This window comes from Streptomyces sp. NPDC101151 (assembly GCF_044768335.1).
In the GTDB taxonomy this organism is placed as follows: domain Bacteria; phylum Actinomycetota; class Actinomycetes; order Streptomycetales; family Streptomycetaceae; genus Streptomyces.
The window spans coordinates 1-114,722 of the sequence record NZ_JBIWPP010000025.1; the positions used below are offsets into that span (position 1 = coordinate 1).

A 114,722-nucleotide genomic window follows, 5' to 3' on the forward strand; every position below is an offset into this window, starting at 1 on the left:
AAACGCTCGGCTGGGAAACCCCAGCCGAGCGCCTCGCTAAGCTCCTGGCCACAGCCAGTTGATCACTGTGTTGCAACGACCCCTGGAATTCGCCCGGTGGCGGGGGCCGGCCCTGTTCTGTGCGCTCAGCGCTCCTCACGGAAGAGAACGTGCTGCCCGGCGACCGGGTCGTACTTGCGCAGGACGAGACGGTCGGGGTCGTTCTGGCGGTTCTTGCGGGTCACGTAGGTGACGCCGGTCCCGGCCGTCGACTTCAGGGTGACGACGGGGCGCACGGTGGTGCGTGCCACGAGGGCCTCCTTTCCCGCGGCCGGCCACGCCACATTGATCTGCACATGTCGGCCACACGGGGCTCAACAACACCCTTGCGGCCGGCATTCCCCTGCCGCCCGGCCGGCGATCCCGACCGCGGTATTGACATGAACCTGCGCCAGCCCCGAGGCTTCGTGCGTGAAGTTGCTCGATTGAAGCGCTTTTCAAGCGCTTTCGCGCAGAGCCGTAAGTCGAGCAGACACCGTAAGAACAGTCAGTCCGCGATGGTGCGATGGGAGCTGTTCCGCCGTGCGAAGACTCCGACACCGTGTGCCGTGGCCGGCCTGGGTTCCGCTGGGGCTGGCGACCGCCCTGGCCGGGACCCTGCTCACCACCCCGGCACCCGCCGCGGCCGCCGCCACAGCGGCCGGCGCCGTACTCGACTCCGCCCACAGCAGCGTCGGCTGGCAGAGCCCGGTCTACGCCAAGGGCACCGGCGGCGGCACCGAGAGCTGCCCCGATGCCGCCGCCGACCCCGACAACAAGGTCTGCGACCGCTTCGACCTGACCGTCTCGGTGCCGGACGGCTACTGGGACGACAACCCCGAGGGCGGGGTACCGCTGTCGGTCAAGTGGGAGAAGCCCTCCGACGACTTCGACCTGTACGTCTACGACGACCACGGCAAGCAGGTGGCGTCCAGCGCCGGCACCGCCGATCCCGAGGCCACGGTGATCCCGCGGGCTTCGGGGACGTACCACGTCCTGGTCGTGCCGTACGACGTGCACGACAACTCCTTCACCGGCACCGCGTATCTGCCCGCGACCACGGACGCCGGCGATCTCACGTCCTTCTCGGGCCGCGACGGCAGCTACCGGATCGAGGCGGGCGGACTCACCGCACGCGCCGACTTCCTGACGGGAGGCCGCCTGCGGCTCCAGGCAGACCCGTCCGGCTCGCTGAGCGATCCGGCAGGGACGGCCATCGTGCGGGAGCGGCCCACGCTCCAGCGGCACACCTCGTCGTTCGACGCGGGCGGCTACTACGCCATCCGTTCTCCCGAGGCCGTACTGCGCGTGTACAAGAAGCCGCTGCGCTTCGGGCTGTACAAGCCCGACAACCGCACCCGGATCTGGCAGGAGGACAAGCCGCTGCGCTGGTCCACCGGCGGGATGCGGCAGAGCCTGCAGCGAGGCACCGACGAACAGTTCTTCGGCGGCGGTGAGCAGAACGGCAGCTTCTCGCACCGCGGGCAGACGATGTACGTGGCCAACAGCTTCGACTGGAACGAGGGCGGCTACAACAACTCCCAGCCGTTCTACCTCTCCAGCGCGGGCTACGGCGTCTTCCGCAACACCTTCGCGCCGGGTGTGTACACCTTCGGCTCCCCGGTCACCAGCGGGCAGCAGGAACGGCGCCTGGACGCCTACTACTTCCTGGGTGACGCCAAACAAGTCATCGGAAAGTACACCGAGTTGGTGGGCAAGCCCTTCATGCCTCCGGTCTACGGCCTCGAACCCGGCGACTCGGACTGCTATCTGCACAACGCCAACCGGGGCGAGCGGCACACCCTGGACGCCCTGAAGATCGCCGACGGCTACACCGAGAACCAGATGCCGCTCGGCTGGATGCTGGTCAACGACGGCTACGGCTGCGGGTACGAGAACCTGGAGCAGACCGCCAAGGGCCTGCAGGACCACAACGCCCAGCTCGGCCTGTGGACCCAGGACGGCATCGACAAGCTCGCCGACCAGGTGAAGGCCGGCCAGCGGGTGGCCAAGCTGGACGTGGCCTGGGTCGGCAACGGCTACAAGTTCGCGCTGGACGCGTGCGACGCCGCCAAGGCGGGGATCGAGGGCAACAGCGACGCGCGCGGCTTCGTGTGGCTGCCGGTGTCCTGGGCGGGTGCCCAGCGGTGCGGAGTGCTGTGGAGCGGCGACCAGAAGCTGTCCTGGGACTACATCCGCTGGCAGATCCCGACCTACGCCGGGGCGACCCTGTCCGGCATCGCCTACAACACCGGTGACGTGGGCAGCATCTACCGCCACGACGCCAAGATGTACGCGCGTGACCTGCAGTGGAAGGCGTTCCTTCCGGCCATCATGACCATGGACGGCTGGGCGAGCGACATCACCACCGGCAAGCCAGCGGACCAGCAGCCGTGGCTCGACGGCGAGCCGTACACCTCCATCAACCGCAAGTACCTGCAGCTGAAGGAGCGGCTGCTGCCGTACATGTACACGCTGTCCGCACAGGCCGCGAAGACGGGTGTGGGCGCGGTGCGTCCGCTGTGGCTGGAGTACCCGGACGACGCGAACACCCTGGGCGCGCAGGCGAAGTACGAGTTCCTGTCCGGCCGCGACTTCCTCGTCGCGCCGGTATACCAGGACTCCGAGACCCGTGACGGCATCTACCTGCCCAAGGGCACCTGGACCGACTACTGGACCGGCCGCACCTACCGGGGCCCCACCACCCTGAACGGCTACCACGCCCCGCTGGACACCCTCCCGCTCTTCGTGCGCGAGGGCGCGATCGTCCCCATGTGGCCCGAGGGAACGACGAGCTGGCAGACCCGCGACCGGCACGAGCTGGACTGGGACCTGTACCCGTCCGCGCACGGCACCAGCCGCTACACGCTCTACGAGGACGACGGCGTGACGCGCGACTTCGCGAAGGGCGCGGCCGCCACCCAGCGCGTGTCCGTGCGTGCCGGCGCCGAGGGGACGACGGTCTCGGTCGGTGCGAGCAAGGGCGAGTACGCGGGCAAGGCGGACGCGCGGACGTACCGGTTCACGGTGCACGGTGACACGGCGCCCGGGCGCGTGTTCCTCGACGGCCGGCAACTGCCGGACTCCGCTTGGTCGTTCGACAGCGACACCCGGGTGACGACCGTCCGCACACCGAGCCTGCCGCTCGGCCGCGGCTTCACCCTTCGCCTCACCTAGGGAACCTCGAGTAAAGAGTATGTATGGTCTAGTCCAAAGGACTCTTTGGACTAGACCAACCCATTGACGTGATCGCATCAGCTCCCGGAGGCTGGGGCACTCCCCACCCCACCCCTCTGGAGGCACGCAGTGAGACCTCTTCGCGCATGTCTGGGAGCGGCCGCCGCCGTCGGACTGGCCGCCGCGGGCACGACCGCGCTGGTCGCGGGCAACGCCTCGGGTGCGACCACCGCGCTGGACAACCGGTGGTACGCCGCGGCCCCCTACCTGATGCCGCTGGACAACGACCCGCCGGACCCGGCCGCCATCATGGACGCCAGCGGCCTCAAGGCCTTCCAACTGGCTTTCATCCTCGCGCCCAACGGCGGCGGCTGCTCGCCCACCTGGGGCGGCACGGCCGCGGTCTCCTCCGACACGGCGGTGCAGTCGGTCATCGACAGGATCCGCGCCAAGGGCGGTGACGTCTCCGTCTCCATCGGCGGGTACGGCGGCACCAAGCTCGGACAGACCTGCTCGGACGCCGCCTCCACGGCAGCGGCGTACCAACAGGTCATCACCAAGTACGGGTTGCACGCCATCGACTTCGACCTGGAGGAGCCGGAGTACGAGAACAGCGCCGCGATCAAGAACGAGATCGGCGCCGCGAAGATCCTGCAGCAGAACAACCCGGGTCTGTACGTGTCCGTGACCACGGCCGGCACGGCGGACGGCACCGGCTGGTTCGGCAAGCAGATGCTGCTGGAGGCCAAGTCGCAGGGATTCACCCCGAACAACTTCTCCATCATGCCCTTCGACGGCGGCTTCAACGGAGCGGCGAGCCAGACCGGCGCGCTGACCAACTTCAACTCGATCCTGCAGTCCACGTTCGGCTGGGACCAGGCGACCGCCTACGCCCACGAGGGCTTCTCCGGCATGAACGGCCGCAGCGACACGGGCGAGTACTTCACGCAGGCGGACTTCCAGACCGTGCTGGACTACGCCACCAGCCACCACATGGACCGGTTCACATTCTGGTCCCTGAACCGCGACCGCCAGTGCACACCGGCCGACAACGGCGGCCGCACGTCGGGCACTTGCTCCAGCGTGGCCCAGAACTCCCGGGACTTCGCCACGTACTCGGTGAAGTTCGCCGGCGCCACACCGCCCACCTCCACACCCACCCCGACGCCGACCCCTCCGGGCACCTCCTGCAAGCCGGCCTGGAGCTCGACGGCGGTGTACACGAACGGCAACGAGGTGTCGTACAACCAGCACAACTGGAAGGCCAAGTGGTGGACCCAGAACGAGACGCCCGGCGCCTCCGAGTGGGGCCCGTGGCAGGACGAGGGCGCCTGCTGAACCTCTTGACGTGTCTGGTTCAGACCTCTAGCTTCACGGGTCATCGATGACCAAGGATGCGTCCAGCGTTCATCATTCTGAACGCCGGGCGCATCCTTCCGGCAGGAGGCCCCCCCACATGACCCGTTCCCGGCTCCTCGCGGCCGCGACCGCCGCGGGCTTCGCCCTCACCGTCACCGTCCTCGGCGGCGGCAGCGCCGGCGCGGCCGACCCGCATGCCGCGCCCGGCGGCAACTTCGACCTGTCCATATGGCAGCTCCAGGAGCCCGTCGGCTCGCCCGGCTCCCCCACCACCATCCCCTCGTCCCGGCTGCAGGGCGCGAACGGCTACCAGGACGCGTACTTCTACACCGACACCCGCGACGGTGCGATGACCTTCTGGGCGCCCGAGAAGGGCGTGACCACCCCGAACTCGAACTACGCCCGCTCCGAGCTGCGCGAGATGAACCGGAACGGCAGCCCCGCCGACTGGAAGCTCAGCGGCTCCCACCGGATGAGCGCGACCCTGCGGGTGGTCTCGGTGACCAAGAACGTGTGCGTGGGCCAGATCCACCTCGGCTCCGGCGGCTCGTCCACCAAGCCGCTGCTGGAGCTGTACCACCACGCGAACGGCGACATCGTCCTCGGCACCGAGAACTCGCCGTCGGGCGGCCAGACCCCGCACACCGTCGGACATGTGCCGGTCGGCAGGACGTGGAGCTACACCATCGCCGTCTCCGGCGGGAACACCATCGAACTGACCGTCAACGGCAGCACCACCCGCTACGGCATCCCGTCGTCCTTCTCGCCCTACAAGCAGTACTTCAAAGCTGGTTCCTACAACCAGTCCTCCTCGGACAGCACCACGAAGGGCGCCCGGGTCGCCTTCTACGGGCTGACCGTCCAGCACGGCTGACACGCGGTGCGACCTGCGCGACTGGTGAATCCGGTCGGACGGTCGTAGCGTCGATGTGCACGCCGTGGGACACGGCACGAACGGGTGGAGCGGCCATGCGCGGAACACTGGTGGGAACGGCGGTCACCCTCGCTGCGGGAGCCCTGCTCACAGCAGCCATGACCACGGCATCGGCCAGCCCGCCGATGACGGCCCCCAAGGCCGATACCCAGAAACCCGTGCTGGTCGACTGCTTCTGGAACCGCGACGTCCGCCCGGCCGACTTCATCCTGGCCTGCGGCGACGGCAACAGCCGCCTCAGCGGGCTCCGCTGGTCGCAGTGGAGCCCGGACGCGGCGGTCGCCGTGGGCATGAACATGGTCAACGACTGCAAGCCGTACTGCGCGGCGGGCACCTTCCGCTCGTACCGGGTGACCGTCCGGCTGGACCAGCCGCAGCCGTGGAAGAAGCACCCGGACGTCCAGCGCTTCAACCGGATGACCCTCACCTACGAGAGCGCCCGGCCGGAAGGCTTCAAGCAGGTCATGACCTACCCGCTCTGGGACTGACGGCCCACCGCGACCGGGTCTCCCCGGCCGCGGCGACCGATCGGCTCAGGCGATCTCGACCAGCAGGTCGCCGCCCTCCACCTGCTGGATCCGGTTGATGGCCAGCCGTGACACCCGGCCGGCCTTCGGCGCGGTGATCGTGGCCTCCATCTTCATCGCCTCGATGGTGGCCACGGTCGCACCGGCCTCGACCTCGTCGCCCTCGGCGACCGCGAGCGTCACGACACCCGCGAACGGCGCCGCCACATGGCCCGGGTTGGCCCGGTCGGCCTTCTCCGTCACCGGCACGTCCGAGGCCGCGGCCCGGTCCCGCACCTGGATCGGCCGCAGCTGGCCGTTGAGCGAGGACATCACGGTGCGCATACCGCGCTCGTCGGCCTCGCCGACCGCCTGCAGCTCGATCAGGAGCCGGACACCGGGCTCCAGGTCAACCGCGTACTCCTTGGCGGGCCGCAGACCGTAGAAGAAGGCCTTGCTGTCCAGCACGCTGGTGTCGCCGAACGACTGGCGATGCGTGTCGAACTCGCGGGTCGGGCCGGGGAACAGCAGGCGGTTGAGCGTCGCCCGCGTGTCCTTGGCCAGCCCGTCCCGGTCCTCGGTGGCCAGCTCGGGGGCCGGCTTGGGCTCGCCGCGGCCCTGGAGGGCCTTGGTGCGGAAGGGCTCGGGCCAGCCGCCGGGCGGGGTGCCCAGCTCGCCACGCAGGAAGCCGATGACCGAGTCGGGGATGTCGAACCGGTCGGGGGTCGCCTCGAAGTCCTCCGGCGCGACTCCGGCGCCGACCAGGTGCAGGGCGAGGTCGCCGACCACCTTGGACGACGGGGTGACCTTCACCAGGTGGCCCAGGATGCGGTCGGCGGCCGCGTACATGGCCTCGATGTCCTCGAAGCGGTCACCGAGACCGAGGGCGACGGCCTGGGTGCGCAGGTTGGACAGCTGGCCGCCCGGGATCTCGTGGTGGTAGACGCGTCCGGTCGGGGAGGCGAGGCCCGCCTCGAAGGGGGCGTAGATCCTGCGGACGCCCTCCCAGTACGGCTCCAGGTCGCCGACGGCCTGCAGGTCCAGTCCGGTGGGCCGCTCGGAGTGGTCGGTGGCCGCGACGAGCGCCGACAGCGACGGCTGCGAGGTCGTACCGGCCATGGAGGCCACCGCGCCGTCCACCGCGTCGGCGCCCGCCTGGATCGCGGCGAGGTAGGTGGCCAGCTGGCCGCCCGCGGTGTCGTGCGTGTGCAGATGCACCGGCAGGTCGAACTCGCGGCGCAGCGCGGACACCAGCTTGGCGGCGGCCGGGGCGCGCAGCAGACCGGCCATGTCCTTCACGGCGAGGACATGGGCACCGGCCTGCACGATCTGCTCGGCGAGGCGCAGGTAGTAGTCGAGGGTGTACAGCCGCTCGGCGGGGTCGTTGAGGTCGGCGGTGTAGCAGAGGGCGACCTCGGCGACCGCTGTACCGGTCTCGCGCACGGCGTCGATGGCAGGCCGCATCTGGCCGACGTCGTTGAGGGCGTCGAAGATGCGGAAGATGTCGATGCCGGTGGCGGCGGCCTCCTGTACGAAGGCGTCGGTGACCTCGGTCGGGTACGGCGTGTAGCCGACGGTGTTGCGGCCCCGCAGCAGCATCTGCAGGCAGATGTTCGGTACGGCCTCGCGCAGGGCGGCCAGCCGCTCCCACGGGTCCTCGGCGAGGAAGCGCAGCGCCACGTCGTACGTAGCACCGCCCCAGCACTCCAGGGAGAGCAGCTCGGGCAGGGTGCGGGCGACGACCGGGGCGACGGCGAGCAGGTCCTTGGTGCGCACCCGGGTGGCGAGCAGCGACTGGTGGGCGTCGCGGAAGGTGGTGTCGGTGACGCCGATGGTCGGCGACTCGCGCAGGTGCCGGGCGAAGCCCTCGGGGCCGAGTTCCACCAGCCGCTGCCGGGAGCCCGCCGGGGGCTCGCCGGCCGGGAGCAGGGGCAGCTTGGTGACCGGATCGAGCAGGTCCGGGCGCTCGCCGTGCGGCTTGTTGACGGTGACGTCGGCGAGGTAGGTGAGCAGCTTGGTGCCGCGGTCGGCGGAGTGCCGGGAGGTGAGCAGGTGCGGGCGCTGCTCGATGAACGACGTGGTGACCCGGCCCGCCTGGAAGTCCGGGTCGTCCAGGACGGCCTGCAGGAACGGGATGTTGGTGGCCACGCCCCGGATGCGGAACTCGGCGACGGCACGCCGGGCGCGCCCGATGGCGGCCTTGAAGTCCCGGCCCCGGCAGGTGAGTTTGACCAGCATCGAGTCGAAGTGCGCGCTGATCTCCGTACCAGCGTGGGTGGTACCGCCGTCGAGGCGGATACCGGAGCCGCCCGGCGAGCGGTAGGCGCTGATCCGGCCGGTGTCCGGGCGGAAGCCGTTGGCCGGGTCCTCGGTGGTGATACGGCACTGGAGGGCGGCACCGCGCAGGGTGACCGTGTCCTGGGACAGGCCGAGGTCGGCGAGGGTCTCGCCGGAGGAGATGCGCAGCTGGGCCTGGACCAGATCGACGTCGGTGACCTCCTCGGTGACCGTGTGCTCGACCTGGATGCGGGGGTTCATCTCGATGAAGACGTGGTTGCCGTCGCGGTCCAGGAGGAACTCGACCGTGCCCGCGTTGCGGTAGCCGATCTCGCGGGCGAAGCGCACCGCGTCGTCGCAGATACGGTCCCGGAGCGCCGGGTCGAGGTTGGGCGCGGGCGCCAGCTCGATGACCTTCTGGTGGCGGCGCTGCAGCGAGCAGTCCCGCTCGAAGAGGTGAATGACGTTGCCCTCGCCGTCGGCGAGGATCTGCACCTCGATGTGGCGTGGGTCCACGACGGCCTTCTCCAGGAAGACGGTCGGGTCGCCGAAAGCGGACGCGGCCTCGCGGGAGGCGGCTTCGATGGACTCGCGCAGCTGGGCGGGGTCCTCCACGCGGCGCATGCCGCGTCCGCCGCCGCCCGCGACCGCCTTGACGAACACCGGGAAGCCGATCTGCTCGGCGGCGCGGACGAGTTCGTCGACGTCGTTGGAGGGCGCGGACGAGCCCAGTACGGGCACGCCGGCCGCCCGGGCCGCGGCGACCGCGCGGGCCTTGTTGCCGGTCAGTTCCAGCGTCTGCGCGCTCGGTCCGACGAAGGTGATGCCCGCCTCCTCGCAGGCGCGAGCGAGTTCGGGGTTCTCGGACAGGAAGCCGTAGCCCGGGTAGACGGCGTCGGCGCCCGCCCGGCGTGCGGCGCCCACGATCTCCTCCACGGAGAGATAGGCCCGTACCGGATGCCCCGGTTCTCCGATCTCGTACGCCTCGTCGGCCTTCAGCCGGTGCAGCGAGTTGCGGTCCTCGTGCGGGAACACGGCGACCGTGCGCGCACCGAGTTCATAGCCCGCCCGGAACGCGCGGATCGCGATCTCTCCACGGTTGGCGACCAGCACCTTGCGGAACATCCTGGATTCCCTTCAGCTGCCCGGCGGCGACGAGGACCATGGTGTCAGCCATGCCCTGTCCTACGTCGCGGCAACATTAGGTGCTGGCCGCACGTGTCGAAGTGCGAAAAGCGTCACATTGACGTGGTGAGGACATGCCAGACGCCAGGTCGGTCAGAAGCGGCAGTGCAGCGGAGGGTCGAAGACCGGCGGCGGTGCGGCGAGGGCGGCGCGGATCGATTCCTCCAGGACCGAGTAGCGCGAGCCGTCGGTGCGGTGCAGGCGCAGGGGCGCGGTGAGGCCCGCTTCGGTGTTGCTGATGAAGCGGGGAGGCCCGGTGTGTTTGAAGCCCCGCGTGTGGAAGAGAAAGGGGTGGGCGAGGACGACGTCCCCGGCGTGGCCGGTCAGCTCGGTGACGTTGCCCAGCGGCTCGGCCAGGACGCGATCGAACAGCTCGCGGTGACCGAGGCCTTCGGGGTGCCGGGCGAGGACGTGGGCGGTACGGCGGTGGCTGCCCTCGGCGACGAGGGTGCCGCCGCCCGACGGTTCGACGTCGGAGAACAGGCCGATGAGGAGCAGGCCCTGGTGGGGTGCGTCGAGGGTGTGGCGGAACCAGTTTCCGTCGATGTGCCAGCCCTCCGCGGGAATGCTCCCCACCGCCCGGTTCGCCCCGTGGGCGAAGTTCACCGGCCAGAACCCCCAGGTCCGGTCCCCGCGCCAGCGGCCCCGGCCCACCAGTTCCTCGACGGCCCGCGCGAGCATCTCGGGGAAACAGGCCCGTACGGCGGCGCCGTCCAGCCGTTCCTCGATGTCGTACGCGGCGGGCCAGGTGCCCGGGTCGGCGTGGTCGATACCCGCCTTCGCATGCATGCGGCGCCATACGGCGGCGCGGGCCGCGGCCGCGCGCCGCTCGTCGAACGCGCCGCGGAGCACGCAGTAGCCGCGCTCGGTGAAGTCCGCCAGGTCGGCGGTGGTGAGGACGGCCCCGGCGTCACCGGCTCTCGCGTCACCGGCCGTCGCATCACCGGTCATCGCATCACCGGTCATCGCGTCACCAGTAGAGCAGCCAGCGGCCGTCGCACCAGACGCCGTGGCCCTGGAGGGTGAGGCGTTCGTCGCCCCGCCGCACGCTGCTGCTGGGGGCGACCTGGTGCAGGACGTGCCCGGAGTGCACGTAGAGGTGTCCGGGTGTGTAGGGGACGTACCGCAGGGGGTGAAAGCGTTGCAGGTCCGCCGCGCTCTCCACCCAGCCGCGGGCGAGGGAGCGGCGGAAGTCCTGGTACGTCGCCTCCCACAGATTCAGTCCGCCGCCGGCCGCGGGCACCCGCAGCGGCAGGGTGAAGGACAGCAGCCGGTCGGTGTCGGTTCCCGGCGGCCAGTCGAAGGCCTGGTACTGGAGGTCGAAGTGCACGGGTGCCTGCGGTCTGGTGAAGATGGCGTCCTCCAGCCAGATGTGGAAGCCCGGCAGCGCCAGGTGCTCCGGGAAGCGGACCGGTGCGTCCAGGTGGTCGGTGAGGGCCTTGCCCAGCCTGTCGTACAGGTCCTCGAAGTGCGTCCGGAGCAGCTCCCGGGAGCCCACCCCGTGGCGTTGGTAGTGGCCGGTCTCCGGCCGTTCCGCCACGTCGAGGTAGCTCGGCGTGCCGAGGGTGAGGAACGCGGGGGGATCGCCACCACGCGCGATCCAGTGCTCCCGCAGGGCGTACACGCGCTCCCGTACGTCGTCGCTGCCCTCGGCTGTGAGCAGCGGAAGGTCCGTGATCACGCGGTGCCTCCCGTCAGCAGGCGCAGCAGCGATGTGGTGACGGCACCGCCGAGTCTGCGGTCGTACCAGTCGTATCCGGGCATCGGGTTGGCCTCCAGGCACCAGTACCTGCCGTCCGTGTCCCGTTTGAGGTCCCAGCCGGCGAAGGCGAGCCCGAGGCCGCGGGTGCAGGCGGCGATCCGCGTGGCGAGTCCGGAGGGCAGGTGGTGGGGCCGGAACTCGACCTCGTCCAAGGGCGCGGTGCGGTAGTCGACCGCCGCGCACACCGCTTCCTCGGCGTGCAGTTCGTCGCCGAGGACGTGGACGCGGACGTCGCTGCCGGCCACATACCGCTGCAGGTGCACCGGTCCCTGCTGGGGCACGAAGTCGTCGAACTCCGCCGGGGCCACGAGTCTGCTGTCGGCCCGCACACCGGACAGTGCCTTGACGATGGCCGGTCCGCCGCCGGCGAACGCGCGCAGTCGTGCGGGGTCCGAGCTGGTGAGACTCTCCGGTACGTCGAAGCCGTGGCGGGCCAGGGTGACTTCGTGCAGCGGCTTGGAGCCGTTGTCGCCGGCCGCACCGGGGCGGTTGACGACGACGCCGGGCACCCGGTCGAGCCAGGCGGTGAGCGACGCCATCAGACTCCGCCAGCGCACGGTGCGGGCGGCGTCGTCCTCGAAGGCGGACAGGTCCGCCAGCCGGCAGAAGTAGCCGTCCTCCGGGCCGAGGTCGTGGCGCTGGTCGCCGACCAGGATCCAGCTGTCCCCGTCGTCGGGCAGCGCGAGCCGCCACGAGCCCCGGTGCACCAGGTCACCGAGGTCGACGAGGGTGACTTCGGCCGACCGGTCGGCGGCCTCGGTCGTGAAGTGGGCGAGGGTGCCGTCCGTGGCGACCCCGACCGCGTAGATCACGGGAACAACACCTCCATGAGCCGGGGTCCGAGACCGAGCCAGACCATGCGCAGCTGCTCCACAGCGGGGAACGGCTCGACATGTACCAGGCGTGCCGCGGCGGCTGCGTCCGTCACCCGCCAGACGAGGGCGGCCAGATCCAGCTCAAGTGCGGCCGCCGCGGCGACGCTGCGGGATTCCAGGGCGAGGTGGCCGAGGTCGGCGGTGGTGCAGCGCCAGGCCCGCTCGCCCAGGACGACGACCGTCTCCATGGCGGGGTCGGCGTCCGACCAGCGTGCGCGGTAGGGGCCGCTGCCCGGTGGCCGCTCGGGCCAGCGGCGGGCGCGGAGCGTGCCGAGGTCCTCGACCCAGAAGGCCTCGCCCTCCACCGGTCCCGGTCGCGGATAGTCGCGGGAGAACAGTTCGCCGGTGCCGTGCTCCCGCGCGCGGTGCTCGGTCACCGCGGCGGATCGCGTGGTGCGGCCGGCCACGAGCGCTGTGGTGGGGCGGTTGATGACGGGTGCGGGCGTGAGCGCCGCGACCGCCCACAGCTGCGCGAGGCATTCACCCCACTGGAACTCCGCGTCGAGGCCGATCCGGCGATCGGGCGGTGGCGGCAGCAGGAGGACGAGCGGGACGACGGGATCGACCGTGGCCTCGCCCGCGCGAGCCGTGACGGTGAACAGCTGCGCCGCGTCGAAGACATCGAGGACGGCCGCCGAACGGCCCTGCTCCCGCACGTAGTCGGCCATCTCCACCGCGACAGGGTCCTCGGGATCGGCCACGACGATCAGGTCCGCCGGAGCAGCGGTCCGGGCGGGTTCGGTCGGCTCGGCGGGCGGTTCGGGGAGCGGTTCGGCGTAGGGTTCGGGGGGTTCGGGGGGTTCGGGGGGCAGTGATCCGGCATCGGCGAGTGGTTCGCCTGCACCGGCCTGCGGTTCGGCCACACCGGCCTGCGGTTCAGATGACAAGGCCACGCTCCCGCAGGAATCGGCTCGCCCGGGAGGCGCGCAGGACGGCCAGGACGTCGTCGGCTTCTGTGGTTGTCCCGGCCCGCCCGCCCGTCGCCGGCTCCGCCGACTCCGCCGGCCGTGCGGCGACCGGCACGATATGGCCGGTCGGGGTCCAGGCGCCGTCCGTCCCGTCCTTGGAGTCCTTGAAGTCCTTGCCGTCCTTGGTGTCCTTGCGGTCCTTCACGTCCTTGCTGTCCTTGAGGTCCTTCAGGTCCTTGTAGTCCTTGAAGTCCTTGCGGTCCTTGTAGTCCTTGAACTCCTTGCCGTCCTTGAAGTCCTTGAAGCTCTTGGCCTGCAGGTCCGGTGTGCCGTCCGTCTCCGGCGCCGGGACGGCCTGTCCGGGTTCGGCCGCGGCCGCCTCCGGGGGTACCGGCCGCCACAGGCCGGCTAGCAGGTCCCGGCGGTGGGCGGCCCTGAGGAAGGGCATCACCCTGGCCTCGTCGATCGTCCATGTCATGAGAGGTGCCCTTCCTCGGTGGGGTCCGGCTGGGCGCGGAATCGCCTCAGGGCCGCGGCCAGTTCGCGCTGTGCGGTGGCGTGATGCGGGTTCAGATTGCAGATGAGGTGATCGACGCCGAGGTCCCGGTAGCCGGCGAACCCGTCGGCGAGGTCGGCGGGGGTACCGGTGAGGGCGGGGGCACGGGGGTCGGCACCGGCGGCACCGCCGACGGGTACGACGTTCACGCCGGCGGTCACGCGAAGGGTCGAGGGGTCGCGGCCGGCGTCGGCGCAGGCGGCCCGCACGGTGTGCAGCGCGGGCTCGAACGTGGCCGGGGCGCCGAACCAGCAGCCGTTCCACAGGTCGGCATGGCGGGCGGCCGCCCGCAGCATGCGCGGTCCGAAGCCGCCGACCAGGAGGGGCGGGCCTTCGGGCCGCACGCCACGGGGGCGGAGCTCGCCGCCCCGGACCCAGGAGTAACGGCCGTTGAATTCAGCCTTTCCGGTGCGCAGCAGTGCCGTGACGATCTGCAGGGACTCTTCGAAACGGGCCACACGATGATCGAAATCGAGGCCGAATGCCTCGAATTCCGGGCGATGCCAGCCGGCCCCCAGGCCCAGAATGAGACGGCCGTTGCTCAACGAATCGAGGGTCACTGCCATTTTCGCGAGGACGGCCGGATTCCGGAAAGCCGTGCACAGGACGAAGGTGCCGAGTCGAATGCGCGAAGTGGCCTCGGCCAGCGCACTGAGCGTGGTCCAGCATTCCCAGATGCCTTCGGAGTGTTCATTCCCGTCGCGGAAGAGCAGGTGGTCGAAGCACCAGAGCGAGTCGAAGCCGGCTGCTTCGGCCTGTCGGGCGAGGGCTCTTATCTCTTCGTAGGAGGGTTGTTTGGCGGGATATTCCGCCAAGGGCAGAGTGACGCCGACCTTCATGGACCCTCGCTCCCCCGAGCCGTGAATTGGTCCTCTGCAGGCAACGGCGCGAGCGTAGCAGCGGAGTATCGGAGATCGCCATGCCCGGAAGTCGGCGACATTTCCGGGGCAGCTTCATGCTGTTCTTGGGAAAGGTGATTCTGCAGGGTTGGACTAATGTTCGAGGAAAGTCGCGGAGACGTCGCGGGCCGCATTTCCGGGACGTCCGGCGCACGCCGGAGCGAGCAGGGGTGCGGCCTCCGCCGGAGCGGGCGCCACGTTCCCACGGATCGGCAGCATGGACCGTACGACGGCCCGTACTCGCTCCCGGCGGCCGTGCAGGAGGCCGAGGACGACGGCCACTCCCACCGCGATCAGATGCTCCCGGCCGGCGAGGTTCGGGACCGCGATCGACTCCCACACCATCGAGCCGCCGGTCAGCGTGAACACCACGGGGGCGCGCCGGACGACCGCCAGATAGGTGAACAGGCCGACGACGGCCGCCGACGGTCCCGTGTCGAGCACCTTGCCGCACTCCGGGGGAAGTCCGAAACCCCACCATCCGGGGCCGATCGCGATCATCAGGCGGGCGGTGAGGGTTCCGGCCAGGGTGGTGGCATAGGCGGTCACCAGAGTGCGGGTCCGGCCGAGGCCCAGTTCGGCGAGGGCGAAGGCGAGGAACAGCTGGGTGATACCCGCCCACACCGGCAGGTCGAGCGCCGGGACGTACAGCGACACCGGGGTGCGCAGCAGGGACAGCCACAGCGGCAGATCGGCCGTGACGCCGCCGAGCCGCCGCACCCACAGCGCTCCGGTCGGGCGCTGTGCGAGGTCATGGAAGAAGATGACGCCGAACGCGGCGACGAACGCCAGCAGCAGCCCCGACAGTCCGCGCCGCGCGAGCCGCCGCACCGGGTCGACGACGACGGCCCGCCACTCCGCCCGTAACGTGCGCCCGGTGAACCGGGCCAGGTGCGTGAGCACGGAGCGGACCTGGTCCGTGCGCCGGCCGGCGCTCCGGTCAGCGCTCATGGGACACGGCAGCCCATCGCCTCTCGGTCCCCCACACCCGCATCGCCCCCTCCACCCCGCCGTCGGCGTCTCGGCCGTGCGAGGCGGCGTCCGATCGCCTTCCGCCCGTTTCGGCCGCCCTCGCGTGGATGCGCGGTTCCGTCCCCTCCGCCTGGACCGCCCCGGTCCGGCGCTGACAGTTCAGCGAGCCGGGAGCCGGGCGTCAAGATCCACCCGGCCTGCGTCGCCGTGACAAGAATCAGGCGCGCGCGAGGCAACCTGGCCGGCTTCGGAATCGTCACCGCCCGAGGAGCGGTGCCCGGCGGCCTTGCACCGGCGGCGACACGGAACGACCCGCTCGGCCCGCCGGGCCCGCTCGGCCGCCGGTCCGCCCGGAAGCCCCCCAAGATGCCGGGCGGCGTGATCCGTCGCTAGATGGACGAAGGGCCTTCGTGCCGTACGGAACGACCATCGAGTGTGTGGAAAGGCTGGGACACCCCATGCGACAGCGCAGTCTGCGGGATCTCCAGGTATCGGCCATCGGCCTCGGCTGCATGGGAATGTCCGCCTTCTACGGCACGACCGACCAGGACGAGGGCGTCGCGACCATCCGGCGCGCCCTGGACCTCGGCATCACCTTCCTCGACACCGCGCAGGTCTACGGACCGCTCACCAACGAATCCCTGGTCGGCGAGGCGATCCGGGGTCACCGTGACGAGTACGTGATCGCCACCAAGTTCAACTACCGCATGGACGACGCGGTGCCGGGCGACATGAGCACGGTGGGCCGGCAGGACGGCTCGGCCGAGCATGTCCGCAGCTCCGTCCACGGCTCGCTGACGCGCCTCGGCACCGACCACATCGACCTGTACTACCAGCACCGGGTCGACCCCGAGATACCCATCGAGGAGACGGTCGGTGCCCTGGCCGAGCTGGTCGCCGAGGGCAAGGTGCGGCACATCGGGCTGAGCGAGGCGAGCGCGGAGACCATCCGGCGCGCCCACGCCGTGCACCCCGTCACGGCCGTGCAGAGCGAGTACTCACTGTGGACGCGGGACGTGGAGGCCGAGGTGCTGCCCGCCTGCCGGGAGCTCGGCATCGGCTTCGTCCCCTACTCCCCGCTCGGCCGCGGTTTCCTCGCCGGCCGCTTCTCCTCCCCGGACGAGCTGGACGAGAACGACTGGCGCCGCACCAGCCCCCGCTTCACCGACGCCAACATCGAGGCGAACCAGCGGCTGGCGGCGAAGGTGAAGGAGATCGCCGCGGAGAAGGAGGTGACCCCGGCCCAGCTGGCGATCGCCTGGGTGCTGGCCCAGGGCGAGGACGTGGTCCCGATCCCGGGCACCAAGCGCCGCACCTACCTGGAGCAGAACGCCGGCGCGGTCGGCATCGAGCTCACCGAGGAGGACCTCGCCCGTATCGACGCCGAGCTGCCCGAGGCGGCGGGCGCGCGCTACGACGAGGCCGGGATGCGGACGGTGAACCGCTAGTCCCTGGCGCCGGACTCACGCCTGCGGACGCCCGCCTGCCGCGCGACGCCCTGCACGCTCCCCCACCGCCGGCGCTTCCGGCACAGCAGGCGCGGAGCCGCGCCCGCTGTGCCGGGGCGCTGGTCAGGCGGCCGGTTCGCGTGCCGTGCGGGCCGCCGCGGCGAGGTCCAGGTCCGTGGTCTCAGGGGCCAGGAACTGGGATACCAGCCCGCCGACGGCGAGCACGGCGGCACCCACGAACAGCACGAAGCGGGCGCCGAAGTGGTCCAGGCCCATCGGCAGCAGGAAGGTTCCGACGGCCGCGCCGACCCGGCTCATCGCCGTGGCGAAGCCGACGCCCGTGGCGCGGAGCGAGGTCGGGAACACCTCCAGCGGATAGACGGCGGTCAGGGCGCTGGAAGCGGCGTTGAGGAAGATGAAGAACAGGAAGCCGCCGACGATGACGGGGGTGGAGGACGGCCACAGTGCGACCAGGGCCAGACAGCCGGCCGTGATCCAGAACGGCGGGATCAGCAGCTTGCGACGGCCGATGCGGTCCACGACCAGGCAGCCCACGGTGACACCGGCGACGGCGGTGAAGGAGTAGACCAGCAGTGCGGCGACCGCGTTGTCGCCCATGTGAAGGGCGTCGAAGACCTGGGTCCAGAAGGTGCCGATGGCGAAGTAGGGCAGGACGAGCGCGGCCCAGAAGACGCTGGCGAAGACCGTGCTGCGCAGATGCCGACGGCTGAACAGGGCACGGAACCCCTCGCGTCGGGCCTCTTCGGTCTCGTCGAGTTCGGCGGTGACGTCGACCTCGATGCCGTACTTGGCGATGAGTGCCTCGGCCTCGGCCCGGCGTCCCCTGCTCAGCAGCCAGCGCGCCGACTCGGGGATACCGCCGCGCAGGGACACGCACACCACGGCGATGACCGCGCTGCTGGCCAGCGTCCAGCGCCAGCCGCCCTGGACGTCCGCGAAGACGGCGCCGACGACGGTCGCGAGCGCGTAGCCGACGTACCAGCTGATCTCCAGGCTGGCGAGCAGCCGGCCACGGCCCTGGCGGGGCGCGTACTCGGACAGCAGCGGGGCGCCGATGGCGTACTCGCCGCCGATGGCGATACCCATGACCAGGCGGATGAGGAAGAGCTGGAGTCCGTCGGTGACGAAGAACTGCAGCACCGAGCCGAGCAGGAAGATCAGCATGTCGGCGAGGAACACCGGGCGCCTGCCGAAGCGGTCGGCGAGCCGGCCGAAGAGCGGTCCGCCGACGAAGATGCCGATCAGCGGCGAGGCGCCGACCAGGCCCTCCATGACGGTGGACAGATGCAGGTCGGCGGTGAGGGCGGTCATCGCCATGCCGATGCCACCGATGATGTAGCCGTCGATGCCCTCGCCGATCTGGGTGGCGAGCTTCAGCTTGGTGTGCAGGCGGCGGCGTTCGCGCAGCAGCTCCGGGGACGGCGGAGCATCGGGGGTTTCGAACTCTCGTTCCGTCGTAGGCGTCGTTGCCATGAGCGGTCCTTGTCTGGGGACAGGCGGATCCGGGGACAGGCGGATCCGGAGACGGACGGATCCGGAGACGATCGGGTCCGGGGACGAACGGGTCCGGGTAGGTGCGGGAGGGTCAGCCGGTGGGCCAGTCCAGGGCGATGTACTGCGTCTCCAGGAACGCCTCGATGCCCTCGCGGCCGCCCTCCCGGCCCAGGCCGGACTGCTTGACGCCACCGAACGGGGCCGCCGGGTCGGACAGCAGGCCGCGGTTGAGACCGACCATGCCCGCTTCCAGGCGTTCGGCCAGGCGCAGGGCGCGGGCGGCATCGCGTGCGTAGACGTAGGCGGCGAGGCCGTGGACGGTGGCGTTGGCGCGGGCGAGGACCTCCTCCTCGTCGGTGAAGGTGGTGAGCGGGGCGACGGGGCCGAAGACCTCCTCGTGGAGGATGCGGGCGTCGTCGGGAACCCCGGTGAGGACGGTCGCGGGGTGGTAGAAGCCGGGTCCGTCGGGGACGGTGCCCTGCGCGGCGATCCGCGCGCCTCGGTCGAGCGCGTCGTCCACCAGGGAGCGGATCTTGTCGACGGCGGCTCGATCGATCATCGGGCCGAGCGCCACGCCCTCCTCCGATCCGGGTCCGGTGCGCACCGCGGCCATGGCGGCGCCGAATTTCTCGGTGAACTCGGCGGCGACGTCTGTGTGCACGTAGAACCGGTTGGCGGCGATGCAGACCTCGCCGCCCCCGCGCATCTTGGCGTCCATCGCGCCGCGTACGGCGGCGTCCACGTCGGCGTCCGCGCAGACGATGAACGGCGCGTTGCCGCCCAGTTCCATGGTCACGTTGACGACGTTCGCCGCGGCCTGCTCCAGGAGCAGCTTGCCGGTGGCGGTGGAGCCCGTGAAGGAGAACTTGCGGACCCGTTCGTCGGCGAGCCAGGCGGAGACGACCTCGGGGGCGCGGTCGGTGGGCAGCACGTTGAGCAGGCCGTCGGGCAGTCCGGCAGCGGCGAGGAGAGCGGCCACCGCGAGCGCGGTCAGCGGGGTCTCGGGGGCCGGCTTGAGCAGGACGGGACAGCCGGCCGCGAGCGCCGGGGCGATCTTGCGGGTGGCCATGGCTGCCGGGAAGTTCCACGGTGTGACGAACGCCGTGACACCGACGGGGTGCCTGCGCACGACGTGCCGGTAGCCGCCGCCCGGAGCGTCGGCGAACGAGGAGCCGATGCGCACGGCCTCTTCGGAGAACCAGCGGAAGAACTCGGCCGCGTAGCCGACCTCGGCCAGCGCGTCCCGATGGGCCTTGCCGTTCTCCCGCACGATCAGCTCGGCGAGGGTCTCGCGGTGCTGCCGCATCAGCTCGAAGGTGTCGTACAGGATCTCCGAGCGGCGCCTGGGCGGGGTGGCCCGCCAGCCGGCCGCGGCCCGCTCCGCCGTGGTGAGCGCCGCGCGGGCGTCCTCGGGGCCGGCCGCGGACACCTGGCGCACCGGCTCGCCACTGGCCGGGTCGTACACGGGATACGTCCGGCCGTCGGCGGCCGGGAGCCAGCGGCCGCCGAGGAACACGTCGCCGTCGGCGAGCGGGGCCTTGGCGAGGGTGTCGATGCCCGCGAGGTTCATGAGCTGCTCTTTTCTCCGTTCACGACGGGGGTCCGTCCGCTGCGCGGTGAATTTACGAGCACGTCACAGGGCCGACAAGGCCGGGCCGACGGATCGCAATGGGGGTTGCTGTGAGGGCAACTCACTGATCTTGCGGGACACCGGACCGCCGCATCAGGCGAGCCGGGCGCTCGCCGCCGAGGTGCGCCGCGGCTCCCAGCCGAGCAGCGCCGACACCCGCGCCGCCGCCCGGGCTGTCGTGCGCCCGGCCTCGTCGAGACGCTCGCCGAGGCGGGGCTTGGGCGCGGAGATGTTCAGGGCGGCGACGACCCGGCCGCGGAAGTCCCGCACCGGAGCCGACACACCGACCAGCCCCGCTTCGAACTCCTCGCTGACGCGGGCGTACCCCCGCCGTCCGGCGTCCTGGATCAGCGCCCACAGCTCGGGCACCGGCAGCTCGCCCGCCGTGCCGAAGCGGACGTACAGCTCGTCGGGTGTCGCGTCGGCGAGCAGTACACGGCCGGCGGAGGTCTGCCAGGCGGGCACCCCGCGCCCCTCCCAGCCGTGCACCCGGAAGGAGTGCCCGGACACCGACAGCAGGGTGAGAACCTCGCGGTCGCTCAGCACGCACAGGTGGCTCGTCTCCTCCAGGTCCGCCGACAGGGCGTGCATGACCGGTTCCGCGACCCGTACGAGACGGCTCTCGGACGTCCGGGCCACGAGGGAGAACAGGCGCCAGCCCAGGCGGTACTCCAGAGTGTCGGGGTCACGCTCGACGATCCCCTCGGCGGCCAGGGCCTTCAGGGCGCGGGAGACCTGCGTCTTCTCGCGGCCCACCAGCTGGGCGAGGCGTACCACGCCGAGGCCGCCCGCCTGCTGCGCCTCGTCGGAGGCGAGGGCCTCCAGCAGGTCGATGTCCCGGCGCAGGCCGTGCCCGCGCGCGGCGGAGGGGGTGTCCGTCACGGCGCCATCCTAGGCGTGCCGTCCGGGTACGGAACCCCCAGGTCAGGGCGCGGGTTGTCAGGAGAGCAACCCGCATTTCGATTCCCGTCACCGCCTTGCCCGGCCAGGGCGGCGAACCTAGATTCGCCGCATCGGGCCGGATGAACTGTTCCGAATAGGAGGTTCATCAGCGGATGCCTGCTACATCCTGGTTCGCCCGTCGATCCTGGTTCGCCCGTCGATCCTGGTTCGCCCGTCGAACCCCGCCACCCAAGATCCAGGAGTTCCGATGCCCTCCCCGGCTTCACCCACCCGCCAACCCGGCTTTGCCGCGACCGCGCTGATCGGCGAGTCCTTCGTCGGTGACGGCTCGAACACCGCGCACACCAACGTCGTGATCGGCCGCAGGGGCGGCCCGGTCGAGACGGCCTGGGCGACCGCGCTGGCCACGCCGAGCGCGGGACACGTACCGTTCGTGACCGTCCTGCGGCCCTCGGTGCCGGTGAAGCCGCCGACCCTGTTCGTGACCAAGGCCGCCGCCGGGAGCGAGCGGCACGAGCGCGCCACCTGGGGCAGCGCCCAGGCGGGTCTGGCACAGGGCGTCGCGGACGCCGTCGCCCGGGGGCTGATCCCGGCGGAGGAGGCCGACGAGCTGCTGATCATCGCGGCGGTGTGGGTCAACCCGGCGGTGGACGATCTCGACATCGCCTTCCGCAACCAGCGGGCCGCCGCCTACGACGCGATCCGCGCGGCCGTGACAGGGACGCCGTCGGTGTCCGACGTCCTGGCCGCGGCCCAGGAGGGACCGGCGAACCCGTTCTACACACCCGCACCCGACGCGCTCGCCGCGTCCGCGCCCGAGGCGGTCACGCGTTGAAGATCACCGACATCACCCTGGACCGGCTCAGGCTGGAACTGGACCCGCCCTTCCACGCCGCCTGGGACCCCGAGCCGCGCCGCCACTTCGACGCCACGATCGTGCGCGTGCACACCGACGAGGGGATCACCGGCATCGGCTCCGGCGACCTCATGGACGGCTTCGGCACCTACCGGCACCTCTTCGTCGGCGAGGACCCGCTCGACATCACCCGGCATGTCAGGGCCATCGAGACGGCGAACTTCCACGGCGCACACTACTGGCCGCTGGAGGCGGCCCTGTGGGACGTCATCGGCAAGGTGCACGGCCGTCCTGTGGCCGAACTCTTCGGCAACGCGGCCAAGAAGCTGCCCGCCTACGCCTCCTGCGGCGAGCTGAAGTCCCCCGAGGAGCGGGTCGCGACCGCGCTGAGGGTGCGCGCCGCGGGCTTCGGCGGGATGAAGATCCGTATCGACCGGAACCGCGTCGAGGACGGCATCGCGGCGGTCAGGGCCGTGCGCGAGGAGCTGGGCGACGGCTTCGAGATCATGGTCGACCTCAACCAGTCCTGGCGCATGGCGGGCGACACCGCGCCCGCCTCCGACCTCGCCAAGACCCGGAAGATCGTCGCCAGGCTCGCGGAACTGGACGTCTTCTGGGTCGAGGAACCACTGCCGTACGCCGACCTGGACGGCTTCAAGCGGCTGCGCGCCGAGAACCCCGGCGTGCGTATCGCCGCCGGCGAGATGCACCACTCCCCCACCGAGCTGCTGCGCTACCTCGAGGAGGACGCGCTCGACATCTACCAGATGGACGTCGTCCTCGCGATCGGCATGCACCGCGCCCGCACCCTGGCCGAGCTGGCTCAGCTGAAGCACCGCCACTTCACCCCGCACAGCTGGACGAACGGGATCGGCGTGCTCGCCAACCTGCACGTGGCGGCGGGCGTCGGCGGCGGCCCCTACTTCGAGTTCCCCTACGACCCTCCCGGCTGGACCCCCGAACGCCGCGACTTCATGCTCGCCGAGCCCGTCCGGGTTAACGCCGAGGGCTGCCTCGAAGTACCGGACAGGCCCGGGCTCGGCATTGAGCTGGACGAGGAAGCGATCGACCGCTGGAGGGTCAAGTGACGTACACCATCGAGGAATTGCTGACCCGTTCGTTCGAGGAGTGGCGGGCCGCGGCCGACAAGCTCACCTTCGAGACCCGGCCGTTCATCGACGGCGCGTTCACGGACGCGACCTCCGGCGACAGCTTCCCGAGCGTCTCACCACGCGACGGCAAGGTACTCGCCGAGGTGCAGGCCGCCTCCGCCGAGGACGTCGACCGGGCCGTTCGTTCCGCTCGTTCCGCGTTCGAGGACGGCCGCTGGCGGGACCTCGCACCCAAGGAGCGCAAGCGGGTCCTGCTGCGCTGGGCGGAGCTGATCCGGGCGAACGCCGAGGAGCTGGCACTGCTCGACACGCTGGAGATGGGCAAGCCCATCACCGAGTCACTGCGCGTGGACGTGGCCAAGGCCGCAGAGACCATCGCCTGGTACGCGGAGGCGATCGACAAGACCTACGACGAGATCGCGCCCACGCCCGGGGACGCGCTCGCACTGATCACCCGGGAGCCGCTGGGCGTCGTGGGCGCGGTCGTTCCCTGGAACTACGCGTTGCTGATCGCCAGTTGGAAGCTGGGTCCGGCGCTCGCCACCGGCAACAGCGTCGTGCTCAAGCCCGCCGAGCAGACCTCGCTCGCCGCGCTGCGGCTGGCCGCGCTCGCCACCGAGGCGGGGCTCCCGGACGGGGTGCTGAACGTGGTCCCCGGACGGGGCGAGGTCGCCGGCCAGGCACTCGGCCGGCACCCCGGCGTGGACAAGATCGCCTTCACCGGTTCGGCCGAGGTGGCCCGGTTCTTCCAGGTGTACGCGGGCGAGTCCAACGGCAAGCAGGTCGCCGTCGAAGCGGGCGGCAAGTCGCCGCAACTGGTGCTGGCCGACGCCGACATCGAGGCCGCCGCGTCCGCCGTGGCGTGGGGGATCTTCTACAACGCGGGGCAGACCTGCAACGCAGGCTCGCGTGTGGTCGTGCACGCCTCGGTGAAGGACCGGCTCCTGGACGCCGTGCGCCGGATCACCACCGAGACGTTCCGTCCCGGTGACCCGCTGGACCCGGCCACGGTGATGGGCCCGATCGTGGACGAGACCCAACTTGCCAAGATCCTGGGCTATGTCGAGCGCGGCACGCGGGACGGCGCGACCGTGCTGCTCGGCGGCGGCCGCACCCTGGCCGAGACCGGCGGCAGCTACGTCGAGCCCACGGTGCTCGACGGTGTCGAGAACACCTCCGTCGTCGGGCAGGAGGAGATCTTCGGGCCGGTCCTCGCGGTGGTGTCGTACGACGGAGACGTCGACGAGGGCGTACGGCTCGCCAACGAGAGCGACTTCGGGCTGGTCGCCTCCGTGTGGACACGGGACGTGGCCGTGGCCCACCGCACCGCGAAGCGGCTGCGGGCCGGCACCGTCTGGATCAACACCTTCGACGCCAGCGACGTCATCACACCCTTCGGCGGATTCAAGGCCACCGGTGCGGGCCGCGACAAGTCCCTGCACGCGCTGGACGCCTACACCGCACTGAAGACGACATGGATCAACCTCGCCTGAACCCCGCGGGTTCGGCAGCTCCTCCCACTTCTTCCCTTCGACTCGCAGCGAGGACAACGATGAGGATCGGTTTCATCGGCCTGGGCAACATGGGACGCCACATGGCCCGCCACCTGATCCACGCGGGACACCTGGTCACCGTGCACGACGCCCGGCCCGAGGCGGCCGCCGAGCATCTCGCGATCGGCGCCCGCTGGGTCGACTCGCCCGCCGACTGCGCCCGCGACGCCGAATTCCTGATCACCATGCTGCCCGATCCGCGCATCGTGGAGGACGTGCTGCTGCGCGGCGGGGCGGCCGCGGCGCTCCCGGAGGGCGCGCTGTGGATCGACATGTCGACGTCGACACCGGCGGCCGCCGAACGGGTCGCGGCCGATGTGCTGGACGCGCGCGGCGTGCGTCGGCTCGACGCGCCGGTCAGCGGCATGGCCCGCGGCGCCGAGGCCGCGGCGCTGCAGATCTTCGTGGGTGGCGACGGGGACGACTTCCGCATCGCACTGCCCGCGCTCGAGGCGATGGGCGACCCGGAGCGTGTCCTGCACGTCGGCCCGCTCGGCGCGGGCTACACCGTCAAGCTGATGATCAACCTGCTCTGGTTCAGTCATCTGGTGGCCGCCTCGGAGGTCCTGGCCATGGGCGTCAGGGCGGGCGTCGATCTCGGCGTGCTGCGCGCCTCGCTGCTGGCCAGCCCGGCCGCCTCCCATTTCCTGGAGCACGACATCATGGGTGTACTCGCCGACGGCGACTACGACGACTCGTTCGCGATGGCGCTCGCCTGCAAGGATCTCGGGCTCGCCGTCGACCTCGGCCGTGACCTGGGGGTGTCCACCGAACTGTCCGCCCTCGTGGAGCAGATCTACCGCCGCTCCAAGGCTCAGCACGGCGACCTCGCGGGCGAGATGAGCCCGGTCCGCCTGTACGAGGCGCTCGCCGGGCGGGAGTTCCGCCTGCCGGACCCGGCTGCCGCGCCGGCCGGTGCGGCAGCCACGGTCTGAACCGGTACGCAAGCCTCAGGAGCCGCATCCCATGACCTCTTCTCAGCACGACCGGACCTCTTCGCAGCACGACCGGCTCGCCTCCGCGTCGCTGAGCATCGACCCCATCTGCCGCGTCGAGTTCGGCCCCGGCCGCATCGACAGGCTGCCCGAGCTGATCGCGACGACCGGACACACCCGCGCCTTCCTGGTCACGGACCGGGGCCTGCGCGCTGCCGGTGTCGTCGACCGCGTCCTCAAGACCCTGGACTCGGCGGGCGTCGAGTACGCCGTCCACGACGAGGTGGCACCGAACCCGTCCACGCACAACGTCGACGCGGGCGCCGCGCGGGCCCGGACCTTCGGACCCGCCGTGGTCGTCGCGCTGGGCGGCGGTTCGGTGCTGGACGCGGCCAAGGGCATCTCGCTGCTGGTCGGCAACCCGGACGCGGTGGCAGCCGACGCCGACCACCTGTGGGAGGCCGCCGACGGACTGCCGCTGATCGCCGTCCCCACCACCGCCGGCACGGGCGCCGAGACCAACGGGTTCGGGGTCATCGAGGACGCCGAGGCCTGCCGCAAGGTGTACATCGGCCATCCCTCGGTCAAGCCCCGCATCGCCCTGCTCGACCCTGAGCTCACACTCGGCCTTCCCGCGCCCGCCACGGCGGCGACCGGTATCGACGCGCTGGTGCACGGCATCGAGTCGCTCGCCTCGCGCGGCGCGAACCCGTTCTCCGTGGCGTACGCCACCCAGGCCGTGGGCATGGTGGCCCGGGCGCTGCCCGTCGCCCACCGGGACGGCACGGACCTGGAGGCGCGGGCCGAGTTGATGATGGGGGCGCATCTCGCGGGCCAGGCCCTGACCCTCTCCGGCCTCGGCCTGGTCCACGGCATCGGGCACGCGATCACGGCCCACACCGGCACCCCGCACGGAGTCGCCCTGGCCGCGGTCCTGGAGGAGGTCATGGAGTTCAGCGCCCCCGCGGCGCAGGGGGCCTACGAGCGGGTGGCCCGGGCGATGCGGGTCGGCCCGCCCGCCGACGGCGACTGGGCCGGGGCCGCCGTGTCGGCCGTGCGCGAACTGTCCGGGGCGCTGGACGTCAAGCGGCCGCTGCGCGATCTCGGCGCCGACCGCTCCCTCCTGCCCGCCATCGCGGCCGGCGCGATCGCCGACGCGGTGACGAAGAACGCGCCGCGCCTGCCGCAGGCGTCCGAGGTGCTGGAGATCCTCACCCGGACGTACGAGCCCCGCTGAGCCGGACCGGGGTGACGCCGCCTGCGGTCCCGAGGCCCCCGGCTGCCCGGGGGCCTGCCCCGGCCGGTCCGCCACGACCAGGGCCGGCGTTCCGGCCGTGAGGACCTCGCCGCGGTAGACGGCCGGGCTGCGCCACGCATCGCCCGGCATTCCGGGCGGCCACCGCGGCGGTCGGGCAAGTGTCCCAGCACCGGCACAGGGAGGCCGACAGGGACGGTCCGGCGCTGAAGCAGGCCAAGGACTTCACCGCGAAGGAGTCTTCCCGTGTGACGTGCGCCGCGTCCGGGCGCACCCTTAGAGGCATGAAGCCCCGGCAGAGGGGTGCGGATCTGCGGCAGCAGCCGTGGTGGTCGTCGCATGCGCTGCTCCTGTTTCCGATCACCCTCATCCTGGTGATCACCGTGGTGGACCTCCGCTCCCCGGAGAACATCCACCTGGGCCCCGCGCTGGTCATCGCCCCGGCACTCACGCCGTCGTTCGCCGGGCCCCGGACCACCGGGCTCGTCGGCGCGCTGGCGGTGGCCGCCCAGACACTGATCGGCGTCTACCACGGCGGACTGGCCACGTCGAACCACATCGTGCAGATCGTGACGCTCACCGTGCTCTCGGTGATGCTCGTGGTCTACAGCGCGGTACGGGAGCGGCGCCAGGCGCAGCTGGCGCAGGTCCGCACGGTCGCCGAGGCCGCGCAGCATGTGCTGATGTGGCCGCTGCCCGAGCACATCGGCCCGCTGCGGATCGCCTCCCTGTATCTGGCCGCCGAGGACGAGGCACAGATCGGCGGCGACCTGTACGCCGCGACGTTGTGCGACGGCGCCGTACGGGTGCTGATCGGCGATGTGCGGGGCAAGGGGCTGCCGGCCATCGGGGAGGCGGCCCTGCTGCTCGGTGCGTTCCGGGAGAGCGCGCACCGTCACCACCCGCTGGTGGACCTGGCCTCCGCTCTGGACCAGAGCATCAGCCGGTACGCGGCCGAGCTGGAGACCCCGGAGGAAGCGGGGGAGCGCTTCGCCACCGCCCTGCTGGTGGAGATCCCGGACCAGGATCCGGTGACCCGGATGACCAGCTGCGGCCATCCCCCGCCGCTGCTGCTGAGCCCCGGGCACGCGGTCACGGTCCCGAGCCTGCATCCGTCGCCGCCCCTCGGAGTGCACGCGCCCACCGACCACACACTGGACGTGTTCTCCTTCGAGCCCGGCGACACGCTGCTGCTGTACACCGACGGTGTCGTCGAGGCCCGGGACGCTCAGGGGCGGTTCTATCCGCTGGCGGAGCGGGTGGCGCGCTGGACGGACGACAGTCCGGAGGCGCTGATGCACCATGTGCGGCGCGATCTGCTCGCCCACGCGGGCGGCCGCCTGGACGACGACGCCGCGCTCATCGCCCTGCACCGCACGGCCGTGGACGAGCGTCGCCACCACGGACGGACGACGGGCGCCGACGTGCTCAGGCACAGCGCCGGCTGACCCTCGCGGGAAGCCGTTCACGGTCCACTGGTGCACGTCGGATCATGGCCGGCCGGGGCATGCGGCTCCCCCGCCCGTACCGTCGGCACGGCCGGGCCCGACGGCTCCGGACAGCAGCGAGCCCCGCCCCGGGTGGGGCGGGGCGGGACTGCGCCCTTCAACCGGTCAGCTCACCGGCTTCAGATCGGTGATCTTCAGGGTCTTCAGGTCCGACTGGACGTCGATCTTGCTGACCTCGGCACCGGGGCCGTCGCCCCAGGTGAGCGTGACCCTGCTGGTGGCGTGGCCCGCGCCGGAGCCGGTGTAGTCGACCTTCCACTTCACCGGCACGTTCTGCGCGAACAGAATGCCGTCGGCGTGATTCTTCTCCTCGTACGCGGCGACCTTCTTCTGGGCGGCCGAAGACAGGTAGAAGGCGCGCAGCGCCTTCGTGTTGGCGGCGGCCGCCGGGTCTTCGTTGGCCCAGACGGAGTCGATGTAGGCGCCGTAGAAGTCGGCCACATGCTGGGTGACGTTGCGCGGGTCGCCCTGGACGGAGGACACGGCGGCGGCTCGGGTGGTGTGGCTCGCGCCGGTGCCGGCGAGGGCGGGCGTGACGGCGGCCAGGGTGAGGCCGGCGGCCAGGGCGGCAGCGGTCAGGAGGGTCTTACGATTCTGGACGGACATGTAACTCATTCCCCCGGTTTCTTCGCGACCGGGCTGATCCCGGCCATCGACGGACCTTAAGACCGCAATTCCCTCCGACCGGTTCCGCTTCTCTCCACTTTCTTTCCCCGTAATTCCGCGTACCTGGCACGACACCAAAGGTTGTGCCGAATTTCAGACCCTTTCCCCGCCTTTTTGGCCAGATCCATTCAGAGCGTCGGCGGATTCCGTTCTTCGACCAGCCGGGCGAGGTGGTCCAGGGCCATACGGGTGCCCAGCTCGTTGTCGGCACGGGGGATGTCGTCCGGGATGCCCTCGTGCAGGATCTCGACGTCCGTGGCACCGTCGTCCGTCTCGGTGAGCGTCGTCGTCATGGTCATGGTGCCGCGCAGGGTGTCGTCGTCCGCCTCGAACGCGAAGACCTCGACGACCCGCACTCCGGGCACGAGTGTGGCGAAGTGCCCGTGATAGGTGTCCGTGTGCCCGCCGGACTTGCCGGCGCCGCGCTGGTCGTCGTAAGTGAGGGAGATGCGGAAGGCGCCGCCCTCGCGGGCCTCGAAGGCGTGGACGTGGGCGGTCATGTTCCCGGGGACCCGCCAGGCGGCGAGGGCGTCCGGGTCCACCAGGGCCCGGTAGACGGCCGCCGCGGGCGCCCGCATGCGCCTGGTGACTCGCGTGGCGTACATGGCCTCACGCTACCGGCCGGGGCGCGGCCCGTCCCGTCCCGTGGCGTCGCGGGACAACCGGGGCCGAGGTCCGGGAGGTGGGTCGGACCCCGGCCCCGGGCCGGTTCACGGCTTGCGGGCCACCGCGCCGTACATCGCGATGTCCTCGTCGCGGATGTCCTTCTCGCCGGTGCCGTCGGGGTGCCACTTGTGCACCTGGACGATGCCGGGTTCGGCCAGTTCGGGGCCCTCGAAGAACTCGTGGGCCTCGTCGATGGTGCGCAGCCGCATCGGCATGTTGCGGGCTGCGTACTCGCGGGCGACCCGGCCCACTTCGTCGGGGGCGAAGTCCGCGCTGCCGATGGACATCGCCGGACAGCTGCCGGAGGGCAGCGGCTCCAGCAGCCGGCGTACGACACCGACGGCGTCATGCTCGTCCAGCATGAAGTGGACGATCGCGATGACGGTGAGGGCGACCGGCCGGCTCAGGTCGAGGGTCTCCCCTCGGCTTCGAGCACCTCGCCGCCGTCCCAGACCTCGGTCACCGGGTCTACGACACCGACGCCATGCCCTGCACCGGCTGGTCGCTGTCCGCCGTCGCCGGGCACCTGGACGCGCCGGACTCCGCCTGTCCGGTGGTCCTGGACGACGACCGGGTCGCCGGCTTCGTCCTCGGGTCCCTGTCGTTCGAGCAGCGCGCCGACCGGGGCTGTCCGGAGTGGATCGCCGTCGATCCCGACCACCAGGGCCGCGGGGTGGCCTCCCGGCTGGTGCGGGAGTGCTGTGCGCGGCTCGCGGCGGCCGGGGCGGTGTGCGTGGTCACGGACGTCGAGCGGCGCAACACCGCCTCAGCCGGGCTGATGCGCCGCAACGGCTTCGCGGAACGGGCCAGGGTGAGCCTGTTCGTACGGCCCCTCGCCGACTCCACGCCCACCGACAGCGCCGCGCCCCGGCGCCACCCGCCCCGGGCAGCGGCCGAGCGGGTGCGCTGAGGCCGGTCATCCGTGGGTCCAGCCGGCGCCGGGATCGTCGCCGGGCGGGGCGTCGGGCAGTACGCGGAACCCCGACAGGCCCTCGGGTTCCTCGGCGACGCCTGTACAGCGGGTGACCAGCGCCGCCGGCGGACCCTCGGCCGCCCAGCGCGCCAGGTCGGCGACGTCGTCCCGGTTCCCCTCGAACACGGCCTCCACGCCTCCGTCGTACAGATTGCGGACCCACCCCGCCACGCCCCGTTCCACGGCGAGCCGGCGGCAGGTGTCGCGGTAGAACACACCCTGTACGCGGCCACTGACGTGCACGTGCTGCCGGACGGTCATTCCTGTGGCCCTCCGTCCTCCCGCCGCTCGCCCCGGGGCGGTTCCCCCCGGCGAGCGGTGATCCGGTGCCGGTCCGGCCAGCGCACGTCGTAGGCCCAGCCGAGCCGCTCGAACCACTGGATCAGCCGGGCGCTGGCGTCGAGCTGGCCGGTCAGTACGCCGTGCCGGGCGCTGGTGGGGTCGGCGTGGTGCAGGTTGTGCCAGGACTCGCCCAGGGACAGCGGGGCGAGCCACCACACGTTGCCCGAGCGGTCCCGGCTGCGGAAGGGCTGTGAACCGGCCGCATGGCAGATGGAGTTGATCGACCAGGTGACGTGATGCACGAGGCAGATCCGCACCAGGCCCGCCCAGAAGAACGCCGAGAGCGCGCCCTGCCAGGACCCGGTCAGCGCCCCGCCCAGCACCGCCGGCAGGGCGGCGGAGGCGAGGACCAGGACACCGAAGCGCTTGGAGATCAGCATCAGGGTGCGGTCGCGGACGAGGTCGGGCGCGTACTGGCGGGGCGAGGCGTGCTCGGTCTCGAAGAGCCAGCCCAGGTGGGCGTAGACCATGCCCTTGGCCAGGGCGCCGGGTGAACGGCCGTACCGCCAGGGCGAGTGCGGGTCCCCGTCCTGGTCGGAGTATCGGTGGTGTTTGCGGTGGTCGGCCACCCAGGTGAGCAGCGGGCCCTGGACAGCGAGGCTGCCGGCCACGGCGAGGGCGATCCTGAGCGGCCGTTCGGCCTTGAAGGAACCATGGGTGAAGTGCCGGTGGAAGCCGACGGTGATGCCGAGTCCGCTGACGAGGTAGAACACGACGGCCAGCGCGAGGTCGGTGGGGCTCAGGCCGCGCCGCCAGGCGAGCGGCACGGCGGCGAGGAGCGCCAGGAACGGTACGGCGACGAACACGCCGATCATGAGCTGCTCGGCAGTGGGCCAGGACCGCGGCCTGCCGGTCAGCGGGGTGGGTTCCGAGAACTCCGACAAGAGGGAGACCTTTCGGCTCGGGGCACGTGCGAAGGGGCACTAGTCGACGGCGGTGAAGGCGAGCACGGCGTTCTGGCCGCCGAAGCCGAAGGAGTTGCTGACGGCGGCTCGTATCCGGTGCGGGCGGGGCGCCTTGGCGACGATGTCGAGGTCCATCGCCGGGTCGAGAGTGTCCAGGTTGGCGGTGGGCGGGATCAGCTGGTGGCGGAGGGTGAGGACGGTGCAGGCCGCCTCGATGGCCCCGGCGCCGCCGATGGCGTGCCCGATGGTCCCCTTGACGGCGGTGACGGGCGGCGGCCTGCGGAAGACCTGGTGCAGCGCGTTGTGCTCGGCCGCGTCGCCCTGCGGCGTGGAGGTGCCATGGGCGTTGACGTGGTCGACGTCCTCGGGGGCCAGGCCGGCGTCCGCGAGGGCCCCGCGGATGGCGCGGGCGGCGCCGTCGCCGTCCGGGTGCGGGGCGGTGAAGTGGTGGGCGTCGCAGGACGCGCCGAACCCGCAGAGCAGGGCCGCGGGCCGGGCCCTGCGGGCGCGGGCGTCCTCGACACGTTCCAGGACGAGGACGGCGGCACCCTCGCCGAGGACGAAGCCGTCGCGGTCGCGGTCGAACGGACGGGAGGCCGCGTGGGGCGTGTCGGCGCGGCGGGACAGGGCGCGCATCTGGGCGAAGCAGGCGGCGGTCATCCGCAGCCGGGCCGACTCGCTGCCTCCGGCGAGGACGAGGTCGCAGGCGCCGGACAGCAGCCAGTCCCGGGCCAGCCCGAGCGCGCTGGTGCCGGAGGCGCAGGCGGTGCTCACGACCATGTTGGGGCCCTGTGCGCCGAGGTCCAGGGCGATCTCCGCGGCGGCCATGTTGGGCACGCTGCGCGGCAGCGCGAGCGGCGAGACCCGCTCCGGCGTGTGGTCGGCGAGCCGGTCGAACTCGGCCTGCCAGCCCTGCATGGAACCGGTGCCGACCCCCATCACGATACCGACGCGGGCCCCGTCCCAGCCGTCGGGGGTGAGCCGGGCGTCGGCGACGGCCTCCCGGGCGGCGAGCAGCGCGAAGGTGGTGAAACGGTCAAGGCGGCGGCTGAGCCGGTGCCCGAGCCGGCCCACCGCGTCGAGGTCGGGTACCTGGCAGGAGAAGCTCACGGGCAGCCCGTCGAGGCCGGGGTCGGCGGTCGCGGTGGACTGCCCGGCGCACAGTCCTGCCCACGCCGCGTCCCGGCCGACCCCGGCCGGTGTGACCAGTCCCAGTCCGGTGACGGCCACCGGGGCGCGCCGCGCCGGGACACGTGCTTTCACGAGCTGCATGAGCGGTGATTATCCGGGCCGGAGCCGAGCGTTCCGGGCCGCGACAACTCGTTCGGCCCAGGACGACGGCCGCTACCACCCGGATGTGCGAACGTCCGCGGCGATCCGTCGGCGTCGAGTGGTGGGGACGGGCCGGTCGCCGTCCGGCGTTCCTCGGGCGGGCGGGGCCGAGCGGCACGTGGACGCGAGGACGGTGACCCACCGGGCCGGTGGTCGGCGGGTGCCCGCGTGTCCGATCGGGATCACCGACGCGCCGGTGGACGGAGCAGGTCGGACCCCGTCGGACTTCGGCCGTCGGGGCGGGCGGTTGTGCGAGACGTCGCCCGCAGGGCAGGCCGCCCTGCGGGCAATGAGCGCGCTACGGCCGCCGTGAATGCGCCGGCGGCATGCCAGGGGGCGTCCGCGGTGCGGCGGCGGCCGCCCCGGCGCACCGGTGCGTGGCCCTGGCCGGTGCGGGCCGGGGCAACCTCGCCCGGGAGCATGCGGATCGTACGGGAGCCCCCGTGGCCGCCCCGCTTCCGGTGCACGGCAACCGGCTTGAAAGCAGAGCGCATTCGTTCATCGTGTTCGGCCGGAGTTCCGCGCCTCCCGGGACGACGTCGCGCCCACAGGATGTGCTCCCCCGCCTCAGGCTCGCGCGTGGGCGAGCAACGCCTCGGCCGCGATGCGCAGTTGCTCCGCGGCCGTGCTGCAGGCGGCCGCCTGCCGTTCCAGCGCGGGGCGGCTCCCCTCGGGTGCCGCCGTGCAGCCGGTGAGGGCCGCCGCGGTGGCGAGCAGCCGCCTGGCGTAGCCGTCCATCAGGTGGGCGTCGGCGCGCAACCTGCCCGCCCGGTCGAGGAGTTCGCCTATCGGCGGCATCGTTCGGGTGGAATCGACGACCATGGTGGCTCCCACTCGCGTGTGTGCGTACGGGTTCAGCGCGACAGCACGGCGCCGGCGCTGCGGTGGACCATCAACTGCGGGCTGGTCAGCACGAAGAGCGGCCGGGCGGCCTCGATACCGAGCCGGCGCAGCTGCCCGGCCATGGGTTCGGCCGCGGCGGTGTCCAGACGCACGCGGACACCGGTGCCGGTGTGCAGCCGCAGCCGTCCGTGCGTCCGGACCGGGGTGCGCACGGTGCTCTCGCCGCGCCTGCCGTAGAGGACCCGGTCCGCCTCGGGGCAGCGGATGCCCGGGCCGAGACGGCCCTCGACGGCGAGCCCGAGTTCCGGTGCGCTGACGGCGAGATGACGGCCCATCAGATCGGCCTCGACGGCCGAGCGGACGGCGGGCTGGCCCCAGATCTCCTGGGCGACGACACGGGCCTCCCCACTGGTGACGGCGAGGGAGAGGACGTAGCGGCCGGTGCGGCGCAGGTCGTCGCGGCGCAGAAGGTCGGCGGCGATGTCGCAGGGGCGGGGCCGCCACAGGTCGTCCACCAGTACCGACAGGGCGATCTCGGCGTAGGGGCCGATCGTGGAGCAGCGGTGCTCGTACAGGGACAGCACCGCGAGCGCCCGCCGGCCCAGCCGGCTCGGCATCAGCCAGGTGACGTCGGGCAGCAGGCGGCGCGCCACCTCGGCGTGGACGGGGAAGCACAGGTGGGCGGCGGAGGAGTCGTAGTAGCGCACCGGTACGTCGACCGGCCCGGTCGTGGTGGGGACGGACGCGGTGGGGAGGGTGAGGAAGGGGTGGCCCTCGGGCGGGCGGGCGCGGTCCTTGAGCCGGTAGGCCTGGGTGCGCACCACATGGCCTCGGTAGCGGGTGAGCGCCTCGTCGACATGCTCACGGACCTCGGGGACGACGGTCCGCAAGTGCTCCAGGTACTCACGGACCATGTGGCACAGCGGGAACTCACGCGTGGGACCGGTGTAGTCGACCTCGTACCGGTTCGGGTGCGGGGCGACGGCGGAGCCCGCTCCCGTGCCGTCGAGGACGGGCACGATGTCGTGCTGGTTGGTGATGCCGGCGACCCAGGTGCGCGGGTCGGCGGGCTTCTCGTTGCCGACCGGGGAACCGACCGCGACCACGTGCGTGACGCGGTAGGCGCGGCAGAACTCCGCGTCCTGGGCGAGGTTCATCAGCGCGATCGCGCCCTCGCCGTGCCCGATCAGGGCGAGGTCGGCGCCGCGCGGGATGCCGTAGTCGTCGAGGGCGGCCAGGATCGAGCGGGTGTAGGACGAGTCGGCCGTGAACAGGTTGCGCCAGGCGCCCACGAAGTCCTGCGGGGAGTCGTTGCGGGGGCGGCCGGGGGCCATGCCGGGTGCCTGGACGACATAGCGGACGACGCCGTCGGGCCCGCGCACGTTCTGCACCAGGATCCGTCCGTCGGCGGACAGCACCTCGATGTTGCGCAGGAAGCCGAGGAAGGAGCCCTCGGTGGCGATGGTCGGCTTCTCCTGGTCGGTGAGGTCGACGGCCTCGGCGGCGCCCTGGCCCCGGTCCACACCCGCGAGGGGGGAGGCGGTGATGCCCTTCACCGGGGCAGCGGACGGCTCCCGGCCCGCGGCCGGCGGACGGCCGGTCCCGTCCTTCACCGGATCCTCGTCCAGCAGGGCGCGAATGGCGAGGAGTTCGGCCATCAGGGGTGCGAGCCCGGACAGGGCGCGCTGGGCGCCCCGGTCCCTGAACAGGCCGCGCAGGGCCCGTACGGCCGCCAGGTCCTCGGCGGCGGCGACAGCTTCCGTCAGCCGGCGCATGCCCGGGTCGCGCGCCAACTCGGGGTGGTCGACCAGCACGGCGGCGATCCTCAGCCGCAGGGAGGTGACGGCCACCCGTGCGGCCAGGCTCTCCCGGCCCAGCGCTGCACGGGCCCCGCCGAGCACCTGCCCCATGCCCCGCGGCGCCGTGAGCGCCGTGAGCGCCGAGCCGCCGAGGCCCTCCTTGGTCGTCAGGGCCCGCAGCAGCGACCAGCGTGCGGCGAGACCGGTACGGGGGCGGCGGCGCGCGGAGCCGGTCAGGGCCGGCGCGGACAGCGCGGCTCCGGTGCGCAGGGACACCTCGTGGATGCCTTCGGCGACGTCCGCCGTGTCCTGCGCGCACCGGCGCAGCAGCTCCATGGCCTCCTGCTCCTTCTGCTCCTGCTGCGCGGACCGTCCGGGTGCGTGGCCGTCCGCTCGCATCCGACGCTCCCTCGACTCGACGACGCGCTACCGTGGGCGACCGCGCCCGTCGGACGCGGTCCCGTTCCCATCGTCGGCCAGGGACACCGCGCCCGCACCTTCATCCCGCCCGGTAGCGGATGTGCGCAGGGTCCGGTCCCTTTGCGCGCCCGGCCCGGGGCGGCTCACGGCCACCGGGCGACCGGTGCACCGTGGCCCGGTGGGCGGAGGCCACCGCACGAAGACCGCTCCGGTGCCGGCCCGGCCGCTCAGGCGTCGGCCATCAGCCCGGCCGCGACCGTGGCTCCCAGCTCCCAGCACGCCTGCACATCGGCCTTGCCGGGCTCACCGGTGACGGCCACCGGCTCGGCAGTGCGGCGCCAGCCGAGGCCGGTGGTGAGGGCCTCGATGGCGCGGACGGCGCCCGTGACGTCGTTGCCGCCGTGGACGTAGTAGCCGAAGGGCCGGCCCCGGGTCTCGTCCAGACAGGGGTAGTAGACCTGGTCGAAGAAGTGCTTGAGAGCGCCCGACATGTAGCCGAGGTTCGCCGGGGTGCCGAGAAGATAGCCGTCGGCCTCCAGGACGTCGGAGGCGGTGGCGGACAGGGCGGCCCGCCGGACCACGCGGACTCCCTCGATCTCCGGTGTGGTCGCACCGGAGACGACGGCCTCGAACATGGCCTGGCAGTTGGGCGAGGGGGTGTGATGCACGATCAGCAAGGTAGGCACGTGCCGAACCCTGCCCTGCCGGTGCCGCGGCCCGCAAACGGTGCCCGGCGCGCGTCGTTGTGGGCCCCGGGCCGGGGTGCGACGATGCCGGGCAGTTGCACGGGACACGGGAGGAACAGTCTTGGGCGAGAACGATCAGCGGGCACCGGCCGCCGTGGTGTTCGACGCGCTGGGTCTCGACTACGAGAAGGCGTTCGCCTCCTCCGAGGCGCACCGGGCGTCGCTCCAGTGGCTGCTGGAGCGCCTGGAGCCGGGCAGCCGGGTGCTGGACGTGGGCAGCGGGACGGGCCGGCCGACCGCGCAGACCCTCACCGAGGCGGGGCACAGTGTGCTGGGCGTCGACGTCTCCCCGGTCATGGTGGATCTCGCCGCGCGCCAGGTGCCACAGGCGGAGTTCCGGCTCGCGGACATCCGTGAACTGCCGCTCGCCGAGGGCTCGTTCGACGCGGTGTGCGTGTATTTCTCGCTGCTGCAGATGTCCCGCGCCGAGCAGTCGGCCGTCGTACGGACCGTGGCGCGTGCCCTGCGGCCCGGCGGGCTCGCGGTGCTGGCCACCGTCCCCCTCGACGTGGAGGCCGTCGACGGGGTGTTCATGGGGCAGCCGGTGCGGGTGACGAGCTTCGCCGCCGAGGACTTCACGGACCTGGTCACCGGGGCGGGCCTGACGGTGCTGTCCGAGGAGCACGCCACCTTCGCCCCGGCCCACCCCGCAGCCGTCCCGGAGCCGCACCTGTTCCTGCACTGCAGGCGTGAAGGGGACTGAGCCCGCTTATTGCGTACGGCGATGTCGGTGCCCTCGGTTACAGTGGCCGCCCTGAGCAGGAGGGGAGACAAGAGTGCAGGTCAGGGTGGGGGCAGTGCGGGGCCGAGTGCTGCAGGCGGTGGTGTTGGTGGCCGTTCTGGGAGGTTGTTCGCAGTCGCCGGGTGCAGAGGGGAAGGCGTCGGGGAGCCCGTCCGCCGAGGCCGGGGGCGCGGGAGCGGAGAGTACGGTCGCCGCGAGCGGGGGCACGATCGGCGCCGCCGGGTCGGCCTGCGAACTTCCCGTCAGCTTCGACATCGCCAAGCAGTGGAGGGCCAAGGCGGTCGACGCCGAGAAGGAGCTGTCCAAGACGTCGAGCGGGTCGGACGACGACCTCTCGGGAGCGCTTGCCGACGCTTTCCTCCGGCAGGGACCGGTCACCACCGCCTGCGAGATCGACGCCAAGCCGGCCGGCAACATCGGCTTCCTGCGGGTGTGGACCGGCAGGCCGGGCGATGCCGACGCGCGCACGGTCCTGCGGCAGTTCGTCGCCGCAGAGGACAACGTCAGCAAGGAGAAGTACCGCTCCTTCAAGACGGGCGGCGGCCTCTCCGCCGTCGAGGTGGAGTACCTCTACACGAGCAAGCTCCTGGAGGAGACGAAGAAGGAGAGCGCGCTCGCGGTCTCCACGCCCGACGGCCCGGTCGTGCTGCACCTCGGCGGGATGGACACCGAGGAGCACGAGGCGATGGTGCCCGCGTACGAGCTCGCCAAGCGGACCCTGCGGGTCGGCTGACGGCCACGGTCCGGCGGGTCGGTCCGGGGTCGTGGTCCGGCCCGGGCAGGTGAGGGGGCCGGGGTCCGCGACCGGGATCTCGTGGAAGCCGCGCCGGTCGTAGAACGCGCGGGCGGCCGTGCTGACGGTGACCATGCCGAGGTGGACGGCCGGAACGCCCGGTCCGTGCAGGGCGTCGAGCAGCTGGCAGGCAACTGACGGCCGTGGCCGCGCCCCTGCCAGGGCGGCAGCAGGTCGATGTGCAGGTGGGCGGGGTACGCGGCGAGTTCGGTGACGAGCATGCGTTCCGGGCGGTGCAGGAGGACGATCATCTCCTCGGCGGGTGTGCGGGGCGGCGCGGTGGGCTCCGGACAGCGGTCGGCCGGCCGGGGGATCCAGGTCCGCCGGAAGCCCTTGACGAACCGCTCGGTGTCCGCCGTCCCGACGACGTACCCCACCGCCCGGCCTTCGCCGTCGTCGAGGACGAAGGCGAGGTCCGGGTCGAGGTGGCAGTACGGCTCGGCGAAGATCGACGGCATCGGGCGCAGGTCTGGGTACAGGGCGCGGGAGTCGCCGCCGTTGTGTGCGGTGCGGACGCAGAAGCCGGCGACGGCGTCGCGGTCGCCGGGGCGGTACGGCCGGACAGCGGGACGGTACGGCCGGACAGCGGGACGAGGGTCCTTGGGTGGCATGGGGACGTCCTCATGCGCATGAGAGCGCTCCCCCCACACAAGGGCCCGGGGTTCTCTCCGGAGCGCAACGGCGGCCCCACCGCTGAAGGGTGGAGCCGCCGTCAGTGCGTCCGTGAGGTGCGGTCAGTACCGCAGACGCCTGGCCCGGAGCAGCATCACCAGGCCGGAGAGAGCGAGGAGCGTGCCGATGGCCGCGGGCCACAGGTGCGCTCCGGTCTCGGCGAGGCCGCCCTGCGCTTGGGGTTCCGTCTGTGCGGCCGGGGGCTGGGTCCGGCTGCCGGCCGGCGTCCGGGTGGCCTGGCCGACCTCACCGCCGCCCGAGTCGGACGATGCGGCCGGGGCGGCCTTGGCGGACTCGGTCTGCTTGCCCTGCTTCGCGGGCTTGCCGTGCTTGGTGGTGTTCGCCGGCTCGGTCGTCGTGTACGTCTTCGGCTCCTGCGCCGGGCCGGAGGAGGCCGGAGCCGGAGCGGCCGGGGCACTCGTTCCGGGGTCCGCCGTGGCGCCGTCGCCCGGGTTGTCCGTGGCGCCGTCGCCCGGGTCGTCCGTGGCACCGTCGCCCGGGTCGTCCGTGGCACCGTCGCCCGGGTCGTCCGTAGCGCCGTCGCCGGGGTTCTGGCTCGGGGCCTCCGTGGCACCGGAGTCGTCGCCACGGGCTCCGCAGGTACGGCCGGAGTTGATGCAGTCGACCATCTCGCTCATCAGGTCCTCGTCGAAGACGTTGATGAAGTCGCCGTGGTCGGTGACCGGCTTGTGCAGCTGCTCGGGGAAGGAGTCCACGGCGAAGAGCGGTACCGTCCGCCCACCGTCGTTCAGGCTCGGCGCGTCGACGTCGTAGACGATGCGCTGCACCAGCTGCGGGATCGCCTCGAAGCCCTGGGGGCAGGAGCCGTCGGGGCTCGCGAAGGCCACGTGGGTGCGGTGGTTGGCGCTGTCGATGTTGCGGCCGTCCCAGCAGCTCTGGAAGTGGAAGGAGCGCACCACGTCGCTGCCGGACGGGCACAGCGGGTACTTGTCCTTCAGCTGACGGTCCTCGAAGCCGGTGCAGCTCCACGAGGCGTTCGCGTTGGCGGGGCCGTTGACGAAAGCCTTGGCGTCGCCGGTGATGATGCGGAGCAGACGCGGCATCTCGGTGACCTTGCCCAGCGGGCTGCCCTCGAACGTCAGCGTCACGGCCTTGGGCGTGACGATCTGGCCGGCGTTGCCCTCCGTGCCGCCGCCCGGCGCGCCCGCGTCCCGTTCCTGCTTGCCGTTCTGCAGGCGCAGCACCGGCCAGTAGTACGTGGACTTGTCGCCCTGGTCCACGCAGCTGGTGTCGGCGTTGGCCAGGTCCTCGTCGCTGGCGAAGGCGTTGTTGGACTGGTTGCCGATGTAGTCGTGGAAGTGGTGGGCTCCGTTGGACACACCGGGGGCGACGATCACGTTGTCGGAGTTGAACAGGCCGCCCTCGTTGACGCCGCACTCGGAGGTGAAGGTGCCGCGCGAGGCGTCGGCCTGCTGGGCCGGTTGCGGCACGTTGGGCTGCACGGAGGTGATGTCCGCGTAGTCGGAGGCGACGGGCCCGTTGCCGCCCTGGCCCGCGCCGTTCTGGCCCTGGCCCTCGCCCTGTTGCGCTCCGTCGCCCTGGGTGGCACCGCTCTGGCCGGCGCCGCCGTTCTCGTCGCCCGCGCCGTCCTGGCCGGGGCGCAGGGTGCAGGCGGCCAGGGATTCCAGTCCCTCCGGACGGTCCCCGACCCGGTCGATGGCGACGGCGATGCGCTCGATCGTCGCCGCCCGCTTCTCCTTCAGCGGGTTCATGATCGAGCCGTCGGCGGATGCCGGATCCTTGCGGACGGACTCTGCCGACGCCTGGAGCTGCTGGTAGGCGCCCGCTGTCTGCTGGTCCAGCTGGGCGAGTTCGCGGTCGACGTCGGCGCGGGCCTCGTCCGGCACCGACGTCAGCCGGCTGCCGACATCCGGACAGTCGATCGTGGCCATGCCCGCGGACTTGACCTGTCCGGTCGCGTCCGGGCCGCCCTCTCCGCCCCAGGTCCCCTCGCTGGCCGAGGCATAGACGTTCACGGCGACGAGCCCTCCGCCGCCCAGCATCAGGGCGACCGCTGCGAGGGTCGCGCGTCGTGCGCCGGTCGGGCGTCTGCGCCTGTTGCGTACCAAGGTCTTCCCCTTGCGTGGAGCGGTCGGTCGGGCATGGAGTTCCCCCGCCCCGTACGGATGACGGTGCGCGTGTGTTCAACCGGATCGAAAATTAACAGGAACCTCATAGGAAGCCGTGGCCACGGTGCCGTCCGGCACATACGGCAACTCGGCGTCGGGACCTGGCCCGCAAGAAGGGCAACCCACCTTCCCACTCGAACGCCACGGCGAACATCACAAATATGTATCGGACATTCCGCCCTTCAACCTTCACATGAGGGACACAAGTTGGCTAGGTTGACGCCTGGCCGCCCGGCCGTCCCCTGCGAATCCGCCGTGGCGTCCTGGGCACCGGGGCTCGACCGGCTCCGGGATCGGCTCAACCGCCCTGTGGGGCCAACTGCCCTGTGGGGCAAGGAAGGAGCACGTCTTCCATGGCGCCGGAGAGCCGCGACGAGGTACGGCAGCGGATCGACTCCCTCTACGAGCAGGCCGAGAACGCGACGGGAAACTACAACGCGACGCGGGCCATGTCGGTGGCGACACGTACGAGGGGTGTCCCGCTGGCCAAGAGGTCCGGCCGGGGCTCCGATCCCGCTCTGGACGCGGTGGCCCGGCAGTGGTTCGACGGGGCGCGCGCCCAGCTCGGGCCGACGGTGCCCGCCGTGCTCCCCGCCGACCGGCAGCCCGTCCGCCCGGCGCCGGCCCGCTCCCTGGACCGGGCGGACGGCGGTGCCCGGCAGCCCATGGATGCCGGACTGCCCGAATTGGCACCCGGGCCGGCGGGCCGCTCCGCCCAGCGCGCGGTGGCCGAACTGACGGCCGGACCTTCGGCGGACCCGGGCGGTCGCCCGAGACCCGCCCTGGAGGCGGGAGGCGCGGGACTGCCCGCCGCCCGGCCCGCTGAACTGCCGGGCCGGCCACTGGAGTTGCCCGGTACGGGCTCATCCGAGCCGACCGCATGGGGTACGGCGGATACGCCGAGCCGAGGCCTGCCCGAGATCTCGGGCCGCGGGACGACCGAGCTGCTCGCCGGGGATGCGCCTCGAACGGGGGGCGCCGGAGCAGCGGATTCCCTCGGCCGCGGTCTCGGTCTCGGTCTGCCGGAACCGGCCGGCCTCGGCCCGGCGGAGACGGCCGTCCTGCCTGCCGCCGCGCTGCCGGCCGTGCAGGCCGCTCCGGTGCAGCAGCCCAGGGAGCTGCCGTTCTCCGCCGCCGCGCCGCGGCACCCCTCCCCCGCGGACTCCAAGTCGAACAACCGGCGCAAGCTCGGCACGGCCCAGGACCTGCTGTCCCGGTACACCGCCCGGTTCGCCGCGCCGGCCCCGTACGCACAACGTGCCTGGGACACCGGTACGGGGCAGCTGGGCCCTGAGCAGCCGTCGGCTCATACGGGCACCGGGCAGTGGCAGCAGCCGCAGTGGACGACGTCCGAGGTGATGGCGGCCCCGAACGCGGCCACCCCCATCTCCGCCGCCCCCCTCACGACCGACACCGGCTCCTTCGTACAACCCTTCAGCGACCCACTCACCGACACCGGCTCCTACGCACAACCCCTCACCAACCCACTCACCGACACCGGCTCCTACGCACAACCCCTCACCAACCCACTCACCGACACCGGCTCGCTCCCCCTCCCTCCGCCCAGCCCCACGCCCCGGTCCCCCCGCGCCGTGCGCGCCGGCAAGGCCATCGCCTTCGCTCGGGCGCAGATCGGGAAGCCGTGCGTGTGGGGTGCGACCGGGCCGGACTCGTACGACTGCTCCAGCCTCACCCAGGCGGCGTGGAAGGCGGCCGGGGTCACGCTGCCGCGTGCCGCGCACCAGCAGGCACTCGCCGGGAGCCCGGTCACGCTCGCCGGCCTCGAACCCGGTGACCTGGTCCTCTTCTTCGGCGACGACCGGCACGTGGGCCTGCACATCGGGGACGGCATGATGGTCCATGCGCCGGGCCCGGGGTCGTACATACGCGAGGAGTCGATCTACGGTGCCGGGGAGTCGGCGATCCACCGGGTGATCCGTCCGGCGTGACACCGCCGACGCGTCGCAGGCGTCAGCCCCGGTGCCGCCGTCGTGCGCGCCAGCTTTCGTAGTGGTCCAGCAGGGTCTCCTCCACCGGCCGGTAGGTGAGACCCAGCTCGTGGATGCTTCGGCTGTTGTCGACACGGAAGCGGACGCCGAGGTGCTTGCGGATGTAGTCCTGGGTGAGTCCGAAGGAGGGCCCCAGGATGCGCACGGGCCAGTGCGGGAGGGCGGTGCGTGGCAGGCGCGGGTCGTAGGGGTGGCGGGTGCGGATGATGCGTGACATCTGGTGGAACGATGTCATGGCGTCGGCCGCCACGATGTAGCGGCCCTCGGCGCGGGGGTTCTCGGCGGCGGCTATGTGCGCGTCGGCCACGTCCCGCACGTCGGCCGTGGTGAAGCTGAAGTCGGGAGCGCCGTAGCAGAAGTAGCCCTGGAACAGCTCGTCGAGCAGGAACAGACTGCCGGACTCGGACGCGGGGGTGAGGGAGGGGCCCAGGATCAGGCCGGGGTTGACGGACACCATGCGCCAGCGGTCCTGTGCCGCTCCGGCGTCCCGGGCGGCGCGTTCCGCGACGGTCTTGGCGTAGTGGTAGGGGTTGTTCTCCACCGTGCTGGTGGTGTTGAAGTACCGCTCGGACAGCACCTGGCCGTCCATGTGCAGGACGTCCGCGTAGTCGCCGAAGACCGCGCCCACGGTGGAGGTGAACACCAGGGTCCGGACCTCCGGGGTCCGCTCGATGCTCGCCAGCACGTTGCGGGTGCCGAGCAGCGCGGGGTCCACCACGTCCCGTCCGGCGTCCCTGATCCGCTCGGGCATGAGGAACGGCGAGGCCACATGGAAGACGACCGGGCAGCCGAGGAACGCCTCGTCGAACGAGCCCTCCGCCAGCAAGTCGGCCTCGAACAGCGCCAGTCGGCCGGGGAACGCCTCCTGCATCTCCCACAGGGGCCGTACCTTCGCCGCGTTCGCGGTGCTGCGCACGGTGGCGCGCACCCGATAGCCCCGCTCCAGCAGCCGCCGTACAAGATGGCTGCCGACGAAGCCGCTGCCGCCGGTCACCACGACGGTCGTCTCGCCGCGTCCGCCCACCCGCCCTCACCCCTCGCTGCCGGTCCCGGTCCGTCGGTGCACCGAGGACAGGGTCGGCCATGCCACGACCGAAGGGGAAGAGAGCGGGGCGCTGGTCCCACATCGAGTCACCATAAGAGACCCCTGGGGAAGTCATAAGATCAGCTTATGACGTCATAGACCGGACCCCCGTACTAACTTAGGTCTGCCTTAGTCTAGGCTTCCCGATCGAGTCTCCTGTTGACGCTCGAAGGGAACTGATCATGCCGCGCCCCCTGCGGGTAGCCATCGTCGGAGCCGGCCCCGCCGGGATCTACGCCGCCGACGCCCTGCTGAAGTCCGAGGTGGCCGCCGAGCCCGGCGTGTCCATCGACCTCTTCGAGCGGATGCCCGCCCCGTTCGGCCTGATCCGGTACGGCGTGGCGCCCGACCACCCGCGCATCAAGGGCATCATCACGGCGCTGCACCAGGTGCTCGACAAGCCCCAGATCCGTCTGTTCGGCAACGTCGACTACCCGACCGACATCAGCCTGGACGACCTGCGCGCCTTCTACGACGCGGTGATCTTCTCCACCGGCGCGACGGCCGACCGGGAGCTGCCCGTCGCCGGCATCGACCTGGACGGTTCCTACGGCGCCGCCGACTTCGTCTCCTGGTACGACGGTCACCCGGACGTACCGCGCACCTGGCCGCTCGAGGCCGAGAAGGTCGCCGTGCTCGGCGTCGGCAACGTGGCGCTCGACGTGGCCCGGATCCTCGCCAAGACGGCGGACGAGCTGCTGCCGACCGAGATACCGCCGAACGTCCACGACGGCCTGAAGGCGAACAGGGCCAAGGAGATCCACGTCTTCGGCCGCCGCGGCCCGGCACAGGCCAAGTTCAGCCCGATGGAGCTGCGCGAGCTGGACCACTCCCCCAACATCGAGGTCATCGTCGACCCCGAGGACATCGACTACGACGAGGGCTCGATCGAGACCCGGCGCGGCAACAAGCAGGCCGACATGGTCGCCAAGACCCTGGAGAACTGGGCGATCCGGGACGTCGGCGACCGGCCGCACAAGCTGTTCCTCCACTTCTTCGAGTCGCCCACGGAGATCCTCGGCGAGGACGGCGAGGTCGTCGGACTGCGCACCGAGCGCACCGTCCTCGACGGCACCGGCAACGTCAAGGGCACCGGCGAGTTCAAGGACTGGGACGTCACCGCGGTCTACCGGGCCGTCGGCTACCTCTCCGACAGGCTGCCCAAGCTGCCGTGGGACATCGAGTCCGGCACGGTCCCGGACCAGGGCGGCCGGGTCATCGAGGAGAGCGGCAACCACCTCCGGTCGATGTACGTCACCGGCTGGATCCGGCGCGGCCCGGTCGGTCTGATCGGTCACACCAAGGGCGACGCCAACGAGACCGTGGCCAACCTGCTGGACGACTTCGCGAACGGTCGTCTGCACACCCCGGACTCGCCCGCCCCGGAGGCGGTGGACTCCTTCCTCGCCGAGCGCGACATCCGCTTCACCACCTGGGAGGGCTGGTACAAGCTGGACGCCGCCGAGCGGGCGCTGGGCGAGCCGCAGGGCCGCGAGCGCGTGAAGCTCGTCGAGCGTGAGGACATGCTGCGGGAGAGCGGGGCCTGAGCCTCCTGCTCCAGCGGTCCGTGAGGGGGTCGGCGCCTCGGCGCAGACCCCCCCTTCGCCGTGCCCGGCCCGGGTGAACGGCTCTGCGGAAGGGCCCTGTCAGGGGCCTGCGATGTTCTCCCTCCGTGAGCCCGTACTCTTCACCCGCCTGCGCGAGGCGCGTCGGGTGCTCGTCGCCGGTGCGGGCGGCGGCTTCGACGTCTACGCGGGTCTGCCCCTGGCGTTCGCGTTGCGGTCCGCCGGCGTGGAGGTTCATCTCGCCAATCTGTCCTTCGCGGACCTGTACGGCCTGGACCTGGACTCCTGGATCGAGGAGGACGTCGCCGCCGTCCGCCCGGACACCCCGCTGCGCGGCGACTACTTCCCCGAGCGCGCGCTGGCCCGGTGGCTGGCGGCGCAGGGGCTGCCCGACACCGTGTACTCCTTTCCCCGTACGGGTGTCGAACCGCTGCGGGCCGCCTACCGTGCGCTCCTCGGGCATCTGGGCGGCGTGGACGCCGTCGTCCTGGTGGACGGCGGGACCGACATCCTGATGCGCGGGGACGAGCACGGGCTCGGCACTCCGGAGGAGGACATGGCGAGCCTGGCCGCCGTCGCCGGTCTCGACGAGGTCCCGCACCGGCTGGTGGCCTGCCTCGGCTTCGGGGTGGACGCCCATCACGGTGTCAACCACTCCCTGTTCCTGGAGAACCTCGCCGCGCTGGACCGCGAAGGCGCCTACCTCGGCGCGTTCTCGCTTCCGCGCGACAGCCAGGAGGGCGCCCTCTACCTCGACGCGGTGGCCCACGCCCAGCGGTGCCACGAGAGCCATCCCAGCATCGTCCACGGATCCGTCGCCGCGGCCGTGCGCGGGGACTTCGGCGACGTGCGGTTCACCGAACGCACCCGGAACAGCGAGCTGTTCGTCAATCCGCTGATGGCCCTCTACTTCTGTGTGGACCTGCCCGCGCTGGCCCGCGCCAACCTCTACCTCGACCGGCTGGAGGGCACGGTCCTGATGCGGCAGATCAGCTCGGTGATCGCCGGGTTCCGTGACGAGCTGCCCCGTCAGCGGCCGCCCCGGGCGTTCCCGCACTGAGCCGGGGCGGGCCGATCACGACAGGCCCGGCTCGGCCGCCACGAGGTCCCGGCGGCCGACCACGGCCAGCGCCACGGTCAGCAGGGCCAGTGCGGCCGTCTGCACGAGACCGCCGCCGAGGTATTCGGCGGGCACGGGCAGGTGCAGCCAGGGGTAGAGAGCCGCGACCCGCGCCGCCAGGATCAGCAGGCCGAGGGCGGCCAGGGCCAGCGCCCCGCCGGGCGTCGTGCCGTCACCGCCCCGGGCCTGCCACAGGAGCCAGCCGAGCGCGCCCACGACGAAGCAGCTCGCGGGCGCCCAGGCCAGGTCGGGGACGGCGGGCAGCACCACGACGGACGCGCCCATCACCACGCAGCCGGTCATGAGGACCAGCCCGGGAGAACCGGCGGGCAGCCGTGCCGGGGGCGCGTCCCGGTGATGGGCGGCACAGAGCGCGAGGGCCGGCAGCCAGGCGAGGAGCCCGAAGGCGGTGGCGAACGCCGGGTCCGAAGGGACCGTCGCGCCCGTCAGCGGGCCGAGCAGCGGCCAGAGCGTGGGCACGGCGGCGAGCAGGGCGGCCGCCCGGGCGAGGCGGCGACGGTCGTGCAGAAGGGCGAAGTAGGCCACCGTCCACAGGAGCGGAAGGATCCACTGGGCCGCGGTGACCACTGCGGTGAGCAGTCCCTGGTCGGTGAACTGCGACAGGAACATGTGCCGCTCCGCGCCGCCCCGGCCGGCCGCCCAGGTCAGTTCGAGGACCAGGTCGACGACCGCGGCGGCCGCCTGGATCAGCACGGCGAACAGCGCGAAGAGCCGGACGGCCGAGCCGAGGAGGACGTAGCGGCGCGGCGCCCCGGGCGCTCCCAGCCGGCTGCGCACGGCGAGGGCGGCGATGCTCGCGACCTCGCCGAGGGTGGGGCGGCTCTGGTCCTGCGTGTCGCGGTCCACGTCCCACAGGTACGTCTCGACCATCTCCTCCTCCCGTTCGCGCCGGTAATAGACGGGAAGCAGGCGCAGAACGGCGCGGTAGCGGGATTCCAGCGGCGTGGTCATGCGAAGCCTCCCGCGAGTCCGGGTGCCGTGGGGGGTTCGGGGGCGGTGTCGGCCGGGGCGGCGGCACGGCGGCCCTCGGCGATCCGCCGCTTGGCGGCACCGGCGCCGGCGGCCATCCGCTCCGCCTCGGCGTCGAGGGCCGCCACGCCCTCGTCGGTGAGCCGGTAGTAGCGGCGCAGCCGGCCCTGCTGCACCTCTTCCCGGTCCAGCACGATCAGTCCGTCGGCAGTGAGCCGGTCCAGCACGCCGTACAGGGTGCCGACCCTCAACTGCACCTCCCCGTCGGACAGTTCCTCGACCTCGCGCAGGATGCCGTAGCCGTGCCGCGGCTGATCGGCGAGTGCCGTGAGGACGAAGAACGCCGCTCTGGTCATGTTCCTCGATGCCATGGAAGCAGAATATATCGGCTGCCGATATATATCGAGTGGGCGTGCCCGGCGTACGCAGGAGGGGCCGGTCGGCCGGTGACGGCGAACGGGGCCTGCCCCTGAGCGGATGGGCGGGCGGGCCCCGTTCGAGGGACCATTCTGAGCACCGCGCGACAGCACGGGGACGTGTGAACCACGGTCGCCCGATGCGCACGGCGCGCGCCCCGGGTGCGTGGCGCGCCTCCCGTGCGCGGGGCGTGAGGCCGCCGCGCCACGCCGCCCGGGGCCCCGGCCGACATGAACCGTCACAGAGTGGGGATACTGGAGGGCGCACCCGCCCCCATCAGCAGATTGGCTCATGTCGAACTCCGCCACCGACCACGCCACCATCCCGCAGACCCTCTGGGCGGCCCGTGGCCGCCACTCCGGTCCCGCAGCCGAGGACGTCGTCCGTCGCACCCTGCGCCGCCACCGGGAGAGCGGGGACATCGACGACTTCGCCGAGCCGCCCGTGGCCGACGACTCCACCGAGCAGGTCTTCGAGGCGCGCTGGCGGGCCGGCGGCACGGTGACCGTCCGGGCCCGGCTCACCCTCGTACCGCACCGGACCCGGCCGCAGGAACGGGAGTGGACGCTCGTCGCGGAGGCGGAACGCCCGTGGGACGAGGCCTGGCCCTCCCCCGCGACGCTGTTCTGGCCCGAGGCCGGACCGGCCGACGGCGCCGACGGCGCCTGGGACCACCACCCCACCGTCGCGGGCCTGCGCTTGCGGCAGGTGAACGCGCTGCCCGAGGACGACAAGGAGATGCGGCGCCGGCTGCGGGACGCGGCCCGGCAGGCCTGGTGCGTCAACCTGGTCGTGCACGAGGCGATGACCCCGGACGAGCACGGCCGGCTGCCGCTGGCCCGGCTGCTCCCGGCGGGGCTGCGGCACCGCGTGGTCGAGCACCGGGCCGCGCCGCAGCAGCTGCGCGCCGTCAACTGGGCGCTGAAGGCACTCGGAGTGGAGGTGCCGCGCGGCGGCGCCGTGCTGCTGCCCCCGGACCCGGCACCGGACGGCTTCGACGCCCGGGAGCACAGCGTGCGCAGCGTCTTCCTCGACGGCTCCGAGCCGGCCGAACTCGTCGCGGCCCTGCGGCACTTCGCGGCCCTGCCCCGGCCCCTGCCGCACGGCGCCGGGGAGGCGCTGACGGACCTGCGCGAGAACTGGACCCTGCTGACCCTCCAGGAGGAGCTGGAGCGCGAACGGCACCGGGTCGCCATGTTCACCGAGGCGCTGGAGGCCATGACGAAGTCCCGGGACCTGTACCGGGAGGCCGCCGAGGAGGCCCACCGGGCCCTGGCCGCCTACCGTGACACACCCGCGGCCGCCGCCCTGCCCCGTCGGCCGGAGCTGTTCGGCACCCGGACGCCTTCTCCGCTGCAGCAGTTGACACGGACCTTCGAACGGCTGAAGTTCAGCACGAAGGGTTCGCGCCCGGTGTCCTCCGCGGACGGCACGTCCGACGGCGGCGCCACGGACACCACCGATCCGGCATGAGCCCCGGGAGACAGGAGGCCGCATGGATTCCACCGCGACCCTGCTGGTGATCGCCGCCGTCGTCGCGGTGCTGCTGCTCGCCGTCGCCGTCGGCCTGCTGGTCCGGCTGGTGCGCGCCCGGCGCACGCTGCAGCGGGCCGGGCTGCCCACGGGCCCGCGCTGGGTGTTCTGGGGCGCGGTGCTGTATCTGGTGCTGCCCACCGATCTGCTGCCCGACCCGGTCTACCTGGACGACATCGCGGTCCTGCTCGTCGCGCTGCGCAGCCTGCGGGCCGGCCGCGAGCTGCCGCCCGGGCCCACGGAGTCCTGAAACCGGCCCCGGGCAAGCCCCGGGCACGTCACCAGGGAGTGACGCGGTCCGCCTTCACCGGGATCCCCGAGCGGCCGGCGGCCCGGGATGTCGCCGTCGTCGTCGACGGGATGCGCGCGTTCGCCGTGGCCTCCTGGGCGTTCCGGCGCAGCGCGGCGCGGACCGTCTTCGCCGGTACGCAGGAGGAGGCCCTGGAGCTGAAGGCCGGCCACCCGGAATGGCCGGCGTTTCAGGACCGTCCGCCGGTGCCGGGGTGACCTGCCGACTCACCGGCCCGGCTGCGCTCGCTCGACGTGCGGGGCCGTACGGTCGTACAGACGTCCATCGCCGGGACGGCCGGGGCGCTGTCGGTGGCGGGCGTGCGGCTGCTGCTGTGCGCGAGCTTCGTGGTGGCCGGTGCGGTCGCCGAGGTGCTTCGCCGTGCCCGGCCGGACACGGTGACCTTCGTCGTCAGCGGGGACGGCGGGCGGGCCGAGGAGGACCTGGCCTGCGCCCAGCACATCGCGGCCCGCGCAGGCTCGGCCACCGCCGATCCCGGACCGTATCCGGCTCCACCCCGCCGCACGCCTCGGACCCCGCGCGGCCCGAGCGCTCGAAGGAGGCCGCCGAACAGCCGCCCGGGCGGCCCGGCAAGAAGCCCCCGCACGAGAAGCCGGGACAGGAACACCGGCCGTCCGAGCCGGCGTACGACACCCGGATCGCGGGCCCGGAACTCCGACGCCGCCGCCCGGCTCACCGAGGGCGTGCGGCTCGGCCGGGAGGGGGCCACCCCGAGGATGTGTCCATGTGGCTGGAGGCGGCCACCTTCCCGTTCGCCATCACGGCCGCCCGCACGGTCGGCCGTCCGGTGCTGCGACCGGTCGCAGCGGCCACGGCGCTCTGACTCAACGCCCGTCGGCGATGCGGGCGAGCACCGCCCCGAGGGTGGCGAGCAGCACCGCGAGGGCCGCCAGAGCGGCCGCCGCTGCCGCCGTACCGGCGAGCCACGGCGGGGCCAGTGTCGCGGCCTGGAGCCCCGCCGGGTCCGGCAGACCGAAGCGGCCGGCGATCACCTGCGCCGCGGCGAGCACCGCCGTGACCACCAGTGTCACGGCGGCAGCCGCCAGACGTGCGGGTAGGGCCCGCTCCGGCAGGGCGAGGGCCAGCAGGACGCAGAGCGCCGAGACGAGCAGAGTCGTCTGCAGGACCGGCGGCGACAGGGTGGTCCAGTAGCGCGGCGCGTAGGCCACACCGCAGAGGAACACCAGCAGGGCGGAGACGCGGGCGAGCCATCGCGGCGCCTTGGGCGACCCCCCGTCCGGGGCACGGTCACCGGTCTGCACGGGCCGCGGGCGAGCCTCGTCCGATGCCGGAACGGCAGGCTCGGGCCGTACGGCGGCGGGCTCCGGGACGGCGCGCGCGGGCGGCGCGTCGGCCGGCTCCGGGATCATCGGTTCGGGCGGCGCCGTCTCGGCCGCGGTCCGGTCGGCGGCGAGGCGGGCGATCAGCTCGGCGAGTTCCTCGACGGAGCGGCCGACGGCCAGCGCCTCGACCGCCGCACGCCCGCAGTGGGGCCCCGCCGGAGTGCGGTGCAGCAGTTCCATCAGCCGGGTGACGTCCTCCAGCGGACGGCACTCGGCGGCGGCGCGGATCACGTCGTCGGCGCGGTCGGCGTCCCGGGACGCCTCGGTGAGGAGGGTGACCAGAAGGGCGACGTCCTCGACGGACCGGTCGACGCCGGCCGCGCGCAGCGCGTCGGTCCTGGTCCGGGCGTGGTCGGGCGTGCTTTCCAGCAGGCCGACGAGCCGGACGACGTCCTCCAGCGGGCGGTCGGCCACGGCCGTGTGGACCAGACCGTGCAGCAGGTCGTCGTACCGCTCCTCGTCGTGCGGGGCAGCCTCGGGACTCTCCTGCGGGGGCGGTTCGGGCCGGGATCCGGGGCCGGGGGACGGGGTGGCCACTCCTGGGGCGGGCGGTGCGGCGGATATGACGCAGGAGTCGTCGGGTCGGGGGGACGAAGAGGTGGTCATCTGGGCTCCAGAGGAAGGGTGGGGCCACACCGGCGCCCCCGCGCGCAGGGCACGGAGTCACGTAGTCCATGTCTGGTAGTCCATTACTAGGAGCGCGTACGGGGTTCCGCCACCCGGGTGCGACAGAGGTGTGAGGCGGCGCGCCGCCTGGTCAGCGCGAGCGCGGGGCCGGTGAGGGCGGCCGGGCCGGTGGCGGGCCGGCCGGTCCGGGGCAGCCCCGCGGTGGGCGGCGCGGCGGGCGGCAGGGCCGCGAGCGGCGGTGAGTGCGTTGGCCCCGGCAACCGGGCGTACGGGGCGGATCCCGGACCCTGTCGCCTCGGCCTCGCACCGCCGTCTTGTGCCGCCCGGGTGCCTTTCGCCGTCGAGGTGGCGCATTCTTGTGTCATCCACCCGGCGGATCGGGACGAGGATGGGCCCATGGCTGGGAGCGGGGAACAGGCGGTCTTGACGCGGACCCGGCTGGCTGCGCTGCTGGTCGACGCCTCGACCGGCGCCCTCGGCGCGGCCGGGGGGCGCGTGGCGGGGGTGTACCTGCGCTCCAGCACCCCGGGGCTGCTGCGCCTCGCGGTGCTCGTGGGGCTGCCCGGCCCGCTGTTCCGGCCCTGGTGGCGGTTGCACGTCGGCCGGCCCTTCCCGGTGGCCGACGCCTACCGGCTCGGCGTCCAGGTGGTGCTGCCGAACGCCACGGAGACGGTGCGCCGGTATCCGCAGTTCGCGGCGGGTCTGCCCTTCCCGTTCGGGTCGGTGTACATACCCGTGCCCGGCGGCACCGAGCCCCTGGGGGTGCTCGCCGTGCTGCGCCCGACGGCACCGGAGACCGTGGACGAGCTGCTGGACCGGGAACCGCTCGCCCGGCTCGCCGAAGGGCTGGGTGCCGAGCTGCTCGCACTCGCCGACGGGGACGACGCGGCGATCGCCTGGGACGGGGAGCCATTGTGCGCACGGCCGCCCACCGCCCGGCCCACGGAGGCCCGCGTGGGGCGGTTCACCTGGCATCCGGGCGACTCGACGGTACGGGCGGACGGCGGGCTGTACACACTGCTCGGTCTGGACCCGGGCGAGTTCGCGGCCACCGGCCCGGCGCTCGCGGAGGCCGTGGCCCCCGCCGACGCCCCCCGCATCCTGGCCGCGCTGTACGAGACCGCCGCCGGGCAGCCGCCGGCCGCGCCGTTGAACCTCCGCTCGGGAGAGGGCACCCCACGGATGCTGGACCTGAGCCCGGCGGCCGGGACCGCCGAGGCCTGCGCGGTCTCCGGGACGCTCTTCGACCCGGGTCCGGCCGCCTCGGCGGACGGCGCCGCCGACCTGCTGCCGCAGGGCGTGTTCTGCCTGGACCGGCTCGGGCTGATCGTCTACGTCAACCCGGCCGCGGCAGGCCTGGCGGGCCGGGAGCGGGCATGGCTGCTCGGCCGTCCGCTGTGGGAGGCGATGCCGTGGCTTTCCGGGCCGCCGTACGACGACCATCTGCGCAGCGCGCTGCTGTCCCATGAACCGGTACATGTCCACGTCCGTGGTCCGGACCCCGGCGGTGGATCCGGTGAGGGCGACTGGCTCGCCCTCTCGGTCCACCCCGGTCCGGACATCCTGACCTGCACACTCGTCCCGGCCAGCCGTGTGGACGCGCCCATGGATCCGGCGGCCGGTGTGCATGTGCCGGAGGACACGGTGGCCGGCAGCCCCTCGCTGACGACGCTGTACCGGCCCATCGCCCTGGCGATCGCGCTGACGGACGCCGTGACCGCCCGGCAGGTCTCGGCGGTCGTCATGCAGGAGCTGCTGCCCGCGTTCGGGGGCCGCCGCCTGGCCATCTATCTGCTTCAGGAACGGCACCTGTACCTGGCCTGGGAGACCGGCTTCCCACAGGGCTTCCTCGCACCCTTCGACGGTGTGGGCCTCGACGCGCACCTGCCCGGCGTGGAGACCCTCACCACCGGCCGTCCGCTGTTCTTCGAGTCCATGCAACAGCTGGAGGCCACCTACCCGGGCATTCCCCTGGACGCCGAGGAAGGCGCCCGCGCCTTCCTGCCGCTGATCGCCTCCGGCCGTCCGGTCGGCTCCTGCATCCTCGGCTTCGACGGGTCGCGCAGCTTCGGCACGGAGGAGCAGACGGTCCTCACCGCACTCGCCGGGCTGATCGCGCACGCGATGGAGAAGGCGCAGCGCTACGACACCGAGGCCGCGCTCGCCCGGGGCCTGCAGCAGGCCCTGTTGCCCCGCCGGCTGTCGACGCATCCGCAGGTGGAGACGGCGGGCGTCTATCTCCCGGGCACCGAGGGCATGGACGTCGGCGGGGACTGGTACGACGTGGTCGAGGCCGGGGACGGGCTGGCGCTGGTCATCGGGGATGTGCAGGGGCACGGGGTGCAGGCGGCGGCCACCATGGGCCAGCTGCGCAGCGCCGTACGCGCCTTCGCGCTCGGCGACCGGCCGCCCGACGAGGTGATGAGCGGCACGAACCACCTGCTCATCGACCTCGACCCCGGCCAGATCGCCAGCTGCTGCTACCTGCGTCTCGACCCGTCCACCGGGCTGGCCAGGGTCGCCCGGGCGGGGCATCCGCCGCTGCTGCTGCGGCGCGCCGACGGGCGCACCCGGGTGCTGGACGTCCCGGTCGGTGTGGTCCTCGGAGTGGATCCGCACGCCCAGTACCCGGTGGCCGAGTTGTGGTTGGAGCCGGACGCGATCCTCGCCCTGTACACCGACGGCCTGGTGGAGCGGCCGGGCACCGACATCGACGAGGGCATCACCGCGCTGCGCCTCGCGCTGGCGAAGGCCGGCGCGGCCGCCGGACGGCGTGGCGGCCGGTCCCTCGCCGGGGTCGCCGACCGGCTCACCGCCGCCGCCCGGCACGCCTCCGACCGTCCTGACGACGTGGCGCTGCTCCTCGCCACCCGCCGGACCGCGCACCGCCGATGACCTCGCGGGCGCCGCGCGTGCGACGGCCGTCACCTCGGGCAATGGCCTCGCCTGACGGGGCCTGGCAGTGTAGACATGGGCTCATGGTCCGACTGCCCGGCCGGCCCGAGACTCGGCCACCCCGTCCGTTCGGGGTCCCGCGCGCACCGCAGGGCCCGCGGCGGGAGGGGTCGGGCGCGAACGGCGGCCGGCCGGGGGTGCTTCGCTCGGCGGTGACCGGACGCAGCGTCGCCGGGCAGGTGTTCCTCCTTCAGGTGGTGATCGTGCTGCTGCTGGTCGTGTCGGCCGTGGTGGCGCAGGTGCTCCAGGTGCAGCACGACAGCAATCGGGAGGCCCGCAACCGCTCCCTCGCCGTCGCCGAGACGTTCGCCAACGCGCCGGGCACGGCGGCCGCGCTGCGCGCCCCGGATCCGACGGCCATCCTGCAGCCGAAGGCCGAGGCCGCCCGCAAGGGGTCCGGCGTGGACTTCATCGTCGTGATGGACACCGACGGCATCCGTTACACGCATCCCAAGCCGGACCGTATCGGCAAGAAGTTCGTCGGGACCGTCGGGCCGGCCCTGGCCGGGGGCACGGTGATCGAGGAGGTCCACGGGACCATCGGCGAACTGGTGCAGGTCGTGGTGCCCGTGAAGGATGCCGGCGGCAAGGTGGTGGGCCTGGTGTCGGCGGGCATCACCACCGCGCACGTGGGCGGCACCGCCGACCAGCAGCTGCCCCTGCTGCTCGCGGCGGCCGCGGCGGCGCTCGTGCTGGCCACCGCGGGCACGGCCCTGGTGAGCCGTCGGCTGTTGCGGCAGACGCACGGCCTCGGTCCGTACGAGATGACGCGGATGTACGAGCACCACGACGCGGTGCTGCACGCCGTCCGGGAGGGTGTGCTCATCGTCGGGGGCGACGGCCGGCTGCTGCTCGCCAACGACGAGGCCCAGCGGCTGCTGGACCTGCCGGAGGACGCCGAGCAGCGGCACGTGCTGGAGCTGGGGCTGGACGACGAGACGGCCGGGCTGCTCGCCTCCGGGCGGGTCGCCACGGACGAGGTGCATCTGGTCAAGGACCGGCTGCTGGCCATCAATCAGCGCCCCACCGACCTGCGCGGCGGACCGCCCGGCAGCGTCACCACGCTGCGCGACTCCACGGAGCTGCGCGCCCTCTCGGGCCGCGCGGAAGTGGCCCGCGAGCGGCTGAACATGCTCTACGACGCAGGGGTGGGCATCGGCACCAGCCTGGACGTGGCCCGCACGGCGGGGGAACTGGCCGAGCTGGCCGTGCCCCGGTTCGCGGACTTCGTCACCGTGGACCTGTTCGACGCGGTGCTGAACGGGGAGGAGCCGAGGCCCGGGACCGCACTGCGCCGGGCGGCCTGCAGCGGCATCCGCGGGGACGCCCCGCTGTACCCGGTGGGCGAGCGCATCCGGTTCGTGGCGACCTCGCCGCAGGCCCGGAGCCTGACGACCGGGCAGTCCGTCGTCGAGCCGGTGCTGCGCGCCGCCCCCGGCTGGCTCGCCCAGGACGCGGAGCGCACCGAACAGGTCGTGGCCTACGGCATCCACTCGCTGATCACCGTGCCGCTGCGGGCCGGCAGCCTGGTCCTCGGTCTGGCCAACTTCTGGCGTTCGGAGAAGCCGCAGCCGTTCGACGCCGAGGAGCTGGCTCTCGCCGAGGAACTGGTCGCGCGGGCCGCCGTGTCCATCGACAACGCCCGCCGCTACACGCGTGAGCACAGCATGGCGGTGACCCTCCAGCGCAGCCTGCTGCCGCGCAGCGTGCCCGAGCAGGGCGCCCTGGAGATCGCCTACCGTTATCTGCCGGCGCACTCGGGGGTGGGCGGCGACTGGTTCGACGTGCTGCCGCTGTCCGGGGCCCGGGTGGCCCTGGTGGTGGGTGACGTCGTGGGGCACGGGCTGCACGCGGCGGCGACGATGGGCCGGCTCCGCACCGCGGTGCACAACTTCTCCGCGCTCGATCTGCCGCCCGACGAACTCCTCGGTCTGCTGGACGAGTTGGTGGGACGGATCGACCAGGACGAGACCCCGGCCGACGGCGCCGCCGCGGTCGTCGGCGCGACCTGTCTGTACGCGGTGTACGACCCGGTGTCGCGGCACTGCACGCTGGCCCGGGCCGGTCATCCGCCGCCCGCGCTCGTGCATCCGGACGGCAGGGTGGAGTTCCCGGACGTGCCCGCCGGTCCCCCGCTGGGCCTCGGCGGACTGCCGTTCGAGACGGCCGATCTGGAGCTGGCGGAGGGCAGCCGGCTGGTGCTCTACACCGATGGCCTGGTGGAGGACCGGGACCGGGACATCGACGTCGGATTCGACCTGCTGTGCGACGCCCTCCGCCGCGCACCCGACGCCTCGCCGGAGGACACCTGCCGGGCCGTGCTCGACCGCCTCCCGAACCGGCCCAGCGACGACATCGCGCTGATCGTGGCCAAGACCCGCGTACTCGGTGCCGGCCGGGTCGCCGAGTGGCAGGTGCCGTCCGATCCGGCGGCCGTCTCGCAGGTTCGGTCCTCGGTCACCCGGCAGCTGGCCGTCTGGAGCCTGGACGAGTTGTCGTTCGCGACGGAGCTGATCCTGAGCGAGCTGGTCACCAACGCCGTCCGCTACGGGCGCGGCCCGATCGGCGTACGGCTGCTGCGCGACCGCGCTCTGATCTGCGAGGTCTCCGACGGCAGCACGACCTCACCGCATCTGCGTTACGCGGCGAGCACCGACGAGGGCGGCCGGGGCCTGTTCCTGGTCGCGCAGCTCGCCGACCGCTGGGGCACCCGCTACACCCCCAACGGCAAGATCATCTGGGCGGAGCAGCCGCTGCCCTGAGCGCCGCCGCAGAATTGTGTTGAGGACACATCAGGCCGCGGGTGATGATCTCCGGCATGTTCTCGCGCAGGAATCGCCGACCGAAGTCCCCCGAACTCCTCGAGGCCTGGGAATCCCTGGATTCCGGCGATGTCCCCGGGGCGCTGCGGCAGTTGCGGGTCGCCGGGGAGGAACAGCCGCTCGCCGAGGTGGCGCTGGTGGTGGGGCGGGCCGCCCGGGAGGCGGGCTTCGACGACCTCGCCCAGGCCGCGACCGCGCTGGCGGCCGACTCCGAACAGCCCCGCGCGCTCTTCGAGTTCGGGTACGCCTGCATCGAACGCCGGGTCTCGTACCTGGCGATCCCCGCTCTGCGCGAGACCCTGCGGCACAGTCCGGGCGCGCGTGTCGTGCTGCGCGAGCTGGTGTCGGCGTACGAGGACGAGGGCCGCCATCGGGACGCGGTCGCTGTACTGAGCGGATTCGGGGGCGGGCTGGAGGAGTGGCCGGACCGCTATCTGCTGGTGTTCAACGCGATCATGGCGGGCGATCTGGCCGTGGCCCGCCGCGAGCACGCGCTGCTGTCCGACCCCGAGGATGCCAAGTGGCAGCCCGCGCGCGACCGGCAGAGCCGGATGCTCGCCCGTGCGGCCGACGCCGAACGGGCGGGCGCACTGGACCTGACCGATCTGCGCGGCTGGCAGTACGCGATCGGCGGCACGGTGCTCGGCACCCTCTCCCCGTTCGGCTTCACAGCGGGGATGACCGGACGTTACGCCTGGCTGCAGGACAGCCCGGAGCTGTGCCTTCGGGGCCTGCTGCGGCTGCGGGCGCTGCCGGCGGCGGCCGGGGTGCGGCCGCGGTCCGTGTCGCTGCTGCCCGACCGTGACTCGCGGATCCTGGGACTGGCCGCCGCCAAGGTGCTGGACCTGCCGGCCGAGCCGTTCGCGCCCGGCCGTGAGGACACGGTGGTCGTGGCGTACGACCTCAACCGTGTGGCGGCGCACGAGGACGGCCCGGACATCATCGGGCAGCTGTACGAGCGTGTGCCCGGACAGGTGCTGCACGAGCACGCGAGCTGCTGGACCGACGCGCCCGCCGTCACCCCGGACAGCGCCGGGGTGCTGCACCAGTCGGTGTCGGCACCCTGGGACGGGCACCTGCGCCAGGGCGCGGAGGGCGGTATCGAACAGGGTGCGCCGGACGATCGTCCGGAGGCGGAGATCGCCGCCGGGATCGCCGCGGCCGACCCGACCCCGGACGACGGGGACGGCGAGGGTCCGGCGGATCCCGACGAGGCGTTCGCCGCGTTCGCCACGGCCGTGCGGAGCACGTGGCTGACCGGCGAGCGCACCCGCCTGGGTTCCGCCGGGCCCGTCCCGAGTTCCCGGTTCGCCTGAGCGGAGGCGGCGGTCGGCCGCCGCACAGCCGCGGGCGCGGCAGCTGTCTGCCCGTTTCGGACCGGGACACGCGGGGTTGTCAGCCGAGGGCGCGGTCGAGGTTGAAGGCGGCGCTGATGAGGGACAGGTGGGTGAACGCCTGCGGGAAGTTGCCCTGTTGCTCGCCGGTGCGGCCGATCTCCTCGGCGTACAGGCCGAGATGGTTGGCGTAGGTGAGCATCTTCTCGAAGGCCAGCCGGGCCTCGTCGAGCCGGCCGGCCCGCACCAGAGCCTCGACGTACCAGAAGGAGCAGATCGAGAAGGTGCCCTCGTCGCCGCGCAGCCCGTCGGGGCTGGCCTGCGGGTCGTAACGGTAGACAAGGGAGTCGGAGACCAGGTCCTCGCCCAGGGCGTCCAGGGTGGACAGCCACTTGGGGTCGGTGGGCGCGATGAACTTGGCCAGCGGCATCATCAGCACCGAGGCGTCGAGCACATCGGCGCCCTCGTACTGGACGAAGGCGTTACGGCGCTCCGACCAGCCGCGGTCCATGATCCGTCGGTAGATGGTGTCCCGGGACTGGCGCCAGCGGGGCAGGTCGGCCGGCAGGCCGCGGCGGTTGGCAAGGCGGATGGCGCGCTCGACGGCCACCCAGCACATCAGCCGCGAGTACAGGAAGTTCTTGCGGCCGCCGCGGGTCTCCCACACGCCCTCGTCGGGCTGGTCCCAGTTGTCGCAGACCCAGTCCACCAACTGGCACAGGTCGTCCCACTGGCCGCTGGAGATGGGCTCGGCCCACTTGTCGTAGAGATAGACGGAGTCGATCAGGGCGCCGTAGATGTCCAGCTGCAGCTGGTGGGCGGCGTCGTTGCCGACGCGGACCGGGGCGGAGCCCTGGTGTCCCTCCAGGTGGGGCAGTTCTCGTTCGGGCAGGTCGGCGCGGCCGTCGATGCCGTACATGATCTGCAGCGGGCCGGACCCGTCTCCGCCGCCGGGGCTGACGTGGGTGGTCACGAACTTCATGAAGGCTTCGGCCTCGCCGCTGAAGCCGAGCCTGAGCAGCGCGTAGACGGCGAAGGCGGCGTCGCGGACCCATACATAGCGGTAGTCCCAGTTGCGCTCGCCGCCGAGCTGCTCGGGCAGGCTGGTGGTGGGCGCGGCGACGATGGCCCCGGTCGGAGCGTAGGTGAGGAGCTTGAGGGTGAGGGCGGAGCGGTGCACCATCTCCCGCCAGCGGCCCCGGTAGCGGGACTGGTGCAGCCAGCGCCGCCAGTAGGTGACGGTGGCGTTGAACTCGTGTTCGGCCTCGGCGTGGGCGCAGCCGCGGGGCAACACCTGTTCGCCGATCTGGTCGAGGGCGAACACCGCCGTCTCGCCCTCGGCCAGCTTGAAGTCGGTCCACACGTCGCGGCCGTCGTTCTCCACCGCGACCGTGGAGGTGAGCCCCAGGGAGCGCCCCGGGGACTCGAAGACGACCATGCCGTCCAGGGAGCGCAGGGTGTGCGGGTCGGCGCCGTAATTGAAGCGCGGGGCGATCAGGGCCCGGAACGGCACGGTGCCGCGGACGCACACCACGCGCCGGATCAGCCGGTGCCGGCGCACCTCGCCCGACGAGTCGCAGCAGACGGGCATGAAGTCCTGCACCTCGCCGACGCCGTCCTCGGTGAAGAAGCGGGTGATCAGCACATTGGTGTCGGGGAAGTAGAACTGCTTGGTGCGCGCCGGTACGGCGGCGGCCAGCTCGAAGCGGCCGCCGCGCTCGGCGTCCAGGACGGCAGCGAAGACACTGGGGGCGTCGAAGGACGGGCAGCAGTACCAGTCGATCGTGCCGTTCGTGCCGACCAGGGCGACACTGCGCAGGTCACCGATCAGGCCGTGCTCGGCGATCGGCAGGTAGCGGGGGCTCCCGGACAAGTCCTGCTGGAAGGGCATCTCGGCCATCGCTCAGGCCTCCCGGTGCGGAGTGCGGGCTGCTCTCCAGCTTAGAGGCGAGTGCCGCGCCGCGGGGTGGGCAGGAGTTCCCCGACCCGGCCCCGCGGCGCCTTCCGGATGCAGGGTGCGCCGAGGCGGGGAATGGTGAGAGTGTGCCCCGTTCGGCGGCACCGGCACGGATGCGGTCATCCGGACCGAGGAGGAGGCATCATGTCGACATCCACACCCGAAGAGTCCCGGTCGTCCGACGACCACCGCACCCCGGACGCCCTGCTCCACTCCGCACCCGCGAAGTTCACCCCGGAGGATCTGGTGATGGCGGCGGGCAGGGACGTCACTCCGGCGAACCTCGACTGGGCGCGCCGCAAGCTGGAGACCGAGGGCCCGGCGGCCATGGAGAAGCTGCTGCCCTAGGGCGGTCCGGGAAGCGTCGAGCACAACGGGGAGGCGCCGGGCAGGGTGGGTGCGCCGGTCACGCGGGGGGTGTGCCCGCCCGGCGCCCGGTCCATCGGCGTCCTGGCCGGTGTCATGCGCTCAGCCGGCGAGGGGCCGGGCACGGAGGGTAGTGGGTGTTGAGGTCCGTCAGCATCGAGTGATGATCGGCCTGTGGCGGGCCGAGTTCTCCGCACGCCCTCGGACAGCTCTTCCAAGAGCGCGGTCGAGCCTGTTCGGGAAAGGCGACCGGACACCGGACTCTCTCGCCGGTCAACAGGAGAGGAACCAGGAGAAGAACTGCGTGTCAGTGGTGCCTGCTTCCATGGTCCGAGGCATGGGAGAGGGGACGTCATGACGCGTACGACGCCGGCACGCCCGTGGGAAGTGGCAGCGGTGGTCCCGCAGCTGGCCACGACGGCGAGGACCGTGACCCGGCTGCATCCGCGGACCGGTTCGCCCACGGTCCAGGACAGTTCGGTGGGCGGCCCGCTGCTGTGGCCGCGCGACGAACCGTGGCCGACCTGCACGGGGTCGCACGAGGTGAGCAGCGTATGGGAGCTGGAGGCGGTGCGTGCCGCGCATCACGTCACGGTCGCCCGGTGGTCACGGCCGGAGGACGAGGCGCACACCCCCGAGGAGGAGACGATCTTCGACCGGAACGAAGAGAAGGAGATCGACAGCCCCTACACCGACCCGGTACCGCTGCTGCCCGTGGCTCAGCTCTACGCCCGCGACGTCCCGGCTCTGCCCTGGCCCGACGGCGCGGACCTGCTGCAGATCCTGTGGTGCCCGTTCATGGACCATGACGACGACATCCCTGCCGTCCACCTCCGGCGGCGCCGTGCCGACCAGGTCACGGCCGTACTTTCCCGGCCGCCGGAGCCGAGTGTGATCGAGCTGGAGGCATACTGGCCCGCGCCCTGCGTCCTGCACCCGGAACAGGTCATCGAGTACCCGGCGCTCAACCAGCTGCCCGCCGCCGTCGGCGCACGCGTGCGTGCCTGGCAGGAGGACACCGGCCACCACTACAACGCGTTCGCGTCGGCACCGGGCTGGAAGGCCGGCGGATGGGGTGCTGCCGCCTGGCACGAGGAAGAACCCGCCGATCCACCCCACTGCGGATGCGGTGCCGTGGCCCAACCTCTGTTCACCATCGGTCTCGCCGAGTGGAACGGACACGACGAAGGCGGCTGGCGTCCGGTCGAGGACGCCGATGCCGAGGACCGGCGGTGCTACCCACCGGTGGGTGATCCCACCGGGGTGGACCTGGGGGACGAGAAACTGCAGATCTACCACTGCCCGGCCTCCCACGAGCACCCGCCGGTGATCGCCCGGGTGTACTGACCGCTCGTCGAACGATGCCGACCCGAGATGTCCGGTTGGTCAAGCTGCTCCGCGCCGGGCCGTCACGGTGTCGTTCGAGGGGCGGAGCGGACGGCCGCGTGCGGCGCGTGGACGGTTGTCGCTCAGCCGCTCAGAACACCGCTCGTGCTGGTGACCGGGACCGTGTCCCCGCGGTGAGGGGTCGTCGCTCGTACCGGCGCGCCGAGTTCGGACAGCGCCATGGTCACCTTGACCCGGCCACCGGCCAGGTTCATGGTCATGCGTGTCTGTACGAGTCGTCCGCCGCCGTCGACCCACGCGTCCGCGAAGACCGGAAGGTCGTCGCCCATGATGTCCCGGGCCTGATCCATCTTCTCGCGCACGTCCCGGGCCAGCCTCAGCGTGAGGGCCTTGTGATCGAGCATGCCGCGGTAGTGCACGGCCCGCACACCGTGGACGGTCTCCTCACCTTCACGGGAGACCCGTTCCATGGCCGATATCTGGCGGAACACGTGCTCCGGGTCGTTCAGTGGGGCCCGGAGGGCGTAGTGCGCCTCGGCCTTGTCGCGAGACGTCACTCCCCATGCCTCGGCAGCGACACCGGACGCGCCCCGGACATAGACCTTGTCGTCCGCGAAGGTCTCCATGACGTGAGCGACGGCGCCCTGCGGAAAGTCGACGGCGAGGGAGCCCCGGTCGCGGGCGAAGTCGAAGCCGCCGGTGACGGTGAGCACGTACTCGTCGCCTCCGCCCGAGATCTCGATGCGCTCGTCCAGGCGGGCGGTCGTCCTACCGGTCTTGGCCACCGCTGTGCGCACCACAGACCCGTGGTCCGGGGAGGACGAGTCGGTCTTGGATTTCGCACCGCCGCCCGCACCACAGCCCGCGCACAGCATCGCTGCAACAGCGACCAAGGGCAGGGCACAACGCATCAGCTCTCCAGAAATCATGATTGAGCGCTGCGTCAGATGCGTCGTTCGATGCGTCCTGCGTGGCTCGACGTGAGCGAAGGCACTGCCGATGGTCCGGTCGGCGCGCCTCGCCGGACAGACCTTACATCGTGCTTACCGCACGGTAGCCACGCAGGGCGAGGGCCGGCCCGGCATGCTCACTGACGCCGGACTCCCCGCCCGGGGCCCGCGTCACGGAGTGGGCAGGGGCTCTGGCCTCGCCCGTCCGGGCGACCTGCGCCGCCGCGTTCGCGCGCGGCGCGCCACATCACCTGAGCCTGTCCGCGCATCGCACCTGGAGTGACGCCAGGAGGTGTCGAATGCGGGTGGGGTCGCACGCGCCCGGTATCGGTGACGGCGCCCGTCCAGAAGTGATCCGTGCAGTGGCGACAGCCGCACCCACGGTTTCGCGAGGCTCTGGTGCGGTGAGCATGTGGTGCTCGTGTTCCCGCCGATGAATGCGCCCGCCACGGCCGTACCTTCGACCGCTCACGGTCGCCGTCACGCTGAGCGACGGCGTACCGGAGCACATCCCCGCCCTCGCCGCAGTGGGTGTCACCGGACTCGTCGTCGTGACGGCGCTTCCGGGTCCTGATGGGGCGTCACACCCCTGGCCCCCGCCTGCCTCCGGCTGGTGGGGACTCTCACGTATCGCCGGGAGTGTCGAATGCGCCGGTTCCCGATCGACGTGAGAGTGAGGGCAGCACGTCCCAGGACTTCAGGAGCACCCCATCGTGACCGTAACCGCGGATATGGCCATCTCCCTCGACGGCTACGTCGCCGGCACCGACGTGGCCATCGACAACCCGGGAGGCAACGGCGCCGAGCCGCTCTTCGAGTGGATCCACAACCTGGCCGGCTGGCGGCAGCGCCAGGGCATGACCGGCGGTGACGAGAACCGTGACTCCGAGCTGATGCGCGAGTGGTTCGATGCCACCGGTGCGGTGGTCATGGGCCGGATGATGTACGACACGGGCGAGGAGTTCTGGGGTGACAACCCACCGTTCCGGGCCCCGGTGTTCGTGCTCACCCATCTCCCCCGGCCGGCCCTGGTCAAGGAAGGCGGCACCACCTTCACGTTCGTCACCGACGGCATCCACAGCGCCCTGGACCGTGCGAAGGCCGCCGCCGGGGACAGGAACGTCGACATCGCGGGCGGGGCGAGCACGGTGCAGCAGTACCTCGGAGCGGGGCTCATCGACGAGCTGCAGCTGCACGTGGTGCCCGCGCTCCTCGGAGAGGGGCTGCGGCTCTTCGAGGGGCGTGGCGCCTGCCGGCGGAACCTCGAACCGGTCAGGGTGGTCGACACGCCCCTCGCCACCCACTTGAAGTACCGCTTCGTGAAGTGACCCGGCACGGACAGAACCCGGCCCCGGCAGACCGCTGCTGCTGCCGAGGCCGAGAGCCGGCGATACGGAGCATTCCAGGGTCTCTGTGAACAGGCCGTTTCCAGGATCTGTTCGAGCAGGCCGTTCCCGGATCTGTTCGCGGTTGCGGAAACGATCTTGGAATGTTTCGTGGAGATCCGCAGCCGTTTACCTCGTCTTTGCCAACACATGGTGATCTGGCCCGCGTTGGTCACCGCATCCGCGGGCCGGACGCTTCAAGGAGTCGTATTCATGCTCAGACCCACCCGCCGTCACCTCACGATCGCTACTGCGCTGGTCGCCGCGACCACGGCCGCCGTGGCCGTCACCACCGCCGCCGGCGCTTTCGACAGCGCGCAGGAGGCGAAGGGCGCGATCCAGGGCGGGAAGGCGAAGAACGTCATCCTGCTGATCGGCGACGGCATGGGCGACTCGGAGATCACCCTCGCCCGCGACTACACGGTCGGCGCCAACGGCCGCCTGAACATGGACAAGTTTCCGCTGACCGGCGCCTACACCACGTACGCGGTCCACGCCGACGGCACCCCGGACTACGTCACCGACTCCGCCGCCAGCGGCTCCGGCTGGGCCACCGGTGTGAAGACGGTCAACGGCCGCATCTCCAAGACGCCCGGCACCGACAAGGCCGTCCGCACCCTCCTGGAGCTGGCCCAGAAGAAGGGCTACGCCACCGGCAGCGTCACCACCGCCGAACTCACCGACGCCACCCCGGCCGTGCTGGCCTCCCACGCCACCGACCGCTCCTGCCAGGGCCCGGCCGACATGGCCAAGTGCCCCACCGACACGATCGCCGCCGGCGGCCCCGGCTCGATCGCCGAGCAGTCCGTCAACCACAAGGTCGACGTCCTCCTCGGCGGCGGCAAGCAGCGCTTCGACCAGAAGGTCACCGAAGGCAAGTACAAGGGGCTCACCGTCACCGAGCAGGCGCGCAAGCTCGGCTACCGGGTCGTCACCGACAGCAAGGGCCTGAAGAACGTACAGGCGGGCAAGCCGGTGCTGGGCCTGTTCGCCACCGGCAATGTGCCGGTGGAGTGGACCGGCAAGCCGGCGGCCCAGGGCGGCACGGACCCGCAGCGGTGCGTGACCTCCAACCCGAGCCGCCCGTCGACGACTCCGAGCCTCGCGGACTCCGCCACCAAGGCGATCCAGCTGCTGGAGGCCAAGCAGAAGCAGAGGCACTCCAAGCAGGGCTTCTTCCTGCAGATCGAGGGCGCCTCGATCGACAAGCAGGACCACGCGGCCGACCCCTGCGGCCAGATCGGCGAGACCGCGGCCTTCGACCGCGCGGTGAAGGTCGCCCGCGCCTACGCGGCCAAGCACCCCGACACCCTCGTCGTCACCACCGCCGACCACGGCCACACCAGCCAGATCGTCCCGCTGGAGGCCACCCCGCCCGGTCTGTCCTCCACGCTCGTCACCAACGAGGGCCAGCAGCTGAAGGTCAACTACTCGACCAACACCCCGGGGCAGTCCCAGGAGCACACCGGCACCCAGGTCCGCATCGCCGCCCAGGGCCCGCAGGCCTACCGCGTCCTCGGCGTCACCAACCAGACCGACCTGTTCACCACGATCCGCGAGGCACTGCGCCTGCGCTGAACCTTCGAGCGGGGAGAACGGCCGCCACCGTTCTCCCCCGCTCCCGCCTCGACGTGAGAGCGTGCCGCCCGGCCGGCGGCACGCTCTCACGTTGTCCCGCCCTCCTGAGACCGGCGCCACGATCGAACGGGTCGTAACTCGCGAATGCTCCGGAATATGCGAGATTATGGGGATACCGATCGCCCCGGACACCGAGCTTCCCAGCAAGTGGCCGGACCGGAAGGAGCGGCATGAGACAGAGCGTTCTGGTCACCTGGGGCGCGGCGCTGTGCACAGCCTCAGCAGTCGTCCTGGGAGCGCCCCATGCCGCCGCGGCCGCCCCCGATCAGTGTTCCTACACGTCATCGACGCTACGACCCACGCTCAAGCACGGTGACACCGGTGTCGCGGTCAAGCAGGCGCAATGCCTGAGCAACGTGTGGGGAGGCCAGCCGCCCAAGCTGGCCCTCGACGGGGTCTTCGACTCGGTCATGCTGAAGAAGGTCAAGTGGATCCAGGGCTGCCACGGCCTGCCGTCGAACGGCGTCATCGAGGGTCACACCTGGCAAGTGCTCTACCATCCGGCCCTGGACTGTTACGACCCGTATCCGGCCTAGCGACGACCGAACCGGGCAGCGGCGACGCGGGCCTTCCGCGCGGCACCCGACCGCTGCCAGACTCCGGAGGGTGCCCGACTTCGACATGCTCGTCATCGGATCCGGACCCGGCGGTCAGAAGGCCGCCATCGCCGCGGCCAAGCTCGGCCGCCGGGTCGCCGTCGTCGACCGCCCCGACATGCTCGGCGGGGTCTCCCTCCACACCGGCACCATCCCCTCCAAGACACTGCGCGAGGCCGTGCTGTACCTGACCGGCCTCACCCAGCGCGATCTGTACGGGCAGAGCTACCGCCTCAAGGAGGACATCACCGTCGCCGACCTGACCGCGCGCACCCGGCACGTGGTCGGCCGGGAGGTGGACGTGGTCCGCAGCCAGCTGTCCCGCAACCAGGTGGCCCTCTACTCGGGAACCGGCCGGTTCACCGACCCGCACACCGTCGCCCTGCGCGACGAGGTCACCGGCAACGAACGGCTGCTGAACGCCGAGCACATCGTGATCGCCACCGGCACCCGGCCGGCCCGCCCGGGCAGTGTGGAGTTCGACGGGCGCACGATCATGGATTCGGACAACGTGCTCTCGGTGGAGCGGGTGCCGCGCTCGATGGTGATCGTGGGCGCGGGGGTGATCGGCATGGAGTACGCCTCGATGTTCGCCGCGCTCGGCAGCAAGGTGACGGTCGTGGAGAAACGGCCCGCGATGCTGGATCTGTGCGATGTCGAGGTCGTGGAGTCGCTCAAGTACCACCTCAGGGACCTCGCCGTCACCTTCCGGTTCGGAGAGACCGTCGCGGCCGTCGAGCGGCATGCCCGGGGCACGCTGACCGTGCTGGAGAGCGGCAAGAAGATACCCGCCGACACGGTGATGTACTCGGCGGGCCGCCAGGGCCTGACCGCGGAACTCGCCCTGGAGAAGGCGGGGTTGACGGCGGACGCGCGTGGCCGGATCGAGGTGGACGAGCACTACCGCACCGAGGTGCCGCACATCTACGCCGTCGGTGACGTCATCGGCTTCCCGGCCCTCGCGGCGACGTCCATGGAGCAGGGCCGGGCGGCGGCCTACCACGCGTGCGGGGAGCCGACCGGGCGGATGCACCACCTCCAGCCGATCGGGATCTACACCATCCCCGAGATCAGCTTCGTCGGCCGGACCGAGGATCAACTCACCGAGGACCGCGTGCCGTTCGAGGTGGGCATCGCCCGCTACCGGGAGCTGGCGCGGGGCCAGATCATCGGGGACTCCCACGGCATGCTGAAGCTGCTGGTGTCCCCGGTGGACCGCACGCTGCTCGGCGTGCACTGCTTCGGCACGGGCGCCACCGAGCTGATCCACATCGGGCAGTCGGTGATGGGCTGCGGCGGCACGGTCGACTATCTGGTCGACGCGGTGTTCAACTACCCGACGCTGGCGGAGTCGTACAAGGTGGCCGCCCTGGACGCGACGAACAGGCTGCGCCAGATCGACCACCTCGGCGACTGAGCGGGTGGGCCGCAGCCGGCCGGGAGGCCGGCCGCGGCCCCAGGGGCCGCCCCGTTCGTCCCCGCGACGCGAGGCGGCGGTACCGGAGGGTCAGGGCAGCAGGACGGCCTTGCCGTGGTTACGGTGGGCTTCCAGGTCGGCGTGGGCCCGCGCCGCTTCGGTCAGGGGGTAGGTGCGCCAGATCGGCACGGCGAGCTTGCCTGCGGCGGCCGGCTGGACCAGCTCCGGCAGCAACTGGCCGCCCTGGTCGGCGGTACCGGCACTGAAGCGCACGCCGTGCTGCGCGGCGGACAGGTCCGCGATGGTGATGACCTTCCCCGGGTCGCCGGTCAGGCCGACGGAGTCGGCGAGGACGCCGGCGCCGGAGGCGTCGAGGACGAAGTCCACCCCGCCCGGGGCGGCGGCCTTCACCCGCTCCGCCCAGCCGTCGCCGTAGCGGACGGCGGTGGCTCCGAACGCGGTGACGCGCTCGATGTCGTACTCGCCGACCGTGCCGACGACGGTGATGCCGCGTGCGGCGGCCAGCTGGACCGCGAGGAAGCCCACGCTGCCTGCGGCGCCGTGGACGAGCAGGGTCTGCCCCGGCTGCACACCCAGCTGCCCGAGAACGCGCAACGCGGTGCGGCCGACCGTGACCAGCGAGGCGGCGACCTCCCACGACAAGCCCTCGGGCTTGGCCACTGCCCCGTCGAGCAGGGCATGTTCGCCGTAGCTGCCGCCGACCGTGGCACCGAGGACCTCGTCGCCCACGGCCACCGCGGCTCCCTCGCCGGCCGAGTCGACGACACCGGCCGCGTCCAGGCCGGGGATCACGGGAAAGTGCGCGGGGACCGTGCCGGCCATCAGTCCGGACCGGATCTTCATGTCGAGAGGGTTGACCGAGGCGGCCCGCACGCGGATACGGACCTGACCCGGGCCCGGCTCCGGCGGGGTGACCTCGGACAGCTGCAGCACCTCGGGCGCGCCGTACTCGGAGAAGGTGATCGCTCTGGACATCGTGAACTCCCAGGTGGAGGTGGGCGGAAGAGGGGGAACGGCGGACGCTCCGACGCAACGCGCGGCCACGGAGGCGGCCTCGCCGCTCAGGCGGTGAGCGTGGGGTAGTCGGTGTAGCCGCGGTGGTCGCCGCCGTAGAAGGTGGACTGGTCCGGGGTGTTGAACGGACCGCCGGCGGCCAGGCGGGCCGGGAGGTCGGGGTTGGCCAGGAACAGCGCCCCGTAGGCGACCATGTCCGCCGCCCCGTCCTCGACCAGCTTCAGCGCGTCGGGACCGGTGACGTCCGGATGGGTGAACGGGTTGAGGACGAACGTGCTCCGCCAAGCCTTGCGCAGCCGCGCGGTCAGGGAGCGGTCCGGCCCCTCCATGAGGTGCAGATAGGCCAGGTCCAGGGCGGCGAGGCGGTCCAGCAGCGCCTCGTAGACCTCACCCGGGTTGTCCTCGGCGATGTCGTTGAACGGGTTGCCGGGCGAGATCCGCAGGCCGACCCGGTTGCTCCCGATCGCCTCGGCCACGGCCGTGACGACCTCCACCGCGAACCGGATCCGGCCCTCGGTGCCGCCGCCCCAGGCGTCGGTGCGCCGGTTGGTGCCGGGGGCGAGGAACTGGTGGATGAGGTAGCCGTTGGCGCCGTGCAGTTCCACGCCGTCGAATCCGGCCTCGACGGCGTTGCGCGCCGCTGCGGTGAAGTCGTCGACCGTCCGCCGGATCTCCGCCTCGCTCAACTCCTTCGGCGTCACGAAGTCCTTCGGCCCCTCGTGGGTGTACACCTGGCCCTTGGCGGCCACCGCCGACGGCGCGACCGGCACCAGGCCCTCGGGCAGGAGGCTGGGGTGGCCGATCCGGCCGGTGTGCATCAGCTGGGCGAAGATCGCACCGCCTTCGCGGTGCACGGCGTCGGTCACCGTCCGCCATGCCTGTACCTGGCCGGGCGTGTGCAGGCCGGGGGTGTCGGGGTAGCCCTGGCCGACCGGCGAGGGCTGGACGCCCTCGGTGACGATCAGCCCGGCGCCGGCGCGCTGCGCGTAGTACGTCGCCATGAGCTCCGTCGGCTCGGCGCCGGGCCCGAACGCACGGCTGCGGGTCATCGGAGCCATTGCGATGCGGCTGGTCAGGCGCTTGCCGCCCAGGACGATCGGTTCGAAGGCAGTGGTCATGGTCTCTTCCTCGGGATAGGTGACGCTCTGCGGCACAGGTGCTCCGCGACCGGAGGCAGCCGATGCCTGTCCGAACAAGTAAATCACCTGTCCGAACAGGTAAGTCGGAAAGTCCATTCCCAGGACCACATGCGAAGCAGGTAACAGGCTCCCCACCTGGCCATTCACTCCTGGCCGCCCCGAACACATCCACGAGGCTCAGGCCCGCAGTAGAATCACGCTGACCAAGCAGGAAAGCTGAGGAAGAGATGACGCAGTCCACGCCGGAGGCCGGGAACAGCGCCGCGGGGACGGGGCGGGAGGCCACCGTCCCGATGCCGGGCGCCGCCAGAGGCGGGCCGGTCAGTCATGCGATCTTTCGTCTGGCCCGCCTGCACCGCATGTTCGCGGGACAGCTGCTGCGCCGCATCGGCCTCCACCCGGGCCAGGAGCTGGTGATGATGCACCTGTGGGAACTCGGCCCCCAGCGGCAGGCCGACCTGGTGCGGCTGATGGACTCCGACGCCGCCACCATGACCCGCACCGTCCGGCGCCTGGAACAGGCCGGCTTCGTCCGCCGCCGGCCTTCGCCCACCGACAAGCGCGCCTCGCTCATCGAACCCACAACAGCCAGCCAAGCTCTGCGCCGCGAGGTGGAGCGGGTCTGGAGTCAGCTCGAGGAGATCTCGACGGCGGGCCTCTCGGACGACGAACGCGCCGCGGCCCTGCGCACCCTGGAGCACCTGGAGCAGAACCTCGTGCGCGCCGCGGCCGAACCCGCGGGCGCAGATACTGAGGGTTAGCCTCGATCCTTTGTGACGGCACCACCCTTTCGCGATGGCACCGTCCTTAAGCGATGGCACCGTCTCTTGTGACGGCACCGTCGTCGATGCCCCTCGGCGCACTGCGGCAAGCGTCGATCAGCACCTCGGCGATGGCCCGGGCAGGTGCCGGCGACCGTGCCGGTGCGTGAGCGGCACGGCGAGCCGGGCGCTGCCCGATCCCGCTCGGGCACAGGACCCTTGAGGCAAGGACCTCGCCCTTCACGGGGCCACGGTCAGCGCGGCAGGCGCAGTCCTGCGATCAGGAACTCGACCAGCCGGCGTGCGTCGTAGCGGGGATCACTTTCGGCGCCGATGCAGAGGTTTCCGATACCGCGCATCAGCTGGTACGCGGTGAGGTCGGAGCGGATCTCGCCCGCCGCGGCGGCAGCGTCGAGGAGCTCGCCGCACACCGGCAGGAGGCGGTCGAGGAAGTAGGCGTGCAGAGTTTCGAAACCGGCACTGTCGGCCTGCAGCGCGGCGGCGAGCCCGTGCTTGGTGACCAGGAAGTCGACGAAGAGATCGACCCACCCTTCGAGGGCGGCATGCGGTGACGGACCGGTCGCCAGCAGGGCCGGGCCGGCCTCGGCGCAGGCGTCGACCTGGTGGCGGTAGACGGCGATGACGAGGTCCGCCCGGGTGGGGAAGTGACGGTAGACCGTGCCCACCCCGACGCCGGCCTCGGCCGCGATGTCACGCACGGGTGCGTCCACACCCGAGGCGACGAAGACCGCGGCCGCCGCGTCCAGCAGCGTCTGCTGATTGCGCCGGGCGTCCTTGCGCTTGGATCCGGCCGCGCTTCCCGCACGCTGTCCGCCGTCGTTCACCGCGGCACTCCTTCCATGACCGACCTTGCAAAGCGGAACGGCGTTCCGTATCGTTTGCGGAGCAAGGTTCCGGTTCAGCCATGATGGCAGACCCGGGGGACCGCCGACCAGGCCGTCCACTGCCATCACGCCCCACCGCACACCGTCGCCGACACCCGGCGTCGACATGGCTGCGCATCAGAAACGCATCTCGCCCCCTCCGCGGCCCGCGACCCGGTTCGTGGCGCCACCGACCGCCGGCCCCATCGACCCGAGGGTGCGAAGAACCTGAACGGAAGGCACTTCCATGTCCGACTCGAACACCACGAACGCGCAGCAGCGTGCGGACGGGCCCACCACGGTCGTGTCCGCGAAGCCGGTCGTCCTGCCCGTCCCGGGCCGCGGTGAGGACCTCCAGGTCCGTGTGTCCGCCCCCGTGACCGGCAGTGATCTGCCCGTCATCGTCTTCTCGCACGGCTTCGGCTCGTCGATGAACGGCTACGCGCCGCTGGCGGACCACTGGGCCGCGCACGGCTTCGTGGTCCTGCAGCCCACTCACCTCGACTCCAGGACCCTCGGCCTCCCTGCCGAGGACCCCCGTACGCCGCGGATCTGGCGCATCCGTATCGACGACCTCAAGCGCGCATTGGACGGGCTCGACGTGCTGGAAGCGTCCGTGCCCGGACTCGGCGGTCGGGTGGACCGCAGCCGCATCGCTGTCGGCGGGCACTCCTGGGGAGCGCAGACGGCGAGCGCGCTGGTGGGCGCGCGTGTCCTCGGCTCCGACGGCCGTCCCGGCGAGGACATGTCCGATCCCCGGGTCAAGGCGGGTGTCCTGCTCGCCCTGACCGGCCTGGGCGACGACCTGACCCCGTTCGCCGCCGAGCACTTCCCCTTCATGAAGCCGTCCTTCGACACCATGACGCCGCCGGCTCTCATCGTCGCCGGTGACAACGACCGGTCCCAGCTGTCCACTCGCGGGCCGGACTGGTTCACCGATCCCTACACCCACGGCCCGGGCGGCCAGACGCTCCTCACGCTGTTCGGGGCCGAGCACTCGCTGGGCGGCGTCTCCGGGTACGAGGCCGCCGAGACGACGGACGAGAACCCCGCGCGTGTCGCCCTGATCCAGCGGCTCACCACGGCCTTCCTCCGCAGCGCCCTGCACTCCGAGGACACCGGCTGGAACGCGGCGGTCACCGCCCTGGAGGACGACCCCGACCCGCTGGGGAAGCTGCAGAGCAAGTGAAGAACGGGTCCCCCGGCGGGCGTTCGACGCGATCGTCGACACCGCGCACGATCAGAATGATTCCTGAAAGGACAGACGATGATCCTCGTCACCGGAGGGTTCGGCTTCATCGGATCCCACACCGTACGAGCACTGCTCGACCTGGGCGAGGACTGCGTCGTGGTCCAGCGCCGCACCTCTGAACTCCCGGCCGTGCTCTCCGGGGCACAAGTAGCGGTGGAGCAGGCTGACGTCACCGATCGCGAAGCCCTGCTCGCGATCGGCCACCGCCACCGCATCACCGGCATCGTGCACCTGGCCGGGTCCGTCCCCTGGCCTCCCGTCCCCGACGCGCCGGTCGAGGCGACACGGCAGGCGATCGGCGGACTGCTGAACATCGCGCAGGCCGCGCAGGAGTGGGGCGTGCGGCGGCTGGGTGTCGCGAGCACGATCGGGGTCTACCTCGGCGCCCGGAACGACGGACCGCTCCGCGAGGACACCCCGCTGTCGATGAGCGCACCGGTCTCGATCCCCACCTTCAAGAAGGTCGGCGAAATGCTCGGCGGATTCCTCGCCGACACCACCGGCATCGACATCGTCAGCTATCGCGTCTCCGGCACCTGGGGCCCGCTCGGCCATCCCGACCCGTTCTTCGCCGCACCCGCCCTCATCCACGCCGCCGCCCACGGCACCGCCCCGGACCTCTCCGGCCTCGTGCGGCCGGCCTTCGCCGAGGACGGGATCGACCTCAACTACGTGAAGGACACCGGGCGGGCGATCGCCCTGCTCCAGCTCGCGGACAAACTGAACCATCGCACGTACAACGTCGGCTCCGGCCGGGCCACGACCAACGCCCAGATCATCGAGGCGATCAGAAAGGTGGTCCCCGACGCGTCGGTCGGCCTCCCCGCCGGAGGCGACGCACCGCACCTGGTCCTGGACATCAGCCGTCTCCGGGAGGACACCGGCTACCAGGCCGAGTACGACACCGAGCGAGCCGTCGGCGACTACATCGCGTGGCTGCGCGCAGGCAACAGGAACTGAGCCCGGGCTCAGCCCCGTCCACGACTCCCTCCGTGCCTGCCCGGAGGGAGCCCGCCCGGAGGGGGCATGCCCAAGGCCGGACACCGAGCGGGCCTCACCGCGTCCCGGGCGGCGACATCGCCGACGCCGTCGAGCGCAGCACACTGCTGGACCGCTACCGCGACCGGGGGCGCGCGGTGGTCGATCGGGCCGCGCCCCCACCCCCTCACCCGCATCCGAACAGGTCAGCGCAGGTTACCGGTTGGTCATCTTGAAAGGTCAATGAGTGCCGCTATCATCACACCCACGCACGGTGACCGTACGCCGACGCTGGGCAGCCCGGTGTGTCGACCACCCCCTTGTCACCACGCCCGAGTTCCTCCTGGCCGGCCCCTGACCCCGAGGCCAACCCTCCATCGGGTCGAGGCGGGTCCGCACCCCCCACCCGTACGCCGTCGGGCCAGGCGCCCGTGCGCCGTGCACGACCGGAAAGCGGCACGACCATGAGCAACAACAGGGGCAGAGGACTGCAGGCCAATGTCCTCGGCACGTTCGACACCGTGGTGATGGCGGTGGCGGGCAGCGCACCTGCGTACTCGCTCGCCGCCACCACCGCCGTCCTCGTCGGCGCGGTGGGACTGGCCAGCCCGGCCGCCCTGCTGTACTGCGCGATACCCATGCTCGGCATCGCCCTGGCGTTCAGCTACCTCAGCCGGATCGACGTCAACGCGGGCGCCAGCTACTCCTGGGTGGGCCGTACGCTCCATCCGTTCCTCGGCTTCATCAGCGGCTGGGCGCTGGTCGTCTCGGCGACCATCTTCATGGTGGCCGGTTCGCTGCCGGCCGGGTCGATGACCCTGGCCCTCTTCGACGACACGCTCGCCGACAACACGGCGCTGTCCACGGTGGTCGGCGCGGTGTGGTTCCTCGTCATGCTGGGCGTGGTGCTCGGCGGCGCCCGGCTCACCGTCCGCGCCCAGCTGCTGATGTCCGGTGTGGAGCTGGGCATTCTGGCGCTGTTCGCGGTGCTCGCCGTCTTCCACACGGACAACGCCCGTGCCTTCGACTGGTCCTGGCTCGGCTTCTCGCATTTCGACGGCATGGCCGGGTTCGCGTCCGGCGCGCTGCTCGCCGCGTTCTACTACTGGGGCTGGGACGTCACCAGCAACCTCAGTGAGGAGACCCGCAACAGCCGTCGTACGACCGGACTCGCCGGCCTGATCGGGGTCGGCATCGTCTTCCTGCTGTTCGAGGTGTTCACCATCGCGGTGAACGTCATCCTGAGCTCGAAGCAGATCGAGGAGAACGACGCCAACGTGCTGGCGGCGCTGGGCGAGGAGGTCTGGCCCGGCTGGGGCGGCAAGCTGCTCGTCGTGTCCGTGATGCTGTCCACCATCGCCACCCTGGAGACCACGCTCATCCAGGTCACGCGCTCGCTGTTCGCGATGGGCCGCGACCGTACGATGCCGTCCGGATTGGGCCGGGTGCACCGCACATGGAACACGCCCTGGGTGGCGATCGTGGTGGTCGGCGGGGTGGCGCTGGCGATGTTCATCGCCTCGAACGCACTCGGCTCGATGGGCGAGATCCTCTCCGACGCGATCTCGGCGATCGGCCTCCAGATCGCCGTCTACTACGGTCTCGCCGGCCTCGCGGTGGTCGTCGCCTACCGCAAGATGCTGCTGAAGTCGGCGGCCGACTTCGTGCTCGGCGGGCTGTGGCCGCTGTTCGGGGCCCTGTTCATGTTCTGGATCTTCGTCGAGTCGCTGGGCGAGCTGAGCGGCGCCGCGATCACGATCGGCATCGGCGGCCTCGTCGTCGGGCTCGTCCCGATGCTCTGGTACTGGCGGCAGGGCAGCGACTACTACCGGCCCGCGAAGCTGGACGCGACCCGCACCGTGGAGGCGGACTACGTTCCCGACGGCGCCGGTGCGCCGTCCCGGCTGCACGAGGGTCTCCCCACCGACTTCTGAGGGAGATCCCGATGGCGCGAGACCGTTTCACACCCGATTTCGACCCCGACTGCGGGGACGCGCCCCTCACGGCCGCCAGGCAGGACATCGTCATCGGCCGCTGGCAGGGCCTCAGGGACCTGCTGTGGGTCACCGGCGACGACTGGACGCTGCGCGGCCACCGGGTGCGGCTGCTGGCGCAGGCCTGCGCGGGCAGTTCCACGGTGGAGTCGTGGCTGGCCGCCGAGCCCGGGAACGCGGACGCCCAGGTGCTGCGCGCGGCGACGGAGACGGCCCGGGCGTTCCACCTGGCCATCACCGCCGGGCGGGGCGTTCCCATCGACCGGGACCGCATCGACACCGCGGTCCTGGCCTGTCTGCACGCCACCGACGCCTGCCCCGGGGACCCGACACCGTGGGTGGCGCTGATCTCGGTGGCGCGGCTGTATCCGACGGGGGTTCGACGGCAAGAACTGGGCCGCTGGTGGGACGAGTTGCACCGGCGTGACCCGTACACGGTGGAGGGCCACCTCCAGGTGCTGCACTACTACTCGGCCCGCTGGCACGGCACGCACGGCCTGATGTACGACTTCGCCCGCGACGCGGCCGGGGTGGCACCCCCCGGTTGCCCGCTTCCGGTGCTCGTGCAGTACGCCCGGGTCGAGGAGTACCGCTACGCCCTCGACGGCGCGCGCGGACAGCACGGTTCGGTGAGCCTGGGCCAGCACTGGAACCACGACGGCGCGGTCAACGACGTACGGCGCACCTGGGAGCGCTGGGTGCGGGCACGCCCCGACAGCGATGTCACCCCGACCGAACTGCGGGACCTCAACCAGCTGGCCCACGCGGCCTGTCTGGCCGGTGCGACGGACGTCGCCGGTGCGCTGCTGCGGCTGCTCGGCCGACGCGTCACCCGTACCCCGTGGTCGTTCACGGGCGATCCGGTCCACCAGCTGACCAAGTGGCGCGAGGAGTTGGGGCTGCGAGGGTGAAGTCACCCGGCTCACCGGCAGTTGCCGCCGCAGTCCTGACGCGCTGCCGGCGCTGGACCGCCGGACCCCTCGGCCGGTCCGGCGGTCCACTTCTCCTCGATGCGTCCCGCCTTCCACACCAGCAGGGCCATCGCCCAGGTGGCGAAGAACAGGCCGACGATGACGAAGCCGACGGTGTTGAGGTCGAGGCCCGCGTTCCAGTCCCAGAACGCCCCGTGGAGCTCCAGCCTGTCGGCGAGCAGGCCGAGGAGTTCGACGGTGCCGATGATGAGGGCGACGGCCACGGACAGGCCGGTGATGGTGAGGTTGTAGTAGACCTTGCGGACCAGCTTGGAGAACGCCCAGTCGTAGGCGAAGTTCATGAACGAGCCGTCGATGGTGTCCAGCAGGGACATGCCGGCCGCGAACAGCACGGGCAGGCACAGGATCGCGTACCAGGGCAGGCCGGAGGCCGCGCCCGAACCGGCGAGGACCAGCAGCGCGATCTCGGTGGCCGTGTCGAAGCCGAGGCCGAACAGCAGGCCCAGCGGGTACATCCGGTCACGCCGATGCCGAAGGCCGCCGGTTCTCCGGCAGTTGTGGTGCCGACGCTGAAGTGCTCGGGGGCGACGATCCCGACCAGCGTGCCCCAGCCGATCATGTGCAGGGCGAAGACGAAGGCGGCCATCCCACCGACCCTGGTCCACTCCTGCCGCGTCATGGAGCCGCGGACGCGGTGCCAGGCCGAACGCGGGGCGTCGGCCTGAGCGGGGAGGGACGGAGCGGAACCAGGGGCGGCCGTCATCGGGAGGTGTTTCCTCGGGTCGTGCCGGTCAGGCTGTGCCAAGCAGCCTTGTGCCATCCTCCCGTACCTGCAACTGATGTGCAGTAAAGGCCGCGGCAGGCCTTCCCCATGAGGAGGGAAAGCCGGCCGTGGGAGGTCGGCGGGGAGCAGGCCCTGGCCCTGTCCGTCCGCCGCGTCGCGCACGCCGGGCCGGGCGAGGCGCGGACCACTGCGTCGGCGGTGACCCGGGCGGGACCCGGCCTGCCGACGGAAACCCGAACGCATCCTGAGAGCGCGGTCCCGGGGTCAGACGCCGGCGTGCGGTCCGTCCGGGCGGCCGCCGCGCTGCCGGACCGTCTCCCGGCTCAGCTCCTCGCTCTCCGCCTCGGTCAGCCGCTCGAAGCCGTCCTCGGTGATGACCGAGACCACCGGGAAGATACGGCGGTTGAGGTCGGGGCCGCCGGTGGCCGAGTCGTCGTCGGCGGCGTCGTACAGCGCCTGGAGCGCGGCCAGGGCGGCCTCCCGGCGGGTGAGGTCCGGCCGGAACAGCTTCTTCAGGGCGCCCCGGGCGTACGGGGAGCCGGAGCCCTCGGCGTGGAAGTCCCGTTTCTCGTACAGGCCGCCGGTCGCGTCGAAGGCGAAGATACGGCCGCGGCCGCCCTCGGCCGCGGTGGTGTCGTAGCCGGCGAGCAGCGGGACGACGGCGAGGCCCTGCATGGCCTGGGCGAGGTTCTGCCGGATCATGGCCGCGAGCCGGGTCGCCTTGGCGCCCAGGCTCATCGGTGCGCCCTCGATCTTCTCGAAGTGCGTGAGTTCGACCTGGTAGAGCCGCACCATGTCGAGCGCGAGGCCGACGGTGCCGGCGAAGGCGACGGCCGTGTGGCCGTCGGCGGGGTGCACCTTCTCCAGGTCGCGCTGGGCGATGAGGTTGCCCATCGTGGCCCTGCGGTCGCCGGCGATCAGGACTCCGTCGCGGAAGGTGAGGGCGAGCACCGTGGTGCCGTGCGGGAAGCGGCCGGGCTCTGCCCGCACACCGTCCGGGAACGGCGCCGCGGTGGGCAGCAGGCCGGGGCGGTGTGCGGCAAGGAACTCGGTGAAGGACGAGGTCCCGGGTGTGAAGAACTCCTCCGCAGGCCGCCCCGTCAGGTGATGCTCCGTCATGCCGTTCCCCCTCCTGGGCCGCCCGGCCCTCCTCGTCTCCTACCTGGCACGGGCACCCGGGAAACTCCCGTCTCTCACAGGGCCTTGCGGCGTACCAGCAGCGCCAGCACCAGCAGGCCCGGGAGCAGTGGCAGCCACACGGTCAGCAGCCGGTAGCCCAGCACCGCGGAGGCGGCGGTCGCGGCGGGGGCGCCGGACGTGGTCAGTGCGAGGGCGAGGGCGGCGTCGAGGGAGCCGAGCCCGCCCGGAGTGGGGAGCAGGGCGGCCGCGCTGCTGGCGGCGAGGTAGAGCAGGGCCACCTGGAGCGGGGCCAGGGGCAGGCCGACGGCCCGGGTGACGGCGATCAGCACGAGGGCGTGCAGGGCGGCGAAGGCCAGCGAGCCGCCCCAGAGGGCGGCCGCGCGGGCCGGACGGGCGTGCACGGCACGGATGTCGGCCGGCACACCCGCCAGCGCGCGGCGGCAGCGCGGGCGCAGCGGACCGGCCAGGAGAGCAGCCGCCACGGTCGCGACGCCGAGGACGGCGGCGACCGCGGCCGGGGAGACGTGCGGGACACGCAGCAGGCCCGGGCAGAGCGGGGCGAGCGCCGCGATCAGCGCGAGGCGGATCACGGCGCCCGCGGTGGCCTTGACGGCGAGCGCGCCGGCCGAGCGGCCCGCCGGCAGCCCGCAGCGCATGAGGAAGCGCAGGTTCACCGCGCCGGCCCCGAGCCCGGCGGGGAGCAGGTGGTTGGCGGCGGAGGCGGCGAACTGCGCGGCGAGCAGCCGCGGTCCGGGCAGCCGCCGGGCTACCGCGCCCTGCTGGGCGAGCGCGGACGCCGCCCAGGTGCCCATGGCCGCCGCCGCGGCGGCCAGCAGCCATCCCTGGTCGGCGGCGGCCAGCCGCCGCGCCCCGGTCTCCAGCACCGGCCAGTGCCGCCGGGCCAGGTAGGCGGCGCCCAGCAGGACGGCGAGGCAGACCAGGGTGGGCCAGTAGGCCGGGCGGCGGCCGACGGCGAGGTCCGCGGGAGTGGTCAGGAGCGGGCCGGGGGAAGGGCGGGCGGCGTCAGCGGCCGTCTCCGGTACGGCATGCCGGGTCATGGACCCCCTCCCCCGCGTCCGTCACAGCGCCAGGTCATGAACCGGCCTCTGGTACGGCGTAGTAGAGGCGCGGCCCGTCGAGCGGCACGGACGGCCAGTGGCGGGCGTACCCGGGCGGCCGGGAGCCCGAGGGCACCAGGGTGGCCACCGGGGTGCGGCGCGCGGTGCGGGCGATGACCTGTTCCGTGCTGTTGGCGTTGTGCCCGTTCGTCGCCGCCGAGGAACAGCCGGCGTAGAACGCCACCGGGATGGCCTCGTGCCCGGTGAGCAGACAGGGCGGGCGGACACCGAGCCGGTGGAGGGTGGCGGTGGTCCGGGACCAGGTGCGGTGGGCGGTGGTGGTGCGGTCCACGACGTGCATCAGGACGGCGAGTTGCACCCCGAGGTGGGTGGCGAGCCCGAGCGCCACCAGTGCGACGGCCACCCGTCGCCCGGTGCGGGCGGGGGCGGTCACGAGGTGGACGAGTGCGTCGGCGACGGGGATCGCCAGCAGGGCGTAGGCGGGCTGCAGGAAACGGGGCGCCGCGTAGTCGATCAGGAACAGGTAGGGGAAGGCGGCCGTCGCGGCGCAGGCGAGCGTGAGCAGGGTGGGCGCCGTACGCCGGGCCCGAACCGCGACCGTCAGGCCGAGCACGGCGAGCAGGGGCAGCACGAACCACCAGACGGTGAGCAGCGGGTGGGGCAGCGCGCCGGTGCACGGCCGGCACAACCCCCGCCCGCCCAGGCTGCGGAGTTGGTCGACGACGGCGAGGTGCCAGCCGAGTCCGCCCTGGATCGCCGAGGCGTCGGACAGCCGGCGGACGAGGCCTCCGTAGCCGGCATAGGCCTCGATCACCCACTCGACCGCGCCGGCGGCGAGCCCGGCGAGCAGGACGAGCGCAATCCGCCAGTGGCGGCGGAGCAGGGCGAGGGCGAGGAGCGGCAGGGTGACCCAGACGGCGTCCATGGGCCGCATCCAGGCCATCAGCGCGCCGCTCGCGGCCAGGCCCCACAGTGCGGCTCGGTCGGTGCGGTCCGCACGGGCGCGCAGGAAGCAGGCCACGGCGGCCAGGGCGCCGACGGCCACCCAGTAGTTGGGCATGGCCTGGGGGCCGTAGAACAGGGTCACCCACAAGGAGGCGAACAGGGCGCCGGCGAGGGCGAGCACGCGGACGGGGAACAGGCCCCGCCAGGCGCGCAGTGCCAGGAAGAGGGCGAGGCCGGACAGGACGGCGAGGTAGACCCGCAGCAGCGCCGTCGACGAGGACCAGGCGGCGACGGGGGCGACCAGAAGGGTGACGCCCCGCGCGCGGGGTGCGCTGAAGAAGGCCGCGGGAGCGTGTCCGCTGACCTGGCTGACGTACACGGTCTCGTCCCAGCCGAGGCCCATGCCGGGCCGGACCAGCAGCAGTTGGGCCAGCGTGAAGGCGGCCGCGACGGCCGCTAGCGGCCAGCCGGCGCGGGCCCGTGCGGTGACGGTGGACGCGCGGCGCGGGCGCTCGCGCCGGGCCGCCTCGGCTGTGGCATGCGCGCTGCCGGCCATGATCACCCCTTTGTCCCTACGGTTCGTAGGGTCGCGTCGGTCACCCTACAGCCTGTAGGGCTGCGGACGAGAGTCGGGGAGAACACGGACAAACTAGCCTGAATGACATGCTGGTGCGCGGCGAATGGGGCCATCCGGCCCACGGCCCTACGCGCTGTAAGGTTGGAGCATGGCTGGCACAGGGTCCCGCGGCAGGGCGGAGCGTCGCAGCGCCGGGGAGTTGGAGAGCGAGGTGCTGGCCGCCCTCTGGGCCACCGAGCGGCCGCTGACCCCGGCGGAGATCCAGGCCGAGATAGGTGGCGGGCTCGCCTACAACACGGTGCACACCATCCTCAAACGCCTGTACGACAAGGGGCTGGTGCTGCGGGACGCCGACGGGCGGCGCGGCGCGTACCGCCCGGCGAAGAATGCTGCGGAGCTGACCGCCGAGGCGATGCACGAGGCCCTGGACCGGGGTCCGGATCCGATCGCGGCGCTCCAGCAGTTCGTGACCGGTCTGAGCCCCGAGGAGGAGCGGGCGCTGCGCGAGTTGCTCGCCGGAGGCGGCGCATGAGGTTCGACGTGTACACCCCGCTGCTGCTGTCCGTGCTGCTCCCCGTGGTCAGCCCGGTGATCGGCCGGCGGGTGGCGCCCGCGCTCGCCGCGCGTGTGCTCACCTCGGCCGCCGCGCTGACCGCCGCGGCCACGACGTGGTCTCTGGTGCTGCTGTCCGCCGCCCTGCTGGGGGACGCGCCCCCGGTGGTCGCGGAGGCCCGGGAGGACGGCCGCCCGCTGGTCGACCCGGTGCCCGAGGTGATCGGCGTCGCGGCGGTCCTCGCCCTGCTGGCCGTCCTGTACCGGGTGCACCGGGCGGTGCGGTGCGAGCGGGCGACGCGGCGGGCCCTGCGGCGCCTGTGCGAGGGGCACCCGGCGGACACCGAGCTGATCGTCGCCGCCTCACCCGTGCCGCAGGCGTTCGCCGTTCCCGGCCGGCCCGGCCGGATCCTGGTCACCTCCGCGATGCTGGGCGCGCTGCGGCCGGCCGAGCGGCGGGTGCTGCTCGCGCACGAGCGGGCCCATCTGGCGCACCGGCACGGCCCGCTGGTGACGGCGGCGACGCTCGCCGCGGCGGCCAACCCGCTGCTCGGTCCGGTCCGTTCCACCGTGACCTTCCTGGTGGAGCGGTGGGCGGACGAGCAGGCGGCGGCCACCGTCGGGGACCGGCGGACCACCGCCCGCGCCCTGGCCCGCGCCGCGCTCACCGCCGGCAGCTCTCGGCCCGCCTGCGCCCTGAACTTCACGGACCGCGCCGTCACCCGCCGCATCGCGGCGCTGCAGACGGCCCCGCCGCCGCACCTGTGGCCGCCGGCCCTGGCCGTCCTCGCCCTGGGCGCCCTGCCGGCGATCGGCGCGGCCGACGCCACCCGTGATCTGTTCGGGCTCCTGGCGAGCGTGCTGGTCTAGGAGGCGTCCTCGGCAGGGCGCCGAACCGGTGGGCACCTTCCCGGCCGGCGCCTTGCGGGAGGTCCCCGTTCAGCCGCTGTTCGGCGCCCGGTGCACAGGCTGCTCGGGTACCGGACGGGGGGCGACCGGTGGGAGGGAACGGGCGGCGGGCTCGTCGATGCTCACCCTCAGCTCCTCCCCGTGATGGTGGAGCGTGAGCGCCGGTCCGTCCAGCAGCGTGTACGTCGCCTTGTCGGCGCCGATCTCCACCCTGAGGCGGCGGCCGCGGAACTGGAGGCTGAAGGCCAGGCGGCTCAGCCGCCGCGGGAGGCGCGGCGCGAACCGCAGTCCCCCGCTCTCCCGGCGCAGCCCGCCGAAGCCCGCGACCAACGCCATCCAGGTGCCGGCCAGCGACGCGATGTGCAGTCCGTCCCGGGTGTTGTGCTCCAGGTCCTGCAGGTCCATCAGGGCCGCCTCGGCCGTGTAGTCGTAGGCGAGCCCCAGATGGCCCGTCCGGGCGGCGACGACGGCCTGGCAACAAGCGGACAAGGAGGAGTCGCGTACGGTCAGCGGTTCGTAGTAGGCGAAGTTGCGGGCGGCCTGCTCGTCGCCGAAGTGGGCTCCGCAGGTGTACATCGCCAGCACCAGGTCGGCCTGTTTGACGACCTGTTTGCGGTAGAGGTCGAAGTAGGGGAAGTTCAGCAGCAGCGGGTACTGGTCCGGGCGCGTGTTGGCGAAGTCCCAGCGCTGGTAGCGGGTGAATCCGGCGTGCTGTTCGTGCACGCCGAGTTCGTCGTTGTAGGGGATGTGCACGACCTCCGCGGCCTCCCGCCAGGCCGCCCGCTCCACCTCGTCCACGCCGAGGCGCTCCGCCTCGCGCGGGTACCGCTCGACGGCGTCGGCGGCGGCCAGCAAGTTCTGGCGGGCCATCAGGTTGGTGTAGATGTTGTCGTCGGCGACCGCGCTGTACTCGTCGGGGCCGGTGACGCCGTCGATGTGGAAGACGCCGTGGTGGTCGTGGTGACCGAGCGAGCGCCACAGGCGGGCGGTCTCCACCAGCAGTTCGACGCCGGCCTCCCGTTCGAAGGCGGTGTCGCCGGTGGCCTCGGCGTAGCGGACCACCGCGTCGGCTATGTCGGCGTTCACGTGGAAGGCCGCGGTGCCGGCCGGCCAGTACGCCGAGCCCTCCGAGCCCTGGATGGTCCGCCAGGGGAACGCGGCCCCGCCGAGCCCCAGTTGGGCCGCCCGCTCGCGTGCCTCGTCCAGGGTGCTGTGCCGCCAGCGCAGCGCCTCGGCGACGGCCTCGGGGGCGGTGTGGGTGAGTACGGGCAGTACGAACATCTCGGTGTCCCAGAACGCGTGCCCGTCGTAGCCGGAGCCGGTCAGCCCCTTGGCGGGTATCGCCCGCCGCTCGGCGCGGGCCCCGGCCTGCAGGACGTGGAAGAGGGCGAACCGTACGGCCTGCTGGATCTCCTCGTCGCCGTCCACCTCGACGTCCGCGCGCGACCAGAAATCGTCCAGGCAGGTCCGCTGGTCCTCCAGGAGCCCCTGCCAGCCGTCGTGCGCGGCGGCCGCGAGGGCCGCGTCGACCTGGTCGGCCATCGCGGGCAGCGAGCGGGTGCCGGACCAGCCGTGGGCGACCAGCTTCTCCACCCGCAGCGTCTGGCCCGGCTCCAGGACGGAGGTGACGGTGAGCCGGGCCACGTCGGTGTCGCTCTCGCTGCCGGTCGTGGTGCGCTCGGGCCCGGCGACCACATGGTCGGCGGCGACGGCGACCCGCAGGCCGCTGCGCCGGGTGCGGTGCACCAGCCGCAGCCGGTGCCCGGAGGCGAAGTCGTCCTCCTGCTCCAGCGGCGACTTGAGTGCCATCGCCGCACGCGGGTCGCCGTTCGGGGCGGGCAGCTGCTCGCCCGCGACCAGCTCCGACTGGATCACCACCCGGCAGCGGCGGCCGACGGCCTCCACCTCGTAGGCCACCGCGGCCACCGCCCGCTGGGTCAGCGACACCAGCCGGGTCGAGCGCACCCGGACCGTGGAGCCGGCCGGGGACGTCCACTCGCAGGTCCGCTCCAGGACTCCGCGGCGCAGGTCCAGGACGCGCTCGTGGGCGACGAGCCGGCCGTAGCGCAGGTCGAACGGCTCGTCGTCCACCAGCAGCCGCAGGATCTTGCCGTTGGTGACGTTGATGACCGTCTGCCCGGACTCCGGATTGCCGTAGCCGGCCTCCGCGTACGGCAGCGGGTGCACCTCGTGCACCCCGTTGAGGTAGCTGCCGGGCAGGCCGTGCGGTTCGCCCTCGTCGAGGTTGCCGCGCCAGCCGATGTGGCCGTTGGACAGGGCGAACACCGACTCGCTCTGGGCGAGCACATCGAGGTGGAGGTCCGTCTCGCGCACGCTCCACGGCTCGACCGTGTACGAACGGTGGGTGATCACCGCTTGCCTCCCAGCTCGGTGAGGTCCTTGACGACGATGCTCGCGCCGTGGGCGTACAGCGCGTCGGCCTGTCCGACCCGGTCGACGCCGACGACGTGTCCGAAGCCGCCCGCGCGGCCGGCGTCCATGCCGGCCAGGGCATCCTCGAAGACGGCCGCCCGCGCCGCCTCGACGCCCAGGTCGCGGGCCGCGGCCAGGAAGGTGTCGGGGTGCGGCTTGCCCGGCAGTCCGCGTTCGGCGGCGACCACGCCGTCGACCCGTACGTCGAAGAAGTGCTCGGCGCCGACGGCACGCAGCACGTCCCTGCAGTTGGCGCTGGAGGAGACGATCGCGGTGCGCAGACCCTGCGCGCGGACGGCCTCCAGATAGCGCACGGTGCCCTCGTAGGCCTCCACGCCGCCGGTGCGGATCCTCTCCAGCAGCAGGTCGTTCTTGCGGTTGCCGAGGCCGTGCACGGTGCGGGCGTCCGGCGGGTCGTCGGGGGCGCCCTCGGGCAGGTGGATGCCGCGCGAGTCGAGGAAGGTGCGGACCCCGTCGGCACGTGGGCGTCCGTCGACGTACTCGTCGTAGTCGGCGACCTCGTCGAACGGCCGTTCCTGCGGGCCCTGGTGGTCGCGCAGGAACGCGTCGAACGTCTCCTTCCAGGCGGCCGCGTGGACGACGGCCGTCTTGGTGACGACTCCGTCGAGGTCGAAGAGACAGGCCAGGATCGTGTCGGGCAGACCGAGCTGAGTCATACCCAGCACTGTTCCCCGTGGGGCGGCGTCCAGTGGGTGGCGAGCACCACATGCGCCGTACCTTCGAAGCTTCGCACCGGGCGCTCACCGGCATGGCTCCTGGTGACAGACTCTGCCGTGTGCCGCTGACCTTCGACGACCTTCTCATCCGCGCCCGCGCCCTCTCCGCGGGCGGACGGCGCGCGATCCTCGGGATCGCGGGCGGCCCGGGCACGGGCAAGACGACGCTGGCCGAGCACGTGGTGCGCGCGCTGAACGCCGACGGCCCGCCCCGGGTGGCGCACGTTCCCATGGACGGGTTCCATCTGGCCGACGTCGAACTGGACCGGCTGGGCCGCCGGGACCGCAAGGGCGCGCCGGACACCTTCGACGCGGCCGGGTACGCGGCGCTGCTGCGGCGGCTGCGCGAGGAGACCGACGAGGTGGTGTACGCGCCCGGGTTCGAGCGGGTGCTGGAACAGCCGATCGCGGGCGCGATCCCGGTGCCGACGACGGCGCGGCTGGTGGTGACCGAGGGCAACTACCTGCTGCTGGAGCAGGGTTCGTGGGCACGGGTGCGGCCGTGCCTGGACGAGGTGTGGTTCTGCGAGATCGACGAGCAGGAGCGGATCCGCCGGCTGGTGGCCCGGCACGAGGAGTTCGGCAAGGACCGCGCGGCGGCCGTGGCCTGGGTGCTGGGGACGGACCAGCGCAATGCCGACCTGATCGCGACGACGCGCGACCGGGCGGACCTGGTCGTGCCGTCCGGCGCGCTGCCCGCGCCGGACGCGGCGCCACACCTCCGGCCGGCGGCCGGGCACGACTGAACGACTGCCCGGCCGCTCGCGCACGGCCCGCGCTCAGACGCTCAGGGTCAGACCGGGCTCGCCGAGGGCATCGCCGGCCGGATCCCCGAGTACGGCGGTGAACGCCTCGGTGCGTACCGTCAGGCCCGGCTCGTCGCCGTGGAAGGCGGGCGCGAAGGGTCCGCCCGGCCCGTACCGTACGGCGAACACATGCAGCCCGTCCGGTGTGCCCGGCGCCGGGTCGGCTTCGAGCGCCGTGGAGCCGACCAGGTGGCGCCAGCCCTCGTCGGGGTTGCCGTAGCCGCGCGGGTCGGCCGCGAGTGCGAACGCCGCCTGCTCCTGGGCGAGTTCGGCGCGGGCGTCGAAGTGGTCGGGGCCCGTGTCCGTGGGATGCGTGAGGCGCAGCCCGCCCGCGGAGGCGACCGCGCCCTCGGCGGTCCGGCGCACCCGGTCGCCGTCGTCGGCGGCGTACGGCAGCCCGGACAGCAGGTAGGGCGCGCCGTCGAGCCGCTCCACGGCGACCGTCACCCACAGGGCGGTGCCGTCGGTGACGTACAACGACCGCACATGGCGCAGCACATGATCGCGGCCCACCACGGGCTTGGTGACCAGCTTCGCGGTGAGCCCGCCGGCGCGTACGTCCCGCACGCGCACCCGGCCCATGGGACGGCACAGCAGGAAACCGTCCGCCACCGGGCCGAACCCGTGCTGCCGGCGTACCGCCGCGGGCAGGTAGTAGGTGCCGTCCGCCTCGACGAGCGAGGGGGTCATGCGGCTGTCGAAGGCTACGGAGACCGCGCCGGAGCGCAGTTGGTGGCGGGCGGGGGCCGCCGACGGGGTGCGGTGCCAGCGGGTGGTGTCCTGGATCTGCCAGACCAGCATGAAGGCGAAGTGGCCGTCGATCCGGCCGTCCCGCTGGACGGCGTGCCGGCCCCAGCGGGTGTCGCCCCGGTAGCGGCCCAGGTCGGCACCGATGCGCGCGCCGAAGTAGCGCAGGCCGAGGACGGACTCGAACCCGGAGTGCTGTTCGCTGTAGCGGGGGCCGCCGTTGTCGAAGCCGCCGTTCGTCAGACGGGCGTCGAGGTAGCGGGCGAGTGTGTCGCCGTCCTCGGCGAACACCTCCTCGCCGCTGACCCGGTGGGCCTGGGCGAGGAAGGACAGGGAGATCGGGCCGTAGTTGTTGTCGTAGGCCCCGCCGTGCTCGGGCGGAAGCAGGGCACCCCGGTCCCGGACCCGGTGGGCGCGGATCTCCTCCGTGTACAGGGCGAGTGCGCGGGAGCGGACCGACTCCCCTTCCCCGTCGGGGAGATGGGGGGCGAGCATCAGGCCGCCGACCACACAGCCGATGGCCTGGTTGCCGGCTTCCTGGGGGTTGAAGAAGGTCACCTCGGTCAGCCGGCGCCAGTAGCCGTGCGCCAACTCCCTCAGTTCGGTGCGCTGTTCGTCGGTCAGGAGGCCGCCGGCCGCGTCGAGGACGTTGACGGCCTGGAGCAGTGCCCACACGGTGCTCGGCCAGTCGCCGATGGGGTGCGCGCCCGCTTCCAGCACATAACGGGCGTACGGGAGACCCGAGTCGGTGATGCGGAGGTTCGGATAGCCGGGGTTGTCCTCGGTGTAGACGCGCTCGCGCAGATGGAAGGCGAGGCTGCGGCGCACCGCTCGGGGCAGCCGGGGGTCCTGGCCGCGCTGCCAGGCGAGGGCCAGCAGGGAGGTGATGCCGAGGGAGGTGTCGCCGACGTCGTCCAGGGCGTCGGGGTGTTCCAGGCAGCCCTCGGGGGTCAGGCGGGCCAGGGCCTGCTCGGTGGCGTCGGCAAGGACGGCGTCGTACGCATCCGGGGTGTCCGGCAGGTCGTGCAGCGGGCCGCGCTGGTGTGGCAGATGCACTCGGGATCAGCCCTTCATTCCGGTGGTCGCCAGGCCTTCCACCAGCCTCTTCCGGAAGACGAGGAAGCAGATGAGCGTCGGCGGGAGGGCCGGCGTCGACATCGCGAACATCGCGCCGTAGGAGGAGCCGCTGGTTGTCCAGGAAGAGGGTCGGGCCCAGCGGGACGGTGTAGCGGGCGTTCTGCTGAAGGTGGACGAGCCGGCTGAGGAAGTCGTCGTAGGTCCAGGTGAAGGTGAAGACCGTGGTGGTGACCGGGGCGGGCCTCATCAGCGGCAGGATGATCTTCCACTAGATCTGGGAGGGATCGGCACCGTCCATCATCGCGGCCTGGTCCGATTCACGTGGGACGGAGCGGATGAACTGCACCATCAGGAAGATGAAGAAGGCGTCCGTCACCGGCCACCCCGGTGAATCCTCGGCGTCGGCCGCCTCGCTTCAGATCCGCGACGACCTGGCTTCTGGCCGCCGTCCGGTTGCGGAAGGAGGGATCTGCGTGGCGACATCCGAATGACGTGGAGCGTGATGCCGACGCAATCCGGCTTCTGCGGTGGCCGGGGAGCGCCTGGGCGCACCAGCTGCCCCGATGACACTTCACACGTCCCTGGTTAGCGGCTGAGCAACTGCACCGCCATTGCGCTCAACAGGGTCGGACCGCCGTTGGCGGCCGTGCGATACCGGGGGATAGTCTCGCACCCGCATTGATCAACAACCGACACTCAACAACGGGGACTCACAGGCATGTCGACGCCTCCACCGCAGTACCAGAATCAGCCCCCGTACGGGCAGCCGCAGCAGCCCTACGGATACCCGCAGCAGCCACAGCCACAGGCCCCGTACGGACACCCCCGGCAACCGCAGCCTCCCCGTGGGCCGCAGCGACCGCAGCCGGGCGGACTGGGGCGGATGCTGAAGTCCGCCGTTGTCGTCATCGCGGTGTTCGGCGCCCTCGGCTACTGGGTCTGGGACTACAACACCGATCCCAACGGCGGCAAGGCGAAGAAGGAGGCCGAGGCGGCGTTGCACAATCCCACCATCGGCGACTGCGTCAAAGTTGAGGACCCTCAGGGCAGTCCAGTTCCGACGGTCGTCGACTGCGACTCTCCCGAAGCCGAGTACAAGATGGGCGACCTGGTGGTCGCGGGCCGGCAATGCGGGGCCGAGTACGACTACGGCATCAAGGTCACCCGCCGGGGCCGCGGCTCCACGATGTGCTTCACCAAGCTCTGACCTCTGATCCCGTTCGGGCCGCCGTTCGCAAGGGCGGGCGGCGGCCGTGCGAGCGCCTCGGGCCGATCGGTCTCCCTCCCCCGGTACGTCTGGAGCGCCTCACCCGGGCGGCTCGACACCGAGCGGCCGCCGGCCGTGGGCAGCACGCTGCCGGTGCTCGGCATGCCCCGGCTGCGCGGACGGTTCGACCGCGTCGAGGTGAACTCCGACGCGCTGCGGGCCGTACCCGTGTACACGGCGGAAGGTCTGTCGGTACGACTCGTGAAGCGGTGACGCCCCGGTGGCGGGAGCGGTGCGACAGTAGGGCCATGATCCGGCCCCGGCTCGCTCCCGCCCCCGCACGTCCGGTGCCACCGCGGGGCGGATGATGGCGCACGAACAGCACACGGCCCAGGCGGGCCGGGCGGTCCTGGCACCCGAGGCCCCGGGCGCAGACGGTCCCCCGCCCGCTCCGGCCCGGGCCCGTCCGTACGCGTGGCTGCGCCGCCGGCGGCGCTGGCCGGTGCCGCTCCTGGTGGCGCTGCTGCTGGCCCAGATGGCCGCCGCCATGGTCACCACGGCCGTGCAGCAGACGCCCACCATCGACGAACCCGTGTACGTGGCCACGGCCACCGACTACCTGCAAGAGCACCGGCTGCGGTACAACCCCGAGCATCCGCCGCTCGGCAAGCTGCTGATCGCGGCCGGGGTGGCGGTGGCCGACCCGCACTACGACCCGTCGTACACCGGCACCCAGGGCGAGGTGGGCCGGCATCTGCTGTACGAGTCGGGCAACGACCCGGGGCGGCTGATGCTGTGGGCGCGGCTGCCGGTGATCGCGCTGACCCTGCTGTTCGGGCTGGTCGTGTTCGCGTTCGCGCGGGAGGTGGTGGGTGGGTCGGGCGGTCTGGTGGCGCTCGCGCTGTACGCCTTCTCCCCGGACGTGATCGCGCACGGCTCGCTGGCCACGCTGGACGTGCTGGCGGCCGGGTTCGTTCTGACGTCCGCCTGGCTGGTGTGGCGGGCGCGGCGGCGGCCTCGGCGGTATCTGCCCCTGGCGGCCGCGGCCCTCGGGGCCGCCGTGGCGACGAAGATGAGCGCGCTGCCTGCGGTGCCGGTGGTGATGCTCCTCGCGGTGGTGTCGGTGTGGCATGCCCGGCACGAGGCCGAGCGGCGTCGGAAGGTGCTGCTGGGGCTGGCGGGGGCGGCGGTCGTGGCGCTGGTGGCGGTCGGCGTCGTGTGGGCCGTGTATCTCGCGGTCGACCCTCGGCTGCGGTTCACGCCGGCCGACCCGGTGCCGGCCGTGCACGGGCTGCGTGGGCGGGTGACGGACCTGCTGCCGCTGCCCGACGCGTACCGGGCCGGGATGCGGGTGCAGTTCGGGCTGGAGAACTACCCCTGGCAGGGCTATCTGTTCGGGCATCTGTACACGGGTTCGCTGTGGTACTACCTGCCGGCCGCCCTGCTGGTGAAGACGCCGCTCGGGCTGCTGGCGCTGGGCGCGGCCGGCGCGGTGGCCGTGGTGGCGGCACGGCGGCTGCGGCCCGCGGCACCGTATCTGCTGCTGCCGCCCGCGGTGCTGCTGGCGACGGCCATGACGGGCTCGCGGGACTTCGGGACGCGGTACGCGCTGTTCGTGCCGATGTTCCTCGCGGTGGCGGCGGCCGGTGTGCTCACGTGGCGGTGGCGGTGGCCGGGGTGGTTGCCGGGGTTGCCGGTGGGGCTGGTGGTGCTGTTCGTGGCGGTGAGTTCGCTGTGGACGTTCCCGTACTACCTGCCGTACGCCAACGAGGCGTTCGGCGGGCCGGCGAACACGCATCGGCTGCTGCACGACTCCAACGTGGACTGGGGTCAGGATCTGGGCCGGCTCGCCGACCGTCTGCGGCAGCGGTATGCGGGCGAGCGGGTGTGGCTGGTCTACAAGGGCAGCGGCGTGCCGTCGTCCTACGGCATCAGTGCGTCCGATCCGCGCAAGGTGCCGATGGACAGCGTGCACGGCCTGCTGGTGGTGTCGGACTCCGCGGCCGCCAAGGCACGCGGTGGACTGGCCGAGTTGATCGATTCCAGCCGCCCGATCGATCAGGTCGGTCATTCGATCACCCTGTACCGGCGGTGAGCCTGCCGGCCCGTCACAGCCCCTGGTCACCACGGCCGGTGAGCTATGTTGAGTGGTCGTGGGAGACAAAGGAACCGGGCCGGTGCCCTCGCCGCAGCAGGCACGTGCCCAGGCATCAGCGATCACCTCGGGCAAGACCGTGCCGGAGGCCGGTGCCGCACCGACCTCCCAGCTCAGAGAGCTCTTCGACGGCCCCCGGCTGTCCCCGGGGCAGCGCCGCGTCGCCCAGTACCTGATCGAGCACATCACCGAGGCGGCGTTCCTGTCGATCACCGAGCTGGCGGACCGCGTCGGCGTCAGCCAGCCCTCCGTCACCCGCTTCGCCGCCGCGGTCGGCTTCAGCGGCTACCCGGCGCTGCGTGAGAAGCTCCAGTCGATCGCGCTGAGCACGCTCGCCGGCGGCCCCGGCGAGGAGGACCGCGCCAACGAACTCCAGGCGGCCGTGGACGCCGAGATCCAGAACCTGGAGAACCTGCGCCGCGACTTCGCCGACCCCGATCGGGTGATCAGCGTGGGCCGCGCACTGTCCCGCTCCACTCCGCTGACCGTGCTGGGCCTGCGCATCTCCGTGTCGTTGGCCGAGTACTTCGGCTATGCCGCCCGACGTATCCATCCCGATGTGCGGCTCGTGACGCGCGGCGGCAGCGTGGCCTACGACGCGCTGCTGCAGTCGCGCGAGGCCGGCGGCACCTGGGTGCTGGCGTTCGCCATGCCCCGGCACGCACAGGAGACGCTCACCGCGCTGCGGGTCGCGCGCGAGGCGGGCCTGAAGGTCGCCCTGATCACCGACCTGGCGCTCGGCCGGCTGGCCGACGAGGCCGACGTCATCTTCGCCACCGGCACCGGCTCCCGCCTGGTCTTCGACTCCTATGCCGCGCCCGGGGTGCTGGCCGCCGCCCTGCTGCAGGCCATGACCGACGCCGATGCGGAGCGCACCCAGGGCCGCCTGGAGAAGTACGAACAGGTGGCGGACCAGCACCACTTCTTCCTCAAGGACTGATCCTTCCGCCTGCTCAAGGCCTCTCCGCAGATCCTCCTGCCGTTCGGCTCGCGCACAGGGATCTTTCGGCGTACGAGGACCATTCACCGCATTTTCCGCATGAATGTTTTCATACGTCTTGCAAAGCAGACGGCATATATAAATACTGCTCACGGATCGCGCCCGGCCCACTCCGGGCACGGTCCGCACCTGCGGACTCACCGCTCGCAATGCCGCCCCGAGAAAGCCGACGGACCGCCCATGCGCACGCAAGCACCCCCGCCGCGCCGGTCCCCCGCGTCCGGGGCCCCCGCACGGACACCCTCAGCCGCCGTCCCCTACCCACGTCGGCGACGGGGGTGTTCGGTGGCGCACCGCTTCGGCGATGCGCCCGTGGCGGCCCCGGTCATCCCCTAGACCGGGGCCGCCCCAACCGTCGGACCACCCTCACGACGCCGCACACCGGAAGCGATTGATCATGCCCTTGACCACCACGCGCCTCAGCCCCGACTGGCCCTGCCAGGTCAAGATGCCGGGCAGCTACGACTGGGAACGCTCGGCGGCCAAGTGGCTGCGCGAGCTGGTACCGGCACGCTACGCCAGTTACCCGGCGCTGATCCGGCACCCCGTCCTGCTCGCCCGGCACGCACAGATCCAGGTCCAGCAGGAGATCCGGGTGGCACGGACGGCGCTGCAGACCGCCCGGGCCGAGCTGCCCGTGCTCGGCCTGCCCGAGTCGGTCATCGAGCACACGATCAAGCTGTACGCGGCCGAGGTGCTGCAGCTGCAGCACATCGCGCGCAGTGTCCGCGCGGTCAGCGAGGCGCTGGCCGGACGCGGCACCGGCCGCTGACGGACGGACCCCGCCGCGCCGTCCCGGGCCGTCCGCGTCCCGTGTCCGGACCCGCCCCACGTGCGCGGACAACCGCACGTGGCAAACGGGTGATCGGACCCCCTGGGTGTGCCATGCTCATCGCGTGACGAGCGAGCCCGCGCCTCCCGTGGACCCCGGCACCGGTGCCGATCTTGTGGCGCTGGCCAAAGTCGTGGCCCGGCAGCGCGCCGAGCTGGAGCGACTCCGGGACCTGACCGCGACCTCGGCCGTGCTGGAGCGGGCCAAGGGCGCGCTGATGGCGACGACCGGCTGCGCCCCCGATGCCGCGCAGGACGAGCTGCTGCACCGCGCGAAGACCGGCCACCGCACGCTCTTGGAAGAGTGCTGGCTGACTCTGGGCGGCCTGATTCCGTCGAAGCGGGACCCCGAGGCCGCGGGTGCCGGACAACCCTCCGAGACCGCTTCCCGGCCGCCCGTGTCCGCCGGCACCGGCGATCTCGCTGACGTACTGGGCCAGATCGGCCGGGACATGGTCCGGGTCGGCTCCCCGCAGGAGCTGTCCGGATGCCTGCTCAAACACCTGGCGCCCGAGGTGGGCGCGGACGCCGTGCTGCTGTACGAGCGGCTGCCCGAGGGCGGGCTCGGCCTGATCGGGCACGCCGGAGTCGGCCCGACCCTCGCCGCGCAGTGGCACCAGGTTCCGCCGGTGAGCGGGGTCGCCCCGCTCGACGCCCTCGCGACCGGCGAGCCGCGCTGGCTGGAGAACCTCACCGCCGGCGGGCAGCGCTACCCGCTGATCGGCAACCAGCCCGAGCGGTGGCCGTCGCGAGCCTGGCTGCCCATGCCCGGCGGGGAACAGGCCGGTGTCGCCCTCGGCGTGCTGCGCCGGCAGAACCTGCCCTTCTCCCCGCGCGACCGGGAACTGCTGAAGGCCGTGGCCCGGCTCTGCGCGGGCCGGCTGCGTGCGTTCGACGCCCCGCAGGAACGCCTCGAGGAGGGCGTGGCCCAGGCTGTGCAGGCCGTACTGGACGCCCTGCCGGGAGCGGTGATTCTGCTGACCCCGCTGCGTGCCGCCTCCGGCGAGGTGGAGGACTACCGCATCGACGCCGCCGCCCCCGACGCGGTCGACGTCTTCGGCCGGACCGGACGGCACATGGTCGGCAGGCGCATCCTGGAGAGCTATCCGTCCGTCGCGGGCGAGCCGCTGTGGCACGGCTACCTGCACACGCTCACCACCGGTGTGCCGTTCGAGAGCGCACCGTTCGCCTACCAGGACGTCGCGGACGGGGTGCCCGTGACCGCCACCTACTCGGTGCGGGCCGCGTCGCTGGGCGACGGGCTGCTGGTGACCTGGCTGCGGCACGACCCCGCGGAACTACGGGAGCAGCGTCTGGCCGACGTCCAGCGCCTCGGCAACCTCGGCTGGGCCAGCTGGAACCTGGTCACCCAGGAGATCACCTGGTCCGCGCAGGTCTACGACATCCTCAGCCGCGCTCCGGCGCGCGGACCGGTCCGGCTGGAGCATCTGCCGGACCTGGTGCTGCCGCAGGACTCGGGCGCCCTGGCCCACGCGATCGCCGAACTCGGCCGGCACGCGCGGCCGTTCGACGTGCCGTTCCGCATCCAGGCACCCGAGGGCGTACGGCATCTGAGGATCGTCGCGGAGGCCGTGACGGAACCGGACGGTACGCCGGTCGACGTGCACGGCTTCGTGCAGGACCTCACCGCGCAGCGCAGTGCCGAACTCGCGCTGGTGGAGAGCGAGCGCGCGATGCTGCTGCAGCGCGGGATCCTGCAGGCCGAACGGGCCCTGGCCGCCCGGCTGCAGCACGCGCTGCTGCCGCTGCCCAGCGAGCCGGTGCGGCTGGCCGGGCTGCGGATCGAAGTCGCCTATCTGCCCTCCCAGTCGGGCATCCATGTCGGCGGCGACTGGTTCAGCGCCATCGAACTGCCCGACGAGGCGGCGCTGTTCGTGGTGGGCGACGTCGCGGGCCACGGCCTCGGCGCCGTGGCGACGATGGCCCAGCTCCGGTTCACCGCGAAAGGCATGGTCAGTACCGGCTCCTCGCTGACCGGGGCCCTGGCACGGCTCAACCGGCTCCTGCTGCACTCCCGGGACGGCCAGACCACGGCCACCATGGTCCTGGCCCGCTACGAACCCGCGGCCCAGGTCCTGGCGTGGGCCCAGGCCGGCCATCCGCCGCCGTTGCTGGTGCGCCGCGGCGAGGTGCGCTACCTCGACCGCCCCGACGGGGTGCTGCTCGGCGCGAGCGCGAACCCGGTCTTCGAGTCGGCCGAGATCCGCCTGGAGGCCGGGGACCGCCTGCTGCTGTACACCGACGGCCTGGTGGAGCGCCCCGGCGAGAGCATAGACACGGGCTTCGCCCGCCTGGCCGACGCGGTTCGCACCCACGGCTGCGAGCGGGCCGGCTCCCTGGAGGCGCTGCTCGCCACGATGCTGGCGGACGAGCGGCGGGACGACGTGTGCGTGCTGGACATCCGGATGCCGGCGACGGACGAGTAGCCGCACACGGCCCGCCGGCGCCCGCCCGGGGCGTCGGCCGGTCGCCGTCAGTCGTCGTCACGATGCCGCCAGTACCAGCACACGCCGACGGCCAGGGCCAGCAGGAAGACGGCGGGCACGAGCAGGCCCGGGATGCGGGAGCCGGTCATCGGCGTGACTTTCGGTAGTGGTGCGAGGTGCGCCCCGCGGCGGGCCGCGGGTGACTGCCCATGGTGACGCCCGACGGCCCGCCGTCCACACGGCTTTCCCGAGACCTTGCCCGGTGTTCGAGCCCGGTCACGGCCTGTGCGAGCCCACCGGACCGGCCGCACACTCACGGAGTGTGACTGCACCGGTGTCGGCACCCGGATCACCCCGCGGCACGCCGGCGCCCGGCGAGGGAGCGCCGGGAGGAGAGTCAGCGGGTGCCCCGGGTCGGGGACGGAGGCACCATGTACCTGTGGGTGTCCTGGGCGTGACGATGCCGAATGGGACGGTACGACACCATGGATCCTGACACGCCGTTCGAGCCGAGGGAGGACGCGTTCGCCGTCGTGGACGGACACGGCACGGTGGTCAGCTGGAGCCCCGGAGCGGAGCGGCTGCTGGGGTACACGGCGGCGCAGGTGCGGGGGCTGCCTTGGTCGAGTCTGGTGCTCTCGCGGGACGACACCCGCCGGATCGAGGGCCTTCGCCGTCCCGAGCGGTCCGCCTGCCTCGGTCCCGCCACGCTGCGGCACCGCGACGGCCACCCGGTGGGAGCGGTTCTGTGGGCGCACCCTTTCGCACGCGACGAAGCGGAGCAGTGGCTCCTGCAGGCGGAGGACACGGAGGCGGTCCAGCGGCGCGAGCTGCGGCAGGCGCTGCTGAGAGGTCTGTTCACCGAGTCGCCGTTCATCATCGACGTCTTCGACTCACGTCTGAGGTTCCTGGCCCAGAACGACTCGGTCAACCGCGCCCCCGGATTCGCCGAGAGCGTCGTCGGCCACACCATGCGGGAGGTGGCCCCGGCCGGGCTGCTCGACATGACGGCCCTGGAAGAACGTCAGCGGCATGTCCTGGCCGGCGGCAAGGCGCTGATCGGCACCGAGGTGCACGGACGTGATCCCCGGGAACCGGACCGGGACGCGGTGTGGTCGGAGACCATCCTGCCGCTGCGCAACAGTTCCGGAGCGGTGATCGGGCTGGCGCACATGGTGTTCGACGTGACGGAGCAGGCCCGGGCACGCGAACGGCTGACGCTGGTGAACGCGGTCGGCGCCCGGATCGGCAGCACGCTGGACGTCCTGCACACCGCGCAGGAACTCACGGACGTCGCCGTGCCGAGGTTCGCCGACCTCGCCTACGTCGATCTGGTCGAATCCGTCCTCGGTGGCGAGTCACCGGTGAGCGGACCGGTCCGGACGGACGACCCGCTGCGGCGGGCCGCGCAGACGATGCTGCCCGGGGAGCCGGCCACCGTGCTGGTCGGCACGGGCGAGATCGATCCGTCCACCACGGGGTCCGGCTCGCCCGCCGCCCGTGCACTCGCCCTGGGCAGGCCCCTGTTGCTGGCGGGACAGGAGCTCGACGCCGCGCTTGCCACGTGGGGCGTGCGCGAGGCCGCGGAACTCCGGCAGCGCGCGGTCCACTCGTGTCTGGTGGTGCCGATGCGTGCGCGAGGTGCCGTCCTGGGTGTCGTGATGTTCGCGCGCTTCGCCCGGGCGCACGCCTTCGAGGCCGATGACGTCCTGCTGGCCGAGGAGTTCGTGACCCGCGCGGGCGTCTGCATCGACAACGCGAGCCGGTACACCCTCGAACGCAGCACGGCGATGGCGCTGCAACGCAGTCTGCTGCCGCAACGCCTGCCGGCTCTCAGCGGTCTGGAGACCGCGTCGCGCTACCTGCCGGCGGCCGGGCAGGTGGTGCTGGGCGGCGCCTGGTTCGATGTGATCCCTCTGTCGGGCGCGCGGGTCGCCCTGGTGGTCGGGGACGCCGGGGGACGTGGACTGCACTCCGCGGTGACCATGGCCCGGCTGCGCACGGTGGTCCGCACCCTGGCGGAGCTGGATTTCTCGCCCGAGGAGCTGCTCGCTCATCTGGACGACCAGGTCACGCGGCTCCGGGACGAGCAGTGCGGCGGCGCGGGCGGTCCCGCGCCGTCACCGACCTGTCTGTACGCGGTCTTCGACCCGATCTCCGGGACCTGTGCCCTGGCGAGCGCGGGCCACCCTCTGCCCACGCTGCTGACCGCGGGCGGACGTGTCGGATCCGTGGACATCCCCGTGGGCGTACCGCTGGGCACGGGCGGGATCGCCTTCGAGTGCGGCGAGGTGACGCTCGCCGAGGGCGACACCCTGGTGCTCTGCACCACGGGTCTGTCCAGGCCATGGGGCGACGACGGGGGGATCCGGGCACGGCTTCGCACGGAACGGCCGTCCCGGCGCTCCGGCGCGGACTCTCCAACGCCCCAGGAGCGGGCCGGACTCGGGAGCCTCTGCGACGAGGTGCTGAGCAGGCTTCTGCCGGATCACCTCCAGGACGACGCGGCACTGCTGCTGGCACGGGTACGGGCCCTGGCGCCCGAGCGCCATGCCACCCGGGAGGTGGAGGCCGCCGCCGAGGCCGTCGGGCAGGCCCGCGCCTGGGCGGTGCAGAAGCTGGACACCTGGGGCCTGGAGGAACTGGCCTTCACCACGGAACTGCTGGTGAGCGAGCTGGTCACCAATGCGATGCGCTACGGAACCCCTCCCGTGGGGCTGCGGCTGATCCGCGACCACAGCCTGATCTGCGAGGTCTCCGACGGCAGCAGCACGTCCCCGCACGTCCGGCGGGCCCTGGACACCGACGAAGGGGGACGTGGGCTGTTCATGGTGGCGACGCTCGCCCGGCTCTGGGGAACCCGCTACCACACACGGGGCAAGACGATCTGGGCCGAGCAGCCGCTCCCGTCCGGCACGGACACGGACGAGGCACCGTGCGCCCCGTCGCCCGCGCCGGGCTGACGGCCGCACGGCTGCGATGGGCCCCGGCCCGATGGGCAGGGCGCGTCTCGGTTGCGCACCCCTCCCGCCGGCGAGTCGGCCCGTGCGCGTCTGGACACGGGCCGTCCGGTCAGCCGGGGCCGTCGGGGCTCGTCCGGGACTCCAGCGCGCGACGGGTGTCGTCGCCGTAGACGCCGGTCTCGTCGCCGCTGATGCCGTACCAGAGCTGGAAGCGGGCCACGGCCGCGGTGAGGACGGCGTCGTAGGTGCCGTCGGCCGAGCCGTCGCGGTAAATGTCGGGGATGCTCAGCAGGCGCTGCTGCAGGGCGGTGACGTCGGGTCCGGTGTCGCCCTGACGGAGGGTTCCGGCGCCGTCGGGGTCGGTGGACGGCGTGGCGACGGGAGCGGCCGGGGCGGTGGTGGCCGGTGCCTTGGTGGCCGGTGCCTTGGTGGCGGGGTGGGAAGACTGGTGGGTCGCGGCGCCGGCCTCCTGGCGGGCGGGGAGCAGGAGGGCACAGCCGAAGCCGACGAGTGCGGCCGCGCCGACGGCAACGCAGATGGCGGCGCGACGGAGTCCGGGGCCCAACCCGAGGGCTCCCGCGGTGCCGATGTGGCCGGTGCCGTTCGGAGGGGCCTGCGGCGTGGCCGGGAACGGCGGCAACTCCTGGGTCTCGTCCTCGGCGGCGAAGGGTGTCCGGGCCATGGTGGCGCCCGGTCGGGGTGGGGTGCCGAAGGACTCGTGCGTCTCCGGCTCGGGGTGCATCTCGCGCATCAGCTCCGCGAGGGCGTCGAAGCGGCGCAGCCGCAGGACGCGGACGGGTTCGAGAACCGGTCCGGGGTGCGGCTGTTCAGGGTCGGGCGGTGTCGGCACCCTGCTCTCCTTCCGTCCCGTGTGTACGGGATCCGCGGTCCCCGTGCTGAGATACGGCGCGTACACCGGACCCGTTCAGCCCCACCCCCGCCAGCAAACGATCGAAATGTTCAACTCGGTAAGATGTATTGAGCGTTTGAGCGAGTGCGTGCTAGAAACCGCCGTCATGACGACTCCTTGGTCTCGCCGTGGTTTCCTGACCGCCTCCGCAGGCACCGCTGTCGCCCTGGGGCTCGGCACCCGGGCATTCGCGGCGTCGGACGAGTTCGCGACGCTGCGTGCCAAGTGGCGCGGCCTGATCCTCGGCGAGGGCTTCGACCCGGCCGCCGAACCGTTCAAGTCCCGGCTCGCCGACCTCGGCGCCACGGCGAGCGGGCTGCTGGCCACGATGGCCCCGGCGACCGGTTCGCTCTGGCCAGACCTGGTGTACACCGACCCGGACCCGGACACGGACCAGGAGTCGTACGGCTACTCGGGCAACATGAACACCAGTTACACCCGCCTGAACACGCTCGCGCAGGCATACTGCCTGCCGGGCACCGGACTGACCGGCGACTCCGGACTGCGGAACGCGGTCCTCACCGGCCTCGACCACCTCCACGACGACGTCTACAACGCCCTCCGGACCCGGTACGGCAACTGGTACAGCTGGCAGATCGGCGCCCCGCAGGCGCTGCTCGACGTGTGCGTGCTGATGTACGAGGCCCTGCCGGCGGACCGGCTCGCCGACTACCTGGCCGCGGTGGACCACTTCGTGCCCGATTCGGCGGTGGCGAGCTACGGCGGGACCAGCACCGGAGCCAACCGGGTCGACCTGTGCCGGGTGCTGGCGCTGCGTGGCGTGGTCGGCGCGAGCGCGGCAAAGGTGGCCCTGGCCAGGGACGCCCTCTCCCCGGTCTTCCCGTACGTCACCTCGGGCGACGGTCTGTATGCGGACGGGGCGTTCGTCCAGCACACCACGGTGCCCTACACGGGGTCGTACGGCTCGGTCATGCTCGGCGGTCTGGGCCTGCTGTTCGCCCTGCTGGCGGGATCGACCTGGGCGGTGACGGACGCGAACCGGCAGATCGTCTTCGACGCGGTGGAGCACGCGTGGGCGCCGTTCCTCTACAACGGCCTGGTGATGGACGGTGTTTCGGGGCGGGCGATCAGCCGTGGGCTGTCGGCGGCGGACCCGAAGCAGATCCAGCAGGACGACCACCTGCGCGGTCATCCGATCCTCGCCTCGATCGTCCTGCTCGGGCAGGGCGCGAGCGCGGCGGAGCGCGCGCGCTGGCGCGGCCTGGTGAAGGGCTGGATGCAACGCGACTACTACAGCCCGCCGTTGAACGACCCGGTGCTCGGCCTGCCGCACCTGGCCCGGCTGAAGGGCGTTCAGGACGACACATCGGTGACGGCGGTCGCGGAGCCGACCGGGCACCGCCTGTTCCCGTCCATGGCGCGAGCCACGCACCGCAGGCCGGGCTGGGCGGCCGCGCTGAGCATGGCCGATCGCCGGATCACCTACTACGAGACCGGCAACGGCGAGAACCTGCACGGCTGGCACACCGGTTCGGGGATGCTGTACTGGTGGGGCGACAGCTTCGCCAACGGGCAGTACAGCGACGCCTTCTGGCCCACCGTCGACCCCTGTCGGCTGCCCGGTACGACCGTGTCCCGCAAGGTTCTGGCGGACGCGGCCGGCGGGGACTGGGGCGCCTCGCTGCCGGACGTGAACTGGGTGGGCGGTGCAACGGACGGGGAGCGGGCCGCCGTCGGGCAGTACCTGAAGGGATTGCAGTCCACGCTGCTGGCCAAGCAGTCGTGGTTCTTCCTGGACGACACGGTCGTCTGCCTGGGCGCGGGCATCAAGTGCGCCGACGGCACGACGGTGGAGACGACGGTCGAGAACCGCAATCTCGGCCCCGGCGGTGGCGCCCCGTTCACAGTGGACGGCACGGTCAAGCCCGCGACCTGTCCGTGGTCCGAGACGCTCACGGGCGCGAAGTGGACGCACGTCGGCGGGCACGGCGGCTGTGTCTTCCCGGGCGGGGCGACCGTGCGGGCGCTGCGCGAGGCCCGCGACGGCAGCTGGAGCACGATCAACAAGGGCGGCTCGACGACCGTCCTGAACCGCAAGTACCTGACCCTGTACGTCGACCACGGCACCGACCCGGCGAACGCGTCGTACGCCTACCTCCTGCTGCCGGGTGCGACCGCCGCCGGCACCCAGGCGCGGGCCGCCGACACCGGCTGGCTGACCGTCCTCGCCAACACGGACAGTCAGCAGGGCGTGGCGGTGCCCTCGCTCGGCTTCACCGGCGTGAACTTCTGGTTCGGCGGAACGGTCGGAACGCTCACCGCGAGCGATCCGTGCTGCGTGATGATCACCGAGAGGGCCGACGGCACGGCCGTGATCGCGGTGAGCGATCCGATGCGCATGCGGACGAGTCTGACCCTGACCTGGCGGCGGCCGGTCACTGCGGTGACGTCCGCGCCGGCCACGGTCACCTCGGCGGCCACCGGCTCCTCGCTCACGCTGGCCTTCGGGGATCTGACCTCGGCGGCGGGCGCGACGCAGCGGATCACCGTCAGGCTGGGATGAGCGCCTCCTGTGCCTCCTGCGCCCCTCGCGCCTCGTGGACGAACCGGCTCAGGGACGCCGTCAGCGCGGTGACGAAGGCGTCCCGGGCCTCCTCCGGGAGGGCGTCCAGGGACAGGTAGGGGTTGAGGTCCTCCAGCTCGACCAGCAGCAGCTCGCCGTCCGGGGCGCGGCAGGCGTCGACGCGCTGGATGCCGTGGCCGAGGCCGTTCCAGTCGATGAAGCGGCGGGCGAACTCCAGGTCGGCGGCGGTGGCGGCGTACGGCTTCAGCTCCCAGCGGCGCTCCGGGTCGGGGGCGTGGAGGGCGTACTGGAAGTCGTCGTCGACGAAGTAGAAGGACACCTCGTAGGCGAACTCGACGCACGGCTGGACGAGGACGGTGCCGTCGGCGAGTCCGGCGAGTCGGCCGGCCGGCAGGACCCGCAGGCCGAGGGAGTCGGCGCCGAGCTTGGGTTTGACCACGTAGCGCTCGGCCGCCGGCAGCCGGTGCAGGTCCTCGGCGCGGTCGACGGTCGGTATGACCGGGAAGCCGGCGGCGCTCAGGTCGAGCAGGTACTGCTTTCCGGCCATGTCGGCCTTGCCGGTGAGCGGGTTGTACACCGGGATCCCGCTGCTGAGCGCACGCGCGCGGAAGGCCTCGTACTCCGTCGGGTAGCCGAGGACGGGCCCGCTGTTGCGGACGACGACGGCGTCGTAGCCGTCCATCAGGGCGGCCGCGTCCCGCGGATGGCACAGGGCGAGGTCGAAGTGCTCGCGCAGCCGGGAGGTGAGGAGGATGTCCTCGTCGCAGTAGCGGCGCCCGCGGGCCGGGTACGCCAGGTCGGTGACGTAGAGGACGCGGGGGCGGGCGGCGGGCATGGGGGGCTCCTCGGGCTGCTGCGGCCGGGTCGGCACGGGGTGGCAGAAAGGTTACGTCGGGGTGCCGCGCCTCCCGTCGCCGCCCCGGTTCTCCGGCGGTCACCGGGCGGTCGGCAGACATGCCGACGACGTCCTGGCCCGGTCACCCCGCTCCGTGGGCGGCAGGTCTCACAGCCCCGCCGCCCACAGCTCCCTCTTGGCGACGCCCGCCAGGCCTCGGCGCACCGTGCGCCGGGGTGCCGCCTCGATCGGCGTGTACGACGGTACGGCGAGCACCCGGCAGCCGGCTGCCTCGGCGGCGGCGACACCGGTGGGCGAGTCCTCAACGGCCGGGCAGGCGGCGGGGTCCACGGCGAGGGCGCGGGCTGCGGCCAGGTAGGGGTCGGGTGCGGGCTTGGTCCGGGCGGTCTCGCCCGCCGCGATCGTGGTGCGGAACGTGTCGGCGCCTTCGGTGGCGAGTACTTTCCGTACGGCGTCCACGACCGGCCGGGGGGACGCCGAGACGAGGGCTGCCGGCAGGTCCGACTCCTGGAGCAGGCGGAGGAGTTCCAGCGCGCCGGGCAGGGGCGTGGCTTCCCGCTGGACGGCCGTGAGGAAACGGGCCGCCAGGTCGGCGGCGAGGGTGGCCGGGTCGGTGCCGGTGAGGGTGTGCAGGTGGGCCGCGGTGTCGGCGGTCGACCGGCCCAGCGCGTCGAACAGGTCGTCCGGGGCGATGCCGGGTGTCGTCTCGCGGACCGTGCGCAGCCACAGCGACTCGGTGTCGACGAGCGTGCCGTCCATGTCGAGCAGTACGGCGTCCGGCCTGGCCGCGAAGGGGCGGCCGTCGAGGGTCCAGTGGCGGTCCGGGTGCCGGCCGAGCGCGGCGAAGACCTGCGCGGCGACATCGGGGTGCCGCACGCGCGCCGGTGCTCCGCCGATGCCGGGACCGGCGGCGGCCAGCCAGGCGGTGCGCTCGGCGCCGGACCGGCCGCCGTGTCCGCCCGCGTCGACATGGCCGTGATCGGTGACGACCAGGTACGTCCACTCCTCGTCGGCGTACGTGCGCCGGGAGCGGACGGCGGCGAGCAGCCGGCCCAGGCGGGCGTCGGCGCGGCGGACCGATGTCTCGTACGCCTCCCCGCAGCCCAGGACGTGCGCGGTCTCGTCGGGCGCGCCGAGGTAGACGAAGGAGGCCTCGGCGTCGTCCTCGGCCAGGACGCGGGCGGCGGCCTCGGTGATCCGCTCGTCGCACTCCTCCCATGCCTCGGGGGTGTCGGCGCGCGGGGCGATGTGGACCGTGCCGGACGGTGCCCGGAAGAGGGGGCCGCCGTCACGCGGCTGCATCAGGGGGCGCCAGCCTGCGGCGACGAAGGTGCGGCGGCCGTCGTGGTGGTCGAGGCGGGTGGCGAAGTCCGGGAAGACGTCGAGGCGGTGCCCGGATAAGTCGTTGCTCCACACGCCGTGCTTGGCGACGTCCACGCCGGTGACGATCGTCGCCCAGCAGGGGCCGGACATGGTGGGTGTGTCGTCGTCCACCTCGACCGGGGTGAGGAAGCCGTCGGCCGCCAGGGTGTCCAGGTGCGGGGTGGGCAGGCGCCGCAGGGAGTCCAGGCGTACGCCGTCGATACCGACGACGAGGACGCGGCGGGCGGCGTGGGACATGGCACTCCTTGCTTGGTCAGGCGGACCGGGTCATCTCGTCCGGCCCCACTCCGCAGGCGAACGGCAGGCCCTGCGCGTAACGTGCCACTTCGTCGGTGGCCCAGTCGGTCATGCGGCCGAGCTCATTGCCGAGGGAACCGGCGATGTGCGGGGTCAGCAGCACGTTCGGCAGGGTGTACAGGGGTGAGTCGGCGGACGGTACGTCCGGTTCGGTGACGTCGAGGACCGCGTGCAGGCGGCCGGTGACGAGGTGGCGGGTGAGGGCTTCGGTGTCGACGAGGGAGCCGCGCGCCGTGTTGATGAGGGTGGCGCCGTCCCGCAGCAGCGCGAGGCGGCGGGCGCCGAACATGTGGCGGGTCTCGGGGAGTTGTGGCGCGTGGATGGTGACCACGTCGCTGCGCCCGGCGAGTTCGTCGAGGCCGGCGGGTTCCGCGCCGAGGGCTCGCGCCGCGGCGGGGTCGAGGTAGGGGTCGTGCAGGAGGACGTGCAGGTCGAGCGGGCGGAGCAGCTCGATGACCCGGCGGCCTATGTGTGAGGCGCCGACGACGCCGACGGTGCGGCGGTAGTTGCCGTAGCCGCTGAAGTACGGGAGCAGGCCGGGCCGGCTGCGGGTGCGGGCGTAGCCGTGGGCGATGTCCAGGACCCGTTTGTTCGCGAACAGGATGGCGGCGAGGGTGAATTCGGCGACCGGGAGGGCGTTGGCGGCGGCGGCCGAGGACACGGCGATGCCGCGCTTCCAGACGGCGTCGGTGACGTGGTGCTTGACGGAGCCTGCCGCGTGGACGACGGCGCGCAGCCGGGGCATGCGGCGCAGCGCGTCGTCCGTGAGCTCGGGTGCGCCCCAGTGGGTGAAGAGGACCTCGGCGTGGGCGAGGCGGCGGGCGTCGGCGGGGGTGACGTCGGTGAGGGTGGTGACCGCGGTGGTGGTGTCGACGCGGGCGACGGAGCGGAGCCGGTCGAGGGCGCCGTCGGCCAGCAGCGCACGGTGGATGTCGGTGCCCATGGCAAGAACGGTGGACGGGCGGGATGCGGGCACGGTCATCCTCACTTCACCGCACCGGCGGTCAGGCCGGAGCGCCAGAAGCGCTGCAGACAGACGAAGGCGGCGATCAGCGGGAGCACGGCGACCAGGGAGCCGGTGATCACGAGCGAGTAGAACTCGGGCTGTTGCTGGGTGAGGCTGTTCCACATGAACAGGCCCAGGTTGACCGGGTAGAGGTGGTCGTCGTTGAGCATGACGAGCGCGCCGAAGAAGTTGTTCCAGCTGGCCGTGAAGGAGAACAGGAAGATCGTCATGAAGCCGGGGCCGAGCATGGGGAGCGCGATGCGGGCGAACGTGCGCAGTTCGCCCGCGCCGTCGACGCGGGCGGCCTCCAGGACCTCGCCGGGTACGTAGCCCTCGGAGAAGACCCGGGCCAGGTAGACGCCGAAGGGGTTGACCAGGGCGGGCAGCAGCAGCGCCCAGTAGGTGTCGACGATGCCGGCCTTGGTGGCGAGCAGGTACATGGGCAGCTGGATGACGGTGCTGGGGACGAGGACGCCGCCGAGGACCAGCCCGAACAGCTTCTCCTTGCCCTTGAAGTCGTACTTGTCGAAGGCGTAGCCGGTGGCCACGCAGATCAGGGTGGAGGCGGCGGAGCCGACGACGGAGTACAGCAGGCTGTTGCCGAACCAGCGCAGGTAGATGCCGTCGTCGACGGTGAACAGGTGGCGCAGGTTGGCGAGGAGGTTGAAGCCGCCGAGGGTGAAGCCGGAGGTGGCGAAGAGGTCGCGGTGGTTCTTGGTGGCGGCGATCAGCAGCCAGCTGACGGGCATCAGGGTGTAGCAGGCGGCGAGGAGCAGCAGGCCGTTGACGATGCCCTTGGAGAGGAGGGCGTTCCCGGGGGCGCGGCGGGCGGTCGCCCGCGGGCGGGTGTCCGTGGCCGGCTCGGCGGGTGCGGGGGTGGGGTGGTGGGTGAGGGTGCTCATACCGCCGCCTTCCAGCGGTTGCCGGTCCGGGTGACGACGAAGGAGAGGGCGACGCCGAGCGCGGCGAGCATCAGGGAGGCGGCCGCGGCCAGGCCGTAGTCGTGCTGCACGAACCCCGCCTTCCAGATGAACAGGGTCGGTGACCACTCGGTGTCGATCGAGGGCGCTCCGCGCTGGTTGAGCAGCTTGGGTTCGGTGAAGATCTGGATCGCGCCGACGCAGGTGAACAGGACGGTCATGACGATCGCGGAGGCGATCATCGGGATCTTGATCTGCAGGGCGGTGCGCAGTCCGCCCGCTCCGTCCACGACGGCCGCTTCGATCACTTCGCGCGGTACGGCCTGCAGGGCGGCGTAGAAGATGACCATGTTGTAGCCGGTCCACTGCCAGGCGGACAGGTTGACCATGGAGAGCAGGACGTGATCGTTCGCGTAGAAGTCCCAGCTGCCGCCGGCCGCCCCGATCCAGTCGAGCACGGGGCTCAGGCCCGGTGTGTAGAGGTAGATCCAGATGATCGAGGCGATCAGTCCGGGGATCGCATGGGGCAGGAAGAGCGCGAGCTGGAAGAACCGTTTCGCGCGGGCGAGGGCGGAGTCGACGAGCAGCGCGAGGGCGAGGGAGCCGCCGATCATCACCGGGATGTACAGGGCGCAGTAGAGCGCGATGTGCGCGAAGGAGGCGCGGAATCCGGCGTCGGAGAGGGCGGCGGTGTAGTTGGCGAGTCCGGCGAAGACGCGCCGGGTGCCGCCGAAGCCGAGTCCGGAGGAACGTTCCTGGAACAGGCTCATCCACAGGGCGTAGCCGATGGGCGCGACCATGACGGCGGCGAACAGGACGAAGAACGGGGTGATGAGCAGGGCGGCGGCCCGGCGCTGACTGCGCCTCAGCTGTGTGGCCCCGCTCGGCTCTGCCGGGACAAGGCGGGTGGCCGGCGGGCCGGCGGTACGGGCCAGGGGTGCTGCCACGGCGGCTCCTTCGCGGTCGGGTGACGGGAGAGGCGGGGCGGGAGGCGGGGCTGCTGCGGGTGCGGCGCGCCGCACTGGGCGCGCCGCACCCGCCCCCTCCCCTCAGGGGGCTACCCGGCGAGCTTGAGGCCGCGGTCCTTGATGCCGGACTCGGCCTTCTGCTCGCCCGCCTCGACTCCCGCGGCGAAACCGGACTTGGCGGTGGTGTCCTGGATGGCGGTGTAGACGTCCATCTGGTCGGGGCCCCAGGTCCAGCCGGGGAGGATGGTGTCGGCCTGCTGGGAGGCGAGGGCGTAGAGGTCCTGGCCGCCGAAGTAGGAGGTGTCGAACTCGGCGGCGGCGACCTTGCGCATGTCCGCGTTGGCGGGCAGCGCGCTGCTGGGCGAGGCGAGGTCGGCGAGCCGGGCCTCGACGCCGGCCTTGTCCGTGGTGAGCCAGGTGATGAACTCGGTGGCGGCCCGGGCGTGCTCGCTGCCCTTGAGGACGCCGTAGGAGGTGCCGCCGTAGTTGCCGGCGGCCGCGGTGCCCCAGTTGGGCATGGGGGCCGCGGCCCACTTGCCCTTGAGGTCGGGCAGGGCGGTCCTCATACCGCCCGCGGACCAGGAGGCGCCGAGGAAGGAGAGGGTCCTGCCCTGGGCGCGGGCCTTGGTCTCCTCGGGGCTGTAGCCGGTGAAGGTCTGCACGAGGCCGCCCTTGACCAGCCCGTCCCAGTAGGTGGTGACCTTCTTGGTGGCGGCATCGTTCACGCCCGTCCTCCAGGCGTCGCCGCGGGTGCCGAACCACTTGCCGCCGGCCTGCCAGGCGAGGCCGGCCAGCAGGGCGGGGTCGTTCTTCGGGATGGAGGCCAGGCGGACGTCCTTGTCCTGCTTCTTGACCTTCTCGGCGGCGGCCTTGAACTCGTCCCAGGTCTTGGGGACGGAGATCCCGTACTTCTTGAACAGGTCGGTGCGGTAGTAGAACAGCTGCGGTGCCACGTCGTAGGGCACGGTCCAGGTGCGGCCGCCGAAGGTCACCATGGACTGCACAGGCTTCGGGAACTTCGTCTTGACCGTTTCACCGGCGTACTTGGTCAGATCGATCAGATTGCCTTGGCTCGCGAACTCGGGGACCATCTGGTACTCGATCGTGGCGACGTCGGGTGCGTTGCCCGCCTTCACGGCGTTGGCGAGCTTGCTGTAGCCCTCGGTGCCGCTGGGGATCTCGGTGAATCTGACCTTGAGGTCCTTGTGCGTCCTGTTGAACGCGTCGACGGTCGACTTGGCACCCAGCGTCCAGGTCCAGTAGTCGATGGTCACCGGCTTTCCGTCGGACGCGGCGTCGGTCGAACCGCCGCTGCCGCCGCAGGCGGTGGCGAGCAGGCCCAGGGCGGCGACGGCGGCGCTTGCGGCTGTGCGGAACGATCCTGACGTACGCGTCATGGCACGGCTCCTACTAGGCCTCGTACGGGAAGAGGCGGTCGCAGGACATCTTTTGTGCACACACGATCAACGTCAAGAGCGTTCGCGCAAGATAATCAAAACGATCGCACGATGATCGGTTCGCTCGCGGACTTCACTCGAAGATGTCACGGAGCGTCGCCTGCGGGTGCCTCGCCCCCGCACGAGGAGCGGATCCGCAACTCCGGGAGCAGGTCGAGGTGTTGCCGGGGACCGGGCCGCTGTCCCGCGGCCTTCTCGGCGAGGCGGCGCAGCAGGAGCTTCGCGGCGAGTTCGCCGACGGAGCGGGTGGGGGGCGCGACTGCGGTCAGGGGCACGTCGGCGAGGCCAGCCACCTCGTCGTCGTAGGCGATGAGCGCGAGGTCGTCGGGCACCCGCACCCCGTGCGCCTGGAGCCGGGGCACCAGCACGATGGCGTCCTCGTCGCTGTGCACCAGGGCGGCGGTGACGCCGCGTTCGCGGACCGCCTCGACGAGGTAGTCGACGGAGGCCTCGTAGTCGCCGTGTTCACGCACGCTCGGGGCGCCGTCGGCGACCTCGATGCCGCGGGCGCGTACGGCCGCCCGGAAGCCCGTACCGATCTGGACGGCGTGCGGGCCTTCCTGGAGGACGGCGGTGATCCTGCGGTGGCCGAGCGAGGCCAGGTGGCCGACGGCCACGGCGGCGCCGTGGGCCCGGTCGGTGCGGACCCGGTCGAGGTCGGCGGCGGGGTTGCCGGGCGGGGCGGAGCGCTCGACCAGGACCATGGGCACCGGACACTGCGTGAGCCACTTCTCCTGCCCGTCCTCGGGAACGCCGCCGAACCAGCTGGGCGCCACCAGAAGCCCCTGCGCACCGCCCTCGATCAGGTGTTCCGCCTGCACCGGGTCCTCGGCGTCGACGTACCCGGAGACACCGAGGACAAGGCGCCCGCCACGGGCGCCGACGGCCTCACGGGCGCCGCGCACGATGTCGGCGAAGATATTGACCGTGGTCGGCACGATCATTCCGATCACGGCGCCTTCGGCGGACTCGTGCCGCCGCTCGGGGGCGGCGGTGGTGTCGCCGGGCCAGACCACGGCTCCGTGCAGCCGCTGCACTCGGCCCTGGGCTGCCAGGGCCTCGACGTCACGCCTCAACGTGACCGCGGAGACGCCGAGTTCGGCCGCCAGTTCGGCGACGCGGAGGCTGCCCCGCTCCCGTACGAGTTCGAGCACCCGCTCATGGCGCTGGTCGACGTGCAGTCGCATGGGGCTCCCCCTGGAACAGTGATCCCGAATGGCTTACTCTACGCCCACAATCGTATCGATCGTTTTCTATCAATTCGATCGCTCCGGTGTTCGGGAAAGCAACATAGGGCACTCAGTTCCCCCTTGAGTCCTCTTCTGCTGCACTGAGTGTCATGAATCCGGGCCGGGTGCTACGTTCCCGGTCATGAGCTCCAGCAGCGCGGCGCCGGCCGCGAAGCCGCCGATGCGGGACGCCCTGGTCGCGGCGGCCTTCCAGCTGTTCCTGGAACGCGGGTACGAGCAGACCACCGTGGACGACATCGTGGCGCTGGCCGGGGTCGGCCGGCGCTCGTTCTTCCGCTACTTCCCGTCGAAGGAGGACGTGGTCTTCCCCGACCACGAGAGCTGCCTGGCCGACATGACCGCGTTCCTCGCCGCGAGCGACGAGCGGGACGAGCCGGTACGACGGGTGTGCGACGCGGCCCGGCTGGTCCTGCGGATGTACGCGGAGAACCCGACCTTCTCCGTGCAGCGCTACCGGCTCACCAAGAAGGTGCCGGGACTGCGCGCCTACGAACTGTCGGTGGTGTGGCGCTACGAACGCGCGCTCGCCGAGTATCTGCGCGGGCGGTTCACGGGGCGGCCCGACGGGACCCTGGTCGCCGATGTGATCGCCGCAGCGGTCGTCGCCGCGCACAACAACGCCCTGCGCTCCTGGTTGCGTTCCGACGGAATGGGCGACGCGGACACGGCGGTGGACCATGCCCTGGGGTATGTCCAGGCCGCGTTCGGCCGCTCGGCACATCCGCACCCCACCCCGGCCCACTCCAGCCCCACCACCTCCTCCGCGGCCGACGGCCGGCCGGCCGGGCACCCCGACGTCGAGTGCCCGGACGTCGACCGGCCCGAGGACGTGGTCGTCCTGGTCGCCCGCCGGGACGCACCGCTGTGGCGGGTGGTGCAGGGGTTCGAGGCGGCGCTCGGCCGCGCCTGACCCCGCCGCCGCCTCCCCTCGGCCACACCGCCCCCGCCTCCGGCCATACCCGCCCGCACCACTCTCCCGCCCCGGCCGTACCCTCCCGCCCCCTGCCCTTTCCCGGCCATGCCCGCCCCTGCGTCCGCCGGAGGCGCCCGCACACAAAGCCTCCGCACATTCGGGGTACGGAGTGCCTTTACGAGTGACACTGAGTGCCATACTCTGACGGCGTGCACGGCGGCACGGCAACCGGGCACACGCGTGTCCGGTTCAGACCGGGCACGCGGGATTCCGGCCGAGGGCAGGGAGTTGACCAGCGTGTATCACCACTCAGCGAGCGTCTCGCATCCGGCGGCCGGCTCCGCGGCGGGTGTTCTCGACCCCGCCCCCGCGGAGTCCAGGGACGCCATCCACTTCCAGCGCTGCACCTGGTGCGGCACCGCGATGTACCACCGGCTGCTGTGTCCGGTGTGCCAGGGCAGCGAGCTGTGCACGGAGCGCAGCGAGGGCACCGGGACGGTGCGCCATTCCACCGTGGTGCACCGCAACACGCCAGCGGCACGCAATGTGTCGCTGATCGAGATGGCCGAGGGGTTCGTCGTACGGGGCCGGGTCATGGGCCCGCCCGTCGGCATCCACAGCGGGGACCGGGTACGGCTGTCCACGGCCAAGGACCCGGTGCGGGGCGAGCCGGTCTTCCAGCTGGTCGACGAGCCGTACCGGGCCTGGACCTGAGGGCGCTCGCCGAGTCTGCGGCGGTCTGCGCGAAGATGCTTCCATGACCACGGCAGCAGATTCGGAGTCGGAGCAGGTGAGCGCGGCGATCGCGGGTGAACTCGCGCTCATGGACCCCCGGGTGCGTTCCTCGCGGGACCTGGCCCGGCGGTGGCTCGACCCGGAGTACGTCGAAATCGGAGCCTCGGGCAGGCGATGGACCCTGCCGGACATCCTGGCCGCGCTGCCGGACCTGGCGGGCAGCACCGAGGAGAGCCCTGGCTACGAGGCCTCGGAGATCAAGGGCGTGCTGCTGGCTCCGGGGCTGGTGCATCTGACGTACGAGACGGTGCTCGACGGCCGACGCGCGCGCCGCAGTTCGCTGTGGCGCAGGCGGGACGAGGAGTCGGGCTGGCGCATGTACTACCACCAGGGCACCCCGGTCCCGCCCGCGGCTGCCTAGTTGGTGCCGCGGCACTGGTGCCCGTCCGGCGGATCATGCCGGAGTCGCGGGGCGGGTTCCCCGCACGTCGCGGGCCGTGGGGGGAAGTTGCCGGGTGCGGGGCCACCGACCGCACGATGTGATCCGACACCTGCCCTGCACAGGCAACCCACAGAGTCTCCTTCCCGTCCTCCGGGGGCGAGGGGCGCCCGGGACGACCCGGACGCCCGAGGTCGGGTTCCAGAGGAGGAACTGTGGTCCGTGCCCGGCGCATATGGATCACCGCCGCCGCGCTGCTCGCGGTGGCGGGCGTGTCCCCAGGGGCGGCAGTCGCACAGGGTCAACCACCATCACATACGGGGGCGTCGACAGCCGCTGCCGACGGGGTGCTGCCGCCGGGGTGGGGGATCAGCGGCGGCCGGTCCACGTCGCAGCTGGTGTGGCGGTCGGAGCGGCCGGTGCCCATGGGCGACGCGCGCGTCGAATTCCGCGCGGGCGGGCGGCTGTTGGGTGTCCCCCAGCCGGCCGCGGACGGGCGCACCTTCCGGCTGCGGATCGACGGGCGGCACGCGGGAGAGCTGAAGGGGCTGCAGGTCTGGTCCGGCGGACGGCGCCTGGACGCCAGGTCCACCGCCCCGGGCGGGGCGGCGGTGCAGCCGCCGGCGCCGCTGCCGGCCAACCCCGTGGACCCGGGCAAGCCGGGCTCGTACCGCACCAGGACCGGCGAGTACAACCTCAAGTCGGTGCGGCTGCCGGGCTTC

Annotated in this window: 94 protein-coding genes and 4 pseudogenes (1 of these 98 running past the window's edge); 51 read left to right on the top strand and 47 right to left on the bottom strand. The window is 72.3% G+C overall.

What is annotated here, in order from left to right:
* Nucleotides 1–125: 125 nt before the first annotated feature.
* Complete coding sequence (gene rpmG / locus ACIRU3_RS33470; protein ID WP_404064433.1) at nt 126–290, bottom strand: 50S ribosomal protein L33; 165 nt, start codon at nt 288–290, stop codon at nt 126–128.
* A 742-nt stretch (nt 291–1,032) separates the two neighbouring features.
* Between rpmG and ACIRU3_RS33475 the strand changes: the two genes are divergently transcribed.
* The 4 genes from ACIRU3_RS33475 (at nt 1,033) to ACIRU3_RS33490 (ending at nt 5,976) form a co-directional block, all read left to right on the top strand.
* A complete protein-coding gene (locus ACIRU3_RS33475) occupies nt 1,033–3,195 on the top strand; it encodes a TIM-barrel domain-containing protein (protein ID WP_404064709.1) in 2,163 nt (720 codons plus the stop codon).
* A 129-nt stretch (nt 3,196–3,324) separates the two neighbouring features.
* Nucleotides 3,325–4,533 carry a carbohydrate-binding protein gene (locus ACIRU3_RS33480; protein ID WP_404064435.1) on the top strand — a complete coding sequence of 403 codons (1,209 nt, stop codon included), beginning with the start codon at nt 3,325–3,327 and terminating at the stop codon, nt 4,531–4,533.
* A gap of 118 nt (nt 4,534–4,651) precedes the next feature.
* Nucleotides 4,652–5,428, top strand: a complete 777-nt coding sequence (locus tag ACIRU3_RS33485; RefSeq protein ID WP_404064438.1) for a polysaccharide lyase family 7 protein — start codon at nt 4,652–4,654, stop codon at nt 5,426–5,428.
* Nucleotides 5,429–5,523: 95 nt separating this feature from the next.
* The gene (locus ACIRU3_RS33490) at nt 5,524–5,976 is read left to right on the top strand and encodes a hypothetical protein (protein WP_404064440.1); all 453 of its coding nucleotides are present in this window, start codon (nt 5,524–5,526) and stop codon (nt 5,974–5,976) included.
* A gap of 45 nt (nt 5,977–6,021) precedes the next feature.
* Here ACIRU3_RS33490 and ACIRU3_RS33495 read toward each other — a convergent pair whose 3' ends face one another.
* The 8 genes from ACIRU3_RS33495 to ACIRU3_RS33530 all read right to left on the bottom strand — a co-directional run bounded on the left by ACIRU3_RS33495 (nt 6,022) and on the right by ACIRU3_RS33530 (nt 15,407).
* Entirely contained in the window at nt 6,022–9,396 is a 3,375-nt protein-coding gene (locus ACIRU3_RS33495; protein WP_404064443.1) for a pyruvate carboxylase, read from the bottom strand.
* A 153-nt stretch (nt 9,397–9,549) separates the two neighbouring features.
* Entirely contained in the window at nt 9,550–10,422 is an 873-nt protein-coding gene (locus ACIRU3_RS33500; protein ID WP_404064446.1) for a phytanoyl-CoA dioxygenase family protein, read from the bottom strand.
* A gap of 4 nt (nt 10,423–10,426) precedes the next feature.
* Nucleotides 10,427–11,137 (bottom strand): hypothetical protein, encoded by a 711-nt coding sequence (locus tag ACIRU3_RS33505; RefSeq protein ID WP_404064448.1) that lies wholly within the window; start codon nt 11,135–11,137, stop codon nt 10,427–10,429.
* Nucleotides 11,134–12,030, bottom strand: a complete 897-nt coding sequence (locus ACIRU3_RS33510) for a RimK family alpha-L-glutamate ligase (RefSeq protein WP_404064450.1) — start codon at nt 12,028–12,030, stop codon at nt 11,134–11,136. The genes ACIRU3_RS33505 and ACIRU3_RS33510 overlap by 4 nt, the downstream gene beginning before the upstream one ends.
* A complete protein-coding gene (locus tag ACIRU3_RS33515; RefSeq protein ID WP_404064452.1) occupies nt 12,027–12,980 on the bottom strand; it encodes a hypothetical protein in 954 nt (317 codons plus the stop codon). Before ACIRU3_RS33515 ends, ACIRU3_RS33510 begins: the two co-directional genes overlap by 4 nt.
* Nucleotides 12,970–13,479 carry a hypothetical protein gene (locus ACIRU3_RS33520; protein ID WP_404064455.1) on the bottom strand — a complete coding sequence of 170 codons (510 nt, stop codon included), beginning with the start codon at nt 13,477–13,479 and terminating at the stop codon, nt 12,970–12,972. The genes ACIRU3_RS33515 and ACIRU3_RS33520 overlap by 11 nt, the downstream gene beginning before the upstream one ends.
* Nucleotides 13,476–14,396, bottom strand: a complete 921-nt coding sequence (locus tag ACIRU3_RS33525) for an LLM class flavin-dependent oxidoreductase (protein ID WP_404064458.1) — start codon at nt 14,394–14,396, stop codon at nt 13,476–13,478. Before ACIRU3_RS33525 ends, ACIRU3_RS33520 begins: the two co-directional genes overlap by 4 nt.
* Nucleotides 14,397–14,549: 153 nt before the next feature.
* Entirely contained in the window at nt 14,550–15,407 is an 858-nt protein-coding gene (locus tag ACIRU3_RS33530; protein WP_404064462.1) for a hypothetical protein, read from the bottom strand.
* 479 nt (nt 15,408–15,886) lie between these two features.
* Between ACIRU3_RS33530 and ACIRU3_RS33535 the strand changes: the two genes are divergently transcribed.
* On the top strand, nt 15,887–16,876 hold the full coding sequence (locus tag ACIRU3_RS33535; protein ID WP_404064466.1) for an aldo/keto reductase: 990 nt from the start codon (nt 15,887–15,889) through the stop codon (nt 16,874–16,876).
* Nucleotides 16,877–16,999: 123 nt separating this feature from the next.
* On the opposite strand, the gene ACIRU3_RS33540 is transcribed toward ACIRU3_RS33535, so the two are convergent.
* The 3 genes from ACIRU3_RS33540 to ACIRU3_RS33550 form a co-directional block, all read right to left on the bottom strand.
* A complete protein-coding gene (locus ACIRU3_RS33540) occupies nt 17,000–18,370 on the bottom strand; it encodes an MFS transporter (protein WP_404064469.1) in 1,371 nt (456 codons plus the stop codon).
* A gap of 112 nt (nt 18,371–18,482) precedes the next feature.
* Nucleotides 18,483–19,961 carry an NAD-dependent succinate-semialdehyde dehydrogenase gene (locus ACIRU3_RS33545; RefSeq protein WP_404064471.1) on the bottom strand — a complete coding sequence of 493 codons (1,479 nt, stop codon included), beginning with the start codon at nt 19,959–19,961 and terminating at the stop codon, nt 18,483–18,485.
* 153 nt (nt 19,962–20,114) lie between these two features.
* Nucleotides 20,115–20,903, bottom strand: coding sequence for an IclR family transcriptional regulator (locus ACIRU3_RS33550; protein WP_404064474.1), 789 nt, complete (start codon nt 20,901–20,903; stop codon nt 20,115–20,117).
* 268 nt (nt 20,904–21,171) lie between these two features.
* Between ACIRU3_RS33550 and fae the strand changes: the two genes are divergently transcribed.
* The 6 genes from fae (at nt 21,172) to ACIRU3_RS33580 (ending at nt 28,083) form a co-directional block, all read left to right on the top strand.
* On the top strand, nt 21,172–21,759 hold the full coding sequence (gene fae / locus ACIRU3_RS33555) for a formaldehyde-activating enzyme (protein WP_404064477.1): 588 nt from the start codon (nt 21,172–21,174) through the stop codon (nt 21,757–21,759).
* Entirely contained in the window at nt 21,756–22,868 is a 1,113-nt protein-coding gene (locus ACIRU3_RS33560) for a mandelate racemase/muconate lactonizing enzyme family protein (protein ID WP_404064480.1), read from the top strand. The genes fae and ACIRU3_RS33560 overlap by 4 nt, the downstream gene beginning before the upstream one ends.
* Nucleotides 22,865–24,385: an aldehyde dehydrogenase gene (locus tag ACIRU3_RS33565; RefSeq protein ID WP_404064483.1), complete on the top strand. Its 1,521-nt coding sequence runs from the start codon at nt 22,865–22,867 to the stop codon at nt 24,383–24,385. Before ACIRU3_RS33560 ends, ACIRU3_RS33565 begins: the two co-directional genes overlap by 4 nt.
* 59 nt (nt 24,386–24,444) lie before the next feature.
* A complete protein-coding gene (locus tag ACIRU3_RS33570) occupies nt 24,445–25,380 on the top strand; it encodes an NAD(P)-dependent oxidoreductase (RefSeq protein WP_404064486.1) in 936 nt (311 codons plus the stop codon).
* Nucleotides 25,381–25,411: 31 nt separating this feature from the next.
* On the top strand, nt 25,412–26,617 hold the full coding sequence (locus ACIRU3_RS33575) for an iron-containing alcohol dehydrogenase family protein (RefSeq protein WP_404064488.1): 1,206 nt from the start codon (nt 25,412–25,414) through the stop codon (nt 26,615–26,617).
* Between the two features lie 302 nt (nt 26,618–26,919).
* Entirely contained in the window at nt 26,920–28,083 is a 1,164-nt protein-coding gene (locus ACIRU3_RS33580; RefSeq protein WP_404064490.1) for a PP2C family protein-serine/threonine phosphatase, read from the top strand.
* Between the two features lie 165 nt (nt 28,084–28,248).
* Here ACIRU3_RS33580 and ACIRU3_RS33585 read toward each other — a convergent pair whose 3' ends face one another.
* From ACIRU3_RS33585 to ACIRU3_RS33595, 3 genes and pseudogenes are all read right to left on the bottom strand, one after another.
* Nucleotides 28,249–28,749, bottom strand: coding sequence for a hypothetical protein (locus ACIRU3_RS33585; RefSeq protein WP_404064493.1), 501 nt, complete (start codon nt 28,747–28,749; stop codon nt 28,249–28,251).
* 188 nt (nt 28,750–28,937) lie between these two features.
* On the bottom strand, nt 28,938–29,414 hold the full coding sequence (locus tag ACIRU3_RS33590; RefSeq protein WP_404064496.1) for an SRPBCC domain-containing protein: 477 nt from the start codon (nt 29,412–29,414) through the stop codon (nt 28,938–28,940).
* 105 nt (nt 29,415–29,519) lie between these two features.
* A pseudogene (locus ACIRU3_RS33595) lies at nt 29,520–29,894 on the bottom strand (SAM-dependent methyltransferase); the annotation flags it as partial.
* Nucleotides 29,895–29,959: 65 nt separating this feature from the next.
* Between ACIRU3_RS33595 and ACIRU3_RS33600 the strand changes: the two are divergent.
* Nucleotides 29,960–30,385, top strand: a complete 426-nt coding sequence (locus ACIRU3_RS33600; protein ID WP_404064499.1) for a GNAT family N-acetyltransferase — start codon at nt 29,960–29,962, stop codon at nt 30,383–30,385.
* A 6-nt stretch (nt 30,386–30,391) separates the two neighbouring features.
* Here the strand turns inward: ACIRU3_RS33600 and ACIRU3_RS33605 are convergent, their stop codons facing one another.
* From ACIRU3_RS33605 to ACIRU3_RS33630, 6 genes are all read right to left on the bottom strand, one after another.
* Nucleotides 30,392–30,709: an acylphosphatase gene (locus ACIRU3_RS33605; RefSeq protein ID WP_404064501.1), complete on the bottom strand. Its 318-nt coding sequence runs from the start codon at nt 30,707–30,709 to the stop codon at nt 30,392–30,394.
* On the bottom strand, nt 30,706–31,674 hold the full coding sequence (locus ACIRU3_RS33610) for an acyl-CoA desaturase (protein WP_404064503.1): 969 nt from the start codon (nt 31,672–31,674) through the stop codon (nt 30,706–30,708). The genes ACIRU3_RS33605 and ACIRU3_RS33610 overlap by 4 nt, the downstream gene beginning before the upstream one ends.
* Nucleotides 31,675–31,713: 39 nt before the next feature.
* A complete protein-coding gene (locus ACIRU3_RS33615) occupies nt 31,714–32,967 on the bottom strand; it encodes a beta-ketoacyl-[acyl-carrier-protein] synthase family protein (protein WP_404064506.1) in 1,254 nt (417 codons plus the stop codon).
* A 627-nt stretch (nt 32,968–33,594) separates the two neighbouring features.
* On the bottom strand, nt 33,595–33,849 hold the full coding sequence (locus ACIRU3_RS33620) for a hypothetical protein (RefSeq protein ID WP_404064509.1): 255 nt from the start codon (nt 33,847–33,849) through the stop codon (nt 33,595–33,597).
* A gap of 32 nt (nt 33,850–33,881) precedes the next feature.
* Complete coding sequence (locus ACIRU3_RS33625) at nt 33,882–36,068, bottom strand: hypothetical protein (protein WP_404064511.1); 2,187 nt, start codon at nt 36,066–36,068, stop codon at nt 33,882–33,884.
* Between the two features lie 248 nt (nt 36,069–36,316).
* Nucleotides 36,317–36,775 (bottom strand): flavodoxin family protein, encoded by a 459-nt coding sequence (locus ACIRU3_RS33630; protein ID WP_404064512.1) that lies wholly within the window; start codon nt 36,773–36,775, stop codon nt 36,317–36,319.
* 121 nt (nt 36,776–36,896) lie between these two features.
* Here ACIRU3_RS33630 and ACIRU3_RS33635 point away from each other — a divergent pair, with 121 nt between their 5' ends.
* Both ACIRU3_RS33635 and ACIRU3_RS33640 read left to right on the top strand, forming a co-directional pair.
* Nucleotides 36,897–37,538: a class I SAM-dependent methyltransferase gene (locus ACIRU3_RS33635; RefSeq protein ID WP_404064515.1), complete on the top strand. Its 642-nt coding sequence runs from the start codon at nt 36,897–36,899 to the stop codon at nt 37,536–37,538.
* 73 nt (nt 37,539–37,611) lie between these two features.
* On the top strand, nt 37,612–38,310 hold the full coding sequence (locus ACIRU3_RS33640; RefSeq protein ID WP_404064517.1) for a lipoprotein: 699 nt from the start codon (nt 37,612–37,614) through the stop codon (nt 38,308–38,310).
* A gap of 30 nt (nt 38,311–38,340) precedes the next feature.
* Here the strand turns inward: ACIRU3_RS33640 and ACIRU3_RS33645 are convergent.
* A pseudogene (locus tag ACIRU3_RS33645) lies at nt 38,341–38,981 on the bottom strand (GNAT family N-acetyltransferase); the annotation flags it as partial.
* Between the two features lie 123 nt (nt 38,982–39,104).
* A complete protein-coding gene (locus ACIRU3_RS33650; RefSeq protein ID WP_404064712.1) occupies nt 39,105–41,066 on the bottom strand; it encodes a DUF1996 domain-containing protein in 1,962 nt (653 codons plus the stop codon).
* A 479-nt stretch (nt 41,067–41,545) separates the two neighbouring features.
* Here ACIRU3_RS33650 and ACIRU3_RS33655 point away from each other — a divergent pair, with 479 nt between their 5' ends.
* Nucleotides 41,546–43,141, top strand: coding sequence for an NlpC/P60 family protein (locus ACIRU3_RS33655; protein ID WP_404064520.1), 1,596 nt, complete (start codon nt 41,546–41,548; stop codon nt 43,139–43,141).
* A gap of 22 nt (nt 43,142–43,163) precedes the next feature.
* Here the strand turns inward: ACIRU3_RS33655 and ACIRU3_RS33660 are convergent, their stop codons facing one another.
* Nucleotides 43,164–44,225, bottom strand: a complete 1,062-nt coding sequence (locus tag ACIRU3_RS33660; RefSeq protein WP_404064523.1) for an NAD-dependent epimerase/dehydratase family protein — start codon at nt 44,223–44,225, stop codon at nt 43,164–43,166.
* Between the two features lie 242 nt (nt 44,226–44,467).
* Here ACIRU3_RS33660 and ACIRU3_RS33665 point away from each other — a divergent pair, with 242 nt between their 5' ends.
* Together ACIRU3_RS33665 and ACIRU3_RS33670 are read left to right on the top strand one after the other, a co-directional pair.
* On the top strand, nt 44,468–45,832 hold the full coding sequence (locus ACIRU3_RS33665) for an FAD-dependent oxidoreductase (RefSeq protein ID WP_404064526.1): 1,365 nt from the start codon (nt 44,468–44,470) through the stop codon (nt 45,830–45,832).
* A gap of 112 nt (nt 45,833–45,944) precedes the next feature.
* Entirely contained in the window at nt 45,945–46,910 is a 966-nt protein-coding gene (locus ACIRU3_RS33670; RefSeq protein WP_404064529.1) for a DUF1152 domain-containing protein, read from the top strand.
* A gap of 15 nt (nt 46,911–46,925) precedes the next feature.
* On the opposite strand, the gene ACIRU3_RS33675 is transcribed toward ACIRU3_RS33670, so the two are convergent.
* Entirely contained in the window at nt 46,926–47,942 is a 1,017-nt protein-coding gene (locus ACIRU3_RS33675) for a hypothetical protein (RefSeq protein ID WP_404064532.1), read from the bottom strand.
* The gene (locus tag ACIRU3_RS33680; protein WP_404064715.1) at nt 47,939–48,316 is read right to left on the bottom strand and encodes a PadR family transcriptional regulator; all 378 of its coding nucleotides are present in this window, start codon (nt 48,314–48,316) and stop codon (nt 47,939–47,941) included. The genes ACIRU3_RS33675 and ACIRU3_RS33680 overlap by 4 nt, the downstream gene beginning before the upstream one ends.
* A gap of 352 nt (nt 48,317–48,668) precedes the next feature.
* On the opposite strand from ACIRU3_RS33680, the gene ACIRU3_RS33685 reads away from it, so the two are divergent.
* The 4 genes and pseudogenes from ACIRU3_RS33685 to ACIRU3_RS33700 all read left to right on the top strand — a co-directional run.
* The gene (locus ACIRU3_RS33685) at nt 48,669–49,850 is read left to right on the top strand and encodes a hypothetical protein (RefSeq protein ID WP_404064534.1); all 1,182 of its coding nucleotides are present in this window, start codon (nt 48,669–48,671) and stop codon (nt 49,848–49,850) included.
* A 22-nt stretch (nt 49,851–49,872) separates the two neighbouring features.
* Complete coding sequence (locus tag ACIRU3_RS33690; RefSeq protein WP_404064537.1) at nt 49,873–50,160, top strand: YkvA family protein; 288 nt, start codon at nt 49,873–49,875, stop codon at nt 50,158–50,160.
* 38 nt (nt 50,161–50,198) lie between these two features.
* Nucleotides 50,199–50,417, top strand: a complete 219-nt coding sequence (locus ACIRU3_RS33695; protein ID WP_404064540.1) for a hypothetical protein — start codon at nt 50,199–50,201, stop codon at nt 50,415–50,417.
* A 36-nt stretch (nt 50,418–50,453) separates the two neighbouring features.
* A pseudogene (locus ACIRU3_RS33700) lies at nt 50,454–50,612 on the top strand (2-phosphosulfolactate phosphatase); the annotation flags it as partial.
* 432 nt (nt 50,613–51,044) lie between these two features.
* Here the strand turns inward: ACIRU3_RS33700 and ACIRU3_RS33705 are convergent.
* On the bottom strand, nt 51,045–52,169 hold the full coding sequence (locus tag ACIRU3_RS33705; RefSeq protein ID WP_404064543.1) for a hypothetical protein: 1,125 nt from the start codon (nt 52,167–52,169) through the stop codon (nt 51,045–51,047).
* 417 nt (nt 52,170–52,586) lie between these two features.
* Here ACIRU3_RS33705 and ACIRU3_RS33710 point away from each other — a divergent pair, with 417 nt between their 5' ends.
* The 3 genes from ACIRU3_RS33710 to ACIRU3_RS33720 all read left to right on the top strand — a co-directional run bounded on the left by ACIRU3_RS33710 (nt 52,587) and on the right by ACIRU3_RS33720 (nt 59,283).
* A complete protein-coding gene (locus ACIRU3_RS33710; RefSeq protein WP_404064546.1) occupies nt 52,587–55,085 on the top strand; it encodes a SpoIIE family protein phosphatase in 2,499 nt (832 codons plus the stop codon).
* An 83-nt stretch (nt 55,086–55,168) separates the two neighbouring features.
* Nucleotides 55,169–57,907, top strand: a complete 2,739-nt coding sequence (locus tag ACIRU3_RS33715; RefSeq protein WP_404064549.1) for a SpoIIE family protein phosphatase — start codon at nt 55,169–55,171, stop codon at nt 57,905–57,907.
* Between the two features lie 56 nt (nt 57,908–57,963).
* On the top strand, nt 57,964–59,283 hold the full coding sequence (locus ACIRU3_RS33720) for a hypothetical protein (protein ID WP_404064551.1): 1,320 nt from the start codon (nt 57,964–57,966) through the stop codon (nt 59,281–59,283).
* 79 nt (nt 59,284–59,362) lie between these two features.
* On the opposite strand, the gene ACIRU3_RS33725 is transcribed toward ACIRU3_RS33720, so the two are convergent.
* Nucleotides 59,363–61,201: a glycoside hydrolase family 15 protein gene (locus ACIRU3_RS33725; RefSeq protein WP_404064553.1), complete on the bottom strand. Its 1,839-nt coding sequence runs from the start codon at nt 61,199–61,201 to the stop codon at nt 59,363–59,365.
* A 201-nt stretch (nt 61,202–61,402) separates the two neighbouring features.
* Here ACIRU3_RS33725 and ACIRU3_RS33730 point away from each other — a divergent pair, with 201 nt between their 5' ends.
* Entirely contained in the window at nt 61,403–61,606 is a 204-nt protein-coding gene (locus tag ACIRU3_RS33730) for a hypothetical protein (RefSeq protein WP_404064556.1), read from the top strand.
* 372 nt (nt 61,607–61,978) lie between these two features.
* On the top strand, nt 61,979–62,971 hold the full coding sequence (locus tag ACIRU3_RS33735) for a hypothetical protein (RefSeq protein WP_404064558.1): 993 nt from the start codon (nt 61,979–61,981) through the stop codon (nt 62,969–62,971).
* Between the two features lie 122 nt (nt 62,972–63,093).
* Here the strand turns inward: ACIRU3_RS33735 and ACIRU3_RS33740 are convergent, their stop codons facing one another.
* Nucleotides 63,094–63,756, bottom strand: coding sequence for a hypothetical protein (locus ACIRU3_RS33740; protein WP_404064562.1), 663 nt, complete (start codon nt 63,754–63,756; stop codon nt 63,094–63,096).
* An 878-nt stretch (nt 63,757–64,634) separates the two neighbouring features.
* Between ACIRU3_RS33740 and ACIRU3_RS33745 the strand changes: the two genes are divergently transcribed.
* From ACIRU3_RS33745 to sthA, 4 genes are all read left to right on the top strand, one after another.
* The gene (locus tag ACIRU3_RS33745) at nt 64,635–65,249 is read left to right on the top strand and encodes a dihydrofolate reductase family protein (protein WP_404064564.1); all 615 of its coding nucleotides are present in this window, start codon (nt 64,635–64,637) and stop codon (nt 65,247–65,249) included.
* A gap of 270 nt (nt 65,250–65,519) precedes the next feature.
* Nucleotides 65,520–66,884: an alkaline phosphatase gene (locus tag ACIRU3_RS33750; protein WP_404064567.1), complete on the top strand. Its 1,365-nt coding sequence runs from the start codon at nt 65,520–65,522 to the stop codon at nt 66,882–66,884.
* Nucleotides 66,885–67,114: 230 nt separating this feature from the next.
* Nucleotides 67,115–67,480: a peptidoglycan-binding protein gene (locus ACIRU3_RS33755; protein ID WP_404064570.1), complete on the top strand. Its 366-nt coding sequence runs from the start codon at nt 67,115–67,117 to the stop codon at nt 67,478–67,480.
* Nucleotides 67,481–67,550: 70 nt separating this feature from the next.
* Entirely contained in the window at nt 67,551–68,957 is a 1,407-nt protein-coding gene (sthA, locus tag ACIRU3_RS33760; protein WP_404064573.1) for a Si-specific NAD(P)(+) transhydrogenase, read from the top strand.
* Between the two features lie 90 nt (nt 68,958–69,047).
* On the opposite strand, the gene ACIRU3_RS33765 is transcribed toward sthA, so the two are convergent.
* Both ACIRU3_RS33765 and ACIRU3_RS33770 read right to left on the bottom strand, forming a co-directional pair.
* Nucleotides 69,048–69,953, bottom strand: coding sequence for an NADP-dependent oxidoreductase (locus ACIRU3_RS33765; protein WP_404064576.1), 906 nt, complete (start codon nt 69,951–69,953; stop codon nt 69,048–69,050).
* 86 nt (nt 69,954–70,039) lie between these two features.
* Nucleotides 70,040–71,110, bottom strand: coding sequence for an alkene reductase (locus ACIRU3_RS33770; protein ID WP_404064578.1), 1,071 nt, complete (start codon nt 71,108–71,110; stop codon nt 70,040–70,042).
* 248 nt (nt 71,111–71,358) lie between these two features.
* On the opposite strand from ACIRU3_RS33770, the gene ACIRU3_RS33775 reads away from it, so the two are divergent.
* Nucleotides 71,359–71,892 carry a MarR family winged helix-turn-helix transcriptional regulator gene (locus ACIRU3_RS33775; protein WP_404064580.1) on the top strand — a complete coding sequence of 178 codons (534 nt, stop codon included), beginning with the start codon at nt 71,359–71,361 and terminating at the stop codon, nt 71,890–71,892.
* Between the two features lie 254 nt (nt 71,893–72,146).
* On the opposite strand, the gene ACIRU3_RS33780 is transcribed toward ACIRU3_RS33775, so the two are convergent.
* On the bottom strand, nt 72,147–72,737 hold the full coding sequence (locus tag ACIRU3_RS33780; protein WP_404064582.1) for a TetR/AcrR family transcriptional regulator: 591 nt from the start codon (nt 72,735–72,737) through the stop codon (nt 72,147–72,149).
* A gap of 286 nt (nt 72,738–73,023) precedes the next feature.
* Here ACIRU3_RS33780 and ACIRU3_RS33785 point away from each other — a divergent pair, with 286 nt between their 5' ends.
* The 4 genes from ACIRU3_RS33785 (at nt 73,024) to ACIRU3_RS33800 (ending at nt 77,911) form a co-directional block, all read left to right on the top strand.
* A complete protein-coding gene (locus ACIRU3_RS33785) occupies nt 73,024–73,965 on the top strand; it encodes an alpha/beta hydrolase family protein (protein ID WP_404064585.1) in 942 nt (313 codons plus the stop codon).
* A 78-nt stretch (nt 73,966–74,043) separates the two neighbouring features.
* Nucleotides 74,044–74,988, top strand: a complete 945-nt coding sequence (locus tag ACIRU3_RS33790; RefSeq protein ID WP_404064587.1) for an NAD-dependent epimerase/dehydratase family protein — start codon at nt 74,044–74,046, stop codon at nt 74,986–74,988.
* A gap of 482 nt (nt 74,989–75,470) precedes the next feature.
* On the top strand, nt 75,471–76,940 hold the full coding sequence (locus ACIRU3_RS33795) for an APC family permease (protein WP_404064589.1): 1,470 nt from the start codon (nt 75,471–75,473) through the stop codon (nt 76,938–76,940).
* 11 nt (nt 76,941–76,951) lie between these two features.
* Nucleotides 76,952–77,911 carry a hypothetical protein gene (locus ACIRU3_RS33800; RefSeq protein ID WP_404064592.1) on the top strand — a complete coding sequence of 320 codons (960 nt, stop codon included), beginning with the start codon at nt 76,952–76,954 and terminating at the stop codon, nt 77,909–77,911.
* Nucleotides 77,912–77,922: 11 nt separating this feature from the next.
* Here ACIRU3_RS33800 and ACIRU3_RS33805 read toward each other — a convergent pair.
* The 4 genes and pseudogenes from ACIRU3_RS33805 to ACIRU3_RS33820 form a co-directional block, all read right to left on the bottom strand.
* Nucleotides 77,923–78,695 (bottom strand): annotated as a pseudogene (locus tag ACIRU3_RS33805) (HoxN/HupN/NixA family nickel/cobalt transporter).
* Between the two features lie 285 nt (nt 78,696–78,980).
* Nucleotides 78,981–79,835, bottom strand: a complete 855-nt coding sequence (gene prcB / locus ACIRU3_RS33810) for a proteasome subunit beta (protein WP_404064594.1) — start codon at nt 79,833–79,835, stop codon at nt 78,981–78,983.
* A gap of 74 nt (nt 79,836–79,909) precedes the next feature.
* Nucleotides 79,910–80,851: a lysylphosphatidylglycerol synthase domain-containing protein gene (locus tag ACIRU3_RS33815; RefSeq protein ID WP_404064718.1), complete on the bottom strand. Its 942-nt coding sequence runs from the start codon at nt 80,849–80,851 to the stop codon at nt 79,910–79,912.
* Between the two features lie 97 nt (nt 80,852–80,948).
* A complete protein-coding gene (locus ACIRU3_RS33820; protein ID WP_404064597.1) occupies nt 80,949–82,436 on the bottom strand; it encodes a hypothetical protein in 1,488 nt (495 codons plus the stop codon).
* A gap of 169 nt (nt 82,437–82,605) precedes the next feature.
* Here ACIRU3_RS33820 and ACIRU3_RS33825 point away from each other — a divergent pair, with 169 nt between their 5' ends.
* Together ACIRU3_RS33825 and ACIRU3_RS33830 are read left to right on the top strand one after the other, a co-directional pair.
* Nucleotides 82,606–82,989 (top strand): BlaI/MecI/CopY family transcriptional regulator, encoded by a 384-nt coding sequence (locus ACIRU3_RS33825; RefSeq protein WP_404064600.1) that lies wholly within the window; start codon nt 82,606–82,608, stop codon nt 82,987–82,989.
* A complete protein-coding gene (locus ACIRU3_RS33830; protein ID WP_404064603.1) occupies nt 82,986–83,879 on the top strand; it encodes a M48 family metalloprotease in 894 nt (297 codons plus the stop codon). Before ACIRU3_RS33825 ends, ACIRU3_RS33830 begins: the two co-directional genes overlap by 4 nt.
* Before the next feature lie 69 nt (nt 83,880–83,948).
* Here ACIRU3_RS33830 and ACIRU3_RS33835 read toward each other — a convergent pair whose 3' ends face one another.
* Nucleotides 83,949–86,291 (bottom strand): glycoside hydrolase family 65 protein, encoded by a 2,343-nt coding sequence (locus ACIRU3_RS33835; RefSeq protein WP_404064606.1) that lies wholly within the window; start codon nt 86,289–86,291, stop codon nt 83,949–83,951.
* Entirely contained in the window at nt 86,288–87,028 is a 741-nt protein-coding gene (locus tag ACIRU3_RS33840; protein WP_404064609.1) for an HAD family hydrolase, read from the bottom strand. Before ACIRU3_RS33840 ends, ACIRU3_RS33835 begins: the two co-directional genes overlap by 4 nt.
* Before the next feature lie 119 nt (nt 87,029–87,147).
* Between ACIRU3_RS33840 and ACIRU3_RS33845 the strand changes: the two genes are divergently transcribed.
* Nucleotides 87,148–87,834 carry a nucleoside/nucleotide kinase family protein gene (locus tag ACIRU3_RS33845; RefSeq protein ID WP_404064612.1) on the top strand — a complete coding sequence of 229 codons (687 nt, stop codon included), beginning with the start codon at nt 87,148–87,150 and terminating at the stop codon, nt 87,832–87,834.
* Nucleotides 87,835–87,867: 33 nt separating this feature from the next.
* On the opposite strand, the gene ACIRU3_RS33850 is transcribed toward ACIRU3_RS33845, so the two are convergent.
* Complete coding sequence (locus ACIRU3_RS33850; RefSeq protein ID WP_404064615.1) at nt 87,868–89,697, bottom strand: hypothetical protein; 1,830 nt, start codon at nt 89,695–89,697, stop codon at nt 87,868–87,870.
* Nucleotides 89,698–90,074: 377 nt separating this feature from the next.
* On the opposite strand from ACIRU3_RS33850, the gene ACIRU3_RS33855 reads away from it, so the two are divergent.
* From ACIRU3_RS33855 to ACIRU3_RS33890, 8 genes are all read left to right on the top strand, one after another.
* On the top strand, nt 90,075–90,209 hold the full coding sequence (locus ACIRU3_RS33855; RefSeq protein WP_404064617.1) for a hypothetical protein: 135 nt from the start codon (nt 90,075–90,077) through the stop codon (nt 90,207–90,209).
* A gap of 392 nt (nt 90,210–90,601) precedes the next feature.
* Complete coding sequence (locus ACIRU3_RS33860; protein WP_404064620.1) at nt 90,602–90,925, top strand: hypothetical protein; 324 nt, start codon at nt 90,602–90,604, stop codon at nt 90,923–90,925.
* Between the two features lie 135 nt (nt 90,926–91,060).
* Nucleotides 91,061–91,198 (top strand): hypothetical protein, encoded by a 138-nt coding sequence (locus ACIRU3_RS33865; protein ID WP_404064622.1) that lies wholly within the window; start codon nt 91,061–91,063, stop codon nt 91,196–91,198.
* 91 nt (nt 91,199–91,289) lie between these two features.
* On the top strand, nt 91,290–93,020 hold the full coding sequence (locus tag ACIRU3_RS33870; protein WP_404064625.1) for a phospholipid carrier-dependent glycosyltransferase: 1,731 nt from the start codon (nt 91,290–91,292) through the stop codon (nt 93,018–93,020).
* Nucleotides 93,021–93,102: 82 nt separating this feature from the next.
* Nucleotides 93,103–94,020: a MurR/RpiR family transcriptional regulator gene (locus ACIRU3_RS33875; RefSeq protein WP_404064721.1), complete on the top strand. Its 918-nt coding sequence runs from the start codon at nt 93,103–93,105 to the stop codon at nt 94,018–94,020.
* A gap of 457 nt (nt 94,021–94,477) precedes the next feature.
* Nucleotides 94,478–94,852 (top strand): hypothetical protein, encoded by a 375-nt coding sequence (locus ACIRU3_RS33880; protein ID WP_404064627.1) that lies wholly within the window; start codon nt 94,478–94,480, stop codon nt 94,850–94,852.
* Nucleotides 94,853–94,976: 124 nt separating this feature from the next.
* Nucleotides 94,977–97,358, top strand: coding sequence for a SpoIIE family protein phosphatase (locus ACIRU3_RS33885; RefSeq protein WP_404064630.1), 2,382 nt, complete (start codon nt 94,977–94,979; stop codon nt 97,356–97,358).
* Between the two features lie 485 nt (nt 97,359–97,843).
* The gene (locus ACIRU3_RS33890; protein WP_404064632.1) at nt 97,844–100,321 is read left to right on the top strand and encodes a SpoIIE family protein phosphatase; all 2,478 of its coding nucleotides are present in this window, start codon (nt 97,844–97,846) and stop codon (nt 100,319–100,321) included.
* A gap of 109 nt (nt 100,322–100,430) precedes the next feature.
* Here ACIRU3_RS33890 and ACIRU3_RS33895 read toward each other — a convergent pair whose 3' ends face one another.
* Nucleotides 100,431–101,171 carry a peptidoglycan-binding protein gene (locus tag ACIRU3_RS33895; RefSeq protein ID WP_404064634.1) on the bottom strand — a complete coding sequence of 247 codons (741 nt, stop codon included), beginning with the start codon at nt 101,169–101,171 and terminating at the stop codon, nt 100,431–100,433.
* Between the two features lie 166 nt (nt 101,172–101,337).
* On the opposite strand from ACIRU3_RS33895, the gene ACIRU3_RS33900 reads away from it, so the two are divergent.
* The gene (locus ACIRU3_RS33900) at nt 101,338–103,755 is read left to right on the top strand and encodes a polysaccharide lyase 8 family protein (RefSeq protein WP_404064637.1); all 2,418 of its coding nucleotides are present in this window, start codon (nt 101,338–101,340) and stop codon (nt 103,753–103,755) included.
* Here ACIRU3_RS33900 and ACIRU3_RS33905 read toward each other — a convergent pair.
* The 7 genes from ACIRU3_RS33905 to ACIRU3_RS33935 form a co-directional block, all read right to left on the bottom strand.
* Nucleotides 103,742–104,611: a hypothetical protein gene (locus tag ACIRU3_RS33905; protein WP_404064640.1), complete on the bottom strand. Its 870-nt coding sequence runs from the start codon at nt 104,609–104,611 to the stop codon at nt 103,742–103,744. The two genes, ACIRU3_RS33900 and ACIRU3_RS33905, sit on opposite strands and share 14 nt — an antisense overlap.
* A 168-nt stretch (nt 104,612–104,779) precedes the next feature.
* Nucleotides 104,780–106,252 (bottom strand): HAD-IA family hydrolase, encoded by a 1,473-nt coding sequence (locus ACIRU3_RS33910; RefSeq protein WP_404064643.1) that lies wholly within the window; start codon nt 106,250–106,252, stop codon nt 104,780–104,782.
* 16 nt (nt 106,253–106,268) lie between these two features.
* A complete protein-coding gene (locus tag ACIRU3_RS33915; RefSeq protein WP_404064647.1) occupies nt 106,269–107,294 on the bottom strand; it encodes a hydroxyacid dehydrogenase in 1,026 nt (341 codons plus the stop codon).
* Nucleotides 107,295–107,296: 2 nt separating this feature from the next.
* The gene (locus ACIRU3_RS33920) at nt 107,297–108,220 is read right to left on the bottom strand and encodes a carbohydrate ABC transporter permease (protein ID WP_404064650.1); all 924 of its coding nucleotides are present in this window, start codon (nt 108,218–108,220) and stop codon (nt 107,297–107,299) included.
* Nucleotides 108,217–109,185, bottom strand: coding sequence for a carbohydrate ABC transporter permease (locus tag ACIRU3_RS33925; protein WP_404064653.1), 969 nt, complete (start codon nt 109,183–109,185; stop codon nt 108,217–108,219). The genes ACIRU3_RS33920 and ACIRU3_RS33925 overlap by 4 nt, the downstream gene beginning before the upstream one ends.
* 110 nt (nt 109,186–109,295) lie before the next feature.
* Nucleotides 109,296–110,603, bottom strand: coding sequence for an ABC transporter substrate-binding protein (locus ACIRU3_RS33930; protein ID WP_404064656.1), 1,308 nt, complete (start codon nt 110,601–110,603; stop codon nt 109,296–109,298).
* 146 nt (nt 110,604–110,749) lie between these two features.
* On the bottom strand, nt 110,750–111,850 hold the full coding sequence (locus ACIRU3_RS33935; RefSeq protein WP_404064659.1) for a substrate-binding domain-containing protein: 1,101 nt from the start codon (nt 111,848–111,850) through the stop codon (nt 110,750–110,752).
* 184 nt (nt 111,851–112,034) lie between these two features.
* Between ACIRU3_RS33935 and ACIRU3_RS33940 the strand changes: the two genes are divergently transcribed.
* From ACIRU3_RS33940 to ACIRU3_RS33955, 4 genes are all read left to right on the top strand, one after another.
* On the top strand, nt 112,035–112,823 hold the full coding sequence (locus tag ACIRU3_RS33940) for a TetR family transcriptional regulator (protein WP_404064662.1): 789 nt from the start codon (nt 112,035–112,037) through the stop codon (nt 112,821–112,823).
* 300 nt (nt 112,824–113,123) lie between these two features.
* Complete coding sequence (locus tag ACIRU3_RS33945; RefSeq protein WP_404064665.1) at nt 113,124–113,540, top strand: Zn-ribbon domain-containing OB-fold protein; 417 nt, start codon at nt 113,124–113,126, stop codon at nt 113,538–113,540.
* A 43-nt stretch (nt 113,541–113,583) separates the two neighbouring features.
* Nucleotides 113,584–113,982, top strand: a complete 399-nt coding sequence (locus ACIRU3_RS33950; RefSeq protein ID WP_404064667.1) for a DUF4440 domain-containing protein — start codon at nt 113,584–113,586, stop codon at nt 113,980–113,982.
* Between the two features lie 233 nt (nt 113,983–114,215).
* Nucleotides 114,216–114,722, top strand: partial view of a hypothetical protein gene (locus tag ACIRU3_RS33955; RefSeq protein WP_404064670.1) — the start only. 2,256 nt of this gene lie beyond the right edge of the window; 507 of the gene's 2,763 nt are visible here — the first part of the coding sequence; its start codon is at nt 114,216–114,218; its stop codon lies beyond the right edge, outside the window.

What these genes read in the sequence shown, in the direction of transcription:
- ACIRU3_RS33485 (WP_404064438.1), top strand. Translation starts at nt 4,652, where the DNA reads ATGACCCGTTCCCGGCTCCTCGCGGCCGCGACCGCCGCGGGCTTCGCC.
- ACIRU3_RS33490 (WP_404064440.1), top strand. Translation starts at nt 5,524, where the DNA reads ATGCGCGGAACACTGGTGGGAACGGCGGTCACCCTCGCTGCGGGAGCC.
- ACIRU3_RS33495 (WP_404064443.1), bottom strand. Translation starts at nt 9,396, where the DNA reads ATGTTCCGCAAGGTGCTGGTCGCCAACCGTGGAGAGATCGCGATCCGC.
- ACIRU3_RS33500 (WP_404064446.1), bottom strand. Translation starts at nt 10,422, where the DNA reads ATGACCGGTGATGCGATGACCGGTGATGCGACGGCCGGTGACGCGAGA.
- ACIRU3_RS33520 (WP_404064455.1), bottom strand. Translation starts at nt 13,479, where the DNA reads ATGACATGGACGATCGACGAGGCCAGGGTGATGCCCTTCCTCAGGGCC.
- ACIRU3_RS33525 (WP_404064458.1), bottom strand. Translation starts at nt 14,396, where the DNA reads ATGAAGGTCGGCGTCACTCTGCCCTTGGCGGAATATCCCGCCAAACAA.
- ACIRU3_RS33530 (WP_404064462.1), bottom strand. Translation starts at nt 15,407, where the DNA reads ATGAGCGCTGACCGGAGCGCCGGCCGGCGCACGGACCAGGTCCGCTCC.
- ACIRU3_RS33535 (WP_404064466.1), top strand. Translation starts at nt 15,887, where the DNA reads ATGCGACAGCGCAGTCTGCGGGATCTCCAGGTATCGGCCATCGGCCTC.
- ACIRU3_RS33540 (WP_404064469.1), bottom strand. Translation starts at nt 18,370, where the DNA reads ATGGCAACGACGCCTACGACGGAACGAGAGTTCGAAACCCCCGATGCT.
- ACIRU3_RS33545 (WP_404064471.1), bottom strand. Translation starts at nt 19,961, where the DNA reads ATGAACCTCGCGGGCATCGACACCCTCGCCAAGGCCCCGCTCGCCGAC.
- fae (WP_404064477.1), top strand. Translation starts at nt 21,172, where the DNA reads ATGCCCTCCCCGGCTTCACCCACCCGCCAACCCGGCTTTGCCGCGACC.
- ACIRU3_RS33570 (WP_404064486.1), top strand. Translation starts at nt 24,445, where the DNA reads ATGAGGATCGGTTTCATCGGCCTGGGCAACATGGGACGCCACATGGCC.
- ACIRU3_RS33575 (WP_404064488.1), top strand. Translation starts at nt 25,412, where the DNA reads ATGACCTCTTCTCAGCACGACCGGACCTCTTCGCAGCACGACCGGCTC.
- ACIRU3_RS33580 (WP_404064490.1), top strand. Translation starts at nt 26,920, where the DNA reads ATGAAGCCCCGGCAGAGGGGTGCGGATCTGCGGCAGCAGCCGTGGTGG.
- ACIRU3_RS33585 (WP_404064493.1), bottom strand. Translation starts at nt 28,749, where the DNA reads ATGTCCGTCCAGAATCGTAAGACCCTCCTGACCGCTGCCGCCCTGGCC.
- ACIRU3_RS33590 (WP_404064496.1), bottom strand. Translation starts at nt 29,414, where the DNA reads ATGTACGCCACGCGAGTCACCAGGCGCATGCGGGCGCCCGCGGCGGCC.
- ACIRU3_RS33600 (WP_404064499.1), top strand. Translation starts at nt 29,960, where the DNA reads ATGCCCTGCACCGGCTGGTCGCTGTCCGCCGTCGCCGGGCACCTGGAC.
- ACIRU3_RS33605 (WP_404064501.1), bottom strand. Translation starts at nt 30,709, where the DNA reads ATGACCGTCCGGCAGCACGTGCACGTCAGTGGCCGCGTACAGGGTGTG.
- ACIRU3_RS33615 (WP_404064506.1), bottom strand. Translation starts at nt 32,967, where the DNA reads ATGCAGCTCGTGAAAGCACGTGTCCCGGCGCGGCGCGCCCCGGTGGCC.
- ACIRU3_RS33620 (WP_404064509.1), bottom strand. Translation starts at nt 33,849, where the DNA reads ATGGTCGTCGATTCCACCCGAACGATGCCGCCGATAGGCGAACTCCTC.
- ACIRU3_RS33625 (WP_404064511.1), bottom strand. Translation starts at nt 36,068, where the DNA reads ATGCGAGCGGACGGCCACGCACCCGGACGGTCCGCGCAGCAGGAGCAG.
- ACIRU3_RS33650 (WP_404064712.1), bottom strand. Translation starts at nt 41,066, where the DNA reads ATGCTGGGCGGCGGAGGGCTCGTCGCCGTGAACGTCTATGCCTCGGCC.
- ACIRU3_RS33655 (WP_404064520.1), top strand. Translation starts at nt 41,546, where the DNA reads ATGGCGCCGGAGAGCCGCGACGAGGTACGGCAGCGGATCGACTCCCTC.
- ACIRU3_RS33665 (WP_404064526.1), top strand. Translation starts at nt 44,468, where the DNA reads ATGCCGCGCCCCCTGCGGGTAGCCATCGTCGGAGCCGGCCCCGCCGGG.
- ACIRU3_RS33670 (WP_404064529.1), top strand. Translation starts at nt 45,945, where the DNA reads ATGTTCTCCCTCCGTGAGCCCGTACTCTTCACCCGCCTGCGCGAGGCG.
- ACIRU3_RS33675 (WP_404064532.1), bottom strand. Translation starts at nt 47,942, where the DNA reads ATGACCACGCCGCTGGAATCCCGCTACCGCGCCGTTCTGCGCCTGCTT.
- ACIRU3_RS33680 (WP_404064715.1), bottom strand. Translation starts at nt 48,316, where the DNA reads ATGACCAGAGCGGCGTTCTTCGTCCTCACGGCACTCGCCGATCAGCCG.
- ACIRU3_RS33685 (WP_404064534.1), top strand. Translation starts at nt 48,669, where the DNA reads ATGTCGAACTCCGCCACCGACCACGCCACCATCCCGCAGACCCTCTGG.
- ACIRU3_RS33690 (WP_404064537.1), top strand. Translation starts at nt 49,873, where the DNA reads ATGGATTCCACCGCGACCCTGCTGGTGATCGCCGCCGTCGTCGCGGTG.
- ACIRU3_RS33705 (WP_404064543.1), bottom strand. Translation starts at nt 52,169, where the DNA reads ATGACCACCTCTTCGTCCCCCCGACCCGACGACTCCTGCGTCATATCC.
- ACIRU3_RS33710 (WP_404064546.1), top strand. Translation starts at nt 52,587, where the DNA reads ATGGCTGGGAGCGGGGAACAGGCGGTCTTGACGCGGACCCGGCTGGCT.
- ACIRU3_RS33715 (WP_404064549.1), top strand. Translation starts at nt 55,169, where the DNA reads ATGGTCCGACTGCCCGGCCGGCCCGAGACTCGGCCACCCCGTCCGTTC.
- ACIRU3_RS33720 (WP_404064551.1), top strand. Translation starts at nt 57,964, where the DNA reads ATGTTCTCGCGCAGGAATCGCCGACCGAAGTCCCCCGAACTCCTCGAG.
- ACIRU3_RS33725 (WP_404064553.1), bottom strand. Translation starts at nt 61,201, where the DNA reads ATGGCCGAGATGCCCTTCCAGCAGGACTTGTCCGGGAGCCCCCGCTAC.
- ACIRU3_RS33730 (WP_404064556.1), top strand. Translation starts at nt 61,403, where the DNA reads ATGTCGACATCCACACCCGAAGAGTCCCGGTCGTCCGACGACCACCGC.
- ACIRU3_RS33735 (WP_404064558.1), top strand. Translation starts at nt 61,979, where the DNA reads ATGACGCGTACGACGCCGGCACGCCCGTGGGAAGTGGCAGCGGTGGTC.
- ACIRU3_RS33750 (WP_404064567.1), top strand. Translation starts at nt 65,520, where the DNA reads ATGCTCAGACCCACCCGCCGTCACCTCACGATCGCTACTGCGCTGGTC.
- ACIRU3_RS33755 (WP_404064570.1), top strand. Translation starts at nt 67,115, where the DNA reads ATGAGACAGAGCGTTCTGGTCACCTGGGGCGCGGCGCTGTGCACAGCC.
- ACIRU3_RS33765 (WP_404064576.1), bottom strand. Translation starts at nt 69,953, where the DNA reads ATGTCCAGAGCGATCACCTTCTCCGAGTACGGCGCGCCCGAGGTGCTG.
- ACIRU3_RS33770 (WP_404064578.1), bottom strand. Translation starts at nt 71,110, where the DNA reads ATGACCACTGCCTTCGAACCGATCGTCCTGGGCGGCAAGCGCCTGACC.
- ACIRU3_RS33775 (WP_404064580.1), top strand. Translation starts at nt 71,359, where the DNA reads ATGACGCAGTCCACGCCGGAGGCCGGGAACAGCGCCGCGGGGACGGGG.
- ACIRU3_RS33785 (WP_404064585.1), top strand. Translation starts at nt 73,024, where the DNA reads ATGTCCGACTCGAACACCACGAACGCGCAGCAGCGTGCGGACGGGCCC.
- ACIRU3_RS33790 (WP_404064587.1), top strand. Translation starts at nt 74,044, where the DNA reads ATGATCCTCGTCACCGGAGGGTTCGGCTTCATCGGATCCCACACCGTA.
- ACIRU3_RS33795 (WP_404064589.1), top strand. Translation starts at nt 75,471, where the DNA reads ATGAGCAACAACAGGGGCAGAGGACTGCAGGCCAATGTCCTCGGCACG.
- ACIRU3_RS33800 (WP_404064592.1), top strand. Translation starts at nt 76,952, where the DNA reads ATGGCGCGAGACCGTTTCACACCCGATTTCGACCCCGACTGCGGGGAC.
- prcB (WP_404064594.1), bottom strand. Translation starts at nt 79,835, where the DNA reads ATGACGGAGCATCACCTGACGGGGCGGCCTGCGGAGGAGTTCTTCACA.
- ACIRU3_RS33820 (WP_404064597.1), bottom strand. Translation starts at nt 82,436, where the DNA reads ATGGCCGGCAGCGCGCATGCCACAGCCGAGGCGGCCCGGCGCGAGCGC.
- ACIRU3_RS33825 (WP_404064600.1), top strand. Translation starts at nt 82,606, where the DNA reads ATGGCTGGCACAGGGTCCCGCGGCAGGGCGGAGCGTCGCAGCGCCGGG.
- ACIRU3_RS33830 (WP_404064603.1), top strand. Translation starts at nt 82,986, where the DNA reads ATGAGGTTCGACGTGTACACCCCGCTGCTGCTGTCCGTGCTGCTCCCC.
- ACIRU3_RS33840 (WP_404064609.1), bottom strand. Translation starts at nt 87,028, where the DNA reads ATGACTCAGCTCGGTCTGCCCGACACGATCCTGGCCTGTCTCTTCGAC.
- ACIRU3_RS33855 (WP_404064617.1), top strand. Translation starts at nt 90,075, where the DNA reads ATGAAGAAGGCGTCCGTCACCGGCCACCCCGGTGAATCCTCGGCGTCG.
- ACIRU3_RS33860 (WP_404064620.1), top strand. Translation starts at nt 90,602, where the DNA reads ATGCTGAAGTCCGCCGTTGTCGTCATCGCGGTGTTCGGCGCCCTCGGC.
- ACIRU3_RS33870 (WP_404064625.1), top strand. Translation starts at nt 91,290, where the DNA reads ATGATGGCGCACGAACAGCACACGGCCCAGGCGGGCCGGGCGGTCCTG.
- ACIRU3_RS33880 (WP_404064627.1), top strand. Translation starts at nt 94,478, where the DNA reads ATGCCCTTGACCACCACGCGCCTCAGCCCCGACTGGCCCTGCCAGGTC.
- ACIRU3_RS33890 (WP_404064632.1), top strand. Translation starts at nt 97,844, where the DNA reads ATGGATCCTGACACGCCGTTCGAGCCGAGGGAGGACGCGTTCGCCGTC.
- ACIRU3_RS33900 (WP_404064637.1), top strand. Translation starts at nt 101,338, where the DNA reads ATGACGACTCCTTGGTCTCGCCGTGGTTTCCTGACCGCCTCCGCAGGC.
- ACIRU3_RS33905 (WP_404064640.1), bottom strand. Translation starts at nt 104,611, where the DNA reads ATGCCCGCCGCCCGCCCCCGCGTCCTCTACGTCACCGACCTGGCGTAC.
- ACIRU3_RS33910 (WP_404064643.1), bottom strand. Translation starts at nt 106,252, where the DNA reads ATGTCCCACGCCGCCCGCCGCGTCCTCGTCGTCGGTATCGACGGCGTA.
- ACIRU3_RS33915 (WP_404064647.1), bottom strand. Translation starts at nt 107,294, where the DNA reads ATGACCGTGCCCGCATCCCGCCCGTCCACCGTTCTTGCCATGGGCACC.
- ACIRU3_RS33920 (WP_404064650.1), bottom strand. Translation starts at nt 108,220, where the DNA reads ATGAGCACCCTCACCCACCACCCCACCCCCGCACCCGCCGAGCCGGCC.
- ACIRU3_RS33930 (WP_404064656.1), bottom strand. Translation starts at nt 110,603, where the DNA reads ATGACGCGTACGTCAGGATCGTTCCGCACAGCCGCAAGCGCCGCCGTC.
- ACIRU3_RS33935 (WP_404064659.1), bottom strand. Translation starts at nt 111,850, where the DNA reads ATGCGACTGCACGTCGACCAGCGCCATGAGCGGGTGCTCGAACTCGTA.
- ACIRU3_RS33940 (WP_404064662.1), top strand. Translation starts at nt 112,035, where the DNA reads ATGAGCTCCAGCAGCGCGGCGCCGGCCGCGAAGCCGCCGATGCGGGAC.
- ACIRU3_RS33950 (WP_404064667.1), top strand. Translation starts at nt 113,584, where the DNA reads ATGACCACGGCAGCAGATTCGGAGTCGGAGCAGGTGAGCGCGGCGATC.